The sequence below is a fragment of the Paenarthrobacter sp. NPDC056912 genome (assembly GCF_042786555.1).
Taxonomy (GTDB): Bacteria; Actinomycetota; Actinomycetes; order Actinomycetales; family Micrococcaceae; genus Arthrobacter.
Map to the genome: position 1 here is coordinate 168,672 of NZ_JBHUCD010000005.1, position 96,958 is coordinate 265,629.

The window sequence follows — 96,958 nt, forward strand, 5'->3', positions numbered from 1 at the left end:
CCTCTTTCCGCACAAGACCATCGTGGACAACGTAGCCACCATGCCGGTCCTCCTCGGCGAGAGCCGCCAGAAGGCCCGGACCACGGCACTCGAACTGATGGAGCGCGTTGGCCTGCCCGCCAGCTTCGCCAAGCGCTACCCGTGGCAGCTTTCCGGTGGCCAGCAGCAGCGCGTCGGCGTTGCCCGGGCGCTGGCATCGGACCCCGCGTTCATGCTCATGGATGAGCCCTTCAGCGCCGTGGACCCCGTGGTCCGTGCCCAGCTGCAGGAAGAGTTTCTGCGCCTGCAGCGCGAAATCGGCAAGACCATCATCATGGTCACACACGACATCGATGAAGCCCTGAAACTCGGCGATCAGGTGGCCGTGATGCGCGTCGGCGGCAAGCTTGCCCAGATGGCTTCTCCCTCCGAGCTGCTCACGGCGCCGGCTGACGAGTTTGTGGCCGACTTTGTTGGCCGCGACCGTGGCTACCGTTCCCTCGGGTTTACCAAGACTGCCGGGGCAGTGGCCATTGGCGAAGAGAGCGTCATCCAGCTGGGAGCCTCGGCCGATGAAGCCCGAGCCAAGGCGTCGGGTGCGTGGGTGCTGGTGGTCGACGGCGGCCGGAAGCCTCTCGGTTGGGCCCAGCCGGAGCTTCTCAACGGTGAGGTGAAGCGCGAGAACCTGAACCTCAGCGGCATCCCCGCCGCTGCATCCGGAACCATGCGCCAACTCCTTGACGCCGCACTTTCCTCTCCCAGCCGCCGCGGTGTGGTGGTCAACGAGCACGGGGAGCTGATCGGTACAGTGACCGCCACGGACGTCGTCAAAGCGATCGAAGCCGAGCCTCACTTGGAGACGGCGCGATGAACTTCGAGTGGCTGGGCCGCCAGTTCGACAACATCGTCTTCCTGTTCGGCTGGCACGTCCTGTTGGCCGTCACCCCACTGATCCTGGGTTTGCTCATCGCGCTGCCCCTTGGTTGGTGGGCGCACCGGAGCCGCCGGATCTACCCGCTGCTGGTTGGAGTTGCCGGCCTCCTCTATACAGTGCCGTCGCTTGCACTGTTCGTGTTGCTGCCGCTGGTCCTTGGCACCAAGATCCTGGACCCGATGAACATTGTGGCAGCGCTGACCATCTACACCGTGGCCCTGCTTGTACGGGTAGTGGCAGATGCCCTTGATTCCGTTCCGGAGGACACCGTCCAAGCGGCCAAGGCCATGGGCTACCGCGGCTACCAGAGCCTCCTGAAAGTTGAACTTCCCGTGGGCGTTCCCGTTATCTGCGCAGGTTTGCGCGTTGCGGCCGTGTCCAACGTCAGCCTCGTCTCCGTAGCCGCGCTGCTGGGTATCCCGCAGCTTGGCTCCCTGTTCACCCAGGGCTTCCAGCTCCGTTTCTTCACGCCGATTATCGCGGGCATCGTGCTCTGCGTGGTCCTGGCCATGATCCTGGACGGGCTGATCATCCTTATCAACCGGTGGATGACACCGTGGACCCCCAAGGTGGTGGCATCGTGAACTACTTGTTCGACCCCGCGCATTGGACCGGCGCCGACGGCATCCCGACGTTGATCGCCGAACATCTCCTCTACTCCCTGATCGCCTTGGCCGTTGCGGCTGTCATCGCCGTCCCCCTTGGCATTTACATCGGCGTCACCGGCAAGGGCGTGTTCATGATCGCAGGCCTTGCCAACGCACTCCGGGCACTTCCCAGTGTCGGCCTGCTGATCCTGTTGGTCCTGCTCATTTCGCCGGCCTTCCCTTCCCGGATGGGTTACGTCCTCCCGAGCCTGATCGTGTTGGTCCTGTTGGCCGTGCCGCCCATCCTGACCAACACGTATGCCGGCGTTCGAGCGGTGGATGCTGCCGCCGTCGACGCCGCTAAAGGCATGGGCTTCCGCACCATGAAGATCCTCACGGACGTCCAGCTTCCTTGCTCGCTTCCGCTGGTTTTGTCCGGTGTCCGCAGCGCGCTGCTGCAAATCATCTCGACGGCGACCATCGCTGCGTACATTTCGCTCGGCGGGCTTGGCCGTCTCCTGATCGACGGCAAAGCCCAGAACGACTACAGCCAAATGGTCGCAGGTGCCGTCCTCGTTGCTCTGCTGGCCCTGTTCTTCGACCAGCTTCTCGCCTTCATCACCCGCCGGGTTGTCTCACCAGGACTGACGCGGCGAACCATCAAGTCGGCTCCTGCGGCCGAACCCGTGAAGACCCCCGCCACGGTCTAGCCACTACCCTTTTGCACACCTCCACCCACCCCCACCTGGCCGCTGCATGTCCTGTAAGCGCCCTTCCAGGAGAGTTGACATGAAGAAGTACCTGACTGGTTTCACCCTTGCGGCCGTTGCCGCCATCACCCTGAGCGCCTGCGGCGGCGGGGACCCCCTGAGCTCGTCCAACACAGCAGCCGGAGCCCCGGGCGACAGCATCATCGTCGGTTCGGCCGATTTCCCGGAAAGCCAGTTGATCGCCAAGATCTACGCCGAGGCCCTCAAAGCCAAGGGCGTCGATGTCACGGAGAAGCCGAGCATCGGCAGCCGCGAGGTCACCATTCCCGCGCTCAAGGATGGCTCCATTGACCTCATGCCCGAATACGGCGGCGCGCTCCTTCAGTACCTCGATTCCGCCACCAAGGCTGTTTCTTCCGAGGACGTCGCCAAGGAACTGACTACCAAGATTCCGGCCGGCCTCGCAGTGTTGACGGCTTCCGAAGCGCAGGACAAGGATGTCCTGGCCGTCAAGAAGGAAATCGCCGATCAGTACAAGCTGAAGACCATCGAGGACCTCCAGCCCGTTGCCAAGGATCTCGTCCTGGGCGGCCCGCCGGAGTGGAAGACCCGCCTCAACGGCGTGGCCGGCCTGAAGTCCGTCTACAACCTTGAGTTCAAGGAATTCTCAGCGCTCGACGCCGGTGGGCCGCTCACGCTGAACGCCCTGCTTTCCGGTCAGGTACAGGTGGCCGACCTTTTCAGCACGGATCCCGCACTGGCCGAGAATAACCTGGTGGCACTTGAGGACAACAAGAATCTCTTCCTGTCCGAGAACATCGTTCCCGTCATCAATGCAAAGAAGTCCACGGACGCCGTCAAGGAAACCCTGGATAAAGTCTCTGCGGCGCTGACCACTGAGGACTTGATTGCGATGAACGGCCGTGTGGCCAAGTTCGAGGACATCGGCGAAATCGCCAAGGAATGGCTCAAGACCAAGAACCTGGGCTAGCCCGCTGTTCTTACCCGGACTACCGGATTCATAGGAGTAAAGAATGACTGCCGATTTCACTACTGGTGCCCGTCCGGTCAAGGCCGCGCGGGGTACTGAACTTACTGCCAAGTCGTGGCAGACCGAGGCGCCGTTGCGCATGTTGATGAACAACTTGGATCCCGAGGTCGCCGAGCGCCCGGATGACTTGGTGGTCTACGGCGGAACCGGCCGCGCAGCGCGTTCCTGGGCTGCGTTCGATGCGATCACCCGGACCCTGGAAACCATGGAGAAAGACGAAACCCTTCTGGTGCAGTCCGGTAAGCCGGTGGGTGTGTTCCGCACGAATGAGTGGGCCCCGCGCGTGCTGCTGGCCAACTCGAATCTGGTGGGGGATTGGGCGACGTGGCCCGAGTTCCGTCGGCTCGAGGCTGAGGGTTTGATGATGTACGGGCAGATGACGGCTGGGTCATGGATCTACATCGGCACTCAGGGCATCCTGCAGGGCACGTATGAGACCTTTGCTGCGGTGGGGAATAAGCTCGCTGCGGAGGGACGCCACCCGGCTGTGTCTCTGGAAACCAGTGCCGTGGAAGGCTCATCGGAGGGACCGCTGGCGGGGACTCTGACGTTGACCGGTGGGTGTGGTGGCATGGGCGGCGCGCAGCCGTTGGCCGTGACCTTGAATGATGGCGCGTGCCTGATTGTTGATGTGGACGAGTCCCGCCTGCGTCGGCGTGTGGGTAAGCGGTACCTGGACGAGGTGGAAACCGATCTGGACACCGCGATCGCGAAGGTCCAGGCCGCCAAGGATGAGCGCCGGGGCTGGTCCGTCGGGTACGTAGGTAACGCAGCCGAGGTGTTCCCTGAATTGCTGCGCCGCCACAAAGCCGGGGAGGTCACGTTTGATGTGGTCACCGACCAGACGTCCGCGCATGACCCGTTGTCCTACTTGCCGGAGGGCATCACGGTGGCCGAGTGGCACACCGAGGCCGAAGCTGATCCGGAAGGGTTCACCAAGAAGGCGCAGGCGTCCATGGCCCGCCATGTGCAGGCGATGGTGGAGTTCCAGGACGCCGGGGCCGAGGTCTTTGACTACGGTAACTCGATCCGGGATGAGGCCCGGAAGGGCGGGTATGACCGGGCGTTCGAGTTCCCCGGTTTCGTCCCTGCGTATATTCGTCCGTTGTTCTGCGAGGGCCTGGGCCCGTTCCGCTGGGTCGCGCTCTCCGGTGATCCGGAGGACATCCGTGTCACCGATGAAGCGATCAAGGAGTTGTTCCCGGAGAACAAGCACCTGCACAAGTGGATCGACGCCGCCGCGGACCGGGTGGAGTTCGAGGGCCTGCCGGCACGTATTTGCTGGCTCGGGTACGGCGAACGCGCCAAGGCCGGGCTGCTGTTCAACCAGCTCGTCGCCGAGGGCAAGGTCAAGGCTCCGATCGTGATCGGCCGTGACCACCTGGATTCGGGTTCCGTGGCGTCCCCGTACCGGGAGACCGAGTCGATGAAGGACGGCTCGGACGCGGTTGCTGACTGGCCGCTGCTGAACGCGCTGACCGCTGCTTCTTCGGGTGCTACCTGGGTGTCGATCCACCACGGTGGTGGTGTTGGTATTGGCCGGTCCATCCACACTGGCCAGGTTTCCGTTGCTGACGGCACCGAACTGGCGGCCCGGAAACTGGAACGGCTCCTGACCAACGACCCCGGCATGGGCGTCATCCGCCACGTCGACGCCGGCTACGACCGCGCCCTCGAGGTCGCCAATGAACGCGGCGTCCGCATCCCCATGAACGAGGGCCAATGAGCGTGTCCACCAGCTCCACGACGGTGCAGGCCTCGACGCTCTCCGAGTCCTCGCACGCCCGGGCCGAATGGCCGGACGCCGTCCCGCGGGAAAGGCTTCCTGTCCGGACCCCGGAAGTGTGGAACCCAGTCCGTATTGCCCCGGAAACCGACTAGCTGGCAGGTGTGGTGGCCGTGATTGCGAACGGCTACTGCACCTGCCACCCTGCGGGGAACACCATGTCGACGACGGATGAAAGGATCGGTCCATGATCGAGATCGATGGCCGGAACCTGGCTTTGGCCGATATTGCAGCGGTTGCCGACGGCGCTTCCGTCCAGCTGACCCCGGAGGCGTTGAGCCGTATGGCCGCCTCGCAGGAGTCAGCCGTTGCGACAGCCTTACGGCGGCCTGTCTATGGCCGCTCAACGGGGGTCGGCGCGAATCGGACCGTTGCTTTGGCCGAAGGGGACGGGGGCGATACTCACGGGCTCAAGCTGCTCCGGAGCCATGCGGTGGATGCGGGCAGGCCGCTGGACCGCAGGACCGTCCGCGCGATGTTGGTGGTCAGGCTCTCCCAGTTGGCAGCCGGAGGATCGGGGATCAACCCCGCCATAGCGGTGGCGCTCTCCGGGCTGATCAACGAGGATGTTGTCCCTGAAATCCGGGAGTTCGGGGGCATCGGCACGGCAGATCTACAAGCCTTGGCGGGTACTGCGCTCACGATGCTCGGGGAACGCGAACCCCTGGGCGGGGGAGGGGCGCAACGCAGCGTGGAGGGCTGGGCTACTGCGGATGCCCTACCATTTATCAGTTCCAGCGCGCTGACCATTGCCCAGGCCGTTCTTGCTCATCAGGAATTGTCGGGGCTCCTGGACAACGCTGCGTCAGTTGCGGCGTTGTCCTTCGTGGCGATGTCCGGCAACGCGGAGGCGCTCAGCCAGGCCGTGGCAGCGGCGGCGGACACCCCTGCCGTGGCCGAAGCCGCGACCACTTTTCATGGCTTGGTCCAAGGCAGTGGTGAGCCCGCTCGAATTCAGGACCCCTATTGCTTGCGGACCCTGCCACAGGTCTTCGGATCTCAAGCTGAGGAACTCGCGGCCTTGGGTACTCTATTGAGCCGTCTGGTGACAGCGGGCAATGAGAATCCCCTGGTCCATGGCACGACGTCCGATGGTTCAAACGACGTAGCCCATCATGGGCTTTTTCAGATGACCAACCTTGCACGTCGTACGGACTCCCTGCAGCTGGCCATTGGTGCCGCCTGCGCAACGCATCTGCGAAGGATTGATCTTCTGTGCGACCCCAACTACACCGGTTTGCATCCGTTCCTGGCTGAAGACGGGACGGGACAATCCGGTGTGATGATGATGGAGTACGTGGCTGCTGCCGCCGTGGGGCGGATCCGTGCGAATGCCCAGCCCACCAGCCTGCAGACTGTGGTGTTGTCGTTGGGAGCTGAGGAGGACGCAAGCTTCGCGAGCACGGCAACGGCTCAACTGCAGTCCACCGCGCATGCGCTGGCGACCATTACGGCCGTCGAACTCGTTTGTGCCTCGCGGGCCCTGCGGCTCCAAGGTCGGCAACCGGAGGAATTCTCCAGCCCGCGGCTTCGCGCCATGATGCGGGCGGGTTTCACGCTCCCGGTGGAGGTTGGCGACCGTGACCTGCGCGGGGATCTTGACCACGCCCACGGGCTGGTCCGTTCCTCCCACTAGTGGGGTCCCAGCACTCTTTTTTGAACCGAAAAGGCAGGCAGTCCGAAGACTGCCTGCCTTTCGTCATTCAAAGGACGGCGCCTAGTGGGCCGGGACGGACTCCTTGACCGCGGCCTTGGGGTCGGTGAGCTTTTTGTTGGGCAACGCGAAACTGATGAGGAATGCGATGATCATCAGGCCGGCCGCAGTGAGCATGACCACGTCTATTGCCTGGGCGAATCCTTCAGTGATGGGCCTGGTGAGCGTGCTGTTGGCCGAATGGAGCCAACTGGTGTCATTCAGGGAATCGTTATTGGCGCCGTTCTTGAAGAAGTCGAAGAGTTTGGCGTTCGCGGGATCGGCTGCCACAGCAGGATCCTTCATGACTGCTTGGTAGTCCGGGCTGGAAGCGGCGGACTTCATGCCGTCGGCAATCCTGTCCGCAGCCGTGCTGAACAGCATGGAGATGAACACTGCGGTACCTACGGCCCCGCCCATGGACCGGAAGAACGCGGCAGTGGAAGTTCCAACACCCATGTCCTTGGGCGGAACGGAGACCTGCATGGCGAGCGTAAGGGGCTGCATGCAGAAGCCCAGGCCTACACCGAAGAACACGGCAATCAGGCCGGGAACCCATAGGCCCGTGTCGACTCCGAGAACAAGGCCCATGACCGTGGCGGCAGCCGCCAGGACTGCGGTACCCATGATCGGGAAGATCCGGTAGACGCCGGACGAGGAGATAGTGCGCCCTGCCGAGATGGAGCCGAACAGGATGCCCACAGTGAACGTGATCATCATCAGGCCGGCCTCGGTGGGGGTGAGACCCTTCACCAGTTGCAGGTACATGGGCAGCATGGCGATTGCGCCGAACATGCCAATGCCGATGATGAAGTTCAACAGCGAAGACAACCCGAACGTCGTGTTCTTGAAGAGGCGCAGGGGGATCAATGCGTAGTCTCCGGCGCGCTTCTCAGCCAGCAGGAACGCCACGATGCCGATCACGCCCAGGCCATAGCAGAGCCAGGCGGAGCCGGATGCCCAGCCCCAGGTACGGCCCTGTTCGGCGACCAGGAGCAAGGGAACAATCGCCAGGGTAATGGCCGCCGCACCCCAGTAGTCGATCTTCTGCTTCACATGCCGTGCGGGCAGGTGGAGGTACAGGAAGACCACAACCAGCGCAGCGAGTCCGATGGGCAGGTTGATGAAGAAGACCCACCGCCAGCCGTCGAAGCCCAGGATGTTTGAAGCGCCGGCGAAGGCTCCGCCGATCACGGGACCCAGGACGGAGGAGATACCGAATACTGACATGAAGTAGCCCTGGTACTTGGCCCTGTCCTTCAGCGCCACGATGTCCCCGATGATGGTCAGGGCAAGTGCCAGCAGGCCGCCGGCGCCGAGGCCCTGGATGCCGCGGGCGATTGCCAGCTCAGTCATGGAGTGGACCGACCCTGCGTAGAGGGAGCCGGCGAGGAAGATCACGATGGCCGCGAGGTACAACGGGCGTCGCCCGAAGATGTCGCTGAGCTTGCCGTAGAGCGGAGTGCTCACGGTGGACGTGATGAGGTACGCCGTGGTGGCCCATGCCTGCAGGGACAGGCCATCGAGGTCGTTGGCGATGGTGTAAATGGACGTGGACACAATGGTCTGGTCCAGTGAGGACAGGAACATGCCAAGCATGAGTCCCACCATGACGGTGAGCGTCTGACGATGCGTCAGGACCTCACCGGCAGCCCTTACGGGCGTGGATTTGGACATATCTTCTCCAGAGGTGGCAGAAAAGCGGGAAATAAGCAGGATAGTTGCTTTCAGTAACTATCCTAATGCCTGATTGATTCCCGGGAGGAGAATATTTCTTGAACGGCGGGTGTAAGTCGCCGTCAGCGCTCCACCAGGATGCCGTCCGGATCGCAGAAAATCATGACGCCGGGCTGGATGCGGACGCGATCGATCACAAGTTGAACGTCCACCTCGCCTACGCCGGTTTTGGCGCTCTTCTTGGGGTTGCTGCCGAGGGCTTTGACGCCCAGGGGCAGCCGGGCAAGGGCCTCACGGTCACGGACAGCTCCATTGATGACAACTCCGGACCAGCCATTGGCCACTGCACTTTCCGCGATCATGTCCCCCATGAGTGCGGTCCTCAACGACCCCTGGCCATCGATGACCAGGACGGCTCCTTCGCCGGGAGTGCTGAGGACGGTCTTCACCAAGGCGTTGTCTTCGAAGCACCGAATGGTCCGTACCGGTCCGCTGAAGTGTGTGTGACCGCCGAGGTTTTGAAACTGGACGGCGACGGACTCCAGTTCCTCGCCGCGCTCGTCATAGAGATCGGCGGTATTTACTTGCTCACTCACGGTCCTTCTCCTTTGTAGGTTTGATGCCACAGTAACCCTGCGCGGGGCCTGTGGTGCGGCACATTTCCGGCTATGTGGATAAGCGGGCGCGGATCGGTTCAGTGTCCTGCTGCCGCGCTAGGCTGAGTCCAAACATTGAATCTAGGGGGAACCTGCCATGAGCCTGTCCGACCTTCCGGGTCCGGTACCGGATCCGTCCGCTCTCCGCGGCGGTACCACTACGGCGCTGGCTGAGCCGGTGGAGCGGGTCCGGCCGTTGTGGACCACAGGGGTCGTGCTGGTCAACCTGGGTATCAATGCAGCGTTCTTTGGCCCCCTCCAAGTGCTTTTGGGCCAGCAGGCAGCCCACTTTGATGAGAGCCAGAAGGAAGCGATCCTAGCTTTGGTCACCGGCTGCGGTGCGGCTGTTTCAATGGTGGCCAACCCCTTGTTCGGCGCCTTCAGTGACCGCACCACTTCACGGTTTGGGAGGCGTGTTCCTTGGGTCGTGATGGGAGCCATCCTGGGTGCGGTGGCCTTGGTGGCCTTGGCTGGCGCTCCCAACGTTGCGGTGATGACTTTGCTGTGGTGCCTCGTGCAGGCCGGAGCGAACGCCATGTACTCGGCCATAACTGCCGCCATACCAGACCGTGTTCCGGTGCCACAGCGCGGAACCGTGGGTGGACTGGCGGCCATGGGCCAGACAGTGGGCATCCTGTTCGGTGCGGTGATCGCCGCCGTCGTTGCTGGAAACTTTGCCGTTGGCTACTGGCTGTGCGCTGCAGCGCTGCTCGCCGGCGTCGTGCTTTATCTCTTCAAGAACGACGACCAACCCCTGCCGCCAGGCGAGCGTCCCGCCTTCAAACTGGGGAAATTCCTCGCAGGCTTCTGGGTTTCGCCAAAACGCTACCCGGATTTCGCGTGGGCGTGGATGACCCGGCTGCTGGTCAGCACGGGCAATCACATGGTCACGCTTTACTTGCTGTTCTTCCTCAGCGACGCAGTGCATTTGAAGGAAACCGAGGGCATTGATCCCGAGTTTGGTGTCCTCATCCTCACCGGGCTGTATGCCGTCACCGTGATCATCACCAGTGTGCTCGGTGGGCGATTGAGTGACCGTATGGGCAAACGAAAGCCGTTGGTGATCGCGTCGTCCATCATCATCGCCGTGGCCTCGTTGATTCTGGCCTTTGCGCCGACATGGATCGGTGGACTTGCCGGTGCGTTGGTGCTGGGCATCGGGTTCGGAGCCTACCTGGCGGTGGACTTCGCGCTCATCACGCAGGTCCTGCCCGCCGCCATGGACCGCGGGAAGGACTTGGGCGTCATTAACATCGCCAACTCGCTGCCCCAAGTCTTGGCCCCACTGATCGCCCTCCCGTTCGTCAGGGACTGGGGCGGCTACGTATCGCTGTACATAGCCGCCGCAGTCATCGGCCTTTTGGGGGCCGTCTTCGTGGTGAAGATCAAGAGCGTGGACTAGAACACAGCATTCATGACGCTCCAGCCACTGCCGACTACAGGTTGGCCTTTCCATTTGAAGCCGTAGATGCCCCAGGTTCCGAAGCCTGAAGAATCAGCGAGGTACATGCGGGGCCGCCGGCAAACCCTAGAACAGGGCGGTGAACCCGTTCCAGCCCCAGCCGACAACCCCGGCTCCGGCCCATCCGCCGCTGCCATTGCCGTAGTAGGCGCGCAATTGGCCTGAGCCGTCCACTGCGAAGATATCCAGCTTGCCGTCGGCGTTGATGTCGCCGGCGCTGCCGATGGTACTCATGCCGCTCCAGCCTTGGCCGACGACGGACATGCCGTTCCAGCCTCCCAAGCCGTCTCCGCGGTAGAGCTTCAAGTTCCCTGCAGAGTCGCGGGCCAGGACGTCCACGTTCGTGTCGCCGTCGAAGTCGCCTGGGGTGACGATGGCGTTCAGTGCGTTCCATCCCTGGCCAACCACGGATCGCGGCAGCCACCCTCCGTGGCCGTCACCGGGGTAGAGGTAGAGGAGGCCGCTCGAATCGCGGGCCAGGACGTCGTTGGTGCCGTCGCTGTTGAAGTCGCCCGGTGAGACCAGCGAGGTGAAAATGTTCCAGCCGGTGCCGACCTTCCGGGGGCCCGTCCATCCGCCGTCGCCGTTGCCGCTGTACAAGTAGAGTCCGCCTGCGGAATCCCTGCCCAGGACGTCGTTGACGCCGTCGCCGTCAAAATCGCCGGGGGAAAAGACGGTGGGGAAGATGTTCCAGCCGGCACCTACGGTCCGGGCGGACTCCCACGTGTTGTTCAATCGCGGGTACATCAGGAGTGCGCCGTCAGAGCGGCGGGCCAGCAGCTCGAAAGCGCTGCGGCCGGTGAAGCCGCTGGGCCGGTGGGACGCGGAGATCGGTGCCGTTTCCTCGCTGGCCACTTCAAGGTCTTCGCAGGGGTAGGCGGCCACGAGGTGCGCGGCGATGGTCTTGTCGCGGTCTTCCTCGGTGAGGACATAGTTGGGCCAGGTGGGGTGGTCCGTTGCCACTTCGCCGTCGCGGGTCCAGTAGATGCGCGTATCCGGGCCGGCTCCGGCGCCGCACCCCTTATAGGCGTAGGGATCCCAGGTGACAGTGAGCGTGGAACCGACATATGGCGCCCCGGAGATTACGGGCGGTTCGGGGTCCATGGTTGCCATGGCGGGCGCGGGGGTAAGAACCACGGCTGCGAAGATCGCGGCCGCTATCCCGGCTGCCGCTCGGCGCACGCCTGACCTAAGGCATGATGGAGCGTTCATTGTGTCCTCCCCAGACTTTATGCGGTTAATGGTACCGCGGCTGGGATCTTCCTAGAAGATTGCTGTGAACCATCCGAAGCCGGAGCCTACAACTTGCGATCCGCTCCAGCCCGTTCGGCCGTCGCTGGAGTACATGACCAACCGTCCTTGTTGGTCAACGCCGTACACGTCCTGGAAACCGTCACCGTTGAAGTCCCCTGCGGCGCCTAATGACTTGAGCGCGTTCCAGCCGACGCCAATCAGCCAAGACCGGGTCCAGCCGCCTGCGCCATTGCCGCCGTAGAAGTACAGGTAGCCATTACGGTCACGGGCGAGGATATCCACGTTGCCGTCTCCGTTGAAATCGCCGGGTGTTACCAGCGCATCCATGACGTTCCAGCCGGTCCCGACGGCGGTCCGCGCCAACCAGCCACCGGCACCATTGCCAGGGTAGAGATAGAGGGCGCCGCCGGGTTCCCTGGCCAGGAGATCGTTGTGGCCGTCGCCGTTGAAGTCCCCGGGGCTGACGATGGAGTCGAACACATTCCATCCGTTGCCGATGGATTTGGCCGGCTTCCAGCCGCCCGCGCCGTCTCCGCCGAAGAGGTAGAGTCCGCCGACGGAATCACGGACGATCACATCGCTCTTGCCGTCACCGTCGAAGTCGCCGGGGGAGAGCGCCAGGTTGAAGATATTGAAGCCCCAGCCCACGGTGCGGGCGGGATCCCACGCATTGCCCGTCCGCCCGTAGAGCAGCAATGAGCCATCATTGGCGCGTGTCAGCAGTTCGAAGTTCCGGCCGGTGAAGCCGGCCGCCCTGTTGACGTCTCCCACAGGTTTGGTTTCCGCGCTGTGCAGGGACTCTCCGCCGCAGGCCGATTTGCTGGCGGTGACGTGCGCGGCCATTCGGGCTCCGGCGTCGTCAGGCTCAAGGACATAGCTCCGCGCCGTCTCGCCGGCCACGAGGAAGCCATCCCGGGTCCAGTAGACCGTATAGTCCGGACCTTTTCCGTTGCCACAGCCGTAGAACGTGTACGGGCCGATCTCAGCGGTCAGCTTCTTGCCGACGAACGCGTCACCGCTAAGTAAGGGGTCGGGCCCGTTGCTGGGCGCGGCCGACGCCGGCAGGGGGCTAAGTGCCATGGCCGCCACAGCGGCGGTCAGCAGCGCTGCTGCCATCCGGCGTCGAAATATCCCCATGTGTGTCCCTCCACCGTGCCGTCCGCAAACCTCACTGAAGTGTATGTGCGGGCATCGGCAATTGCGGGAAACGGCATGCATCCCCCACGTAAAGAAGGCTCTCAGGAAACAGTCATTTTGCTCCCGTATCATTGATGCGATCGGCCAGCCGCGGGACGTATCGCCCCGAGCCGGCCGCTTCCTTGTCAGCCTGCCAAGAGATCGCCGGAAATGCCCGCATCAAACTCACTGGAACCGTACTCCCTTGACCTGACCACGGGGCTGCCCCGTATGGCTGCCGCACCCACCACCCCGCGGCAGCAGCTGCGCTATGCCCGCATTCTCAGGACGGCCGCCGGATTCGCCCAGCGGCAGTTCGATACCTTGAGCCTCTCCGACGTTGCTGCCCGGGCCGATGTCCCGCTGGGCACGTTGTACCGTTACTTCCCCTCCACGGCCCATCTCATGTTGGCCGTCTACCGGCAACAGCTCAGGGAACTCCGCGACGGGCTCCGCCTCCGCGAAGGAAAAGGCCATGCGCTCGCGGGTTTGATGATGGAGATCTTTCACCTGAGGGTCATGCAGCCCGGCGTTGAGCATTGCCTCATCCGACCTGCCGGCAAGGACGATGACTCCGCCCAGCTGCTGCGCGAGATTGATGCTTTGTCCGAAGAGGTGGTTGGTTCCTTGAGCAAGGATGCCGGCAAGGATGCCACCAGGGCGCGGATACTGCTGCACTTGGTCAGCGGTCTGGTCCAGGCGGTCCGCTGCCGTCGGTTGTCGCTGTTTGAGGCCGAGAAGGATCTGAAGAAAGCCTGCAGCCTGCTCACCGGTGAATAACGCAAAAGCTCCAGTGGTCTAGACCGGCGGGATCCAAGAATGCGCTTTTTCGCATGACCTGGATCACATTCAGGGCTGGATAAACGTTTTACTCTCGAATCGTCTCTCTTGGTATTGAATCTTGTACCCTCGGCGCTTCCCTAGGCTGGGAACACCGAAGCGGCTAGCAGCCCCCTACCTGCAGAAGCAACGCCGGGCCAGACACCCTTGGCCCGCACCAGCAATTCTGTTCCTGCCCGAATCATGCCGTGGGTCCACGGCTAGCCTGAGGAGACAAAGACGTGTCCATCGAGACAATTGCTACTGACAACGACACCCTGGTACTGAGCGAAGAAGAGATCTTCGCAGCCCACGAGGGCGGCAAGCTCACCATCTCCAGCACCGTCCCGCTGAACAACAAGCGCGACCTCTCCATTGCGTACACCCCCGGTGTTGCCGAGGTCAGCCGCGCGATCCACGCCAATCCAGAACTTGCCCGCACCCACACCTGGGCCGAGCGCCTGGTTGTTGTGGTCAGCGATGGCACTGCAGTTCTGGGCCTTGGCAACATCGGCCCCAGTGCTTCGCTGCCGGTCATGGAGGGTAAATCCGCCCTGTTCAAGTCCTTCGGCGATCTCGACTCCATCCCGCTGGTGCTCAACACCACCAACGTGGACGAGATCATCGAGACACTGGTCCGCCTCCGCCCGAGCTTCGGTGCCGTGAACCTTGAGGACATCTCCGCTCCCCGTTGCTTCGAACTCGAAGAGCGCCTCATCGAAGCCCTCGACTGCCCCGTCATGCACGATGACCAGCACGGCACCGCCGTCGTGGTTCTCGCGGCACTGACCAATGCTGCCAAGGTGACCAGGCGCGAACTCGCAGGCCTCAAGGTTGTCGTCTCCGGCGCCGGTGCCGCAGGCATCGCCATCGCCGAGATCCTCCTGGCCGTAGGCATCAAGGACGTCGTCCTGCTCGATTCCAAGGGTGTTGTGGATGCCAAGCGTGCCGACCTCGTCGCCGACTCCGGTTCCGTCAAGGCCCGCATTGCACAGCGCACCAACCCGCGCGGCGTCACAGGTGGCCCGGGCGAAGCACTCACGGGCGCCGACGTCTTTGTGGGCGTCTCCTCCTCCAAGCTGGACGAAGAGCACCTGAAGCTCATGAACGATCAGTCGATCGTGTTCGCCCTGTCCAACCCGGATCCCGAGGTTCTTCCCGAGGTCGCACGGAAGTACGCGGCAGTTGTTGCCACCGGGCGCAGCGACTTCCCGAACCAGATCAACAACGTGCTGGCCTTCCCGGGTATCTTCCGCGGTGCACTGGATGCAGGCGCCCGGCGCATTACGCCCGCCATGAAGATCGCTGCTGCCAACGCCATCGCCGAGCTGGCCGCAGAAGACCTCTCCGCCGACTACATCGTGCCGAGCCCGCTGGATGCCCGCGTGGCACCTGCAGTTACCGCGGCAGTTGCGGCTGCAGTAGCCGAGTAGCGGTACCAGCTCCAAGCCGACGACGGCGACGCCTCCCGTGCCGGGGAGCGTCGCCGTCGTTCCTGCTTAAGTCAGCCGGGTCAGCGGTCCAGCATCACTTGGTCGCCAGTTCTACCTGATCCACGGTCCAGAAGGCGCTGTTGGTGCCGGTGTAGCGGAAGCTCACTTTGGCCTTCTTGGCACCCTTGGGAACGTCCAGCGCGATGGATTCGAAGCCGTTGAAGTCAGCTGCGTAGGCCTTCACGAGTAGCGGTGCGCCCCCGTCGTAGCTGACGAACACCTCGCCGCTTTGGGGTCCGTCGATGCTGTAGTTGGAAGCGAAGGAGAGTGTGGCGGTTTTGCCGCCCTTCACCTTGAACTCGGGGCTGATGAGGGTCGAGTCGAACTGTCCGGCAGCGTGCGCCTTGTCATCCCATTCGTCCGAGTCGGCGACGGCGAAGACGTTGCGGTTGCGGACGGACGTTTCACGGCCCTGGTTGCGGTCCGCGTTGGTCCAGAACTCATCGGTTGCGAAGGACCATCCGCGCCACTCGGTCACGCCGCCGGACGGCATCGCCGAGTTGTCGATAGTCCAACCTGTGGGGGCGGTGGTGGACCATCCCGTGACGGCCCCACCGGGCGCGGTTTCATCCACACGGGTCTTCAGGCTGTCCCTGAGCGAATCGAAGGCATCAGCTTCAATGTCGCCAAATGCCTGCCCATCCAGGTTCCACGCTGCCTCGGCTTTGACTCCCTCATGCTTCAGTACCGAGGGCGCGATGTCCGTGATCTTGACGTCGTTGCGGACGCTGCCGGCCTTGATGCCCTTGCCCTGGGCGATGACGAAGGTCTGCCGTTCTGCCGGAGTACTGCCGCCGTGGCCGCCCGTATGAGTGTGGCCGTGGTCGGCCGTGACCACCACGAGCCAGTCTTCGGACTTGTAACTCGGACGGTTCTTTACAGCATTCAGGATCTCGCCCACTTGGCCGTCCACCGTGCGGAGGGCGGCAAGGTATTCCTCGCGTTCCGTGCCGTACGAGTGGCCGGCGCCATCCACTTCGTCCAGGTGGATGAACGTGCTGTCCGGGTTGCCCTTGGAAAGGTAGTCAACCGCCTTTGCAGTGGTGCCGGCATCGTTGCCGCCGGCGATCCGGAGGTCCACCTTCTGGCCGAACACCTTTTCCGGAATCGGGGACCATGTGCCGACCACCAGGGTGGATGCCTTGACCTGCGCGGTTTCGAGGCGGGTCAGGTAGTCCGGGTACTGGCTGTAGTTGGGGGCGGTGAAGTTGTTGTCCACCACGTTGTGCTTGTCCGGCCACACGCCGGTGGCGATGCTGGACCATCCTGCGCCCGAAACGGTGGGCGCCATCGGGTTGGCGAAGAGGTTGCTGGTAGCCGTCATGCCCGAGTCCATCAGGCCTTGAACGTTGGGCATGCCTGCGGCGGCGAACTTCGCGATCGCGCCGCCGTCGATGCCGATGACCAGGGTCTTCTTGCGCTTGGTGCCATCCGGGAGGCCCGCGTAGTCGGCGTTTGCGTGGCGGGCGGCTGTGCTTGCGTCCGGGGTCTCCGGTTCGGCGGGCGCCGCAAACGCGGCGGAAGGAAGTACGACGGCGGCCGCGAGCGTCAGAGCGGCCGGTGCCAAAGCGGTGCGAAAGGGACGGGCGTTGTCCAAGGGTGTCTCCAAAGTAGGTCCGAGTGGGGCGCTGGCAGCTGCCTGCCGAGCGGGGTACGCCCTCAACACTGCCCCAGCAGATCGGGCCGAACAAGGAAAAACGCTACTTGTATATACAAGTTATCTAGGCGTTAATCTACTGTTTCCCGTGGATTCTTGAACTTCCGGCGCTAAGCGACGCGAAGACCAGTTGGAGTTGTTCATACAGCTGCCACCGTGTCCCGCTCTGCCGCGCGCCGGGTATGGAAGGATGGGGTGCCGCCTAGACTTGGCCCATGAATGCCGAAATCGTTGTGACCATCCTGTGCGGCCTGGCCATAGCGGTGGGCGTCGCGGGAACCATCATTCCCGTCCTGCCGGGCAGCATCCTTATCGGCGCAAGCCTGCTTGCCTGGGCCATTTGGGGAGGGGCTGGCCAGCTCGGCTGGGTGATCTTCGCGGTTGGCATGGTGTTCGTGGTGGCTGGCATGGCGGCCAGCGCCGTGCTCACGGGCCGCAAGCTCAAGGAGCACGGAATTCCCAACAGGTCGGTGCTGATCGGTGTGGTCCTGGGCGTGGTGGGAATGTTCGTCATTCCCGTGGTGGGGCTGTTCCTCGGGTTCGCTGTGGGCCTTCTCCTGAGCGAAGTCTTGCGCACCCGCAATTTCCCTGCCGCCCTGAAATCCAGCGGCGCCGCGCTCAAGGCCACGGGCATCGGCATCCTGGTGGAGTTCGGGCTCGCATGTGCCGCGGCGAGCACCTGGATCATCGGAGTGTGGTTGTCCGCCGTCAACGGTTAAACACCCGCACCGAGATGGCAAAAGATGACAATGTTGGCGCGCAACATTGTCATCTTTTGCCATCTCGGCGGACGGGTTAGTGGAGCGCGGGCGTCCCGGCGGGCACTTTGACCTGTGCCGGGCGGAACGTGGCCCCCGCGCCGGGGAACAGCGGGATGTCGATCCGGGCGTGCGTGTGGATTTCCCGGACGGTGTCCTTGGTGTGCCGGGCGATCTCTGCCAGCGTGGTGACCCACATGCCGTCGAGGTCCTTGACCCTTTCGATCAACTGTTCCAAAGCAACAGCCCTGGAGGGCCGGCCCGAGATGAACGGGTGGTTGGTGAGGACGAAGCAACTTCCTTGGGAATGGTGCGCCTGGGCTTCGAGGGTCCACATCTCAAGCGCCTTGGCCGGGCTCTCGATAACCCCGCTGCCCGTGACACCGGGGTAGAAACCGTACTGCTCCCAGTCGTCCAGGGCCCAGTCAACGGGAATCTCCACGATGTCCCGGGAGTCGTCCTCGGCAACGGCCATGCGGTAGGGGGCATCGCCGTCGAGCAGGCTTGAATCGTAGAGGAATCCGCGGTCGGCGAGGAGGGCGGGCGAGTGCCAGTTCAGCTCCCACCATGGCGCCCGGTAGCCGACGGGGCGGACGCCGGCAACCTTGGCGAGTGCCTCAAGGCCGCGGTCCAGGTAACTCGCCTCGGTGGCGGCATCGATGCCCTGCATTGGCTCGTGCAGGTAGCCATGGTGGGCGATCTCATGCCCGCCATCTGCGATCCTGCGGACCACGTCCGGGTAGCTTTCAGCCGTGAATCCGGGAATGAAGAACGAAGCCTTGATGTCCTGGCGGTCCAGGATTTGGAGCAGCCGGGGAACGGCGATCTTGGGCCCGTACGACTGGTGGCTCATGAGGGACATGCGCCGCGTGCTGCCGGGATCGTGGGCGATGGTGCAGGACTCGGCGTCGACGTCGAACGTGAAGGAAGCTGCGGCCTGGAACCCCTCCGGCCAAGTGATGGGATGAAGGGAGTCCTCGAAGGCTGGCTGGTTCATGCTGTGGTCCTTTCAGGAACTGCGGGCTCGGCCGGTGCGGGCCGTGTGACCGAGACGTGGTTGGAGTCGGCCAGCACAAACTTCCGGTGAGCCCGCGGGCCCAGGAGGGCGTAGGCTGCTGCGCTGGTGAGTCCGCCGGCCAGCCAGGAGAGGTCCCAGCCACCAAGGGCGACGGCGATGGGGCCTTGCATGATGGGGATGAGGCCGTACATGAACAGCCAGGTGGCAAAGATGCCGAGCAGCAGAGATGCGATTCCGGCCCAGTTGATGACCGGCAGCCTGTGCGTCCCGACGGGGTCGAAGAGCCGGTCCACCTTGGCTGGCCAGCGCTTCTCCAGCCAGAAATAGTGCACCAGCATGACGCCGCCCCACGCAGCCACCCAGGCCACAAGTCCGATCAGCCAGGCGTCGAGCACTGCTGCGAAGTCCTCCTGGAAGATGAAGAATACGACGGCGATGAGCGAGAAGACGCCCACGAACAGGTTCAGTTTGCGGCGGCTGATGTTGATGTCCAGGGCCTGCGTGGCCACGGAAAACGTGTAGATGTTGAGGATGTTGGTAGCGATGGGGCCGTGCAACACCATGAGGAGAACCGGGAGCGCGAGGACTCCGAAGTTCTGGACGATCAGCTTGCCGGGGTCGATCTCGCCGCTGTTCGTGGCCAGACTCGCGCCGAGCACGCCGAGCCACACCACGGGGATGAACTGGCCCAGGACCGAGGCAAGGTACACCTTGCGCTTGGGAACGGAAGTGCTGACGAACCGAGAGTAGTCGGCGGCGTACGTGAACCACGTGATGCCCCAGCCGATGCCGATTGCGGTCATGACTGCACTCATTGCGGCAATCCGCTCGGATCCTTCAAGGATGTTTCCGGCTGGACCCGCATAGCCCCAATCGATCTTCATGCCGAACCACGCCACTGCGGACATCACGGCGAGGATGATGATGGTGGGCGGAACGGTCCACTTTTCAAAGGCCGCAATGGCTTTGTAGCCGAACCACGCGATGGCGACCTGGGCTGCCATGATGACCGTGGCGACGCCGATCTTCCAGGCGTAGTTGTGTGCCGTCGGGTCCACCCAGCCGAGCGTTCCGAAGAGTGCCATGACCAGGTCCAGGATGATCCACGTGTTGACGGCGCACCAGCCGATCACCAGGAGTGCCTGGATGGCTGCAGGGAGGTAGTTGCCGCGGCGGCCGAAAGCTGCGCGAGCCAGGACCATTCCGGTAGCGCCGGTCTTCTGTCCCAGGAGGACGAAGCAACCGAACAAGAGCATGCCGATCAGGTTTCCCAGGACCAGGACAATCACGGTGTCGGCGAATCCGAGGCCGAGATGGATACCGAGTGCCCCAAGCACCCAGTTGATAGGAGCCAGGTTGGCGCCGGCCCAGATCCAGAACTGGCCGGAAACCTTGCGTGTGCGGTCTGACTCGGGGATGGGTTGGAGCCAGGCTTCGCTGTCATGGCCCGGCGCCGTTGCCGGTCCTGACTGCGCCGGTCCTGACTGCGCTGAATCTGCTGGCGCTGTGGAGAGGTTGTCTTGCATGGGAGAGCCTCCGTGTATGAAAGGGACTCTCTCAGGTTATGTGCGCCAGATCACAGCAACAAGATACGATGTGTCTAGAGAAATGCCCATCTATTTTACGGAGTGTCATGTCAATCGTGCTGGGAGAGGCTCTGGAGTATGAAAGCCTGAAAACTGCCGAGCCGAGGCTGCTCAACGAGGTGGCCGGTGCCCTTTCCAGGCCCGTCCGTTGGGTCCACTCCAGCGAGGTCTTGGACATCGCGCCGCTTCTTCGGGGCGGGGAGCTGCTCCTCAGCGGCGGCCAGGCTCTCGCCGCAGAGACCACGGAGCGGCAGGAGGGCTACGTCCGCGAATTGGCGGCACGTGGCATTGCGGCGCTCGCCCTCGAGACCGGCCCGACGCTCCCTGAAGTTCCCCACGCCATGGTGGAAGCAGCCGAGGCTGCTGGTCTGCCGGTCATCGAGTTGCGCCGCGTGGTCCCCTTCGTCGGCGTCATGCAGGAGATCAATTCACTCCTGGTCAGCGAATCCGTGGAACAGCTCCAGCGCGGCGATCAAGCCAGCCATGCCATGGCCGCTGAACTTGCCCACGGCGGCGGGCTCGATCAGCTCCTTGCCGTGCTGGCCGAACGGACAGGTGCCAGCGCAAGGCTCGTATCGCCGTCGGGCCTTACTCTTGGCGCCGCCGCCGGGGCTGCCGTTACAGGCGCAGGGGGGACCGTCACCACCGTGGATGTCCCCGTCCGTGGCGTTCTGGCCGCCCGCCTCGAGTTGGAAGTGCCTGACGGCGGAGACGGTGGCCTCGCGCGGGTGGCCGGCGAACGGTCCGTGGACATCCTCGGCCTGGCATTGCTGCAGCGGATGCCTCCGGGGCTGAGGGAACTGGCGGGCATAGAACTCATGCGTGCAATCAACACAGGCAGCCAATCGTGGCAGCTCCAGCAACTCGGGCCGGCGTCCGGCTTTCCGGTGGATGGACCCGTTGCTGCCGTGGTGATCCGCTCCGCAGGCGCGGGGCACCTGCGGCAGGCCGTCGACCTCATGCTCAGGGAATGTGTTCCGCACAGTGCCAGCTACGCCAACAACGCAGAGTTGATCGCACTGGCGTCCCTGGGTGATGGTGCGGTTGCCCGGATCGCGCTGATGGAGGCACTGACATCCTTGGAGGTGCCGGCCGGATCCGCAGTAGCTGTGGGGCCGTTGGGCCACGGCATCGAGGAAGCGCCGTGGTCGCTGGCCGAGGCTCGCCGGACACTGGATCTCTCCGCGGGACGTGGCTTGCTGGAGGCCGCACCTTCTGGCGGCGTAGTGGACGCCGAAGCATTTGCCGTGGAACGCCTGGCCGAGGAGCATCTGGACGCTGCCACCCGCGAAGGTTTCGTGCAGCGGCAGCTGGGTGCCGTCGTCGAGCATGACCAACTGCGGCGTTCCGAGCTGCTGCGGACGCTGACGGTCTGGCTGGATACGGGCTGCAACACTGCCCAAGCGGCACGGGAACTGCATTTGGAACGGCAGTCCATGCACCATAGGCTCCAGCGGATATTCGAACTCTGCGGGGGAGACCCTCGAGGAACGGGCCGGCTCGCTGCCCTGCATCTGGCGACGCGGCTGGCGCGGCTGTAGCTCCCTAAACGCCAATTCGCGGGTCCACTGACCACTTCGCCGTTGCGGAACGGCGAACGTGCAGCGGACCCGCGATCTCGGCGCAGCAAAGCCCTACTTCAACACGATCGTCCTGTTCCCATTCAGGATGATCCGCCCCTCGCAGTGCCAGCGAACGGCGTTGCTGAGGGCCTTGCATTCGGTGTCCCGACCGGCGGCTACGAGATCGTCCGGTCCGAACGTGTGGTCCACCTCCACTACCTGCTGGGCGATGATGGGTCCTTCATCCAACTCGCCGTTCACGTAGTGGGCGGTGGCGCCCACAGTTTTCACGCCACGCGCGTATGCCTGGTGATACGGCTTGGCGCCCTTGAAGCTCGGCAGGAACGAATGGTGGATGTTGATCGCGCGGCCATCGAGCTTCCGGGCAAGGTCGTCGCTGAGCACCTGCATGTAGCGCGCCAGCACGATGAGCTCCACGTCGAGCTCGTCAATGATCTCCAGCAAACGCCCCTCGGCCGCCGGCTTGGTGGCGGCCGTGACAGGCACATGGAAGAACGGAATCCCGTGCCACTCCACAATGCCCTGGTGGTCGGTGTGGTTGGACACGACGCCCACCACATCGATCGGCAGCTCACCGATCCGGGCACGGAACAGGAGGTCGTTCAGGCAGTGCCCGAACTTCGAGACCATGATCAACACCTTGCGCTTTGACCCCTGGCGTTCCAGCTGCCAGTTCATGGCGTACTTCTCGCCGACCGGGGCGAAAGCCTCCCGCAGCGCATCAAGCGTGGAGGCATCGCCGTCGGACGCGAAATGCACGCGCATGAAGAAGTGGCCCTCGGCGCGATCGCCGAACTGTTTGTTGTCGATGATGTCGCAGCCGTGTTCCAGCAGGAAGCCGGACACGGCGTGCACGATTCCGGGGCCTTCCGGGCAGTCCAGGGTCAGGACGTGTTCCACGGTGGTCTCGGAAGAAACAGCGGACGTTTCAGTTTGGATGGCAGTCATGGCTAGCACTCCACTACGTTGACGGCGAGGCCTCCACGAGAGGTCTCCTTATACTTGGATTTCATGTCGGCGCCGGTCTCGCGCATGGTCTTGATGGCTTTGTCCAGGGACACCTTGTGGCTGCCGTCGCCGTGCAGGGCAAGGCGGGCGGCGTTGATGGCCTTGACGCTGGCGATCGCGTTGCGTTCGATGCAGGGGATCTGCACCAGCCCGCCCACGGGATCGCAGGTAAGTCCGAGGTTGTGTTCGATGCCTACCTCGGCCGCGTTTTCCACTTGCTCGGGCGTTCCGCCCAGGACTTCGCAGAGCCCGGCGGCGGCCATGGAGCAGGCAGAACCTACCTCGCCTTGGCAGCCCACCTCGGCGCCGGAGATGGACGCGTTGATCTTGAACAGGATTCCGACGGCGGCCGCCGCGAGCAGGAAGCGCACGACACCGTCGTCGTTGGCCCCGGGAACAAACTTTGTGTAATAGTGCAGGACCGCCGGGACAATGCCAGCGGCTCCATTGGTGGGCGCGGTGACAATCCTGCCGCCCGCGGCGTTCTCCTCGTTCACGGCCAAGGCGAAGAGGTTGACCCATTCCATCGCGAGGAGAGGGTCGGCTGAGTTTGCACCGTTCAGGTTGGCGTCGGTTGCGGCCAGCGTCTTGAACAACGACGGCGCCCGTCGCGTTACATTGAGCCCGCCCGGCAGGATTCCCTCGGCCGAGCAGCCGTTGTCCACGCACTCCTGCATGACGGCCCAGATGCCCAGCAACCGCTCGCGCAGTTCTTCTTCCGAACGCCACACGAGTTCGTTGGCCAGCATGATGTCGGAGATGGACTTGCCTTCGCGGACACAGATGGCCAGCAGTTCGTCGGCGGTGGTGAAGGGGAAGGGGAGAACGGTGTCGTCCGCCACCACCTTGTCGGTGCCGGCTGCGTCCCCGTCCACCACGAAGCCGCCGCCAATGGAGTAGTAGCTACGCTCCCGCAACACGGAGCCGGTGTGGTCCAGAGCCCGGAACGTCATGCCGTTGGGGTGGGCCGGCAGCGACTTGCGGCGGTGCAGGACCACGTCCTCGTCCCAGTTGAAGTCCACCCGGTGGCTGCCGCCCAGGCGCAGTTCGGCGTCGAGCGCCGCGGCTGCAACCTGGTCGTCAGCCGTAGTGGTGTCCACGGTTTCGGGGGAGTGGCCTTGGAGCCCCAGCACCACGGCCTTGTCTGAGCCGTGGCCCCGGCCGGTGGCGCCCAGGGAGCCGAAAAGCTCAGCCTGGACGCGCACCGTGGCCAGGAGCTGGCCTGACGATTCAAGACCGTCAGTGAACTGCTTTGCCGCGCGCATCGGGCCGACCGTGTGTGAGGACGACGGCCCGATGCCAACAGAAAACAGGTCAAGCACACTCAGTGCCATTAGGGGACCTCGGGGGAGGCGTACTCCCGCATGGCGTCGAGGAGCCAGCGTCCCAGGAAGTCGGCAAACGAGGCCCGGGGAAAGATCCGGTAGGTCTCCTCCGAGGTCTTCCACAGCATCACCGGGATGTGCGCGAGCTCGGTGGAGACAGCCGTGCCGGCCTTGAAGACCCGCGGGTGCAGGTCCAAAGCGCACGTCTTCTCGAGCACCGCGCGGGCGTGGCTGCCGGAGATCTCGAACGTGGTGCGGTTGGCGGACAGGTCCACCACCTGGCCAGCGTCTCCTCCGAGGGCCGTGGTCAGATCGCTGACCAAGGAGCCTCCGAGTGAATCGTGGGCCTCCTCCGGAGCGACCACCATGAACTCGGTGGGGCCAAGCCACAAGGTGTTGACGGAGCCCTTGTCCGAAACGGCGCGGCCCGTCACCTCACCGCAAGTGGCAGGCAAGCCGCCGGTCACGGACGCAACGCGGGCGCCGGCGTCGGACGTCCGGTCAACCCGGATGCCCACCATGGCCTGGTACGGAATTTCGGTGAGCGTCACCGTGCCCGGCACGGAGCCGGAGGTGAAGGCGTCAGCCAGGTGCTCGGCCGGGCTGCGGCGGGCGCCCCGTACGCGGTTGACTGTTTCTGATGGTGTTGCTGTTTCAGCCATCTTTGCGGGTCCCTTCAGCATCGAAAAGTACGGTTTCGCCAACAACCACGTCAACCAGTTGGTCTCCCAGCGAAGCCACGAGGGTTTCGCCGATGCGGTTGCGGCCGTTTTGAATGAGGGCCAGGGCGAAGGAACGGCCCAGCGCCGCGCTGTGGTAGCTGGAGGTCACGAAGCCCTCCATGGGAACGGGCCCGTCAGCCGGGTTGACCGGGATGCCCTTTTCCACCAGCTGTGTGCCTTCCGGCAACCGCAGCGAGTGGTCCACTGGGAGGACGCTGACCAGGTGCTTGCGGTCCTCGCGGCTGGCGTCCTGGCGGAGGTAGGAGCGCTTGCCGATGAAGTCCTTGGCCTTGGAAACGATCCAGTCCATGCCGGCGTCCTGGGGTGTGACCGTGCCGTCGGTGTCCTGCCCAACGATCGGGTAGCCCTTCTCGGCGCGGAGCACGTGCATGGTTTCCGTGCCGTAGGGGGTGATGTTGAACTCGGCACCTGCGGCAGCAACGGCTTCCCAGGTGTTGAGGCCGTACCAGGACGGGATGTTGATTTCGTAAGCCAGTTCGCCTGAGAAGGAGATGCGGCAAACGCGTGCCTGCACTCCGGAGGCCAGCGTCGTCTCGCGGAAGGTCATGAACGGGAAGGCCTCTGCCTCCAGGCCACCGTTTTCGGCCAGCTGCGGAGCGACCTTGGCGATCACGGCGCGGGACTTGGGGCCGACGACGGCGATGGTGCTCCACTGCTCCGTGACGGACGTGCAGACCACGTCGAGTTCCGGCCACTCCGTCTGGTGCCACTCTTCCAGCCAGTCCAGCACCTTGGCAGCGCCGCCGGTGGTGGTGGTCATGAAGTAGCGGTCATCATCCAGGCGCAGGGTCACGCCGTCGTCGAAGATCATGCCGTCCAAGGTGCACATCACGCCATAGCGTGCGGATCCCGGGGCGAGCTTCTTGAACGCGTTGGTGTACACGCGGTTCAGGAATTCGCCCGCGTCCTTGCCGCGGATCTCGATCTTGCCCAGCGTAGTGGCGTCCATGAAACCCACGGAATCGCGGACGGCGGCGCATTCACGCAGCACTGCCGTGTCCATGTCTTCACTGCCCTGCGGGTAGTACCAAGGACGCTTCCACTGTCCAACATCTTCGAACAGTGCGCCCTGGACAACGTGCCACGGGTGGATGGAAGTGACGCGGGCGGGGTCGAACAGCTCGCCGCGCTGGCGGCCGGCCAAGGCTGCGAAGGCGACGGGCGTGAACGGTGCCCGGTAGGCGGTGGTTCCGATCTCGCCGACGCCGGGGATGCTTTCCGCTCCGCCGAACTTCAGCGCGGCGGCGATGACGCCGATCGCGTTGACGCCGGACGTCTTGCCCTGGTCATTGGCCGTGCTGATGGAGGTGTACCGCTTGACGTGCTCCACGGACCGCATGCCCGCACCGGTGGAGCGGAGGACGTCGGCCACGGACTGGTCGCGCTGGAAGTCCACGAAGTGGTGGTGCCATTCGCCCGGCTCGCCGGTCTGGCCAGGAATCAGCCAGAGCTGACGGCTAGGCGCGCTCGCCACGGGAGCCTGGAGTTCCACCGGGGTTGCCTCGGACTCGAAACCGGCGGCGATGGACGCCGCTGCTCCGGCCGAGATGCCCTCTGCCAAGCAGTCCTCGAGTTCGTAGCTGCCACGGCCTGCGCCCACAACCTGCTGGTCGCGGACCGGCTTGGTGGGGATGAACGCAGCGAGCTCGTCGTCCCAACGCAGCTTGCCCTGGCGCTGGCTGTGGAGGTGAACCACCGGGCTCCAACCACCGGAAACGGCGAGAAGATCGGCAGCCAGCTGTTCGACGCCCGAGGTGAGTTCGCCGTCGTCGTTAATACTGCGGACGGTGACACCATTCAGGCGGCCGTTGGCATCTGCGGAGGTATCCGCGACTGCGCTGCCGATGAGGACCCTGATACCGGACTCGACGGCGGCGGCTGCTGTCGCGCTGATCTGCGGACGGGCATCGACGACGGCGGCGATCGCCACGCCTGCTGCCAACAGGTCCGCGGCAAGTGCGTAAGCGGAGTCGTTGGTGGTGCTGATGACGACGCGCGAACCGGCGGCCACGGCGTAGCGGTTCAGGTACGTGCGGGCGGCCGAGGCGAGCATGATGCCCGGGCGGTCGTTGTTCTCGAAGACCAGCGGACGCTCGTGGGCGCCGGGGGCCAGGACAACCTGCTTGGCACGGATGTGCCAAATACGCTGGCGGGAGACGCCGGAGGCTGCCGGAACGCTCAGGTGGTCCGTGCGGTTCTGCGCTGCGATGAAGTAGTTGGAGTCGTAGGAACCGAAGGCAGTAGTGCGGTTCAGCACGGTGCATTCGGCGGCGGAAACCAGTTCGGCTTCAACATCTGCCACCCATTCGAGTGCCGGCTTTCCTTCCACCTGCTCGGCGAGGCCTTCGGCGGTTGAACCGGAGAGCAGCGAGCCGCCGAGTTCAGGCTGGTCGTCGATCAGGATGACGCGAGCGCCGGTGCGGACGGCCTCGCGGGCCGCGGCCAGTCCGGCGATACCGCCGCCGACTACCAGGACGTCCGTGTGGACGTACTTCTTGTCGTACTCTGCCTTGTCCTCGTTGGGATCCAGCTTGCCCAGGCCGGACAGGAGCTCAATGTTCATGCCGTCCACCAATGAAACCGCGGTGGCGGGAAGCATGGACTCGGCTACGTGGCCCCGGAAGCGGGGAGCGATCTTGACCAGGGCGTTGGATTCCTCTACGCCGGCGGCCATGATGCCGCGGGGGCGGTCCTCGTAGAGGGAGTTGCCGGCGTTGATGTGGCCGTTGGCCAGCAGCGCGGAGGCGATGGTGTCCCCGGGGTGGCCGGTGAATTCCTGGCCGTCCACGGTGAAGCGCCAAGAGATGCTGCGATCGATGCGTCCGCCGGTGGCGAGGCGTGCGTTCTTGCTGGTCACTTCTAGACTCCTTCCGAGGAGATGGGGGTGGTGGCCGTGGGTGAGCTGGCGCCGGGAGCGAGGCCGGGTTCGCCGGCTTGGCCGAAGTCGCCGGACTGGGTGAACTCGCCGGGCTGTTCCGGTGCAGTCTTTGGGCTCGTCACCTTGATGTCCGGCCGGGGCTGGCCCATCGCGTAGATGGAGTGGATGTCGTAGCTCACGGTGTCGCGGAGCATGTTGAACCACTGGCGGCAGCCGGTGCTGTGGACCCAGCGCTCGGCGAAGGTGCCCTTGGTGTTCTCGCGGTAGAACAGGTATTCAGCCCATTCGCGGTCCGTGAGGTCGTTCGGGCTCTCCGGGTAGGCGATGTGTGCCTGGCCGCCGTAGTGGAATTCGGTTTCGTCGCGTTGCCCGCAGTTGGGGCATGAAATGAGGAGCATGTCTTTCCTGTCCTGTCCTGGCTAGTGGGCTACGGCTGCAGCGCCGTGTTCGTCGATCAAAGCGCCGGTTTCGAAGCGTTCCAGCGCGAAGGGCTTGTTCAGCTTGTGCGGTGCGCCTGTGGCGATGGTGTGCGCGAACGTCAGGCCTGCCGCGGGGGTGCCCTTGAATCCACCGGTACCCCAGCCACAGTTGACGAACATGTTCTCCACGGGGGAAAGGCCGACAATCGGGGAAGCATCCAAGGTGGTGTCCACGATTCCGCCCCAGGTCCGGAGCACATGGGCCCGGGCGAAGATCGGGAAGAGTTCCACGGCTGCTGCCATCTGCTCCTCAATGACGTGGAACGAACCGCGCTGGCCGTAGCCGTTGTAGGAATCGACGCCGGCGCCCATCACCAGTTCGCCCTTGTGTGCCTGGGAGACGTAGACGTGAACGTGGTTGGACATGACCACTGTGGGGTGGACGGGTTCGTGCAGTTCGGACACCAGCGCCTGGAGCGGGTGGGACTGGATCGGCAGGCGGAAGCCGGCCATCTCGGCCAGCACGGAGCTGTGGCCGGCGGCGCAGAGGCCCACCTTTTCGGTGTTGATGGTGCCGCGGGTGGTCTGCACGCCGGTCACCCGGTTGCCGTCCTTGATGAAGCCGGTGACTTCACAGTTCTGGATGATGTCCACACCGAGCTCATCACACTTGCGGGCGAAGGCCCAGGCCACGTGGTCGTGCTTGGCGATGCCTGCGCGCGGCTGGTACGTGGCGCCCATGACGGGGTAGCGGATGTTGTCGCTGATGTTCAGGATTGGGCAGAGTTCCTTGACCTGCTGAGGGTCAAGCCACTCAGCGTCCACACCGTTGAGCCTGTTGGCACCCACACGGCGAACGCTTTCGCGGACATCGCCCAGGGTGTGCGCCAGGTTCATGACGCCGCGCTGGCTGAACAGGAAGTCGTACTCCAGCTCTTCCGGGAGGATCTCCCAGAGCTTGAGCGCGTGCTCGTAGATGGCTGCGCTCTCGTCCCAGAGGTAGTTGGAACGGATGATGGTGGTGTTGCGGGCCATGTTGCCACCGGCCAGCCAACCCTTTTCCAGGATGGCGATGTTGGTCATTCCGTGGTTCTTGGCCAGGAAGTACGCGGTGGCCAGGCCGTGCCCGCCGCCGCCAACAATCACGGCGTCGTAGCTTTTCTTCGGGTCCGGGTTGCGCCAGAGGAAGTCCGGGTGCTCGGGGAGGTGGTCTGCACTCACTGGGCTGCTCCAATCAGTTCTGCTTCGGTTGCGGTTGCGGCGCCATTGCCGAGGTGGGGATAGAGGGGGAACTTGTCCGCCAGCGCGGTCACGCGGTCGCGGAGTTCGACGGCGGTGGTTTCGTTGAGGGTGACATCACCGTTCGCTTCGGTCGCTTCGCCTTCGGTGCCGCTGGCCGCTGCGGCGATCAACGCCGTCGCAATGATGTCCGCAACTTCGGTGAAGTCCTCGGCGCCGAAGCCGCGGGCGGCGAGGGCCGGGGTGCCGATGCGCAGTCCGGACGAGACCATCGGCGGGCGGGGGTCGAACGGGACGGCGTTGCGGTTGACCGTGATGCCGATGCGGTGCAGGGTGTCTTCGGCCTGCTGACCGTTTAGGACTGAGTGGCGGAGGTCGGCGAGGACCAGGTGGACGTCGGTTCCGCCACTGACCACGGAGATGCCGGCTGCGGCAACATCGTCCTGCAGGAGGCGCTGGGCCAGGATCTTGGAGCCTTCCAGCACGCGGACCTGGCGTTCCTGGAACTCGGGCTCGGCTGCCATCTTGAAGGCGACAGCCTTGGCTGCGATCACGTGCTCCAGCGGGCCACCCTGCTGTCCGGGGAAGACGGCGGTGTTGACCTTCTTGGCGATGTCGGCGTCGTTGGTCAGGATCACGCCACCGCGGGGGCCGCCAAGGGTCTTGTGCGTGGTGCTGGTGACGATGTGGGCGTGCGGCACGGGGCTGGGGTGCAGTCCCGCAGCCACCAAGCCGGCGAAGTGTGCCATGTCCACCATCAGGTAGGCGCCCACCAGGTCCGCGATGCGGCGGAACTCCGCGAAGTCCAGCTGGCGGGAGTAGGCGGACCAGCCGGCGACGATCAGCTGCGGCTTGCTTTCAAGGGCCAGACGCTCAACCTCGGCCATGTCCACGGTGTGGGTGTCTTCGCGGACGCCGTACGGGACCACGTTGTAGAGCTTGCCGGAGAAGTTGATACGCATGCCGTGGGTCAGGTGGCCGCCGTGGGCGAGGTTCAGGCCCATGATGGTGTCGCCCGGGTTGATCAGTGCGTGCATCGCCGAAGCGTTGGCCTGTGCACCGGAGTGCGGCTGGACGTTGGCGAATTCCGCTCCGAAGAGTGACTTCAGCCGGTCGATGGCGAGCTGTTCGATCACATCAACGTGTTCGCAGCCGCCGTAGTAGCGCTTGCCGGGGTAGCCCTCGGCGTACTTGTTGGTCAGCACCGAGCCCTGGGCTTCCATGACAGCCGTGGGGGCGAAGTTCTCAGAGGCGATCATTTCCAGCGTTGACTGCTGGCGGATGAGTTCCTGGGCGATCGCCTGATCGACCTCCGGGTCCGCCTGTGCGAGCGGGCGGATCAGCGGTTCAACCATGGTGTTCTCCTTCTGAAGTACTTGAAGCGGCCATCTGTTAGGCAACTGATATATTAGAACTATTGCCATAGTATGTTGGAGATCACATAGTCGTCAACAGGTCTGCGGTAACTCATCCAACAGACTGGGATTACGACAACGGGAGAGAGCAATGAGCGCAGCACTGGAAGCACTGGAGACAGCTCCGCAGGGCACGTCCCTCGCAGAGAATGCATACCTGCTGCTGCGCGACAGGCTCATCATGCTGGACATCAAGCCCGGCGATCCCATCAATGACGGTCAGATCGCTGCAGAGCTCGGCATTGGTCGCACTCCCGTCCGCGAAGCCATCAAACGCCTCGAAAGCGACCACCTCGTGGTCTCCTACCCGCGGCGGGGCACCTTCGCTACCGGCGTGGACATCACGCAGCTCGCCGAGGTCTCCGAAATCCGCGAGCTCCTGGAGCCCCTGGCGTCCCGGAAAGCGGCGCGCATGGCAATTCCTGGCATGCGTTCAGAGCTCCGTGCAGTCGCTGCGGCGATTCGCGAGCTTGAAGGCCAGGACGCGTCCTCCCAGGAACTCATGCGCTACGACATTCAAGTGCACCGGCTCATCTACAAGGCCTCCGCCAATGCGCACCTCGAGGACGTCCTCATTCGGTACGACAACCTCGCCACCCGCATCTGGTGCCACATGCTCGAGAAGATGCCCTCCGTTTCCGGGCACATCTCCGAGCATGCCGACCTCCTGACTGCCATTGCCGACGGCGACGAAGACCGGGCCGCCGAACTCGCCCTCCACCACGTGGTCAGCTTCGAAGAGACCATCCGCAAGGTCCTCTGACCCCCGCTCACTTCCCGTCGGTTTCCTGCTGACCCTCTCTCGCGTCCCGTCGCGTTTTTCGCGACCCTCTCGCAGGCCCCGTCGCGTTTTTCGCGACCCTCTCTCACGTCCCGTCGCGTTTTCACCGACGGTCTTTCACGTCCCGTCGCGTTTTTGCCGACCCTCTCTCATGTCCCGTCGCGTTTTTCGCGACCCTCCCGCACGTCCCGTCGCGTTTTCACCGACCGTCTTTCGCGTCAGGCCTATGGGCCGATCCGCTCGTTCGTACCGACCCTGTCGCCGGGGCTGCGGGAGCGCGCTCAGCCGCCAGGAAACAAAGCCCGACGTCGATGCCGCCTTGAGTGCCGACGTCGGGCCTTCCTCGGCCAAGTGAGAGAGTGTCGGTGAAAGGGGCCGGGAGGTGAGAGGGCGTCAAGCTGGAACTCGCAACTCACATCATTTGACGCAACAGGGTTGGAGTAAATGCAACTCTGCCGTGATGCCGGTTCCGTCGACTCGATCATCCGATGCCCAAGTGATTCCCTCATGGCGCATTCAAAATAACTCTTGACCGTGACGCTCCCCACACATAATCTGGTGCAACAGCGTTGCGTTGAATGCAACCCCAATGATTTTGGTGGACACATGAGCAATGAATCCTCTGTGGCAGCCGAGCAAGGCATCTCACCCGCCTCCGGCTCCAACCACACCCCCAGCACCAACTACACAGTCAGCAAGGACACTCGACGGCGAGTTGTCACTGCCAGCTTCATCGGCAACTTTGTCGAATGGTTCGACTACGCGGTGTACGGCTACCTTGCCGGCATCATCGCTACCGTCTTCTTCCCTGAGTCCGACCGGCAAACCGCGTTACTGGCCACGTTCGGTGTCTTCGCCATCAGCTTCTTCGTGAGGCCGCTCGGCGGCTTCATCTGGGGCCACATCGGAGACCGACTCGGCCGGAAGCAGGCGTTGTCCCTATCAATCGTCCTGATGTCGGTGGCCACGTTCTGCATCGCCCTGATCCCGGGGTACGCCACCATCGGCGTCATGGCCCCGATCCTGCTCTTGCTCGTAAGAGTGGTCCAGGGCTTCTCCGCAGCGGGGGAGTACGCCGGAGCCTCGGCCTTCCTGGTGGAGTACGCGCCGGCCAATCGACGCGGACTCTATGCCGCCGTCGTGCCTGCCAGTACCGCAGCGGGACTGCTGCTGGGATCCTTGCTGGCCGCCCTGCTGAGTTCAGTCCTGACCCCCGAGCAGCTCAACGAATGGGGCTGGCGGCTGCCGTTCCTGCTGGCGGCACCCATGGGTTTGATCGGCAGGTACATCCGGACCAGGCTTGAGGACACTCCGGCGTTCCGGGAATTGTCGGAGAAGGACACAGCCGTCAAGACGCCCGCCCTGGCCATGTTCCGGACCTACCGGAAGCAGCTCATCATCGCCACGGGCGCGGTGCTGCTCAACGCCGTCGGCTTCTACGTGATCCTCAGTTACATGCCCACGTACCTGTCGGTTGAGCTGGGCTTCGGCGCGGCAGAGTCCTTCCTGGCCACCACCATTGCCTTGGCGAGCTACATCGGCTTCATCTTCCTGACCGGAATCGCCTCGGACAAATTCGGCCGCAAGCGCATGCTCATCACAGCCTCAGTCCTGTTCATTCTGTTGACGGTCCCGGCGTTCATGCTCTTGGACACCCGCAATTTCCTGGTGATCGTCCTGGTGCAGATCCTCCTGGGTGGAATGCTCACCCTCAACGACGGCACCTTGCCAAGCTTCCTGGCCGAACTCTTCCCCACGAAGGTTCGATACACCGGGTTCGCGGTCAGCTTCAACCTCTCCAACGCCCTGTTCGGCGGCACCGCACCGTTCATGGCGACGCTCCTCATCGGCTTGACCCACAGCCAGTTGGCTCCAGGCTGGTACCTCGTGGCCGCCTCCATTGTTTCCCTCGTCGCAGTCCTCTTCGCCGCGGAGACTTCCAAGAAGCCTCTGCTGCAGGACTGAACCACACCACCCCATTGAAAGGAACCACCATGACCATCACCGAGAACGAAGCCATCAACGACGTCGCCAAGCTCGAGCGCCTCAAGGTCCTCAACAACGGCGAGAAGGTCTCGCTGACCTTCTCCGACGCCGAATTCGAACGCCGCCTTGCCGGCCTCCGGCAGATCATGGCAGAGAAGGACCTCGACGCCGTGGTCCTCACCAGTTACCACTCCATCAAGTACTACTCCGATTTCCTCTTCACCTACTTCGGCCGCTCCTACGGCATGGTGGTCACCAAGGATGACACGGTCACCATTACGGCGAATATCGACGCCGGCATGCCTTGGCGCCGCAGCTACGGCGACAACCTGGTGTACACGGACTGGCGCAGGGACAACTACATCCACGCCATCCAGGAAGTCCTGCGCACGCGCGGCATCAACCCGCGTCGCATCGGCGTCGAGGATGACTCACTGCCGCTGGACAACCGCAACAAGATCCAGGCAGCGTTCTCCGGCGCCGCGCTGGTGGATGTCGCCCAGGCGGCAATGCGCCAGCGCATGATCAAGTCGGCTGAGGAAATCGCGGTCATCAAGCACGGCGCCCGCATCGGTGATCTCGGCGGCGCGGCCATCCGCAACGCGATCACGGCCGGCATCACGGAGTACGAGGTTGCCCTGATCGGTACCGAGGCCATGGTCCACGAGATCGCCCGCACCTTCCCGGACTCCGAAATCCGCGACACCTGGGTCTGGTTCCAGTCCGGCATCAACACCGACGGCGCACACAACTGGGCAACCACACGCAAGATCCAGGAACACGACATCCTGTCCTTGAACTGCTTCCCGATGACCAGCGGCTACTACACCGCCCTGGAGCGCACCCTGTTCTACGGCGAACCTGATGCCCGCTCACTGGAACTGTGGAACATCAACGTGGAGGTTCACAAGCGCGGCCTTGAACTCATCAAGCCCGGCGCCGTCTGCAAAGACATCGCCGCCGAGCTGAACGAGATCTACGTCAACCATGGCCTGCTTGCCAACCGTACCTTCGGATACGGCCACTCGTTCGGCGTGCTGAGCCACTACTACGGCCGCGAAGCCGGGCTGGAGTTGCGCGAAGACATCGATACCGTGCTGGAACCGGGCATGGTGGTCTCCATGGAACCAATGATCACAGTCCTGGACGGGCAGCCGGGTGCCGGTGGCTACCGCGAGCACGACATCCTGGTGGTAGGCGAAGACGGCGCGGAGAACATCACCAAGTTCCCGTTCGGCCCCGAGTACAACATCATCGGAGCCTAGGTGAGGACGGCCGGTGGGCACAGTGCACGGTGTTCACCGGCCAGCGCCGGAACTTCCGGCCGGCTTCGGCGAAATATAGTGAACCCATGACTCCCACGGAATCCAGCGAGACTCCTGACAACAACAACGGTAATGGCGACAGCAAGAGCACCTCGGTCATCGTCAACGCCATCGCAGTGCTTCGAAGCTTCAGCGCCGACGAGCCACTCCTGGGAGTCACCGAAATCGCGGGCCGGATCGGCCTGCACAAAAGCACGGTCTCCCGCATCCTGGCAACGCTGGAACAGGAGAACCTGGTAGAGCGCGACGTCGATTCGCGCAGGTTCCGCTTGGGGCTGGGAATGATCGCGATGGCGGGCCCCCTCCTGGCGGAACTCGAAGAGCGTCGTGTGGCCTACCCGGTGCTGCGCGAACTCACGGAACGCACGGGGGAAACCAGTGCCCTCATGGTGTGGAACGGCAACGAATCCATGTGCGTGGAACAGATCCCAAGCCGGCACCAGGTCAAGCACCTCGCTCCGTTGGGGGCGCGGTATAACGAAGCCCTGAGTTCCTCGGTGCAGGTCTTCCTTGCCGCAGAGAATGAGGACCGGGTGCGTCAGTTGTTGCGCAGCGGTTCCATCACCCTTTCCGGTGTGGACGAGGACGCGGTTGAGGCCTATCTCTTGCGGCTGAAGGACTCGATGCAGCGCGGCTGGGCTGTGAACTTCGGGGAAACGTCCATCGAAGAGGTAGGTGTGGCGTCGCCGGTCTATGACCATCGCGGCGACATCGTGGCATCCGTCCTGATCCCGGCACCGAAATTCCGCGTCTCACAGGACACCCTGACCAGCCTCGGCGAAGCCTGTGCCGCAGCCGCAGCCAAGGTCACCACGCGCTTGGGCGGCCGCGCCCCGAGATAGGTCCCGCAGCCCTTCGCCGAGATGCCATTTAATGACAGTTTCAAGCGCGGACATTGTCATTAAGTGTCATCTCGGCGGGGATGCCGGGGACATACGACGGCGACCGTCCCCGCGGAGGGGCCGGTCGCCGTCGTTGATTGACCTGACGTGCGAAACAGGGCTACATGCTCTTGCGCGCCGTCGGTGATTCGTCCATGGCATCCCTTCCGAGCCATGCACCCAAACCGATCATGGCGACACCGAGGATCAGGTGCAGCCAGTTGTCGGCGGTGTTGAACGGGATGAAGTTGGCACCCGTTTCCTGGTTGATGACCAGGCCGTAGATCCACAGGACGATGTACACGGCGCCGCCGCCGAGGAGGAACAGGCGGGCCATGCGGGCATTCCGGGCCATAGCCAGGCCGGCAACGCCAAACAGCATATGGACAATGTTGTGAAGTATGGACACTTGGAAGACTCCAAGCAGCATGGCGCCGGATTCATGCCCCGCGAAGGTCATGGCGCCGAAATTGGTGGTGATTCCCGGGATGAAGCCCAGAATGCCTACCAGCAGAAATACAATGCCAACGCCCATGGCGGTGTTGCGAAGTGTCAACCCCATCATGTGGTGGTGTTCGGCGGGGTGCGAAGCGGTGGTCATCAGTCCTCCCTTTCACGCGGTTACCCGGCTCTTCTCATGGAGAGCCGACCTGCGGCAAGGGCTGTGGCAAAACCTTGCCGACGCCGCCATAATACTCCTGAAATGCTTCTGATAGCAGGGGATGTGCCCAGTTCAGCGGCGGTTAGCATGGGTTTATGAGCCAAGGACCAAATGGCCGTTTGCACACGATCTTCCACGACACCCGCGATATCACGCCTTTTCGCGATGGCTATGTCCTGACGCCCGTCCGCGGACTAGCCGGCGGCCTCAGCGAGGTGCTGTCCAGTGTCCTGAGTGGTCGGGACCATGCGCGGCTGTCCGTGGTAGGAAACGTTCCGAGGCTGAGGATGCTGTCCTCCAAGCCCACCAAGGCGATGCACGAAGCCATTTTCAGCTCCACGGAGCCGGACCGGCTGCTGGCTTTTGGCCGGATGTATCCGGGGTGGTCGGGCCTGTGCCATGTGATGGCCGGGTTGCTTGCGTACAAACATGGCGCGTACTTGCGCGCATCCGAACTGCTGCAGCGCGGCCTGACAACAAGGATCGACGACGACGCCAGCCAGTTCTCGGCGATCTACCTTGGTCAGGTGGTCACCCGGGTTGAGGTTGCCGAACGCATTGAGGTTCAGGTTCTGTTCAGTGAGGAATCCGTGTTCCTGGCGTTGTCGCACTGCCTCCGGGAGATGGGGATGCCGGAGTCGGCGTTGGAAGCGGTGGTGGGTTTGCCGCCGTCGTTGCCTTCAGCCTTGGCACGCTGCACGGCGGCGCTGTCGCTGGAACGCCACCGTGATGTGGTGCTCTGGACTGAAGGCCTCTTGAATGCTGACGACCTCTCTGCTGCGTTGTTGCTGATCCGGGCGCGTTCCCAGCGGGCTCGTGGTGACTTTGAGTCTGCTCAGGTTGCGTTGAGGGAGGTCCTGCGCCGGCGCAAGACCAGTTTGGTGCTGCGGAATGATGCCATGGCCGATCGGGCTCTGTTGGCGGTCGAGCAGGGGAAGCGCACTTTGACACCGCGGTCCAAGAGGCCTGCCCCTGCCCCGGAGCCGGAAATGCTGGAGGTCATCCGCAAGGACGCGGAGATGCGCCGGCTGTGGGAGAACGACTTCAGGCAGCTCGGGGGCGAATAAACAGCCATTGTGCGCAGCGGGGTACGGGCGTAATCTTGTAATCAATCAAACGGTTGATCAAGCGTTTGATTGATTAGAAAGGTTGAGTGGGGTTATGGACCCGGAGGCACTGGGCCCGGACACTTTGGACAGGGCATTCATGGCCTTGGCGGATCCGGTAAGGCGGGCGATCGTCGCGCGGCTGTCCCGGGGGGACGCCACTGTCAACGAGCTCGCTGAGCCTTTCGCCATCACCAAACAAGCTGTGTCCAAGCACATCCAGGTTCTGGAGCACGCGGGATTGGTCACGCGTTCCCGCGATGCCCAACGCAGGCCGGTCCACCTGGATCCGGTAGCCCTTGAGCAGCTGACGGCCTGGATAGATGAATACCGGCTGATCGCTGAAGGGCGCTTCCGGAAATTGGACCAACTGCTCGCCACGGGAATTCCTGGTGCAGACCAAGAATCAACCACATCACAAAGGAAGAGGAACTGACATGAGCAATCCAACAGCAATCACGGCCGACGACGGCGTCCCGTTCGTCGACACTGTACGGGAATTCGACGCCCCGGTGAGCGCGGTCTTCAAGGCGCACGTGGATCCGGACCTCCTGGCAAAGTGGCTCGGCCCGCGCAGCACTGTCCTGAACGTCGTCGAGTACAACGCAACCGCCGGAGGCCGCTGGCGCTACGAGAGCGGCGACAACGGAGCCACGTTCGGATTCCGGGGCGTGTTCCACACGGTCGAAGCCGATGCCCTCATCATCATGACGTTCGAATTCGACGGCGCCCCGGACCAAGTGGGCATCAGCACCACGACGTTCGAGGAAAAAGACGGCCGGACCAAGATTGTGGTCCACGAGGTCTATCCCTCGGTGGAAGCGCGCGACATGGCACTGTCTACCGGAATGAACTACGGCGTGATCGAAGGTTACGAGCGCTTGGACGAGGCCCTTGCCGCCTAGGCATGCAGCATGAGGGGAAGGAGTTGCTCCGTCAGCAGTACTGCCCCCAGCCCGATCATGATGATTCCGCTGGTCAGGGTCACCACCCGTGCAGCGCCCGGCCGTGAAGCCAACAGCTTCCGTGAGGTCATGGCGACACCCGTGTAGACCATGCCGGCGAGGATCACGAAAGTCAGCCCCAGCAGGCCCGACTGCACCGGGACGGGCAGTGCTGCCTCAGGACTCACGAATTGCGGAACCAGTGCCACGAAGAACAGCAAGCCTTTGGGGTTGATTCCGCTGGTGCCCATGCCTTGGAAGAATGTGCGGACCTGGTTTCCGGACTGCACGACGCCGCCTTCCGCGCTGAAACTCGCGCCTCGCCATGAGCGGATGGTGGAGACGCCAAGCCACAACAGGTAGGCGGCTCCGGCGATGGTCAGCCAGCCAAGGAGTCCCGGCACTCCGGCCAGGAGGGCCGCCAGTCCTGCCGCCATGAGGAGGGTGTGGAGCACGTAGCCGCTGCAGAGGCCGGCGACTGCCGGGATGAAGCTCCGTTGGCGGAGGCCCGCGGAGATGGAGTAGGCCCAGTCGACGCCGGGGGTGCAGGCCAAGGTGGCTGCCACGAGGATAAAGGCGAGGAACAGTTGCGGATTCACGAGCTCTCCAGGGTTTGGTGGTAGGAAAACTCTAGGGAAAATTCGCCCATAAGTGTTCCCTTATTTAGCCCTCCAATCCGGGTTTTTGGTAAGATAATTGCGTGATAGACGGAATCGACAGAAGTATTTTGCGCCACCTCAAAGACGATGGTCGAATGACTGCCACAGCGCTCGCCTCAAAGGTGGGTTTGACTGTGGCGCCGTGCCATCGTCGCCTGCGGGATTTGGAGTCGTCCGGGGTCATTCGCGGGTACCGGGCGGATATTGATCCCGCGGCCGTGGGACTGGGTTTCGAAGCGATTGTTTTCGTCACCCTGCGGCAGGTGGACCGCACCATCATGGCGGAGTTTGAGGAGCGCGTAACTGCGAGTCCCAATATCGTGGAAGCCCAGCGGCTTTTTGGCTCGCCGGACTACTTGCTGAAGGTCATCGCGGCGGATCTGCCGGCATACCAGCGCTTCTATGACGACGAGCTCGCAGCCCTTCCTGCTGTGGAACGACTTACGTCAACCTTGGTGATGAAGAACCTCAAGTCCAACACCGGGCCGCCGGTCTAACCGCTGCCGGAGTGGTCAGCTGGCCGGGCTCACGTGGACGATGATGACCTGCGAATCCTTGGTTCCATCGAACCGGAGGTCGTAATTCACTGCAAGCCCGGTACTGCTGCCCGACGTCAGGGAGTAGTCGCTCTTGGAGGCCGGGTCTTTGGTAGCTGATGCGATCCAGCGCTCGGCGTCTTCGGCGTCGATGCCGTACTTGCTCACGCCGTCCCGGACGAGCGCGGAAAGCTCCTCGAGGGAATCCGCCGTAAGGAAGTAAGTGACCTCGGTGAAATCCGGACGGGCATCCGTGGTCTTGAAACGGATACGGTCCGTTTCGGCGGTGATCTCCCCGCTGGGACCCACGATGGTGAGGTTGATCTTGCCCGAGTCTTGTGTGTTGATCTCGGGGCCGTAGCTGTCATCGGAGACGCGCACGGCTGACTTGGGAAGGGACCCGCTGCTCATGTCCAGCCGGGCTCGTTTGTCTGTCCGGATCCGGTCAACACCTGCGGCGTCGAGCGTGGAAAATTCCGAGGTATTCACGGTGCTCCCTTGGGATGATGTGGATGTTCCAAGCGATGCGGACGCTTGGGACGTTGGAACGGGCATCGGCAACTGGCAGGCCGTGGTGGCAAGAATCGCCAGCCCGACAACCACGGTAGCTACAAGCCGCAGAGTCCGCGCAACGAGCCGTGGCAGGGACCGGATCATTGGTGGACCTCCGCGTCGAAGCCATCGAGGAACCGGTCCATAATCCCCGGAATGTTGTTGGTGGGCCTGTATTGCTCAACACGATCGTTGAAATCCGAGCCGATGATGTCCCGGGCCTGTTGGGGATCGTTGGCCAGGAGATCCTGGTAGGCCGGGAGGGTGTCCTGTTTGATGAGTGCCCAGCGCTGCTCGGCATCGGCAATGTTGCCATCGGGGAATCCGGTGGTGAAATCTGTGCGGAACTGTGCAGGGTTATCCCAGTTGGTGAAGGGAACATTCTCCGGCCCGGGGCTCTCCACGCTGAACTTATACGGGAAGACCTCCGGGTAGCTTTTCGCTCCGGGGATGGAGGGTTCGCCGGCCAGGGTCACCATGTAGGTCACGGCTTCGCCGCCAGGGTGATTGCGCATGTCGGTGTAGTCATCCGCGATGATTTCGTTCTGCTCGCGGTACAGCAGGGCGGTGTTGCCTTCCTTCACCTGGGCGGGGTCTCCCGAATCGATCTGAGCCCACGCCTCTGCGGTGCCGGGGTCGATTGCACCGGAATCCCGAAGGCGGTTGATCTCGTCGATCCCGCCATTCATGTAGGCCTGATGCTGACGGGCCTGGTCCAGGAAGATTTCTTTGTTCATGTCCAGCATGGACGTCTCATAGAACTTGATCTCGGCATCGGTCATGCCCGCGAGTTGCTCCAGTTGGTCCAGCACGGGGATCGGGATATCTGAGGCAGGGTTGTCGGCGATTTGCCGGGCCAGGTCACGCAGCATGGCCATGTCTTTGAACCCGCCGGCAAAGGACGGGCCGATCATGTTGGCCATGCCTGCCCATTGAAGGTCCGGGTTGGACAGGAATGCCTGCCCGTAGAAGTCGTAGACCTTCTTGATGGTTTCCCAGTTGTACTCGGTGCCTTTGCCGGTGTCCCAGGTGGAAGGGTCTATGCCCATCTCCCGCATGGCTTGCTGGTTCCAGTAGTCGCTCAGGAACTGGGAGTATTCCGGTGACTTCTTCGCTATGAGTCCCGAATCCGCCGCCGCATCCATGGCGGCTTTGGCTTCTTCAGGATGCTCCAGCGCGTACTTCTTGAATTCCTCGCTCCGCAGGTAGTCTGCCCGCTCTTCGGGCGTCATCCCGTTCAGGAGATCGGTCAGCTCCTGGCCGTTCCCTCCGGATGAGCCAGGTCCGCCGTTCCCTCCAACGCCTCCGCCCGTACCGGCGGAGTCCTGCTCCTGCGCGTTCTTCAGGAGGCTTTGCGAGGCGGACCTGATCCCGGAAGCCGCACTCTGGAGGGCCCGCACGTGCGAGCTGGTCCACTCCTGACGGAAGCGGTCGCCGTCGGCTCCGCGCCACGGGCTGTTGGTGATGGACGCCGACAACTGTTGCCCCAGCTCTGTGATGCGGTCCGCGTTGCGGCCCATGTCCTTGGCCAGCTGCCGCAACTGCGCGACGTCTGCGCCGTAGAAATTGCCCGCCACCGTGCCCCCAGGAGTTGTGTGTGATTGATCTGCCCCCATCCTAGGCCGGGACGCAATGGCGGCCCATGGGCACAACTGCCCTATGTGGAAAAGGAAGGTCAGGTGGAAGAAGGTGGTTCGCGGTCCTTCAAGAGGCCCGTGGTCCGGTACGGGATCACTTCCCGGAGGAACATGCTGGTGGATGTTCGAACGATCCCCGGGCACAACCGGATTTCTTCGGATACCCGGTAGAGGTCGTCAGGGCTCTTGGCCACAACCCTGATGATGAGGTCCGTGTCGCCGGCAGGAGCGTGGCATTCGAGCACTTCCGGTATTTCCCGGAGCGCGGCGATGGCTTCGTTCAAGTGGCTTTGGTCGAGCTCGGCACTGACTGCCGCGGCCACGCCGCGCCCCAGCGCCGAGGGCAGCACGCGGCTGCTGTTGGCCCGCAGGGCTCCCGATGCCGTCATTCGTTCCAAACGTGACTGAACCGTCCCGCGGGCAAGGTGCAGTTTCTGCGCCAGCACCATGATGGGTACGCGAGGATCCTCGTCCAGGGCGGCGAGGATCCGTCGGTCTGTTGAGTCGAGTTCATGCAAAGTGACCACTTCCTGCCTGAGTCACGTGACTTGACTGGTCAGATCGATCATTTGATTCGATGTCCATTGCACCAACTGTATGTCTCCTGCTGAAATAGTGACAACGAAGCAGGACGAGGCTACCGCCGGACCCCGCAGGCACCAGGCACCCGGAACACCACCCGGAGCCCTGCAAAAGTTTCCCGCAAGGAAGCAGCCGCTGATTGACTCTTGTTCACAGCATGGTCATTCTGCACTCGCCCGTCGTAAGGGCAGCACAGCAAGAGCCCCTGAGCCACCGGATCGTTGCGGTAGCTGAGGGGCTCTTGCGGTGCAGGGCTTCAGTGAGGGTCCGCATAGGCTTGTTCCATGACTTCCGCAGGCCGCTTCGCCCCTAGCCCATCCGGCGAACTGCACGTCGGCAACCTGCGCACCGCCGTCCTTGCCTGGCTGTTTGCGAAGTCGTCGGGCCGGGATTTCCTGCTGCGCGTCGAGGACCTGGACCGTGCCCGGTCAGGCGCGGAAGCGGAGCAGCTCCGTGACCTGCAGGCCGTCGGCGTCAGTTGGGACGCCGCCGTCGTACGGCAGACCGAGCGTACGGAGCTCTACGACGATGCGATAGCTCGCCTTACCGCCGAGGGCAGAACGTACGAGTGTTTCTGCACCCGCCGTGAGATCCAGGAAGCGCCGACCGCCCCGCACGCGCCGCAGGGCGCCTACCCGGGGACGTGCCGGCGGCTTTCGGACGCCGAACGGGAGATCCGGCGTGCGTCGCGTCCGGCGTCGATCCGCTTGCGATCGGACGTCAAAGAGTGGACTGTTGAGGACCAGTTGCACGGCAAATATGTTGGCGTGGTGGACGATCTGGTGCTGCGTCGAAATGACGGCGTCACCGCTTACAACCTGGCAGTCGTGGTGGACGATGCCGCCCAGGGAATCGACCAAGTGGTACGCGGCGACGACCTCCTTCCCTCCACCCCGCGGCAGGCCTATCTCGCCACCCTGCTAGGGCTGCAGGTCCCGGAATACGCGCACGTTCCGTTGGTGGTGAATCACGACGACGTGAGGCTGGCGAAGCGAGACGGTGCTGTCACGCTGGGCGATCTTGCCGCCGTCGGAATCACTGCGGACAAGGTCCGCGGGCTGATCCTTGAGTCACTGGGGCTGCCCGCCGGACCGTTGTTGGACGCGGTTCCTGAATTCGACCCAGGGCAGCTCCCGAAGGAGCCCTGGGTGTGGAAAACTCCCCGGGGCTTGGAGTCCTCCACGTAGGCTGGCTGGATGAATTCACAGGTGATCGCCCCAGGTTTCGAACCCGTCGCCGAGTTGTTCGGCCGTTTCCTCGACGAGGATCCGAACTACTCCGCGCAAGTGGCCGCCTATCATCGTGGGGTCAGGGTGCTGGACCTCAGCGGTGGACCGCACATCCGGCCCGACTCTGTCACCGGAGTGTTCTCCTGTTCCAAGGGCATGGCCGGGCTGGTCATGGCGCTGCTGGTCCAGGAGGGAAAACTGGACCTCGACGCAGAGGTGGTCAAGTACTGGCCGGAGTTCGGCGTGGAGGGCAAGGCCTCGATCACCGTGGCGCAGCTCTTGTCCCATCAAGCCGGGCTACTGGGGCCAGAAGGCGGCCTGACGCTCGAGGAAGTCAACAACTCTGAGCTGGCAGCTGCGAAGCTCGCCAAGCTGCCGCCGCTCTGGAATCCAGGAGCGGCCTTCGGTTATCACGCATTGTCTATCGGAATCTTCATGGAAGAGCTGTGCCGCCGCATCACCGGCTCTTCGCTGCAGGAGGTTTTCGAGCGGCGCGTCCGTGCCGTGACCGGTGCCCACTTCTACCTCGGGCTCCCGGAGGGGGAAGAGTCACGGTTCGCTCCGTTCCGATGGGCGCCGGACCCTTCTTGGCCTTGGGTGGACCCGGCCAGCCATTTCGGGTTGGCAGCGAACGCTGCGGTGGGCGACATCCTGGATCTTCCAAACATCCGTGAAGTACGGGCTGCAGGGTTGAGCTCGGCCGCCGGAGTTGCCAGCGCGGAGGCCATGGCGAGGATCTATGCGGCCGCGTTGACCGGTTTGGCTGGCGAACGCGCCGGTTCGGCAGCGGGTCAGGCCGCCGTCGCTCCGCTTTTGACGGAGGAAACCATCCGGGCGGTGTCTGCTGAACAGGTCTTCGGCATCGATCGGGTTTTCGGCGAGACCGGCTGTTTTGCCACCGTTTTCATGAAGTCCCACAGCCGGATGCCTTTCGGCAGCTACCGTGCGTTTGGGCACGACGGCGCCAGCGCGGCTTTGGGGTTCGCGGACCCTGTGTATGACCTCGGGTTTGGATACGTGCCGCAGCAGGCCGAGCCCGGCGGAGTGGGTTGCCGAAACTTCCAGCTGAGTTCCGCAGTCCGGGAGGTTATCGCAGGGCTTGCGTAGTTTGCTGTGCAGCGGGAACTCCGGCCGCCATTCCGGCCCATAGGGTGTCTGTGGCGGCGAGCACCATGTCTTCAACGGAGGTCCCGTCAAGATGCTTGCCTGCGGCCAGGAGTGCCGCCCCGTGAAGGCTGACAAAGCACACCATGGCCAGTGTTCCGGGGTCTCCGTCGGCCAACGCTCCTGCGTCCTGAGCCTCTGTGATGAGGCTGCGGGCCACCTGGATGCCTTGCTCGCCTGTGCTGCGCAGCTCTGCGCTGGAATCGGGGTGGTGTTTGGTGGAGTACATGACCGTCAGCAGGGCAGGGTGCGTCACGGCAAAGTCCACGTAGGCCCTTGCCACGTTCTGGAAGCGTGCGCGAAGACCCGTGTCCGCGCGCGAGGCCGTCAGCAGCTGGTGGTTCATGGACTCGAATCCGGCCAAGGCCAGGGCATCGATCAGGGCCTGCTTGTCACGGAAGTGTTTGGCCGGCGCGCCGTGGCTGACGTTGACGTCCCGGGCGAGCTGCCTCAAGGAAAGCCCGGCCACTCCAGCGTCCTCGATGGTTTCCATGGCGCGCTCAAGCAGGGCTTCGCGAAGTTTGCCGTGGTGGTAGGGCTGGCTGGTCATCTCCCCAGTTTAGCCCAATGTAGGCATTGACAACAATGTAGGCACTGCCTACCATGTTGACAGCGACTACTTTAGTTCGAGTTCTCCAATTGATGGGATTTGCCATGACGATGACCTACTCCGGCACCACAGCGCTCATTACCGGCGCCAGCTCCGGCCTCGGCGCCGAATTCGCCGGGCGCTTTGCCTCCCGCGGGGCAAACCTCGTCCTGGTGGCCCGCCGTGCGGACCGGTTGGAAGAACTGGCGCAGGATCTGCGATCCAAACACGGAGTTACCGTGACTGTCCTGCCCATGGATCTGGGCCGGGCAGGCGTTGGGCGCGAGCTCCTGGAAGAGCTGGGCAACCGCGGAATCACCGTGGACACCCTGATCAACAACGCAGGATTCGGCACCCACGCGCCCTTGGTGGAGGAAGATCCGGACGTCATCGCCTCCGAAATATCCCTCAATGTAGCCGCGTTAGTGGACATTACCAGGGCCTTCCTGCCAGGAATGCTGTCCTCCGGGCAGGGCGGGCTGGTGAATGTCGCCAGCACCGCAGCGTTCCAGCCCATCCCCGGCATGGCTGTCTATGGTGCCACCAAGGCGTTCGTCCTGAGCTTTACCGAGGCCGTAGCGCACGAGACCAAGGACTCCGGGCTCCGCGTCCTCGCGCTGTGCCCGGGCGCAACCCGCACTGAATTCTTCGACGTCCTCGGCAGTGAGTCCGCGGCGGTGGGCAAGATGCAGACCTCGGCGCAGGTAGTCCAGACGGCCATCAAGGCGCTGGATCGCAACGGGACTCCCGGCAGCGTCGTCTCCGGCTGGGTCAACCGCGTGGCCGCAGGCTTCGCGCAGCGCTTGCCCAGGGCCGTCACCGTGGCCATCGCCGCGCGGGCCGTGCAGGACTGGTAACAGGGGACTGGTAATAGCCCGAACGGCGTCCGGTCTGAACACCGACTAGCCTTAACGAAGGGCCGATCCCCGTCGGTGCCTAACCAATCCGGAGGCCAGCATGACCGAACCCCGCTTCACCGTAGAGACAGCAAAAGTCCTGGCCGAGGTGGCTCACAATCGGCAAAAGGACAAGTTGAAGCGTCCCTACCGGGAGCATGTCCTGGCAGTGGGAGACGCGCTCGCCGACTTCGATGAGGATATTCAGATCGCCGGATACCTTCACGACATCGCCGAGGATACGCCCATCACCCGGCAGGCGCTGCTGGACATGGGAGTCTCGGAGCGTGCATTGGCCATCATCGAACGCGTCACCAAGCGCTTTCACGATGACCCGGACGACTACGAGGCCGGTATCCGCTTCGTGGCGGAAGACCATGACGCCACCTTGGTGAAGATCGCCGACAACGCCCACAACTCGTTGCCGGAGCGCGTTCAGGCGTTAGCCGAGAAATGGCCGGACAAGCCCCGCAACACCCGCTACGCCGATGCCCGCCCCGTCCTGTATGCAGCAGTTCCCCCGGAAGAGGTTCGATTGATCCTGGAGCGGATCAACCCGCATTTGCTCCCGGAGCTTGACCAGATCGTCCCTGACTGAGCGGTCCGGGTCAGCCCTCCAAGAGGCGGCGCCGGTGTTTGAGCTCCTTGATCCAGTCCTTGGTTTGCATTGTTCCGAAGGGCGAGGCGCCGGCGTCGAGGTCGTTGATCAGAGGGCCGCTCGCCTTGAGGGCCACGGTCACGGCTTGCTGGGCCGCCCGATCCGTCAATCCCAACTTCGCGGCCCACGCCAGGAAGTGTTTTCGGGAGATGCCGGTCTTCTTTCCGCCGATCCCCAATGCCAGTGTCTTATCGCCGTAGACCACTGTGGAGGGGATGTCGTAGACCGGTGCAACCACGAACTCACGCCCACCCAGGACACTGGGGGCTTCCACGATAGAGACATTCTTGGCGTGCAGGTCACCGTTGCCGCTCAACCACGCGAATGCCAGTTGGATGGCGAGGTTCCTGAGCGCCGGAAGGGACGCCGGGCATTGGGAGGTCAAGGCGGCACACACATCGCCGAACGGAACGCTGTACTTGTCGGCGGGGTACAGGCCAAGGATTTGCGCTCCGTCTTCCACGGCAAGACGCTGAGCGGAGCCGTCGGCCGCGGTGATTCGATCGAATCGCTCCACCAACAGACCTGCCCGGCCGCCGACGTCGTGCACCAATTGCACTGTGCTGACCGGAATCCGCAGCCTCCGCGCGTACCGGAACATCAGGAATTCGTTCTCCACGACGCACGGGAACTCGGGGGCGTTGAGTTTGAGGATGTACCGCTTGCCGGCCTGGGCGACGGGGAGTGAGATCATCCCCGCCGACAACTTGTCCTGCACACCCGCCAAAGCGACAGGATCGATCAGGCCGGGATCGCCCAAGAGGGCATCGAAGTCGAGCGGCAGCTTTGGATCAAGTACGACGGCGGCGCCTCCTTCCGCCGGAGCCTCACCGTGGGGGACCGTCTGGACATCGCCAACGGCGTCGCCGCCGGCAGCCATGAGGAGTGCGAGTTCGTCGTCAGCACTCGCTTTTACGTTGCGGCGGAGCGAATTGAGGCGCCGGCCCTCGGGAAGAAGGCCTGTGAAATAGGGTGGCACGGCTCCGCTAGGTGTGAAGACGGGCTGGGCGACCGCAGGGAGCGTGACGGCAACCGGAGGGAGTCCGGCGTCGAGATAGCGGGGAAGGTAACTGAACTTGGTGCCGCCTTGGTGGCGTTCAAGCCGCGCCGCCAGTACTCCTTGCTTGTAAACGTCGGCAATGCGGTGGAGGGTCACTTCGTCGCCACGGGGGGAGTCGCGCCGCCGGCAGCGCGGACCGTCAGTTCCAAGCCGAGGGTCGCGAGGACCTTCAGCAGGGGCTCCAATTGGACCGTCGCCTTGCCTTTTTCGACGAACCTGACGAAGCGTTCCGAGACCCCGGCGAGATCGGAGAGGTCCTGCTGGCTAAGGCTGAGGGACGTGCGGCGTGCGCGGACCTCGGCGCTCAGCGTAGCCATGAAGGATTCGCTCGGCACAATAGCCTCCTGCCTTGGACGATCGGCACGATCGACCGGCACGATCGTGCCGATAGGATCATCGTCCGTCGATTCAGCGGAGGAATCAAGCCCCACTTCAGCCGTATCGGCACGAACGTGCCGATGATTCGAGCGTCTCAGTATAGTTCTCCCAACTTTGCGACACACTTGGTCAGGTGGCAGACAGGTACAGGGCATGAGGCACAGTTCGCATCCTCCGGACCGGAGGCACAGCTTTGGATTGCTCTATGAAGCGGTCTACCCGGACTTGCATAAATTTGTGCAGCGCCGGGCGCATCCGGACCACGCCGATGACATCGTGGCCGACGCCTTCCTTGTGGTGTGGCGTCGCTTCGATGAGGCTCCCGGCAAGCTCGACGACGCCCGGGCCTGGATCTTCGGGATCACGCGGAACATCCTGCTGAACACGAATCGGGGGGAACAGCGTCGTTTGGCCCTCGGCGTGCGCCTCGCGGAGGCAGTAGCCGCGCAGGACCCAGGCGAAGACGCGGACCTCATCACTCGTCGCGTGGACCTCGCCAGAGCATGGCGGCTCCTGTCCGACGTGCATCAGGAGGCCCTCGGCCTGGCTGTCTTCGAAGACCTGAACGCGACCCAGGCTGCAGTGGTGCTGGGGATCTCACCGGTGGCGTTCCGCCTCCGGCTCAGCCGCGCCCGCCGGGCACTTCGGCTCCTCCTGGAACACGTACCTCCGCCCCTTGGCACCCCCGCTTCAGACCTGGTTAGGACTACTACGCCATGACTCGAGACCACATATTGGACGCTTCCCTCCGAACATTGGACGCTGCGGACCCCCTCGAGCTGGATGCCGGCAGGGCGCGGGCTGACCTCCGGCGCATCCTCGCAACGGATGCCCCGGCCGCCCGCCACACCGGGCGGGCAGCCGCTGCCCCGCGTCCCCGGACCGGCCGCAAGGTAGCTCTCCTGGGTGGAGTCGCGGCCGCAGTGACCGCGGGTTTGATCGTCTTGCCCGCCCTGTCAGGAGGCGACCCAGCCTTTGCCACCTGGACTGGAGTCCCGTCCGGGATGACCGGGCAGGAACGTGCGGATGCCGCTGCCGAGTGCCGGTCATCCAAGAGGGACACCGGCGGCGGAATGCACGCCGGAGACCTTGCCGCCGCCGAGGTAGCGATCTCGGAGAGAAGGGGAGCCTGGACCACTGTGGTGCTCTCGGGGACGGGTGGCTTCTCGGCATTGTGCATCACGGACGATTCCTTCCACCTGTTCGGCCGGAGCATGATTGGCGCAATCGGATCATCGGCCAACGACTCCACGCCGGGCCCCCGCGAACTCACCGCCATGGCCTTGGGAACCGGGACCATGGGCGCCGGAAACATCTCCTTGGCGGCAGGCGAAGCCGGTTCTGACGTTGCGGGCATCAGTTACAAGAGCGGCACCCACCAGGACGTAGTTGCCACCGTGTCCAAGGGGCGCTTCGCTTTCTGGATGCCGGGAGACGAACTGCGGGACACATCATCGGACGGCGTTGAGGTCGTGGTGACCTACAGGGACGGCACCACTGGAACCAGCCGGTTGTCGCTGTGACAGAGGGCCCGGGGAATACAGCTAGCCCGCAGCGGCTTCCAGGCGTCGTAGTGCTGCTGCCCGGCCCTTGTGACCGCGCCGTTCGTCGAAAACGATGGAAAGGCCGAGCACCAGCATCATTTCCAGCATGCACAGCGGTACCGATGCTCCTGCCGCGGCCATGGCGATGCTCGCGGCCAGGGCAAGCACCACCAGCGCCGTGCTCCACAGAAGCAACCGGTCAGCCCCAAGCATGATGCTGTAGAGCGTTGTGAGCGAAACCTTGAACAAGATGATGGGAATGGCGATTGACGCTACGGCGGCGGCCGCGGGGATGTGGGCTTCGTGATCGATGAAGTAGGCGGCGATGTGCAGCCCGGCGCCTGTGGCCGCGATGGCGGCGAAGATGAAGATGTGCCCGTAGCCGAACACCCATGAGCGGTGCCGCTGGAAGTGGAGGGCCGGGCCAGAGGGCAGGATGAAGTAGATCCACCACATGGCGAAGGCCAGGCCCGTGCCGCTCAGGCCAACCAGTGCGGCATCCAGGGTCCAACCATGGAGGGCCACGATTGCCCGGAGGGTTTCAATGGCCCCGATCAGGCACTCGCCCAACGCGATGATGGCCAGCAGCCCGTACCTTTCGGCGATGTGATGGGCGTGCCACGGTGTGCGGATCTTGCGTTCGGCAAAATACGGAGTCGCCATTTCCAGGAAGAACAAGGGAGCTGCCATGAGGAACGTGGTGAGGACATCGGTCTCGATCACCAGGGCAATGACCCAACCCACCTGGACCACAGCAAGGTACTTGGCGTAGCGCAGGCACGTCTCGCGGCGCTCGGGGTCCTGGCGGGCAGCGCGGAGCCACTGGAAGATCAGGGCCACGCGCATGATGATGTAGCCGATCAGGATGGCCACGTTGTTCACATGGTCGCCCTCCACAATCGAGTGGAACATCGGCTCGATGCCCATGGCCAGGATGAGCACTCCCACCATCTGCACCATGGTGACGACGCGGAACACCCAATCGTCGGTGTCGTAGGCGCTGGCAAACCATGTGAAGTTAATCCACGCCCAGATCACCGCGAACATGGCGAAGCCGAAGCCCAGGAGTCCGGCACCGAAATGTGCCTCGGCCACTGCATGTGCGAACTGGTTGCCGGCAACCCCGAAGGCTATGACGAAGGTCAGGTCAAAGAACAGTTCCAGGGGAGTAGCGGTGCGGTGCTTCTCGTGGGGATCGCGGCCGCCCATCCGGGAAAGCGCATGGCGAAGGGGATTCGTGGACATGGCTCAAAGATTACCGCTGCCACTGACTCCATGCTGAGATCGCCGGAATGCGTCCAGTTCGCCGTTCCGGACCAGCGACACGGCACCGTTCCGGCGATCTCGCGGGGGAGAGCGGCGGGGGAGAGCGGCGGGGGAGGGGGAGGGCGGGGCGAAAGGAACCCTAGACCCGCCCCAACACGTCGATGTCTTCCAGGAAGTCCTGATGGACCTCCTCGCTTACCGTGGTGCGGGTATCGGCAATCGCGTCGAGGTAGTCCTGGGTGACCGGCCCCTTGCGTCCGTTGGGCGCAAGACCCGAGCCGCCGTCGTCGTACACCGCCTTCTCTAGCGCCCGCTGGGAGGCGCTCCGCGCTGCGAACTCAATGTCTGCCGGGGAGAAGCCTTCGGTCCGCTCCACCAGTTGGGCGATGTCCACCGCATCCACCACTGTGGCCGGGATGAAACGCTGCCACATGGCCTCGCGGGCGTGGACGTCGGGGAGGCCGATGGGGATGACGTAGTCGAACCGTCCGTGGCGCAGGAACGCGGTGTCCAAGGCGCGGATGAAGTTGGTGGCGCAGACCAGGAGCCGGCCGGGCTGTTCGCGGAACGCCGGGATGATCTTGAGCAGTTCGTTGGTGACGCCCTGCAACGGCGACGGCGGATCACCGGCCCGCTGCGACGCGATCTCCTCTACCTCGTCGATGAACACCACGGCGTGCTCCAGCTCGGCAATTTCCAGGAACGTCTCACGCAGCGCACCGGCCAGGCCTTTGGGATCGGCGGCAAGCCGCGATGGGAAGACCTCCACGAAAGGCCACTCCAGCCGTGAGGCGATGGCCTTGGCGAAGGTGGTCTTGCCGGTACCTGGCGGACCGAAAAGCACCACGGCGCGCGGTGGCACCACACCATATTCGTCGGCGAGGTCGGCCTCGGCCAGCGGCAGAACCAGGCGGCGCTCCAGCAGTTCCTTTTCGCGGCGCATGCCGGCCACGTTCTCCCAGAGATCCCGGGCCAGGATGCGCCCACCGAGCAGGCTCAGGGGCTCCAGCTCCTGGCGTTGAACTGGAATGGTCCGCTCGAAATAGCGGAGGTTCTTCTTCACCACGAAGCCACGGCCCAGGAACGCTTCAACACGGGTCTCGGTTTCAGGCATGAGCGCGGACAGCTTGTTAAGGCCGTGCGGGGCCATGCGGTTTTCGACGGCGGACAGCAGCGAGGTGCCGATGCCGCGGCCCCGGAACTCGGTCAGAGTGGCAAGGAAAACGATCCAGCCTTGGTCGTGCGCCGCACGTCCGACGGCGGCGCCCACCACCTGGTCGCCTTGCACGGCAACCACTGCATGGTCCTTTTCGCACGACGCCAGGACCTCGGACAACGCGTACACGGGTTCCACGCCATCGGCTTTGAGTGACTCCCAGAGGTGCAGGATGCCGTCCAGATCGGACGAGTGGAAGTCCCTGATGCGCCAGTTAGTCATGGCCGTGTCTCCTTGATGGATCGCCGTTGATTCCTTGCAGTTGAGCATAGGCGAACAGTCCGTCCGGGACGTTGCGGGCCCGTTGCGTTACGACGCAGCGCACGACGCCGGGCCAGTCGCCGCCCGCGTTCGTCCCGTGGTCAGCCCCTACTGGACCGGGCGCAACCGCAGGCCCTGCATGCCGCCGTCGACCGCCAGCGAGGTTCCCGACGTCGAGCCTGACAGCGGGCTGGCGAGATAAGCGACGGCGCCGGCCACCTCTGCCGGGTCCACCATGCGGCCGTGCGGCTGGCGGGCGTTCAGGGCTGCGCGCTCGCCGCTGGGGTCCGCGGCGGAATCGAGCAGCCGGCCTACCCAGGGTGTGTCCACGGTGCCGGGGTTCACGCAGTTGACGCGGATCCCTTCACGAACGTGGTCGGCGGCCATGGCGAGCGTCAACGACAACACCGCACCCTTTGACGCCGAGTAGAGAGCGCGCTGGGGGAGCCCCGCTGTGGCGGCGATGGAGCACGTGTTGACGATCGAGGCGGCCGGCGACTCGCGCAAGTACGGCAAGGCGGCACGGCTCACGCGGGCGATGCCCACCACGTTGATGTTGAGGACACGCAGCCATTCGTCGTCGTCGTTGGCGGCAATGTCTCCCTGGGCTCCGATCCCGGCGTTGTTGATCACGATGTCGAGGCCGCCAAACTTCCGGGCGACGGCGTCGACGGCGGCACGCACCGAGGCGTCGTCGGCCACGTTGCACTGCACACCGAAGTGCGGGCTGGTTTCCGGGGCGAGGTCCAGGACCGCCACGTGGGCTCCGCCTGCTGCGAGCCGGTCCGCGATCGCCGCTCCGATGCCGGAGGCGCCGCCCGTGACAAGTGCTGTGAGGCCTTCAAATTCCATGGACGTGGAGGCCATCAGGCGTTGATGTGGGCGGGAGCCGCAGCGGAAGTGCCGGCACCGGCCTGGGCACGGAAGTACTCCTGCCGTTGGCTGCCCAGGCCGTCGATTTCCAGTTCAACGACGTCGCCGGGCTGGATGAACGGGAAGCGGCCGGACAATGCCACGCCTTCCGGTGTACCCGTGATGATGACGTCGCCCGGCTCCAGGACCATGTACTGGCTGAGGTGGTGGACGATCGTGGCGGGATCGAAAATCATGTCCGAGGTGTTGGAGTCCTGGCGGGCTTCGCCGTTGACGGAGGTCCGGAGGCGAAGGTTCCCGGGATCAATGTCTGACGCGGGTACCAGCCACGGTCCCAGGGGAGTCGATCCCGGGAGGGTCTTGCCCTTGGTCCACTGTCCTGCTGCGCCGGGGATCTGGTACTCCCGCTCGGAGAGATCGTTGGCCACTGCGTAGCCGGCGATGCAGTCTGCGGCTTCTTCGAGAGTGGAAAGGTATGACGCTTCACGGCCGATCACGATTGCCAGCTCCACTTCCCAGTCGTACTTTTCCGACGACGGCGGGATGGGGGCGGCGTCGAACGGGCCACTGATGGTGTTGGACGGCTTGAGGAAAACCACGGGAACCTCGGGCGGCGTCGCACCGGATTCGGCGGCGTGGGCCGTGTAGTTGAGGCCGATGGCTACTACTGCGCCCGGGCGGGCAACGGGTGCGCCGATTCGAAGGCCCTCTGCCGAGACTTCAGGAAGTTCCCGTTTGTTCAGGGCTTCACGGGTACGTTCGATACCGTCTGAGGCGAGGAAACCGCCGTCGATGTCGTTGGTCAGGGACGTCAGGCTGAAGTACTTCTCGGTACCGCTGGCGTCCTGGGCGATGACTGCCGGTTGTTCGTTTCCGGCCGTGCCCAGCCTGGCGAATTTCAAGGTCATGGCTTCCTCCGTGCGTTCGGGACTAACATCCGAGCTCTAGTGTGGTGTTTCCCTCCATAATACGGAAATGTGACTCATTGACAAGGCAGACATCGGATGTTTAGGCTCAGTGAAGAATCGTGACGCAAGCCAGGAGCCCCCATGAGCATCATTACAGCAGTGGATACCTTCGATATCCGCTTCCCTACGTCCTTGGAACTCGATGGCTCGGACGCCATGAACCCGGACCCCGACTACTCAGCCGCTTACCTCATCATCGGCACGGACGCCGGTGACGGCCACGAGGGCCACGGCTTCGTCTTCACCATCGGCCGCGGCAATGAAGTGGAAACGGCCGCGCTCGATGCCCTGCGCGGGCACATCATCGGCCGCTCCGTTGAGGAACTCCTCGCGGACATGGGAGCCACGTGGAAGCTCCTGGCCCACGATTCCCAGCTCCGCTGGCTCGGACCGGAGAAGGGCGTCATGCACATGGCCATCGGCGCCGTGGTGAATGCACTCTGGGACCTGAAAGCCAAGCGAGCCGGCCTGCCCTTGTGGGAACTGCTGGCCGGAATGTCCCCGGAGGAACTGGTAGCGCTCGTAGACTTCCGCTACCTCACCGACGCCCTCACGCCCGACGAAGCACTGTCCATCCTTCGCGCGGCCGAGCCGGGCCGGGAAGCGCGCACGGCAGCCCTCCGCGCAGAGGGCTACCCCGCGTACACCACGACGCCGGGCTGGCTGGGATACAGCGACGAGAAACTGTCACGCTTGGCCAAGGAAGCCGTGGCTGACGGATTTGCGCAGATCAAGTTGAAGGTGGGGGCGTCCCTGGAGGACGACATCCGCCGCGTCCGCGCCGCCCGTGAAGCAGTGGGGCCGGACATCAAGATCGCTGTGGACGCCAACCAGCGCTGGGATGTCCAGGACGCCATCGACTGGATGGCCCACCTGGCACCGTACGACATCGCCTGGATCGAGGAGCCCACCAGCCCGGACGACATCCTGGGCCATGCCGCCATTGCACGGGGTGTGGCTCCGATTCCCGTGGCCACCGGGGAGCACGTCCAGAACCGGGTGGTGTTCAAGCAGATGCTCCAAGCAGGTTCACTCCAGGTCCTGCAGATAGATGCCGCCCGTGTAGCCGGGGTGAACGAGAACATCGCCATCCTCCTGCTTGCTGCCAAGTTCGGCGTGCCGGTCTGCCCGCACGCAGGCGGGGTTGGTCTCTGCGAGGCTGTGCAGCACTTGTCCATGTTCGACTTCGTTGCTGTGTCAGGGAACAAGGAAGGGCGGACCATTGAGTTCGTGGACCACCTGCATGAACACTTCATCACACCCGTGGTTGTCCACAGCGGCGCCTACTGGCCGCCGTCGGCCCCCGGCGCCGGAAACGAAATGCTCCGTGAAACACTGGCCGCGTACAGCTTTCCGGACGGCCCGGTATGGAAGGAAGCCCGTTGATTCAGCACGCACCTTGGTTCGAAGAGGCACGCTTTGGCATGTTCGTGCACTGGGGACTCTACGCTTTGCCGGCCCGTCATGAGTGGGTGATGAACCGGGAAGAGATCACTGTGGAGGACTACTCCGAGTATTTCCGGCGTTTCGATCCCGATCTCTACGATCCCCGCGAGTGGGCACGCGCCGCCCGGGAAGCCGGGATGAAGTACGTGGTCCTCACCACCAAGCACCACGACGGCTTCTGCCTGTGGGATTCGGGGCTGACGGACTACAAAGCCACCAACACTCCGGCCGGACGGGACCTGATCCAGCCCTATGCGGACGCGCTCCGGGCCGAAGGACTGAAGGTAGGTTTTTACCACTCGCTCATCGACTGGCACCACCCCGACTTCACGGTTGACGGTGTGCACCCGCAACGCAACGCGGCCGACGTCGAAAGCTTGAACGCCGGACGCGACATGGCCCGCTACCGCGAGTACCTGCATGGCCAAGTGCGGGAACTCCTGAGCAATTACGGCACCATCGACTACCTGTTCTTCGATTTCTCCTACGCTGGAGCCGGTCTCGGGGACAACGGGCAGGAAGAGTTCTGGGGCGGCAAGGGTCGCGAGGACTGGGGCTCGGAAAAGCTGCTCGCCATGGTCCGCGAACTGCAGCCCGGCATCGTGGTCAACGACAGGCTGGATATCCCGGGAGACTTTGTCACACCGGAGCAGTACCAGCCTGCCGGCCCGATGATGATCGACGGCGTTCCAGTCGCCTGGGAGGCCTGCCAGACCCTCAACGGCTCCTGGGGCTACGACCGGGACAACCTGAACTACAAGTCCGTGGACCTGCTCATCCGCATGCTGGTGGATGGTGTGTCCAAAGGCGGCAACCTGCTGCTCAACATCGGCCCCACAGGCAGGGGCACCATCGATCCCCGGGCGCTGGCGTCCCTGGAAGGCATCGGCGAGTGGATGAAGCTGCACTCCCGCTCCATCTACGGGGCCGGGCCCTCACAGTTCACTGCACCGCCGGACGCCCGCTACACCCAGCGCGGGGACAGGTTGTACGTGCACCTGATGGCGTGGCCGTTCGAGTACGTCCATCTCCCCGACCTCGCCGGAAAAGTGGCGTATGCCCAGCTGCTCAACGACGCATCAGAGGTGTTCCTCAAAGAGGTAGACCCGGACCAGCAGGCCATGAACATGACGCCCGGCGGCCAGCCCGCCGGAACGTTGACCATCAAACTCCCCGTCCAGCGGCCCGACGTCGCCGTGCCCGTACTGGAGTTGTTCCTGAAACCCGAGGCCGTCAATGACTGAGAGCATCGCCCTCCACACACGGCTCAAGCCGGGCACCGAGCAAGAGTATGCCGACGCGCACGCCGGCATTCCGGCCGAGCTCGTAGCCGCCCTGAAGGAAGCCGGGGTGCGGAACTGGCGGATCTGGCGGAGCGGACTGGACCTCTTCCATGTAGTGGATGTGGACGACTACCAGGCCATGCGGCATGCGCTCGCCGAGCACCCAGCCAATGTCCCGTGGCAGGCACGCATGGCGGAACTGCTGGATGTCCAGGACGACTACTCAGGCAACGACGCGGGCATCCCGCAGGTATGGGAGCTGCCGTGAACGCACTGCCGTTGGGCGCCCTGGGCTTCGGCGCCGCCGGCATCGGGAACCTGTACCGGGCCATCCCGGACGCCCAGGCGCTGGCCACCGTGGATGCCGCCTGGGACGCTGGCATCCGCTACTTCGACACTGCGCCGCACTACGGTCTGGGCTTGTCCGAGCGACGACTCGGTGCCGCCTTGGCGGTCCGGCCCAGGGACGAATTCACTGTCTCCACCAAGGTTGGCCGGCTCCTGGAACCTCATCCGGAAGGCTCCGGTACCGACAAAGAGGGCTTCGATGTCCCTGCCACCAGCCGACGGGTCTGGGACTTCTCCGAGTCAGGCGTGCGGCGCAGCATCGAGGAATCCCTGGAACGGCTGGGCCTGGACCATGTGGACATCGCTTACCTCCACGACCCCGACGTCCACGACCTCCAGTCCGGAATAGCCCACGCCCTGCCCGCCTTGGAGAAGCTGCGGGACGAAGGCCTGGTCAGGGCCATCGGTGTCGGAACCAACTCTGCCGAGGCAGCACTGGTTTGCGCTGAAGAGGCGGACCTCGACCTCGTCATGCTCGCCGGCCGGTATACGCTGCTGGAGCAGCCCGACGTCCCCCTCCTGGACCGCTGCCTGGCGCTCCGCACCGGCGTCGTGAACGTCGGTGTCTTCAACTCGGGGCTGCTGGCCCGTCCCGACGTTCCCGACGACGCGCACTACAACTACGAACGCGCGCCGCAGAACCTGGTGTCGCGGGCGCGGCGGTTGGCGGCTGTCTGCCGCGAATTCGGGGTTGAACTTCCGACGGCGGCACTCCAGTTCGGTCTGCGGCATCCGGCTGTGGTGAACGTGACAGTAGGGGCGGGCCGCCCTGAGCACGTCGCCGCGAATGCTGCACGAATGGCCGAGACCGTTCCCGAGGAGCTGTGGGACGCCTTGGAGGCTGCCCGACGTGATTGACGCGCACTTGCATCTGTGGCAACTTGAGTCCTTCGTGACCGGCGGTGTCCGGCCGTATGCGTGGCTCGGGCCGCAGCATGGTGCGCTCTTCCGCAGCTTCGGGGAAGACGAAGCGCGGGAAGCGTTGTCATCGGAAGGGGTTGGCGGTGCGGTTCTGGTGCAGGCCGACGATACCGTTGCAGACACTGAAAGCATGCTCGCGGTCGCTGCGCGCAATCCCTGGGTGCTCGGCGTCGTGGGGTGGGTCAGGCTGGACACGCCTGCTCAAGCTGCGGATCAGCTCGACCGGTTCGCCGCCGATCCCATTTTCTGCGGTGTGCGGCATCTGGTCCATGACGATCCGCGCAACGACTTCCTTTCGCTTCCTTCTGTGCGTGAGTCCTTGGCGCTCGTCGCCCAACGCGGCCTTGCCTTCGACGTACCTGACGCCTTCCCGCGGCATCTGGGTGCAGCCGTTCGGCTCGCCCGCGAAATCCCTGAACTGACCGTAGTGCTTGACCACTTGGGAAAACCGCCGCTCGGTGATTCCGACGCAATGGACTCTTGGCGTGAAGACTTCCGGTCGTTGGGCCGAGAACCGAACACGGTGGCCAAGCTCTCCGGTTTGCACCTGCCTGCCGCCGAGTACACCGTCCATGCTTTGCGGCCGTTGTTTGACGAGGCCTTGGCGGTCTTCGGCCCGGAGCGCCTGATGATCGGCAGTGATTGGCCGGTCAGTACCTTGGGAGCGCCTTATGGACGGACGCTGGATGTGCTGTTGGAACTGGTGTCCTCATTAACGCTTCCGGAGCAGGACCAGATACTGGAGAGGACAGCGAGCCGCACTTACGGGCTGGCTGGCAGGCCTGCCTAGAGCGCCTGCCGCAGCCAGTTCTCCACACCGCTGATGTGCACGGTCACCAGGGCGCGCACCAGTTCGGCGTCGCCCCTTTCCAACGCATCCGCGATCGCGCGGTGCTCAGCCAAGGTGTGCGCCACTGCCTTTTCCTGCGTCAGGCCACGCCAGATCCGTGCACGCACCGTGCTGCTGGAGAGGGCTTCGAGCAGGCTGCCGAGGTAGTCGTTTCCGGCGGCTTCGGTGATGATGCTGTGGAATTCGAGGTCGTGGGCCACCAACTCTTCAACGTCGGTGTTCTCGTCGATGCCGTCCATGGTGCTCCGAAGGGCAAGGAGTTCATCGGCCGTGATCTTGCCGGCGGCCAGGTGTGCCGTGGCTGGCTCCAGGATTCGTCGGACCTCAAAGAGTTCAAGGATGGAACGGTCCTGGTGCAGGTCCACTACGAACGCCACGGCCTCGTTGAGGAGCTTCGCGTCGAGGCTGGTCACATACGTTCCATCGCCGCGGCGGACATCCAGCACACGGATCAGTTCGAGGGCTTTCACAGCCTCGCGCAGCGAACTCCGCGAAAGTCCGAGCCGCTCGCTCAGTTCTTTTTCCGGCGGAAGTCGATCGCCGGCCTTGAGTTCTCCGCGGATCAGCATGTCTTTGATCTTGCTGATCGCCTCGTCTGTGACAGCCATGGACCAATAGTAGTCGGGAATGATCTGATGTCTGTTTGTGGCGCGTCCTCACCCAAGTAAGTGACAGCACATGCTCGACTGAGCGGTCATCGGGACATGTGCTGTTACCCAGTTGGGGGCGTTAACCAACGACGGCGGCACCCACGTCCCGTTGTTACGGAACCCGGGTGCCGCCGTCGGGCACTTAGCGGAACTGCTGTTACTTGTCGCCGCCCGGGAGCGGGCGGTTGGCGATCACCGGCGCGCTGCCGGTGTAACCATCGCGGGTGGCCGCCAGCTCATGGATCTGCTTGCGGCACAAGAACCAGCCCCAGACCATGAGTCCGCAGGCAACCGCGGTGACCAGCATGGTGAGCGGGGACTCGATGAACACCATGATCAGGACGCCCAAAAGGAAGACCAAGGATAGCCAGCCGGTGTAGGGCGCCCCGAACAACCGGAACGAAGGACGTTTCAGCCAGCCCCTGTCGGACCATCGCTTGAGCTGCATCTGACACAGGACGATGGTTGCCCACGTGACGATGATGCCCACGGAAGCTACGTTCAGAACGATCTCGAAGGCATCGGACGGAACCAGGTAGTTCAGGGGGACGCCCAGCAGGGACACGCCCGCAGTGATGGCGATGCCACCATAAGGGACGCCGGCCTTGTTCATGCGCTGGGCAAACTTCGGCGCGGAACCCGCCACGGACATGGAGCGGAGAATACGGCCCGTGGAGTAGAGGCCCGCGTTCAAGGACGAAAGCGCCGCGGTGAGGACCACGAGGTTCATGATCACATCAACGCCTTCGACGCCGATGGAGCCGAAGAAGGTCACGAACGGGCTGACACCCTTTTCGTAGGAGGTGTACGGGAGCAGCAAGGCCAAGAGGATGACCGAGCCAACGTAGAAGACGGCGATGCGGAAGACCACGGAGTTGATGGCCTTGGGCATGATCTTCTCCGGGTTGGCGGTTTCACCCGCAGCGGTTCCCACGAGCTCGATCGAGGCGTAAGCGAACAGCACACCCTGCATGAGGATGATCATGGGCAGGATGCCGTTCGGGAAGACGCCGCCATTGTCCGAGATGAGGCTGAAACCGACTTCCTGGCCATCCACCGGGGTACCGAAGATGACGAAGTAGGTGCCGACGAGGAGGAAGGCCACCAGGGCGGCCACCTTGATCAGCGCGAACCAGAACTCCATTTCGCCGAAGACCTTGACGGAGACCAGGTTGAGGCAGAGGACAACCACCAAGGCGATGAGGGCCCAGGCCCACTGCGGAACGGCGCCCATCCAGGCGATGTATTTGCCGAAAAAGTTCATGTAAAGAGCCACCGCGGTGATGTCCACGATGGTGGTAGTGGCCCAGTTGATCCAGTAGAACCAGCCAGAGACGAAGGCAGCCTTTTCGCCGTAGAACTCACGGGCGTAGGAGACGAACGATCCCGACGACGGGCGGTGCAGAACAAGTTCACCGAGGGCGCGGAGGATCAGGAAAGCGAAGAAGCCACAGACTGCGTAGGCGATAACGAGGGAGGGACCAGCCGCGTTGAGCCGGCCGCCGGCGCCCAGGAACAGGCCGGTGCCGATGGCGCCGCCGATTGCGATCATCTGGATCTGGCGGGGTTTGAGGTCCTTGTGGTAGCCGGCGTCCTCCTTGTGGAGGGCTTTCTCGCTGGCGTGCGATTGGGCCGGGACCGTGTGGTCCGTGATGGGATTGGTCATTGGAATCCTTAGGGGTGTCCTGTTGGTGTGTCCTGAGCGATCCCGGTCGGGTTCCGGGCTCGCCGAACAGCGCCTCGTGGGGTAATGCCTCATCGGGCGGGGGCGGCTGACTCAAGCCGCGGGCTTTGTGGCCAGTTTCGGCCTATTTGCTCAGATTCGCCAGACGTTCGGGGGAGAGCAGTTCTTCGAGCTGGGCTGCCGTCAGCAGGCCATGCTCCAGAACAAGTTCCGCCACGCCCTTGCCCGTTGCCAGCGCCTCCTGGGCGATAGCGGTGGCGGAGGCATAACCGATATGGGGGTTCAATGCCGTGACGAGACCGATCGACTGCTCCACGGTAAGCCGTAGCCGTTCGGTGTTTGCGGTGATGCCCCGGACGCAGCGTGCCGTAAGGGTGCGGCACGCTGCTTCCAGGTGGGAGATGCTCTTGTGCAGGCTGTGCACAATGATCGGTTCGAAAGCGTTCAGCTGAAGCTGGCCCGCCTCCGCGGCCATGGTGACGGTGACATCGTTTCCGATGACTTCGTACGCCACCTGGCTGACCACTTCCGGGATCACCGGGTTGATCTTTCCGGGCATGATCGACGATCCGGACTGAACTGCCGGAAGGTTGATCTCGCCCAGTCCCGCACGCGGTCCGGAGGACAGCAGGCGGAGGTCGTTGCAAATCTTGGAGAGCTTCACGGCAACGCGCTTGAGCACACCCGACAGGTGCACGAAAGCGCCGACATCCTGGGTGGCCTCAATGAGGTCTACGGCCGTGAGGAGTGGAAGGCCGGTGATGTCAGCCAAGTGTCGGCACGCAGCCTCGGCATATCCCGCCGGAGCGTTCAGTCCAGTGCCGATCGCCGTGGCACCCAGGTTGATCTCGTGGATCAGCATGTGGGACTCGTCCAGGCGTGCCCGGTCCTCGCCGATGGTGACGGCGTAGCCGCCGAACTCCTGGCCCAGCGTCATGGGAACAGCGTCCTGCAGCTGGGTGCGGCCCATCTTTACCACCGTGCGGAACTCGCGGCCCTTCTCGGCGAACGCCAGCTCGAGCTCTTCCAAGGCAAGGAGCAGTTCCTTCACCGAGAAGATCGTGGCGAGGTTAACCGCCGTCGGGTAGACGTCGTTGGTGGACTGGCTCAGGTTGACGTGGTCATTCGGGTGCAGCTTCGCGTAGTCGCCCTTGGGGTGGCCCAGGATTTCCAGTGCACGGTTGGCGATGACCTCGTTGGCGTTCATGTTGGAGCTGGTGCCCGCGCCGCCCTGGATCACGTCCACCATGAACTGGTCGAGCAGCATGCCGTCCATGATGTCCTGGCAGGCCTGCTCGATGGCTCCTGCTCGCTCGGCGTCCAGGAGCCCGAGTTCGTGGTTCGTGCGTGCGGCTGCTTGCTTGACGGCCGCGAGTCCCCTGACCAGGTGCCTGTTGGTGGAGAGAGGTTGCCCGGTGATGGGGAAGTTCTCCATTGCGCGGAGGGTGTGGACGCCCCAGTAGGCATCCGCGGGGACGTCGCGGTCGCCCAGGAGGTCGTGTTCGGAACGGAGGGGGATTGCCTGATCAACGGTGGTCATAGCTGTCCTTGGTTTAGTTCGTGGTGAAAAAAGGGGCCGCGCGGAGCACACCGACCGGAAGGCCGCCGCCCAGCACGGGCGGGCTCTGCAGCGTGTCCAGGCTGCCGCCGTCGACGCCCAACTGGCGCAGGACCTCAACCGTGACGGGCATGCGGCCGCGATCGCCGCCGTCGGAAATCTTCACTGCCAGCCCGGTGCCATCGGGGAGGCCGACCAACTGGAGGCCCTCAAAGCCATCTTTCGCGAGCAGGCCCGGAACGGCCCGCATCAGGGCGGTGACGTCGCGGCCTTCGCCGGCCACCATTTCCGGGAAGCGGCGCATGGCGTGGGCAACTTTGCCCTCGTTGGTGCCTTCGTCAGCGGCAGCGAGGCGGCCGTAGGCGCGCGCCATCCCGTGCAGGGAGTGCGCGAAAAGCGGCGTCCCGCAGCCGTCGGTGCTGACTGCCGCGGCTTCCTCGCCGGTCAGGTCCGTGATGGTGTCGCGGACCAGGACCTGCAGCGGGTGCTCGGGGTGCAAGTAGCCCTCCACAGGCCAGCCGTTGACGACGCAGACGGCGGTCATGGAGGCATGCTTGCCGGAACAGTTCTGCGCGATCTGAGTGGGGCCGTTGCCGGCACGGAGCCATTCTTCGCGTTCAGGGACGCCGTACGGGAGGTCCGTGCTGTTGCCGAGCGCAGCTTCGGTGAGTCCATGCTGCTTCAGTATTTCAGCCGCGCCGTCCCGGTGCCGTTTGCTGCCGGAGTGGCTGGCAGCGGTGAGGGCAAGGAGTTCTTGGGGGACATCCAGGCCAGCTTTGAGGAGCGCAACTGCCTGCAGGGGCTTCAGGCTTGAGCGCGGGTACATCGGGGCTTCCGGCTCGCCGGCCTGTATCGGGGTGGCGCCGTTGCTCCGCAGGGCGATCAACGATCCGTAGTGGATGCTTTCCACGAGGCCGTCGCGCGTCACCTCGACGAGGGGGACGTGGTGTGGCGTTCGTGTTGGGGTTTCGTGTGCCGGTGCTGCGGGGGCAGGCATGGTGTCCTTTGGGCGGGTCATTTGCTGAGGATCGTGTCCAAGGCAACGCTGACGGCCAGGAGGTGGTCGGCCATCGCTTTCCTTGCGGCGTCGGAATCGCCTGCTTCAATCGCTTCCAGGACGGCGACGTGTTCATCGTCCGAGCGGTGTTGCCGGTCGGCTACGAGGTTCAGGGTCTCGGATTGGTGGGCCAAGGCGTCGCGGATATCCGAGACAACGCTGGCGAACACGCGGTTTCCGCTGGCGCGGGCGACGGCGGAGTGGAAGCTGGCGTCGAGGTTCACCCAGGCTTCGGGATCGTTCTCGTCAAGCATTTCCTGGACGATTTCCTTGATGTGCTCAAGTTCTTCCTCCGTCCTTCTTTGGGCGGCGAGGCCGGCCGCCGGGATCTCGATGTGCGGACGTGCTTCGTTGAGATCCCGCGCACTGTACTGACCCAAGGTAAGGTCGTTAGCAACCTTGTTGGCCACAACGAACGTGCCCTTGCCGGTTTTGGTCATGGTGAGGCCCAGGGTGTTGCAAGACCTGAGCGCTTCCCTGATGACTGAGCGACTTACGCCGTATTGTGCCGCCAGTGTTGCCTCGGAGCTGAGCTTGGTGCCGATGTCGAATTGCCCGCCCTCAATGGCTCGCCGGAGGGCCGCAAAGACCGCCTCAGCTGCGGAAATGCGCGAAATGGGCGTAGGAGTAGCGGGATGCCCCTGAACTTCGGGCTGTCCGGCTGTCCGGCTGTCTGACAGGTTCACACCTTTGAATATGGCACGGGTCACAGGGGCATGTCAACGCTGAAAGGCTTGCTTCAGGGTTGGGGCCCGCCGAGGGTTCCAGCAGAATGGACCATGCTCTTCACCAAAAAGTCGCTCACCTTGGATGGGTTCACCGGATTCCGGCCGCTCGACGAACTCGACCCCATGCGGGTCCCCCAAGGGCCGGGCATCTTCACAATCCTTCGCCCCGCTGATTTCGAACCCGTATTCCTTACTAAGAGCGCCGCCGGCACGTTCAAGAAGAAGGACCCATCACTGAAGCGGGAAGCATTGGAGGCCGAATGGGTTGCCGACGCTTCAGTGTTGTATATCGGCAAAGCCAGCGCCGGCAGCCAGGGCAACCGCGGGCTCCGCAAGCAGCTCCAGGAGTTCATGGACTACGGCCGCGGACGCCCCACTGTCGTCTGGGACGCCCGGCTCATTTGGCAGCTCCGCGACGCCCTGGACTTGGTGGTCGCCTGGAAGGAACTCCCGGCGTTCGAGGTCAACGCGGCCGAAGCCGCCTACCACGCTGACTTCCTGGCGGCTTTCGGGCGGCTTCCGTTCGCGAACCTGGTTCAGGCCCGCACCAAGAAGTAGCGAGTGCACGACGGCGGCAGATGAGTTGCGTCGTCGGCCTGCCGTCCGCTTCCCATCCGGCGCATAATGGCGACCATGAGGACCGGACGAGACACTCAGGGACCCCGCATCACACTTGAAGTGCCGGTCATTGGCGTTGGCATGGGGACTTCCGAGTACGAGGGACTGAACCGCTATGTTGACTCTCTCCGCAAGCCGCAGGGTTTGCACATGACCCTGCTGCATATCGGCATCTTGGACCACCTCGGCCGCGACATCGAGGCCTGGACCAAAGGGAACACCCTTGCGGTCGAGGCACTGCCCGAGCTCGTTGCCTGGCTCACGGAACTGCCCGTGTTGGAAGGGTTCCTGGGGAAGTCCGACAGACTGATACCCCTTGGCGGCGGACGCATCAGCGGTCTGGAGGTCGATGTGCCGCAAGAAGTGCATGACTACCAAACCCTGCTGCTGCAGGGACTCCATGTCGTCCTGGACGGTTTGGGCCTGGATAATCTTGACGACTTCATCCTGAGCTCTCCCGCTCTGGGTTACAGGTCGCCACGGTGGGTGCCACACATCGCCGTCGGCAAAACCAGGACGCGGCACGAACCACCGATGGAAATAGCACCGGTGGCCATCGAGTTCGGGGACTCCCGAATCAGGAACCGGCAGACGCTTCCTACGTTGTGACGCCGCCACGGTAAATTGGACGTGACTCCCGTATCCCACCCGAGGACTTCCATGCAGCCCCGCACTTTGTTTCGAACCGTAGCCTTCGCCGAAGCCGTGACGTGGACCCTCCTGTTGATCGGGCTGTTCCTTAAGTACGTCACGCGCACCACCGACGTAGGTGTGAGTATCGCCGGCGGCATCCATGGCTTCGTGTTCCTCTGCTACGCCGCGACCGCCGCGTTCACGTGGATCAACCAGAAGTGGCCGGCACGCACGGGCCTGCTGGCCATTGCTTCTGCCGTGATTCCCTACGCCACCATCCCCATGGAGAAGTCGCTCGACCGTCGTGGACTCCTCGACGGCGGATGGCGCCTGGCCGCTGGAGGAGAGAAGCCGAAGGGTGGCTTTGAGAAAGCCCAGGCTTGGGTACTGCGGAACCCGATCCTGGCCGTCGTTGCCACCTTGGTGGCCGTAGGGGCGGTGTTCAGCTTCCTGCTCTTCATGGGCCCGCCGGATACCTGGTTCTCGTAGGTTCTATTGGGCATCCCGCCAGCGGTCGCTACCTTCGCTCAGGCGTAAGGATCGACGCCGGTCGGGGCCGCCGCTGGGAAGCATCCGTTCTTCGGAACTGGTGCTTTTCTTCTTAAAAGTGGTGCCGGTGGTTGTTGGTGGCCGTGATTCGTGGCCGGCTTGCTGTGCGGTCACGACCACCTTTGCGACCCGGAGCCCCCTGACACGCCGTTAGTGCGGTGTGTCGCGAGGGTGTTTCCGCTCAAAGTGGGTGGTGGCGGTACGTCGCGCAACTGGCTATTTGGGTTCTGTTCCCGGGCAGCCCCAGGAGTTGGGGTTTTGTTGGCAGGTGTCGGCGACGAGGGCTTTTTCTGTTGTCCAGACTCGGATGGTTTTGGGTGGGGTGGTGAGGTCCAGGGTTCCGTTGATGGGTAGGGGTGGGCCGTTGTTGACGGAGTAGGTGCCGGTGAAGGTGGTGGTGAGGGTGGCTTGGTAGTTGCCGGTTTGGGTGTAGTTGTGGCTGGTGCGGGTGTTGGTGGTGAGCCATTGGGTTTGGGGGATGGGGTACCCGGCGGCTGGTGTTGGTCCGAGGGTGGTGCCGTCTCCGAAGGTGTAGGTGTAGTTGGTGGGGGTGGCGGTGAGGTGGACTGCTTGGCCGAGGATGGTGATCTGGAAGGTTTGTTCGGTGGTGGTGGTGTAGAAGTTGGTGGGTCCGCCTTTGAGGGTGTGGGGGAAGGGTTGGGCTTGGAGGGTTCCTGGGTTGATGGGTTGTTGGCGGAAGTCGTTGAGGATCCGGGCGGCGATGGCGGGTAGGACGTTCTGGGGTTGGGGGTCGTAGAGGCAGGTGGGGCCTGTTATTCCTCGGTAGTCGGTCCAGTCCGGGTTGGTGATGGATTTTGGTGCTTGTTTCCAGATGACGGGGGTGCCATCGCCGCCGCCCGGTGTTTTGGGCGGGCACTGGAGGCCTTGGCAGCCCAAGCCCCCTCCGCCGGAACGACATAGGGTGTCCGGCTTGTACTGGTAAGGGTCCTCGATAGTTGCGTCCGATCCCATCGTGGTGGATGGCACGCCAGTGTCGGGATTGATGGTGAACTCGGCGCCGACCAGTATTGAGCGATCACTAAAGCCAGTTCCGGGGCTGGGCGTGGTGGCAGCCCAGCACGGTACGGAACTGAGCATTGATGAAACAAATAAAACGCCGAGTGCTGCAAGCCGTGCACGCTTGGCGCTCACCTAATGACGCCAAGATCAGTCGTGGACCAAGATCCATCAGAAAATACACCAAAGAAGGCCGCCGCGTCGTTTGTTGCAGCTGTCGGTTTGCGACCATTTGAGCCATCGGGGTTCATGTACAGGATCTCCTCCTGCAAAACCTGAACCTTGGCTGGCTGCGGCGTCGCGGAGGCTTGCCAGAGTACCTCGATGACGGGTGTCCGATACCGCCCGCCAACCAACCATCGGCCTTCTGTGTAGTTGGTGGCGACACCTGACAGGAGGTCTGTGCAAAGCGCGCAACTCCCACTGGACAAGGCTTTAACCCTCTCCGTTTCACCGGTTTCGTATGCGTAGCTCAGCAACTGAAACCAGTACCCAATAAACGCCTCCAGCCCCGCCTTCGAGTTCTCCTTGGCCAACTCGGGCATCACGGGCACCGGCACGTTCTGGGCCTTCCCCTTCGCGTCGGCCGGTTTGTACACGGCTGGTGCGCTGGCCGAAGCAACAGGTGACGAAGAGCTCGCGGTGGGTGACGCCGTCGTCGGGCTTGTTTCGGAAGGCATGGTGCCCGGAGAAGCGCCGCCCTGACAACTACTCAGAAGCACAGCGACGGCGACCAAAACGCCCACATATCGGGCGCGGGCGGACAGGAAAGAGGCAGACAAAAGGCGTGGCATGACAGGCTCCCCAGCAGCTGTTCGGTGATGTGCCGGTCAGTCTAGGCCGGGCCGGGGGGAGGTTTCATGTCAGAAAGCGGCGCCTGTGGATAACCGTCAAGTACGGCCAGGGATCCAGCTGATACGAGCTCGACTGAAACACGCCAAACACCTACCCGCGCAGTTTGTCCATGTCCCGGCGGTCCTTCTTGGTGGGTCGGCCGGCGCCGCGGTCACGCTGGGGTAGCCCTAGTTTGGGGGCGACGGGCCGCGGGGGAGTGTGGTCGGTGAAGCAGTGGGACGCGGCCTCTGCCCCGACCCGTTTCGCGATGAGTCGCCGGACTTCGAGGATCCGTTGCCAACCCGATTCCCGTACGCGGATGGTGTCGCCGATGATCACGCTCTGGGACGCCTTGACCGGGTTCCCGTTGATGCGGATATGCCCGGCGCGGCAGGCGGCGGTGGCTGCGGAGCGCGTTTTGTAGGCTCGGATCGCCCACAACCACGCGTCGACGCGGACGTTCGCTGGGGATGAAGACGGGATACTCATGATTGGAACGAGTCTAGCCGGGGTGTCGTAGCCTCGCGAGAACGCGGGAAGCTACCCAAAAACGCCGGAACGCTTCGGCGGTGTCACAGCGTTCCGGCGATCTCGGGCCGCGCCAGGAAAACTACCGTACCGTCACCTCAACCCGCTGCGCCATGTTGTTCCCTATGCCCTGGTAGTTCCACACCTGCTCACTGGGCTGCAGCGCGCCGGACGTGTCCATCGCCCGGCAGCGCAGCACGTGCTCGCCCGGACTGGCGACCCACACCATGGACCACGACCGCCAGGCAAAGTCCCCCAAAGGCGCGTCGAGGTGCGCCGGCATCCATTCGCCGTCGATCCCCACTTCCACCCGTTCCACGTCTCCGTGCCCTGACCACGCACGCCCGTGCAGCATCACGGGACCGGCATCCACCACGCGGCGCCGTGTGAAGAAATCGGGAATCCCGGGCGGCACCATCAGGGAACGCACCCGGATATGGGTCACCGGCAGCCCAGGCCCGTCAGGACCCTGGAGATAGTGGTAGGCGACTGCCTGCTGGAAGCCCATGAACGGCGAGGTGACGGCCTCGATTGACGTCAACCACTTCACGCTCGCCATGCCATACCAGCCTGGAACCAGAAGCCTCAAAGGGAACCCGTGCTGCAGCGGCAAGGGGTTCCCGTTCATCGCGTAGACCAACATGACCTCGGGATGCATCGCCTCCGCCACCGTCAGGCTGCGCGCATAGGGCTCCTCAACGCCGCCTTGGATTCCGCTGTCCGCACCGGTAAAGACAAGTTCGACGGCGTCACTCGCCAAACCCGCTTCCTCCAGCAGGGGTGCCAAAGGGGTCCCGGTCCACTCCGCAGTGCCCACGGCACCCAGGACCCACGGCTGGCTGAGGGGGCGAGGTTGGAGAAGGGAACGTCCGTTGCCGGCGCATTCGAGGGTGACGGGAAGGGTCACGGCTTCCCTGGCTTTGATGTCGTCGAGGCTCAGTTCAAGACTGCGACCGAAGGCCCCGCCCAACCGCAACCGCCACGTCTCAGCGGTCACGTGGGGTATGTCGAAGTGGACCAGCAAGTAATGCAGGCCTGCTGGCGTGATGTCGTCGTGCAGGGCCTCGAGCGGCATGGAATGGTTCCGGCCGGACAGCTGCAGCTCTTCGTGGGTCAGTGGACCTTTGGTCGGTTGACCGGCGATGGCGGTCTTCTCCGGGGCGTGCTTTACATGGTGTTTGGACATGGGTGGCGGCGTTCTACTGGACCTGACGCTGCGGGCGTGCCGCAGCACTTAGGACAAGGATCACGCGGGGGGCGAACCTGCGTCAATACCTCGTTGCGGGGCCCGCTCTGCGCGCTAAAACAGGCGCAAAGAACGCAGAGTAGGCCTCACAACGGAAGCCGGCTACCGGCGTCGTAATTCCGGGTACTCGAGGTGCGGTGCCACGGTGCCGGCGTCGCGCTCGAGGAAGTTGACTGCCGGGGCCACGATGTCGTCGATTTCGTCGAGGATGGCTTCGCTGAGGACCACGTCCGCGGCCTTCAGATAGTCAGTCAAGTGATCCTCTGTACGCGGACCGATCACCACGCTGGTCACTGCCGGGTGGTTCAGCGCGAAGCCCACAGCCAACTGGAGCAAGGTCAGGCCGTGGCGTGCAGCCAGCTGGGCCAATGCGTCCGCGGCGTGCAGCTTGCCCTGGTTAAAAGGTGCATTGATGTCGAAGCGGCCGGGGACAGCGGCGGACCGTGAGCTCTCCGGCTGACCGCCGCCCACCCGGTAGCCACCGGCCAGCCAGCCGCCGTCGAGCGGTCCGTAACTCAAGACGCCGACGCCGTACTGCTGGGTGATGGGGAATACGTCGCGTTCGTTTGCACGCACCAAGAGCGAATAGGGGACCTGGTCCACCACCGGCGGGGTCAGGTGGTTGGTGTTGGCAATCCACTGTGCCTCGACCAGCTGCGCCGGGCTGAAGACGGACGTGCCGTAGTAGAGGATTTTGCCTTGGCGGATGAGGTCGTTCAACGCCGTGATGGTCTCAAGGAGATCAGTGTTGTAGTCCGGACGGTGCGCCTGGTAGAGGTCGATCCTGTCAGTATTCAGTCGCCGCAGGCTGTCCTCAACAGCCCGGACAATCCATCGGCGTGAGTTGCCTGCGTGGGCAGGGTTGGAACCCATCTGGCCGTGGAATTTCGTGGCGAGGAAGACGTCGTCTCGCCTGCTGTGGATCGCCTGGCCCACCACGGTCTCAGCTTCGCCCTGGGAATAGATGTCCGCGGTGTCCACACTCGTGATGCCGGCGTCGAGGGCAGCCTTGATGATGCGTATGCTCTCGGCCGGCCCTGTGGGCGCAGTGCCGGTGCCGAAGTTGAGTGTGCCCAGCGTGAGGGGGCTGATCAGGGCGCCAGTGCGTCCAAGCGTTCGTAGCTCGTTGAGGCTCATGTCGGCTTCCTGTGGTGGGACTTTGCGGGTGGGGCTGCCCTGGCCTGAGTCAACGGCCATGGACGGGATGTTCAATCGAGGCTACACACGGCCGCCGGAGCCATAAACGCAAATGGTAGAACTTCTTCGTTTTTCGTCTTGCGAGGTAATGGAGGAGGCCTTAGTTCGCGACATTTCTTGACATGCGGAAACACAAATGTCTTCCGGATCAACAAATATTGAGGTTCGTCCAGGCAGGTGAATTATGGGAGGGGAGTACAAACGACGCACGAAGGGGACAGCAGGATGACACAGACCACAGTGGAAGAAACGGCGGCCATCAAGGCAGCATTTGCGCAGTTCCCGTCCGGAGTTGCTGCATTCAGCGCCATGGTGGATTTCACGCCGGAAGCTTTGGTGGCGTCATCCTTCACGGTAGGGGTTTCATTGGAGCCGCCGCTGGTGATGTTCGCCGTGCAGAACTCCTCCACAACGTGGCCCAAACTCCGCCAGGCACAACGGCTGGGTGTATCGGTGCTCGCCGAGGGACAGGAAGCGGCCGCACTGCAGCTTGCGTCCAAGACCCGCGATCGTTTCGCCGGGCTGGATACCAGCGTCAGCGACTCCGGAGCTGTGTTGATCGACGGTGCCGTGTTGGGGTTTGAATGCGAGGTCGTTTCGGAGACGCCGGCAGGGGACCACGCAATCGTTGTACTGGAAGTCAAAGCGACCACCATCAACCTCGAATCCAAGCCCCTGATCTACCACGGCGCGGCGTTCCGGCAACTGGCCGCCTAGCTGCCCCTCAGGGGGGGGGCGGCCAGTTGGCCAACGGCGGGCCGGGGGTACTCGGAGTGACGGTGTTCGTGCCCGCACTTCTCCTCTTGCTCGTGGCATTGGCCTCGGCCGGACTCGCTCGCTCAAGGCACCATCCGCCGGCTACCTGCCTAGGAGTTGCGGCTGGCTCCGCTGAGCGAACCTTTTCGGATCGGGCTCGGAGCTTTCCCGTTCTTGGAATTGTTCGGGCCCGGTTTCTTTGCGCCGTTCCCCGATGCCTGTCCGCCGTTGTCCGGTGACTTGCCGGGAACATCCGGGGCGGTGGGGCCAGGGCCCTCGTCGCTGGTGGTCGGCGTGGGCTCGCCCACCTCGCGGACGGTCACCTTGATGGCGGGAGGCGGCTCGGCTTTGGCACGGGCGGCTGCGCGCTGGTCCGCTTCGGCCACGGCGTCGGCCCAGTCCTTTGCGAGGACGGGCGGCTCTTTGGTGGCTGCCACGACTATCGGGTGATGTGCGGTCTGGGTTTCGACCACGGACTTGACCTGGGCCGGTTTGGGCAGGTTCCGGGGGTCCACTTTGGCTTTCCACGCACCGCCCTTGACGGCCGCGGACGCACCGAGGAGCCGGCGTCGGGCATCTCCAAGGAGGTCGCGCTTGGGCGCGGGAGCAGCGGAAGCCGGCGCGGGTGCAGCGGAGGCCACAACGGCGGAGGCCGCAGCGGCGGCCACAACAGCTGGCCGTGTGCCCGTGGTGGTGAGGTCGTCCAGCGGTGACTGCACCGGAGGCGCAGAATCAACGACGCCGGCGCTCACCGGGACGGGGACGCGAGCCGGGCGCGGGGGCAGATGAACGATGGGCGTGGTGTCTTTCTTGGGGAAAATCCCCACCAATGCCAGAAGGACAATGGACACCAGGCGCCCCACTCCGGCAACCACCAGAGTGATGATGATGATCAACCCGAGACCCAAGAACATGAGGGCGGCTAGCCCCAGTGTGCCCAAGTACGTCAGGTTGATGGCGAGTGTTGTCGGATCCTCCACGTAGCCTCCCCTGGCCGTCGTTTTGTGATGCGCGCATTGCCCACCCAGCTTGCTTATCTAGCCTAAGGTCCAACACCGACGGAATCACGCGCCACCCCACACACGGGCAGGGTTGTTTCAAAGCTGTTATCTCGCGTGGGAAAATATGTTGCCCAGCTCTCATTTACAGCCTCAGATTGGGACCTCGTGACCCCTGACCATGCCCGACTCCGCAACGGTGCGTGCCCGTGCCTCTCCGGCGAACAGTACTCCGATTGCTGCGGCCGCTTCCATCGCGGCGACGCGGATGCCCCCACGGCCGAGCAGCTCATGCGTTCCCGGTATTCGGCGTTCGTGGTCCTTGAACCCGAGTACCTGCTCCGCACGTGGCATCCCTCTACCCGCCCGGCGTCCATGGACCTGGACCCGGACATGCAGTGGCGTCGCCTCGACATCCTTTCAACAAGCAACGGTGGCCCCTTGGACCTTGACGGCACCGTGGAGTTCGCGGCCTACTACAGGTCCGACGGCGAACGCGGAGTTCAGCGCGAACTCTCCCGTTTCGTGCGGGAAGCCAAGCGTTGGTTCTACGTTGACGGGGACGTCGGCTAGCGCGTTACCGGTAGTTGCGGTGCAGGTTCTCCTTGGTGGAGGCGCCCGGTGAGGCGTCGGCGATCCACGGCCCTGTTCCCTCGGACTGGTCCAGGACGCCGGCCTCCAACCAGGCGTAGTCTCCGGCGAGGACTTTGCGCGAGAGGGCGTGGTCGCCGTCGTCAGTGTTCCTCCACAGTTGGTCGAAGTACTCGTCAACCCGCACTCGCGCCTGCTCGCAGAACGCCTCGGCCAGCTCGAATGCGGCCGCGCCCTGTTCGGGATGGGTGCGGAGGAGCATTTCTGCCCGGGAGCAGCACGCGGCCATGGCGAACAGTTCGGCCCCGATATCCACGATCCTGCCAAGGAACGCCTGCTTGTGCTCCAGCTTGGCCTGCCACCGGCCCATGCCGTAGAAGGTCTGCCGGGCCAGGCGCCGCGAGGACCTCTCAACGAACCGCAGTTGCTTGCCCAGCCGTCCGAACTCAGCGTAGGAGCGTGGGTCCATGCCGGCTCCGGCAACCAGCTTGGGCAGCCAGCGGGCGTAGAAACCGGAGGCCCCGACGGCCGCCCTCGCCTTGTCTTGCAGGCTCGCGTCCGCTGAGGCGAGGTCGCCCGCCGCGGCGAGGTGGGCATCCACGGCTTCGCGGGCGATGAGCAGTTTCATGATTTCGCTGGAACCCTCGAAAATCCGGTTGATGCGGAGGTCACGGAGGAGTTGCTCGGCCGGCACGGCGCGCTCGCCCCGGGCTTCGAGCGACTCAGCGGTTTCAAAGCCCCGGCCGCCGCGGATCTGCACGAGTTCGTCGGCGATCCGGCAGCTCAGTTCCGTGGACCAGAGCTTGGCAAGTGCGGCTTCGATCCGGATGTCCTTCAGGCCGGCGTCGGCCATCTCCGCGGACAGTTCGAACACTGCCTCCAACGCAAAAGTGGTTGCGGCGATGAACGCGATCTTCTTGCCCACGGCCTCGTGCTTTCCCACCGGGCGTCCCCACTGTGTCCGCGCGTTGGACCATTCCCGGGAGATCTTCAGGCTCCACTTTCCGGCGGCCACGCACAAGCCGGGGATGGAAAGCCTCCCTGTGTTGAGCGTGGTGAGCGCGATCTTCAGTCCTTGGCCTTCGCGGCCGAGCCGGTTGGCGGCAGGCACGCGGACGTGGTGGAACCGGGTCACGCCATTCTCGATCCCGCGCAGGCCCATGAACGCGTTGCGGTTCTCTACTGTGATGCCGGGGGAGTCCATCTCCACGACGAACGCCGAGATGCCACCCTTGTGTTCGGTGCCGTCAGCGTCGGTGCGGGAAGGAACCCTGGCCATGACCACCACGAGTTCGGCGATCACACCGTTGGTGGTCCAAAGCTTCACGCCGTCCAAAAGGTAAGAACCGCCGTCGTCGGAAAGGACGGCAGTGGCGCCCATGCGCGCGGGGTCGCTGCCGACGTCGGGCTCTGTGAGCAGGAACGCGGTGATGGCGCCGGCGGCGCAGCGCGGCAGGTATTCCTGCTTTTGTTCCGGGGTGCCGAATTCCTTGACGGGCTCGGGAACGCCGATGGATTGATGGGCGGAGATCAGCGCCCCGAGGCTCGGGTGGACGGATCCCAGCAGGGCAAGTGCGCGGCCGTAATAGACCAAGGACAATCCCAAACCGCCGTATTCGCGGGGGATTTTCATGCCGAAAACGCCAAGGTCGGAGAGTCCTTTGAGGTACTCGTCCGGGATCTTGGCGTCGTGCTCGATCACGCGGCCGGACATGGTCTTGGCAAAGGCAAGCAAGCTGGCCATGAACTCTTCGCCACGCTCCACATCCTCCGCTTTGGCTTGTGGCCACGGGTGGATGAGGCTGAGGTCGAAGCTGCCCAGGTACAGGCCCTTGGCGAAGCTGGGCCGCTTCCATTCGGTTTCGCGGGCAGCCTCTGCGACGGCGCGGGCTTCTTCTGCGGTGGCGTTGACGCTTGCGGCGGTGAGGCTGCTGTCAGTGGCGGACGTCATGGGATAACTCCTCTAGCCGGTTGTGCCGGATGGAGCCAGGGTCCGCCTTGGGTGGGAACCCTTCAGCTGTCCCTCAATGCTACCCGCGAGTAGCTACCCGTACTAGGGGAAATCTGGGGCTGGAATTCGGCCGGAATTTCCACTTGTCCAGCGTGGTGAACCAGGCGGTCCCACGCAAAGTTAATGCCGTGGACAAGGCCGCCGAGCACACCCTTGACGGTGTACCAGACCATGCCCATGGCTCCAATAAGGACGATTGTTGCCATTGCTGCTGCTGCGATGAAAGCCACCAAAATTGCAGCGAAGACCAGCGTTCCAATAACTACGTAAGTGCCTGTTTCCAGCGCAGTGAAATCGAAATCCATGGTTCCCCCCGGAGCGACGGTGCGTGGGTCGGCGCGGCGTGGCTGCGTCGATGATCTGACATTAGGGGTGGGGGTGCTTTCCGGCCAGAGCAGAATCGCGCCGTGACTGCGTTGATATGGGATCGAAACCGTACCGGACGGTAGGTTACGAAATGGTTGCGGCCGGGTGCTGCTGGCGGGCCCGACGGCGGCACTTCGGGGCCGTCCGACGCCCGGGCGACGCTCTGCGTTAACCTTGTACGGGGCAGTTTTCGCTGCCAGCCAGGTTTTCGCAGCAGCTGAAGGAGAGTAGTTGTCCCGTTCAGCCATGTCCTCCGCCGACGCCATTGGCGCGCGGCTTCGCGACCTCGAGCAACTGACCAAGGGTCCGGCGTGGGCGTTGACGCGTTCGGCGCCATGGGTAATCGCGGTGCTGCAGGCATCCTTTACCCGTACCCGGCCGCAGCTTCCGCTCGAAGAGTTCCACGCCGACGTCGACGCTTTCCTTGAGCAGCTCCGCCGCCAGGATCCGGCGCTGGGCGGCCAGCAGAACGGCAAGCTTTTTGGCGACGAATGGACGCGCAAGCAGTTCCTGACGCGTCGCAACCAGTCCGGCCAGATCGTCTATGAAGTCACCGAGCCCGCCGCCCGTGTGCTCGCCTTCCTGGACAGCCTGTCCAGCGAACGGTCCACATTGAACGGTTCGCGGCTCGGCACCCTGTTGGGCGACGTGGAAAAGCTTGCCAACGAGACCAACCCGGACCAGAGCGCCCGCTTGGAGGCCCTTGAGGAGGAAATCCAAGAGCGGCAGCAGCTGGTGGAGGACATCAGCTCCGGCGAATTCGACGGACTCCTGGATGACGAAGAAGCCGTGGAAGCGGCCGGCAACATCCTGGACCTCGCGGCAAGCCTCCCTGCGGACTACAAGAAAATGCGTGACCGCATCGAGGAACTTGTAGGCGAACTCCGCAACCAGATCATCGAGGAGTCGTTGAGCAAGGGCGCCACCATGGCCCAGGTCCTGGAGGCCGACAAGCGGCTGCGCCAGAGCCCGGAGGGTCGCACCTTCCGTTCATTCACGGCCTTCCTTGAGGATCCGCAGCAACAGTTGCGCTTCCGCTCGGCGATTGGCGAGGTCCTCAGCCGGCAGTTCGCTGACGACCTCACGCATGATGACCGTGAAACGCTGAAGAACCTCGTGGCAGAACTGCGCACACAACACAGCCAGATCCAGCGGATTTACGGCAAGCTCTCCGAGAGCCTGAACACCTACATCCAGAGCGACGACGTCCGGCAGTCGGTCAGCCTGCGGAAGGTCCTAGCCGAGGCCGAGCAGGCTATCCGATCCATGCCTTACGAGCGAGACCGCCCCGGCCTGGCGCGGGGACCCGTGTTGTACAACGCCGGCTTCGAGTCCCTGGCCATGGTCAAGCTCTTCGACCCCGACGAATTTGCCACGCCGCCACGTTTGGCCGATCCCATCGCCTTCAGCGACTCGGACCGCGTGCGCTCGGCGCGTACCGGAAAGGCGAATCCCGCCATCGTGCGGGCGGCGATGGCCGGTTCGGCAACGTTGGGCGAGGCCTGGGAGAACCTTCCCGCTGAGGAACGCCACATCAACACGGTCCGCACCTTGCTGTCCATGGCATTGCAGACGGGCGCCGGCTTTGACCGGGCGGCCTGGGAACACATCGACTTTGAACAAATCGACGGCAGCATCCGCACTGCGTACCTGCCTGTCGTCACGCTGAATAAGGATTCTGATGACTGAGGAAATCACGACGCCGGACGTCACCGAAGCCGGTGAGGTCACCGAAGAGGGGACTGACAGCGTGGAGGGGGCCGCGGAAGTCACCTACGAGGCTGAGCCCGCGGCCGGCCACCCCGACCCGTTCCGGGTCACGCCCCGGGACACTTTCGTGGACGGCGCTGCGCTGTTCCCCGGCGATACCGGCGTGCTGCCCATGAAGGTTCGCCACGCACTGGTGAAGCTTCTGAAGGGTCCGTATATTGATGGCGGCCGCGACGAGAAACTGTGGACCACCCTCCTGGATAACCAGCTGATTCTCCGCAGCCGCCTCTCCGAGCTGTTCCTTACCCTGCAGCTCGACCACGACCGCAAGATCGCCGTCCTCCGCCCTGTCGACCCCGAAACCGTCGGTGCCAGCTCCCGCTCCAGCATCCTCCGCCAGCAACGTGCACTGAGCCGCGTCGAAACCATCGTGCTGCTCCGTTTGCGCCTCCTCCTGGACCGCCACGTCACAGCCCAGACGGACGCCACGATCACCCGCGAGGAAATCTCGGACCTGGTCGCCAACTACACACCGGCCGGCCAACAAGATGCCCTGCGCGACTCAGACGTGGTCACCCGAACCATCACCAAACTCCTGGCCCGCCAACTCCTGCTCGCCACTCCTTTGGAAGACAGCTACACGATTAGCAACGCCCTCCCCCTGGCGCTCCCCTTCGAAAACATCGGCGACATCCCCGCCCAAATCGAAGCCCTGGTGGCAGTAGCAGCCGACGAATCGGGCACGGAGCCGCTGCTGGATCTGGATACTGAAGGTCCCGCCAACGCGGAAGACGGGGACGACGATGCCGAGCATGTGTCCGGTACCGCCGCGGACAGCGACCCAGTAGCAGAGGAGGCAGCCAAGTGACCATCGCAAGCATGCTCCCGCTTGGTGAGCTCACGAACCCCGGCCAGATGCGTTTGGCCCTCGTGCAGGTGGTCAACTGGGGCACGTTCCATGGCGCCCACACCATGCATGTGGACCGTAAGGGCACACTCCTGACCGGCAACTCGGGCGTGGGCAAGTCGACTCTTTTTGACGCGATGCTCCGCGTGTTCGATGCCCGCCCGCGCTCAAACGAGGCCGCTGCCCAGCGATCCGGCGGCGCTGTGGAGGATAAGAGGACCACGTTCACGTACATGCGCGGCAAGGTGGGTGATAAGGCGGTCGGCGATAGTTCGGCGAGTGCCTTCCAGCGCCCGGGTGCCACCTGGTCCGCCGTCGCGCTGACGTTTGATAACGCGGCCGGCACGAAGGTGACGGTCTCCGCGCTCTTTGACTTGCCGAAGAACGGCACGGAGTCCAGTGTCGGCCGTTTTTACGTGATCGACAGTAAGCCGTTGGACTTGGATGCCATTGAGGGGATCGCGCAGAAGCGGTTCACCAAGGGCGCGCTGGAGTCGATCTTCCCGGACGGCCAGGTGTTCGACGTCCACAAGGCATTCGCCGAGCGCTTCCGGAGGCTGCTGGGCATCAACTCGGACCAGGCGCTGCCGCTGCTTCGTGTGATCCAGGCCGGCAAGGGCCTGGGCGGTAGCGTGAACACCTTCTTCCGCGATCAAGTTCTCGATGCTCCGGCCACGTTGGCTGCCGCGGATGACGTGGTGGAGGAATTCAGTAACCTCATGTCCATCCGGCAGCGGTTGGAGGATGTCCGGCAGCAGCGCGACCAGCTTGCCCCGGTTCCGGGCTTGAACAAGGACTATGCACAGGCGCTGCTGGACGCGAACCGTCTCAGGGAGTTGGCTGGCGAGGAATTCGAGGCCTACAAGCAGCAACTTGCTGTCACGGTTCACGCCAAGACGCTCACCCGGTTCAAGGAGCTCGCTCAGTCCAAGGCGCAGGAACTCGCCGCCGAACGCACGGTCCGCGATGCCCTCTCCAAGGAGCTCCGGGACCTTGAGCTGGACTACAACAACCGCGGCGGCAACGCGATATCGGCCATTGAGCAGTCGTTGGAGAACGCAACGGTTGGCCTCAAGCTGCGCCAGCAGGTGGAGGAGGCGGCCAGGAAAGCACTGGCTGATGCCGGTTTGAACCTGGAGTGGTCCGCCGAGGGATGGGACCAGGCGCATGAGCAGGCTGCCGCCCGTTCGGCCGAGTTGAAGGACGATTCGGAGGCGCTCAAGGAGCTGCGGTTCGAGGCGTTCGACGGCCATGCAACCCGGAAACGCGAACTTGCCGCGGCTGAGCAGGAGCTGTTGTCGTTGCGGTCGCGCAAGTCCCTGCTGCCGCCGTCGAGCATTGAAAACCGCGCTGCGATCGCCGCCGCAACCGGCGTCCCGGAAGAGCGGATGCCCTTTGGCGGTGAGCTGATCGACCTCGCCGAGGGGCAGGACCAGTGGCGTCCGGCCGCTGAACGCGCCCTCCGCAACCTGGCCACCACGTTGCTGGTCCCCGGCGAGCACTTCGCCGCGGTCACGCGGTACTTGAACGACAACAGGGTGCGCGGTGCGCTGCGGGCGGTTGACGTCTCCAAGCCACTCGCCGGTGGCGCGCTGGCTGTGGAGGACGTGTCCGACGGCGACCTCTTGACTAAGTTGAACATCCTCACCTCGGGTGCCAACGCCGACGCCGGGGAATGGATCCGTGAGCGGATCGCCCTCGACTTCGCGTACCCGTGCGTGGAGGACCCGGACGAGCTGGCCTCGATGGACAAGGGCCTCAGCCTGGGTGGTGTGGTCAAACGCAACAGGCACACCGTGGAGAAGGACGACCGCTTCACGAGCCGCCAGGATTACGTGCTCGGCTTCGACAACGCATCGAAGCTCGAACTCGTGGCGGCACGTGTGGGCGAGCTGGAGAACGAACTAGCCAAAGCCGCGGAACTGGCGCAAAGCCGTGAAGATTCGCACCAAGGAATGGCACGCCAGCTGGAGGCTCTGCGTCGCGTGGCTGAAGATGAGCGGCCGTGGGAGCAGGTCTCGGCAGCAGTTGCCGCGGACGAACTCGCCAGAATCGAACAACGGCTCTCCGATGCCCTGGCCGCCCAGGCGGACCTTGAGCCGTTGCGGGCCAACATCGAGGGCGTCCGTGAAAAGCACCAGTCCTCCACAGGTGCGGCCGCCGTGCTGCAGAGCGAATACAAAGCGCTCGACCACAAGATGACCACGGCGGACGGCCTGCTCGATGCCGCGAGGTTGAAGCTTGAGCAAGCACCGCCGTCGGGCGCTACCGTCGCCGCGCTGGAACCGTACTTTGCCGGCGTCGCGGATGTATCCGAACTCTATGAGTTGGATAACCTCGCCAACGGCGTCCGGAATAAGCTGTTGGACGAGCTGCACGCGGCCGAATCCCGCAGCCAAGCGACGGCCGAACGGTTGACGCGCATGTTTGAGGCCTTCGTGCGCGATTGGGGCAGTGCCATCAGCGCGGACCACGGCACATCCATCGGTGCTGCCGGCGACTTCGAATCCCGGTATCACGCGATCGTGAGCGACGGACTGCCTGCGCAGGAAGCCGAGTTCCGGCTGTTCTTCAACCAACGCACACACGAATCATTCAGCACGTTGCTGCATCTCCTGGACGAGGAACGCCGGAGCATCACCAGCCGTATCCTGCCGCTCAATGGAATCCTGTCCGAGGTCAACTTCCATGAGGGCAGCTTCCTGGAACTGGACATCAAGCAGACGCTGCCGGCCACGGCCAAGCAGTTCAAGGATGCTATCCAGAACGCGTTGAAGGCCAAGCACAGCCGGCCGCCGCGCGCCGCTGCCACTCCGGTGACGGACGCCGACGACGACGCCGAGCTCACCACCCGCTACAAGTCGCTGGAAACCCTGGTGAAAAGGCTGGGTTCGCAGACTCCTGAAGACCGTCGCTGGCGGGCCGAGGTGCTGGACGTCCGCGGGCACCTGTTCATCCAGTGCAAGGAACACCGCGAGGTGGCTGCGGCCAAGCCAAGCAAAGCCAGTAAGGCAGGCAAGAAGAAAACCGAAGTCTTCATGCACGCCGATACCGGCTCCATGTCCGGTGGTGAGCGCCAGCGATTCACGGCGTTCATCATGGCCGCGGCCCTGAGCTACCAACTGGGCATCGCCGAACAAGGCTTTACGACGTACGGCACCGTGATGATGGATGAGGCGTTCGTCCTGGCGTCCGAGGAATTCGCCGGCGCGGGCATCAAGGCGCTGCACGAGTTCGGGTTCCAGCTGTTGCTGGCCGCTCCGGAAAACGTGATCGACCTGTCCAGGCACCTTGGCTCCGTCACGGAAATCCTCCGGGACAAGCGAACCAACCGCTCGGGCGTGCTCACGGCTCCCGTCATTGCCGGGCCAGGGACCCCCGGTGCCTGGCGGTCCGAAGCCAACCCCGTGGACATCGTCCTGCGTTAGGGTCACCGCCCGCGTGGCCGACCCAACTGACTGGCAGTAGTGGTTGTTATGAGCCCTCATAACAACCACTACTGCCAGCTACATGGGCTTACTTACTCCGGACGCGGTCCAGGAACTGTTCGGTACGGGACTCCAGTCCCGAGATCTGTCGGATCACGACGACGTACGGGTCCGGGTTGATCTCGTTGCGGGGTGGTTCCTTGCGCACATTGGCGCTGCAGCCGAACTCGGCACAGATCAGTGTTCCCACGGTGTTCCCGTCCTTGCCGGATTGCCCGGCTTTCTTGGCGACCCACAGGTAAACGTCGTCCTTGGAGAAAACGTCGCGGCACAGTTCGCAGAGGACCACGCGCCTTTTCCCGGAGCCACCCTCAGGAGCCCGGAGCAGGATTCCGGTGAGTTTGCCCCGGTGTGGAACCACGAGGTACCCGCGCTGGGGCATTTTCTCGTCGCGCCAACCGAGGAATTCGAGGTTGTCCCAGTTGAGTACATCGAAGTCGCGGGGGAGGTTGACCTTGGCTGCCTCGGAGCGGCTGGCGTTGATGAATGATGAACGGATCTGTTGGGCAGTGATTTTCTGCATGGCAAAGCTTCTTTCGGAAATGGTCGACGTCCGCGCGGCCGTTTGGGTGCGCGCGGGATGGCAGGAGACGTCGGTCATCGCAGAAGTAAAGGCACAGCAATAAGACCCTGGAATCGGGTGGTCTGGTGAGCCTAGAGGGATGCCGACGATTGGGGGAGTGCCAAGCAGGCCAAAGCGGCCACCTCGCCAACCATGGCTGCGGCATCTGAAACAGTGCGCACGCTCATCCCCTTGTCGTTCCTTGGAAGCGGTAGTCCGCTGCCGCTATCCTCCCAAAGTTCCGGCGGCGCTGTCCAACGGGAGGTGAGAGGGGGTCGGCCGGAAGGGGGCGGGAGGTGAGAGGGGGTCGGCCGGAAGGGGGCGGGAGGTGAGAGAGGGTGTGATCTGCGTCCCATTGCAGGGAAATTCCGCACCCGAAGGGGATTACGTGACGCAAACGTTTCTTAATTTTCGGCAGGCTAGGCTAGCCTTACTTAGGTTCGCATCACTTACTTAAGGAGTCCCGTGGCTTCCCTTCTCCCACGCCGCGCCCTGCTCAAAACCGCAGGTACCGCGACGGCCGCTATTGCCGCCGTCGCTCTTTCCCTCACTGGCTGCTCCACCGGTCCGGCCACCTCGGCTCCGGCTTCTTCCGAGGCAGCATCCTCAGCTTTCCCCGTGACTATCAAAAACGTCTTTGGTGAGACCACCATCAAGGAACAGCCCAAGCGTGTAGTCACCGTCTCGTGGGTCAATGACGACGTCGCGATCGCCTTGGGCGTTGTCCCCGTTGGTGTCCCCAAGAACGAGTGGGGCAACAACGACAAGGGCTCCACCCCGTGGAAGGACGCAGCACTGGAGAAGCTCGGCGCCGGTTTCGGCACCGACAAGGCTCCGGTCCAGTTCTCCGAAGCGGACGGCATCAACTTCACCGAGATCGCCAAGCTCAGCCCGGACGTTATCCTGGCCGCGTACTCGGGCCTGGAAGAGGCTGACTACAAGAAGCTCAGCGAAATCGCCCCCGTCGTGGCGCAGCCGGAGCTCGCCTACGGCACCCCGTGGCAGGAAAGCACCACCCTGATCGGCAAGGCCCTCGGCAAGGAAGCCGAAGCCAAGAAGCTGATCTCCGACACCGAAGCCACCGTCAAGGACAAGGTTTCCAAGTACCCGCAGATCACGGACAAGACCTTCATCTACGGCAACCTTGAACCAGCCAAGGGCGACGGCGTCAACGTCTACACCGCTATCGACAACCGCCCGCGCTTCCTCTCCGAAATCGGCATGAAGCTCGCTCCGGTAGTAGAGCAGAACACCAAGTCCTCCTCGGACTTCTTCATCGCCTGGTCCGCTGAGAAGGCCAACGAACTCGCTTCGGACGTCTTCGTGACCTGGGTTCCGGACGCCACCACGGCCGACGCCATCAAGGCCGACCCGCTGCTGGGCCAGATCCCCGCCATCAAGAAGGGCGCCTTGGTTGCCGACTCGGACCAGACCCTGACGCTCTCCATCTCCGCTTCTTCACCGCTGAGCCTTCCGTGGGCACTGGACACGTTCCTGCCGCAGCTGGGCAAGGCCGCTGACGCAGCCGGCAAGTAACTGCAATGAAACTGAGTACGACGACGGCGGCCCAGGGGCGGGGCAACGGCACCTTGGTGCCGGCTGGCCCGGGAGGCATCACCCCTGATGCTGCGGGAACCGGAGGGGGAACCGGTTCCCGCGGTACTGCAGGCAAGCGAACCGCTTGGCTGCTGGCCGCCGTCGTCGTACTCGCAGCAGTCTGCGCCGCATCCTTGGCGATCGGCGCACGTGGTCTTCCGCTCTCCACGGTGTGGGAAGCCATCACCAACTTCGATCCGGACGACGGTGACCACGCTGTGGTCATCGCCCGGATCCCGCGCACCGTACTGGGCCTGCTTGCCGGTGCCGCACTTGGCATGGCCGGTGCTGCCATGCAGGGAGTGGCCCGCAACCCGTTGGCCGATCCCGGCATCCTGGGACTCAACGCCGGCGCCGCGCTGGCGGTTGTTGTGGGCATCTACGTTTTCGGCATCAGCTCGCTGACCGGCTACATCTGGTTCGCCTTCATCGGCGCCGCAGTTGCCGCCGTCGTGGTTTATGCGATCGCGTCCATGGGGCGCGACGGTGCGACGCCGGTCAAGCTCGCCTTGGCGGGTGCGGCCCTGAGTGCTGGCCTGTTTTCGTTGATGAACGTCATCCTGGTTTCCAGCCAGGACACCTTTGACCGTTTCCGCTTCTGGCAGGTGGGCAGCATCGGCGGGCGCGATTGGTCCGTGTTGCTGCCGGCGCTGCCGTTCCTGGCTATCGGAGCTTTGATCGTGATGGCCGGCGGCCGAATCCTGAACAGCCTTGCGTTGGGTGATGACATTGCCCGCGGCCTGGGCCAGAATGTCGCCCTCTCCCGCGGCATCACGGCACTCGGCATTGTGCTGTTGTGCGGATCGGCCACGGCCCTTGCCGGCCCCATTGGTTTCGTGGGCCTGGTGATTCCGCACGCCGTCCGTTCGTTGACCGGGCCGGACTACCGTTGGATACTGCCGTTTTCCCTGGTCGCGGCTCCCATCCTGCTCATCAGCGCCGACGTCATTGGCCGCGTGATCCTGCTTCCGGGCGAGGTTCCCGCCGGCATCATGACGGCGATTGTCGGTGCACCCGTCTTCGTCTGGCTGATCCGCCGCGGCAAGGGGGCAGGACTATGACCGCCCTCAAGTCCCGCGCCGAGATGGCACTTAATGCCAATGCTCCCCGGAAACATACCCATCTTTTGTCACTTCGACGAGTACTGAGCCCCACTTTCTTCCTGGGCTTCGCCGTCATCGTCATGTTCGCCGTGTACGTGCTCCTGGGCAGCTACACCGTGACCATCCCCGATTTCTTCACGATCGTCATCAACCACCTGACCGGTGGCGAGAAGATCCCCGGTGCGAGCTTCATCATCATGGAGCACAAACTGCCCCGCGCCACGGTGGGAACGCTGATCGGCATCGCGTTCGGTCTTGCCGGAGCCCTCTTCCAGACCATGCTGCGCAATCCGCTCGCGAGCCCGGACATCATCGGCATCAGCTACGGTGCCAGCGCGGCCGCCGTCGCGGCAATCGTGATCTTCGGTGCATCCGGGGCGGTCGTGTCCGGAGCAGCCTTGGTAGGAGCTCTTGGAGTTGCGGCCATCATCTACGCGATTTCGCGCGGAACCGGTTCGGGTGCCGGTGGCGGCAGCCGTGGCAACGCCGCCGGAAACCGGCTCATCCTTGCCGGCGTAGGTATCGCCGCAGCCCTGCACGCCGTGGTCAACTTCCTCATGACCCGCGCCGACATCCGGACCGCGGCCGATGCCCTCATCTGGCTCAACGGCTCGCTGAACTCGGCAACCTGGGAGCGGGCCGGTGTTCTCACCGTTTCGCTGCTGATCCTGATCCCCGCAGTCATTGCCCTCGCCGGCCCGCTCCGGATCCTCGAACTCGGCGACGACGCCGCTGCCGGACTCGGCATCAAAGTCAACGCCGCGCGGCTGGGACTGGTACTGACCGCCGTCGGGCTTGCCGCCGTCGCAACCGCCGCCGCGGGCCCGGTGGCCTTCGTTGCCTTCCTCGCCGGACCCATCGCCCGGCGCATCGTGCGCAAACCGAGCCTCCCGGCGTCGGCCTTCACCGGTGCGCTGATAGTGCTTGTAGCTGACTTCCTGGCCTCCAACATCGCTCCCGTCGTCCTCGACGGAACCGTCCTCCCGGTCGGCGTCATCACCGGCGCCCTCGGTGCACCCTTCCTGCTGTGGCTGCTGGTCACGTCGAACCGAAAGGAAGCCTGATATGGCCATCCTTAAAGCCCAGGACCTGACGCTCCAATACGAGCAGCGCAAGGTAGTGGAGGGGCTCTCCACCGAGATCCCCGAAGGGAAAGTGACCATGATCGTGGGCGCCAACGCCTGCGGCAAGTCCACGCTCCTGCGTGGCCTCTCACGGCTGCTCAAGCCCGCCGGCGGCGCCGTGACCCTCGACGGCAAGGACATCCACACCCGTCCCGCCCGCGAACTTGCCCGCACGCTCGGCCTCCTGCCGCAGCACCCCACGGCCCCCGACGGCATCACCGTGCGCGACCTCGTGGGCCGCGGCCGCTACCCCCACCAGGGCTTCTTCCGCAGCTGGAGCGCAGCCGACGACGCCGCGGTGCAGCGCGCGCTCGACGCCACCGCCACGCTGGAACTCGCTGAGCGAAGCATCGACGAACTGTCCGGCGGACAGCGCCAGCGCGTCTGGATCGCCATGGCCTTGGCACAGGAAACTGAAGTCCTGTTGCTCGACGAGCCCACCACCTACCTCGACCTCGCGCACCAAGTGGAAGTCCTGGACCTGATTACGGACCTCAACCGCAGCCGCGGCACCACGGTGGCGATCGTGCTCCACGACCTCAACCTGGCCGCCCGCTACGCCGACCACGTCATCGCCATGAAGGGCGGGTGCATCGTGGCCGAAGGTCCCGCGCCGGTTGTGGTCACCGAGGAACTCGTTTTCAACGTTTTCGGCCTGGAATCCCGGGTTGTTCCGGACCCCATTTCAGGTACGCCGCTCATCGTCCCCATCGGACGCCACCACGCAAGCCCCGCTTCAACCAACGAACTGGAGATCGCCTCATGAGTGCACAACCGACACGGGCCAAAGCAAGTGCCGCCGTGGAGCCCATGACTCTCGCCTTCGACGTCACAGTCACCGCGGTGCAGGACTTGAGCCCGAACTTCCGCCGGATCACCTTTGGTGGGTACTCGCTGCGGGACTTCGGCGTAGCCGGCGACACCCTGGACCTGCGCGTGAAGTTGATGATTCCCTCCTTCGACGCTGACGGCAACGTCATTCCGCTGCCCCCTTTCAAGATGGAAGAAGCCGGCTGGTACCAGGAATGGCTGGCCATGGACCCGTCCATCCGCGGTGACATGCGCACCTACACCATCCGTTCCGAGCGTCTCGACGCCGTGTACCCCGAAATCGACATCGACTTCGTCATGCACTTCGACGACGGCCACGGCGGCCCCGCCGCCAACTGGGCCAAAGCCGCCAAGCCCGGGGACTCGCTGACCATCATCGGGCCGAACAACCGCGCAGCACAGTGCACCACAGCCGGTGCCTACGGTGGCATCGAATGGCGTCCCGGACTCGCGCAGCGCATCCTCCTGGCCGGCGACGAAACCGCCGTTCCCGCCATCAGCGCCATCCTCGAAAGCCTGCCCGCGGACATGACCGGCCACGCCTTCCTTGAAGTACCGGAAGCCGGCGATTTCCAGGACATCTCCACGGCCGCGGACATCGAAATCACCTGGCTCGCCCGTGGCGCAGCAATCGGACGCTCCCGTCCGCACGGCGAACTCCTCAAGGAAGCCGTAGCCAAGGCCGTTCCTGTGCCGGGCTGGGTAGGCCTGAAGGGCTCCGACGCAGCCGCCGGCCCCGAACCGGAAGACGTCAACGTAGACCAGGAAATCCTCTGGGAAACCCCGCAGCGCATGGATGCGGCCGCCATCGAAGCCACCAAGAACCCCACGCTGCCTGCAGGCGCGCTGCCGTTCTACGCCTGGATAGCCGGTGAAGCGTTCGTGATCAAGGAAATGCGGCGGTACCTGGTGCGGGACGTTGGCATTGACCGGAAGCAGGTTGCTTTCATGGGGTACTGGCGAAGGGGCAAGGCGGAGGGCTAAGCCTTCTCCTGGGGCGGCCGCCGCGGCGGCCATCCTCGGCGTGCTGCTCCTTCGTCGCTTTGACGCACGCTACCGGATGCCCGATAACCGGCCCTGCACTGACGGACGCTCTCTCACTTCCCGTCTGGTTTTGACGGACGCTCTCTCATGTCCCGTCTGCCGTGTTCACTCTGGGTTGGTTCGGGCTTAACCGGGGGCGGGTAGTTTCGGTGGGGTGCGGGAGGACTTCGGAGCCGGGAACAACGCTCGACGGCGGTATGTCGCCATCGGGGATTCCTTCACCGAGGGCGTGGGGGACCCGAGCAAGGTCCTGCCCAACGGGGTCCGCGGATGGGCCGACCGGGTGGCCGAGAAGCTGGCCAAAGCGGAACCCGGGTGGGAGTACGCCAACCTGGCCGTGCGCAGTAAGAGGCTCCGGCACATCATTGACGAACAGCTCGAGCCGGCCCTGGCCATGGAGCCGTCGCTCATCACGCTGTATGCCGGGGGCAACGACATCCTCGACTTCGGCACGGACATGGATGCGCTCCTCAACGACTATGAGCTGCTCGTCGCCAGGCTAGCCGGTACCGGGGCCACTTTGGTGCTCTTCACCGGGTTCGACGTGAAGGTCTCCGCCGTGCTGGAGCCTTTCAAGAAGCGGAACACCCTGTACAACCAAAGGGTCCGCGACATCGCGGTCAAATACGGGGCCGTCCTGGTGGATTATTGGTGTTTCGATGCCTACCAGGACTCGCGGATGTGGGCCCCGGACAGGCTCCACATGTCCAAGGCCGGCCACAAATATTTGGCAGGCCAGGTCCTGGACCACCTCAACGTCCCCCACAAGATCTCGCCCAAGGAATGGGACCCGCCCCAGCAGATGAGCCTGCGCGAATGGGAGCGACGGCAGCGCCGATGGGTCAACGACTGGGTAGTGCCGCTGTTCGGGAGAAAACTGCGGGGCGTCACCCTGGGGGACTCCACGAAGCCCCGCTGGCCCCAACCCGTCAAAGTCCCTCGCAAAGGTGGTTTGAAGAAGCTGATGGAAGAGCGGGAGGCAGCGCCTTGAACGAGATCCGATTCGTAGCGCTGGGAGACTCCTTCACCGAGGGCGTCGGCGACAAGGATCTGAGGCTCCCCAACAACTGCCGCGGCTGGGCTGACCGCGTGGCGGAGGAGCTGGCCCGGCACGATCAAAGCACGCAGTACGCCAACCTCGCAGTCCGGGGCCGCCGACTCCAACGGATCATTGACGAGCAAATCGAACCCGCTCTGGTCTTGCAGCCCACGCTGGTCAGCTTCTACGCGGGCGGCAACGACCTCCTCATGGCCCGGCCCAACATGGCCAAGCTCATGCGGGATTACGAAGCTGCCGTGAGGCGCCTCAAAGCCAGCGGAGCCACGGTCCTGCTCTTCACGGGCTACAACGTCCCCTTGTCTCCCATGCTTGAGCCGCTCAAGGTGCGCACGGCGATCTACAACCGCACCATCCGGCGGATTGCCGCGAAATACGGCACGCTACTGGTGGACTATTGGTGCTTTGAGAAATTCCAGGATCCGCGGATGTGGGCTCCCGACCGCTTGCACATGTCCACTCCCGGGCACCGCTACATGGCCAAGAAGGTCCTCGAGGTCCTCGGCGCGCCCCACTCGCTCAGCTCGCCGGCCTTCGCCAAGCCCCGTCCGCGGAGCCTCGCCAACAGCATCGCCGACGACGTCGCCTGGCTGAAGCGCGACGTCGGGCCTTGGCTTTCGCGTCGGCTCCGCGGCGTTTCAAGCGGCGATTTCGTGGGAGCGCGATGGCCTGAGCTCATGCCTGTGGTCTTGCCCGAGCGGCTGGGCGCCGGAACAGCGAAACAGCCTCAGCTGTCCAGTAGGTTTTCGTAACCCTCGGCCACGCTCGTGGCGGTGAATTCGATGATCTCGAATTCGGCCACACCGTTGCTGTAGAAGGGGTCCTCGGCCAGCGAGGCATCCAAGGTGGCCCTGTCCACTTTGGACAGCAACACGCCTCCCGTGGCTGGGACGCGACGTCCGGACGCGAGGAAGGTACCGGCGTCGAACGCGTCCTTAAGCCAGGCCATGTGGCCCGGGCGGTGGAAGTCGACTATTTCGTCGGGAACCTTGTAGGTCAAAGAGACTACGAACATGTCGCCAGCCTACCGTTCGGGGGCCGGTGGCCGACTGGGAAAGCAACGAATTCTCATAAGATGGATCCATGACTCAAACCCGCTGGCTGAACGCCGACGAACGCCGTGCCTGGCTGGCCCTCCTGAGCATCAACACCTTGCTCCCCTCGGCGTTGGACACCCAGCTTCAATCCGCCGGCAAACTCTCCCTGTTCGACTACAACGTGCTTGCCATGCTCTCGGAGACAGAGGGCAGATACCTTCCCATGAGCGAGCTCGCCGCGCGAACAAGTGCCTCCTTGTCGCGCCTCTCGCACGTGGTCACCAAGCTGCAGAAACGTGGCTGGGTGGAGCGGCAGGCGCACCCCGGCGACGCCCGCGTCACCGTGGCCCACTTGACCGACGCCGGCATGTCCACCATCGTTTCCCTCGCCCCGGGGCACGTGGAGTCAGTTCGCGCGCTGATGCTGGATTCGCTGACTCCCGACGACGTTGCGGACCTCGCGCGCATCGGCGAGAAGATCGTGGCCCGCTTGGACAACAACCACTGGATCCTTCGTGACTCGTGATCAGGGACGCCCGGGGCTTTGTGGGCCCGACTGTTGAAGTGGCAGACTGACGGCATGGATTTTTCTGCCCGCTATGTTGCCCTGGGGGACTCGTTCACTGAGGGCGTCGGCGACGACGATTCCACCCGGCCCAATGGCGTCCGAGGCTGGGCCGACATCATGGCAGGCCAACTTGCCCACAGCAACGCGGACTTCGGCTACGCCAACCTCGCCATCCGCGGCCGCAAGCTCCGCCAGATCATGGCAGAGCAGGTGGATGCCGCCGTCGCGTTGAGGCCCACCCTGGTGACGCTGTACGCGGGGGCCAACGACATCCTGCGGCCCAAGATCGATATTGACTCGCTGCTGGAAGAGTACGACGCCGGCATCGCCAAGTTGAGCGCGTCGGGCGCCACCGTGGTGCTCTTCACGGGCTTCGATGCCAAGGGTTCCAAAGTGTTCAGCGCCATGCGGGGCCGGACTGCGATCTACAACGAACTGGTGCGCGAAATCGCCGAAAACCATGGCGCGTTGCTGGTGGACTACTGGCGTTTTGATGAATACGACGATTGGCGCCTGTGGGGCGAGGACCGGATGCACATGTCCACTGCCGGCCACCTCAACATGGCCAAACGCGTGCTGGACGTCCTGGAGCACGAGCACGTGATCGAGGTACCGGAACTGGCGCCGATGCAACTGAAGAACCGTGTGGAAGCCTTGCAAGCCAATGCGCGTTGGCTGCGCGAATCTGCCGTGCCATGGGTGGCGCGTCGCGTGCGGGGCGTGTCCTCCGGCGACGGGTTGACCCCTAAGTATCCCGAACTGATCCGCCCGCTCTAGGTTCCCTCACGCCGTATTTCGGAAGCCCGGCGTGGCGAGCAGCGTCCCGTTCCGGCGCACCGCGAGCACTTCGGCGTCCCATTTCCCGACCGCTTGATCCAACATACGCGGCCCTCCGGCGACGATCGCCGTAGCCAGGACATCGGCGGTGACGATGTCCATCGCCGCGACCGTCACTTGGGCGAACTCCGGCGTGCCGGAACCGACCGCCCAAATGTGTTCGCCCCGTTCAGCCGATCCCGACGTCGCGAGCGCGCTCATCGTCCGCAAGGGGTAGGCGCCCAGTAGCGCTTGGCGATCAAGCGGGTCCATGATGCCGGCCAGCCAAGGTTGCTTGGTGTCCGGCTGGGGCGATCCGCTTACCAGCACGTCCCCGCCGGCGTTCAGGCACCAGTTCCACAGCCCGAGGGCGCTCAGCGACAACGCGGCTTCGCGTGCGGCATGGGCTTTGACGATTCCGGAAAGGTCCAGGGCGCCGTCCGGCCGCTCGGCCGTGAACGCCCCGTCGGTGGCCAGCCTCCACTCCGACGCCTCGGCATACAGATCCTGCATGGACTCGGAGGCATACGCCAGTGTCAGTTCGCCGCGGGCCAGACGGCTCGCTTCGGATCCTCTCCGGTAGAGGCTGAAGGTCACGTCAAATTCCGCGAAAATGCCTTCGACGACGGCGACGGCGGACTCGAGTTCGTCAATGGCCGTTTGAGCGTAGCTTGCACTGGCCACAGTCAGGCTCACCACTGTGCCCATGCTGCCGAACGTGCGTGTCCGGAGCCGCGGTTCGCTAGAAGTTGGCTGCATCGAGGGCTGCCTGGAGGGAGGTGAGGTAGGCGTCGCTGGTGACTGTCGCGCCGCCTATGGTTTGGACATTGGCTGACTGGGCTTGGAGAACTTCGGATCTCAAGACCGGAGCTGCCCGGCTGCTGATCTGTGCCGACTTCCGTTCGGCATCGGTGAGCTGCAGCGGAGTGACCTCGGTGATCTTGCCGTCCTTGATGGTCACCTGGACCTGGACTGTACCGAAGCGGGTCTGGACGGACGCGCCGTCGTACGTTGCCGCCGTCGTGCTGCCCGCGGTATTACCGCCCTTAGTGGACGTGCTGCTCAGGCTGGTGGTGGTTGTGGTGCCGGTTTCGGCCACGTGCGCACCGGATTGCCAGCCTGCGAGCATGATCCCGGCCGAGGCGAGGGCGGTTGCCATTGCTGCGCGGATTCTCACCAGTCGAACCTTTCGTAGTGGAGTTGCTCCGCCGGTACGCCGGCGGCCTGGACGTCGCGGATCACGGAAGCTGCCCAGGGAGCCGGACCGCAGACGTATACATCAGCGTCGGCGATGCCGGGAGCATAGGAGCTGAGCGTGAATCCGGCCTCGGACGCAGACTGGGGGAGCCATGGGCTAATGCCGGTGGATCGCGGGCCCGTCAGATGGAAGAGCGTGGCGCCGCGTGCCTGGCAGAGCGCCATGATTTCCTGGCCGAGGAAGAGCTCGGATTCGTCGTGGCCGCGGAGGAGGATTGTTGCCTGGCCGGGTTCGAACGGCGTGGATTCGAGCAACGAGCGCAGCGGAGTAATGCCGATGCCGGCGCCGATCAGCACCACGTTGTTACGGGATCGTGCCGCCGTACTGAACATTCCGTAGGGGCCTTCGATCGCCACCTTGGTGCCCGGCTTGACGTGGGCGAGGCGTGCTGAACCGTCGCCAAGGTTGCGGACGGTGATGCGCAATTTTCCTCGGCCTTTTGACGTGGGGCCGACTGGTTCCGCGGACAGGCTGAAGGGGTGCGGCTGCCACCAGAACCCCGGAGCCAGGAACCTCCAGAAGAAGAATCGTCCACCGGACCCGGCAAGGCGTTCCAGGTGCCGTCCGGTCATTTCGATGCTGAAGACGTCTGGGCTTACCCGGACCACGCGGCTGACCGTGAGCTGGTGCCGGAAAGTGGCCGCCAGCGGTTGGTACACCCTGTAGAGGAGAAGTGCGGCGCCCGTTGCGATGCAGAAGGCCAGCCAATACCAGCGCTGCCACGTGCCCTCGGCGAAAAGCCCGCCGACGCTGAACTGATGAGGGATGGCAGTTGTCACAGCGGCATAGGTGAGCAAGTGGATCGCATACCAGAATTCGTAAGGGAAACGGCGTCGAACGGCTACCAGCGATGTCACCACCACTGCAATGAACAGCGCCATGGAAACGAACGCCAGCCACATGTCCGGAACGTCGACCCAGAGGGACACTGACTCGCTGATCGGATCAAGTCCCTCGGCTGCGCCATATCCAATGGCGATGAAAAGCCCGTGGGCAAGGAGCAAGTAGAGCGTCGGCTTGCCCAGGGTCTTGTGGATTTCCAGGGCCCGGTCATGCCCGATCGTGTTGTCGATAAACGGGATCCTCGCGGCCAGCAGGAGCATCAGCAGCACCATGTCCATGCCAATCAGTCCGGCCACGATGCCCAACGCCGTCATGGTTCCGGCGAACGACGAGAACCCGCTCGCGCCGCCGTCGGACAACCACAAGGCGACCGCAGCAACCGGTGACACCCACGCCAGGAAACCCAGGACGTCGGCCCGGACCAGCCGACGTCGCGCTTGCGGACGAAAGCGTTCGACGGCGGGTGGTGCCGCTTGCGGGGTCCGCGCCGGCGTGCTTTCCACCGGAGTTTCAGGGGTCAGTAACGAGGTCATGACCTAAGACTCGCCAAGCATCCTTTCGTTCTGCTGTGAAAGAGCTTTCGAGGGCGTATGATGCCGGATTGGTCTTAATTTGGCCTGGCCCGTAGAATAGTTAGGCGCTAGGTAGTGCGGATCGTGTGCAATTGCTCCGGTTGGTGGTGAACGTCAGTCTGACTGGCATCCCGTTGGCCGGTAGTTAGGGGCTCAAGTTGCGTGCATTCCTGTATTCGCCCGGTATCCCAGGACCTGATTCAGTGTTTATCACTGCCCGGTTCTGAGGCCAACCTTCTTCGCCGCACCTGCTGCGGAAACTACCGAAATGGTTTGGACCGGATGCGGACGCTGCCTGTCGCACGGTAACGCAGGAACATCTGCACGCCGTTACATTCAATCTTTGGAGGAGAGTCATGGCAGCACACTGCCAAGTGACCGGAGCCGAGCCGGGCTTTGGACACAGCATTTCGCACTCGCACCGTCGCAACAAGCGTCGGTTCGACCCGAACATTCAGAAGAAGCGCTACTGGGTTCCGTCCCTGCGCCGTAATGTCACGCTGACCCTGTCAGCCCGTGGCATCAAGACAATCGACGTACGCGGCATCGACTCAGTCGTCGCCGACATCCTGGCACGAGGAGTAAAGCTCTAATGGCAAAGGACAAGGACGTACGTCCGATCATCAAGCTGAAGTCCACTGCGGGCACGGGTTACACCTACGTAACGCGCAAGAACCGTCGTAACGATCCTGACCGTCTGGTCCTGAAGAAGTACGACCCCAAGATCCGCCAGCACGTCGAATTCCGAGAGGAGCGCTAAACACATGGCAAAGAAGTCCAAGATTGCTCGCAACGAGCAGCGCAAGGTCATTGTTGAGCGTTACGCTGCCAAGCGTCTCGAACTGAAGAAGACCCTGGTTGACCCCAACGCGACTGACGAAGCACGCGAAGCTGCACGCCTCGGCCTGCAGAAGCTGCCCCGCAACGCCTCCCCGATCCGTCTGCGTAACCGCGACCAGATCGACGGCCGTCCCCGCGGCACGCTCCAGAAGTTCGGTATCTCCCGTGTTCGCTTCCGCGACATGGCACACCGTGGTGAGCTCCCGGGCATCACCAAGTCTTCCTGGTAATCACGAAGCTCTGAAAGGGCCGGCAACCGTTGTGGTTGCCGGCCCTTTTTGCGTTTAAGCGCGCTGGTTCCGGGAGAGGGGTGCTTGTTCCTGAGCGAGGCGCGGGTCGAGTGGTTGGCTGGGGTCGAGTGTTGGCTGGGGCTGGGGCGGCGGTCGTCTTCCGACGCTCTCTCACTTACGGGCGTGTTTGACCGGTCCTTCTCTCGGATGTGACCACCGATCGACCGTCGCTCTCTCACTTAGTCGCCGTTTTCGGACGTCGCTCGCTCACCTACTCGCCGTTTTCGGGTGACGGTCTCTCACTTCCTGTGGGGGTGGGTCGAAATGTTCTCTCGCTTTGAGTCGGTGTTCGACGGCGGTTGTTGGCTTTGGTGCTTTGATGGCGGTTGGGTGGCGGGTGGCGGGTGGCGGGTGGCGGGTGGCGGGTGGTGGTTTGGGTGGTGTGATGGGGTTCACTGGGGTTTGTTTTGGTTGTTTTTGGGGTGGTTTGGTGGGTTGGTGGGCTTGTTGGTCCGGTGTTTGTGCGGGTTTTGGGTGGTGTTGGGGTGGATTTGTTTCGGGGCTGGTGGGCGTGTAATGTCTTCTGAGTCGCCGCGAGTGAGACAGCCTGGAGCTGGAAGCCGCGGAGGCCAAACCCCTTTTTGATGACAGCCTGGAAATGGCCGCTTTTGAGCGTGCCGGTGCCGGGTGGGGGCCTGGGATTGGATCGGGAATCGCGGAAACGCTGATTTGCAAAGGTCTGGTTGATCGGGTAAGTTTGAAAAGTTGCTCCGGAGCGATCCTGGACCCTGTGGGGGTGTGGGTGGTGCCGGTAGTGTCTGTTGTTTGAGAACTCAATAGTGTGC

96 protein-coding genes (1 of these 96 running past the window's edge) are annotated in these 96,958 nt (G+C 63.8%); 52 read left to right on the forward strand and 44 right to left on the reverse strand.

The window, feature by feature from the left end:
- The 7 genes from ACFRJ9_RS07605 to ACFRJ9_RS07635 all read left to right on the forward strand — a co-directional run.
- A protein-coding gene (locus ACFRJ9_RS07605; protein ID WP_377666069.1) for an ATP-binding cassette domain-containing protein crosses the window boundary here: on the forward strand, nt 1–850 show its 3' portion. It extends 257 nt beyond the left edge of the window; 850 of the gene's 1,107 nt are visible here — the last part of the coding sequence; its start codon lies off the left edge, out of view; the stop codon is at nt 848–850.
- The gene (locus ACFRJ9_RS07610; RefSeq protein ID WP_377666071.1) at nt 847–1,497 is read left to right on the forward strand and encodes an ABC transporter permease; all 651 of its coding nucleotides are present in this window, start codon (nt 847–849) and stop codon (nt 1,495–1,497) included. Before ACFRJ9_RS07605 ends, ACFRJ9_RS07610 begins: the two co-directional genes overlap by 4 nt.
- Entirely contained in the window at nt 1,470–2,210 is a 741-nt protein-coding gene (locus ACFRJ9_RS07615; RefSeq protein WP_377666073.1) for an ABC transporter permease, read from the forward strand. Before ACFRJ9_RS07610 ends, ACFRJ9_RS07615 begins: the two co-directional genes overlap by 28 nt.
- 79 nt (nt 2,211–2,289) lie before the next feature.
- On the forward strand, nt 2,290–3,201 hold the full coding sequence (locus ACFRJ9_RS07620; protein WP_377666075.1) for a glycine betaine ABC transporter substrate-binding protein: 912 nt from the start codon (nt 2,290–2,292) through the stop codon (nt 3,199–3,201).
- Nucleotides 3,202–3,244: 43 nt separating this feature from the next.
- Complete coding sequence (locus ACFRJ9_RS07625; protein WP_377666077.1) at nt 3,245–4,987, forward strand: urocanate hydratase; 1,743 nt, start codon at nt 3,245–3,247, stop codon at nt 4,985–4,987.
- Nucleotides 4,984–5,142, forward strand: a complete 159-nt coding sequence (locus ACFRJ9_RS07630) for a hypothetical protein (RefSeq protein ID WP_377666079.1) — start codon at nt 4,984–4,986, stop codon at nt 5,140–5,142. Before ACFRJ9_RS07625 ends, ACFRJ9_RS07630 begins: the two co-directional genes overlap by 4 nt.
- A 92-nt stretch (nt 5,143–5,234) precedes the next feature.
- Complete coding sequence (locus tag ACFRJ9_RS07635) at nt 5,235–6,683, forward strand: aromatic amino acid lyase (protein WP_377666081.1); 1,449 nt, start codon at nt 5,235–5,237, stop codon at nt 6,681–6,683.
- Between the two features lie 81 nt (nt 6,684–6,764).
- On the opposite strand, the gene ACFRJ9_RS07640 is transcribed toward ACFRJ9_RS07635, so the two are convergent.
- Nucleotides 6,765–8,417: an MDR family MFS transporter gene (locus ACFRJ9_RS07640; protein WP_377666083.1), complete on the reverse strand. Its 1,653-nt coding sequence runs from the start codon at nt 8,415–8,417 to the stop codon at nt 6,765–6,767.
- 122 nt (nt 8,418–8,539) lie between these two features.
- The gene (gene rraA, locus ACFRJ9_RS07645) at nt 8,540–9,013 is read right to left on the reverse strand and encodes a ribonuclease E activity regulator RraA (protein WP_377666085.1); all 474 of its coding nucleotides are present in this window, start codon (nt 9,011–9,013) and stop codon (nt 8,540–8,542) included.
- Between the two features lie 157 nt (nt 9,014–9,170).
- On the opposite strand from rraA, the gene ACFRJ9_RS07650 reads away from it, so the two are divergent.
- Nucleotides 9,171–10,475 (forward strand): MFS transporter, encoded by a 1,305-nt coding sequence (locus ACFRJ9_RS07650; RefSeq protein WP_377666087.1) that lies wholly within the window; start codon nt 9,171–9,173, stop codon nt 10,473–10,475.
- Nucleotides 10,476–10,601: 126 nt separating this feature from the next.
- Here ACFRJ9_RS07650 and ACFRJ9_RS07655 read toward each other — a convergent pair whose 3' ends face one another.
- Nucleotides 10,602–11,747 carry an FG-GAP-like repeat-containing protein gene (locus ACFRJ9_RS07655; RefSeq protein WP_377666088.1) on the reverse strand — a complete coding sequence of 382 codons (1,146 nt, stop codon included), beginning with the start codon at nt 11,745–11,747 and terminating at the stop codon, nt 10,602–10,604.
- A gap of 51 nt (nt 11,748–11,798) precedes the next feature.
- Nucleotides 11,799–12,926, reverse strand: coding sequence for an FG-GAP repeat domain-containing protein (locus tag ACFRJ9_RS07660; protein WP_377666090.1), 1,128 nt, complete (start codon nt 12,924–12,926; stop codon nt 11,799–11,801).
- Between the two features lie 210 nt (nt 12,927–13,136).
- Between ACFRJ9_RS07660 and ACFRJ9_RS07665 the strand changes: the two genes are divergently transcribed.
- The gene (locus ACFRJ9_RS07665) at nt 13,137–13,745 is read left to right on the forward strand and encodes a TetR/AcrR family transcriptional regulator (RefSeq protein WP_377666092.1); all 609 of its coding nucleotides are present in this window, start codon (nt 13,137–13,139) and stop codon (nt 13,743–13,745) included.
- A 281-nt stretch (nt 13,746–14,026) separates the two neighbouring features.
- A complete protein-coding gene (locus ACFRJ9_RS07670; RefSeq protein ID WP_377666094.1) occupies nt 14,027–15,217 on the forward strand; it encodes an NADP-dependent malic enzyme in 1,191 nt (396 codons plus the stop codon).
- Between the two features lie 94 nt (nt 15,218–15,311).
- On the opposite strand, the gene ACFRJ9_RS07675 is transcribed toward ACFRJ9_RS07670, so the two are convergent.
- Nucleotides 15,312–16,874, reverse strand: a complete 1,563-nt coding sequence (locus ACFRJ9_RS07675) for an alkaline phosphatase family protein (protein ID WP_377666096.1) — start codon at nt 16,872–16,874, stop codon at nt 15,312–15,314.
- Between the two features lie 275 nt (nt 16,875–17,149).
- Between ACFRJ9_RS07675 and ACFRJ9_RS07680 the strand changes: the two genes are divergently transcribed.
- Entirely contained in the window at nt 17,150–17,653 is a 504-nt protein-coding gene (locus tag ACFRJ9_RS07680) for a DUF456 domain-containing protein (RefSeq protein WP_377666098.1), read from the forward strand.
- 76 nt (nt 17,654–17,729) lie between these two features.
- Here ACFRJ9_RS07680 and ACFRJ9_RS07685 read toward each other — a convergent pair whose 3' ends face one another.
- On the reverse strand, nt 17,730–18,689 hold the full coding sequence (locus ACFRJ9_RS07685) for a polysaccharide deacetylase (protein ID WP_377666100.1): 960 nt from the start codon (nt 18,687–18,689) through the stop codon (nt 17,730–17,732).
- Nucleotides 18,686–20,236 (reverse strand): purine-cytosine permease family protein, encoded by a 1,551-nt coding sequence (locus ACFRJ9_RS07690; RefSeq protein WP_377666102.1) that lies wholly within the window; start codon nt 20,234–20,236, stop codon nt 18,686–18,688. The genes ACFRJ9_RS07685 and ACFRJ9_RS07690 overlap by 4 nt, the downstream gene beginning before the upstream one ends.
- Nucleotides 20,237–20,343: 107 nt before the next feature.
- Between ACFRJ9_RS07690 and ACFRJ9_RS07695 the strand changes: the two genes are divergently transcribed.
- Nucleotides 20,344–21,837, forward strand: coding sequence for a PucR family transcriptional regulator (locus tag ACFRJ9_RS07695; RefSeq protein ID WP_377666104.1), 1,494 nt, complete (start codon nt 20,344–20,346; stop codon nt 21,835–21,837).
- Nucleotides 21,838–21,930: 93 nt separating this feature from the next.
- Here the strand turns inward: ACFRJ9_RS07695 and purU are convergent, their stop codons facing one another.
- From purU to glyA, 7 genes are read right to left on the reverse strand one after another with little or no spacing between them, the layout of a single operon-like run.
- Nucleotides 21,931–22,827 (reverse strand): formyltetrahydrofolate deformylase, encoded by an 897-nt coding sequence (gene purU, locus ACFRJ9_RS07700; protein WP_377666106.1) that lies wholly within the window; start codon nt 22,825–22,827, stop codon nt 21,931–21,933.
- 2 nt (nt 22,828–22,829) lie between these two features.
- A complete protein-coding gene (locus ACFRJ9_RS07705) occupies nt 22,830–24,221 on the reverse strand; it encodes an L-serine ammonia-lyase (protein ID WP_377666108.1) in 1,392 nt (463 codons plus the stop codon).
- Nucleotides 24,221–24,874 (reverse strand): sarcosine oxidase subunit gamma, encoded by a 654-nt coding sequence (locus tag ACFRJ9_RS07710; protein ID WP_377666110.1) that lies wholly within the window; start codon nt 24,872–24,874, stop codon nt 24,221–24,223. The genes ACFRJ9_RS07705 and ACFRJ9_RS07710 overlap by 1 nt, the downstream gene beginning before the upstream one ends.
- A complete protein-coding gene (locus ACFRJ9_RS07715; RefSeq protein ID WP_377666112.1) occupies nt 24,867–27,812 on the reverse strand; it encodes a 2Fe-2S iron-sulfur cluster-binding protein in 2,946 nt (981 codons plus the stop codon). The genes ACFRJ9_RS07710 and ACFRJ9_RS07715 overlap by 8 nt, the downstream gene beginning before the upstream one ends.
- A 2-nt stretch (nt 27,813–27,814) precedes the next feature.
- Nucleotides 27,815–28,231, reverse strand: coding sequence for a sarcosine oxidase subunit delta (locus ACFRJ9_RS07720; protein WP_377666114.1), 417 nt, complete (start codon nt 28,229–28,231; stop codon nt 27,815–27,817).
- Between the two features lie 21 nt (nt 28,232–28,252).
- The gene (locus ACFRJ9_RS07725; RefSeq protein WP_011776430.1) at nt 28,253–29,473 is read right to left on the reverse strand and encodes a sarcosine oxidase subunit beta family protein; all 1,221 of its coding nucleotides are present in this window, start codon (nt 29,471–29,473) and stop codon (nt 28,253–28,255) included.
- Nucleotides 29,470–30,846: a serine hydroxymethyltransferase gene (gene glyA / locus ACFRJ9_RS07730; protein WP_377666116.1), complete on the reverse strand. Its 1,377-nt coding sequence runs from the start codon at nt 30,844–30,846 to the stop codon at nt 29,470–29,472. The genes ACFRJ9_RS07725 and glyA overlap by 4 nt, the downstream gene beginning before the upstream one ends.
- 151 nt (nt 30,847–30,997) lie before the next feature.
- On the opposite strand from glyA, the gene ACFRJ9_RS07735 reads away from it, so the two are divergent.
- From ACFRJ9_RS07735 to ACFRJ9_RS07750, 4 genes are all read left to right on the forward strand, one after another.
- Nucleotides 30,998–31,669, forward strand: coding sequence for a GntR family transcriptional regulator (locus tag ACFRJ9_RS07735; protein WP_377666118.1), 672 nt, complete (start codon nt 30,998–31,000; stop codon nt 31,667–31,669).
- Nucleotides 31,670–32,293: 624 nt separating this feature from the next.
- A complete protein-coding gene (locus ACFRJ9_RS07740) occupies nt 32,294–33,652 on the forward strand; it encodes an MFS transporter (RefSeq protein WP_377666120.1) in 1,359 nt (452 codons plus the stop codon).
- Nucleotides 33,653–33,681: 29 nt separating this feature from the next.
- Entirely contained in the window at nt 33,682–34,938 is a 1,257-nt protein-coding gene (locus ACFRJ9_RS07745; RefSeq protein WP_377666122.1) for an aminopeptidase P family protein, read from the forward strand.
- Between the two features lie 86 nt (nt 34,939–35,024).
- Nucleotides 35,025–35,840, forward strand: a complete 816-nt coding sequence (locus ACFRJ9_RS07750; protein WP_377666124.1) for an IclR family transcriptional regulator — start codon at nt 35,025–35,027, stop codon at nt 35,838–35,840.
- Nucleotides 35,841–36,000: 160 nt separating this feature from the next.
- On the opposite strand, the gene ACFRJ9_RS07755 is transcribed toward ACFRJ9_RS07750, so the two are convergent.
- Nucleotides 36,001–36,480 (reverse strand): DUF4383 domain-containing protein, encoded by a 480-nt coding sequence (locus ACFRJ9_RS07755; RefSeq protein WP_377666126.1) that lies wholly within the window; start codon nt 36,478–36,480, stop codon nt 36,001–36,003.
- 155 nt (nt 36,481–36,635) lie between these two features.
- On the opposite strand from ACFRJ9_RS07755, the gene ACFRJ9_RS07760 reads away from it, so the two are divergent.
- The 3 genes from ACFRJ9_RS07760 to ACFRJ9_RS07770 all read left to right on the forward strand — a co-directional run bounded on the left by ACFRJ9_RS07760 (nt 36,636) and on the right by ACFRJ9_RS07770 (nt 38,551).
- Nucleotides 36,636–37,607, forward strand: a complete 972-nt coding sequence (locus tag ACFRJ9_RS07760; protein WP_377666128.1) for a hypothetical protein — start codon at nt 36,636–36,638, stop codon at nt 37,605–37,607.
- 94 nt (nt 37,608–37,701) lie between these two features.
- Nucleotides 37,702–38,082, forward strand: a complete 381-nt coding sequence (locus ACFRJ9_RS07765) for an ArsR/SmtB family transcription factor (RefSeq protein ID WP_377666130.1) — start codon at nt 37,702–37,704, stop codon at nt 38,080–38,082.
- A 1-nt stretch (nt 38,083) separates the two neighbouring features.
- Nucleotides 38,084–38,551: an SRPBCC family protein gene (locus tag ACFRJ9_RS07770; protein ID WP_377666132.1), complete on the forward strand. Its 468-nt coding sequence runs from the start codon at nt 38,084–38,086 to the stop codon at nt 38,549–38,551.
- Here the strand turns inward: ACFRJ9_RS07770 and ACFRJ9_RS07775 are convergent.
- The gene (locus ACFRJ9_RS07775; RefSeq protein WP_377666134.1) at nt 38,548–39,189 is read right to left on the reverse strand and encodes a LysE family translocator; all 642 of its coding nucleotides are present in this window, start codon (nt 39,187–39,189) and stop codon (nt 38,548–38,550) included. The two genes, ACFRJ9_RS07770 and ACFRJ9_RS07775, sit on opposite strands and share 4 nt — an antisense overlap.
- A gap of 101 nt (nt 39,190–39,290) precedes the next feature.
- On the opposite strand from ACFRJ9_RS07775, the gene ACFRJ9_RS07780 reads away from it, so the two are divergent.
- Nucleotides 39,291–39,746, forward strand: a complete 456-nt coding sequence (locus ACFRJ9_RS07780; protein WP_377666136.1) for an Lrp/AsnC family transcriptional regulator — start codon at nt 39,291–39,293, stop codon at nt 39,744–39,746.
- Between the two features lie 15 nt (nt 39,747–39,761).
- Here ACFRJ9_RS07780 and ACFRJ9_RS07785 read toward each other — a convergent pair whose 3' ends face one another.
- The 3 genes from ACFRJ9_RS07785 to ACFRJ9_RS07795 all read right to left on the reverse strand — a co-directional run bounded on the left by ACFRJ9_RS07785 (nt 39,762) and on the right by ACFRJ9_RS07795 (nt 42,492).
- Nucleotides 39,762–40,274: a hypothetical protein gene (locus ACFRJ9_RS07785; RefSeq protein ID WP_377666138.1), complete on the reverse strand. Its 513-nt coding sequence runs from the start codon at nt 40,272–40,274 to the stop codon at nt 39,762–39,764.
- Nucleotides 40,275–40,438: 164 nt separating this feature from the next.
- Nucleotides 40,439–41,914, reverse strand: coding sequence for a WXG100 family type VII secretion target (locus ACFRJ9_RS07790; protein ID WP_377666140.1), 1,476 nt, complete (start codon nt 41,912–41,914; stop codon nt 40,439–40,441).
- Between the two features lie 98 nt (nt 41,915–42,012).
- Complete coding sequence (locus tag ACFRJ9_RS07795; protein ID WP_377666252.1) at nt 42,013–42,492, reverse strand: Lrp/AsnC family transcriptional regulator; 480 nt, start codon at nt 42,490–42,492, stop codon at nt 42,013–42,015.
- Nucleotides 42,493–42,840: 348 nt separating this feature from the next.
- Here ACFRJ9_RS07795 and gluQRS point away from each other — a divergent pair, with 348 nt between their 5' ends.
- The gene (gene gluQRS / locus ACFRJ9_RS07800) at nt 42,841–43,743 is read left to right on the forward strand and encodes a tRNA glutamyl-Q(34) synthetase GluQRS (protein WP_377666142.1); all 903 of its coding nucleotides are present in this window, start codon (nt 42,841–42,843) and stop codon (nt 43,741–43,743) included.
- A gap of 9 nt (nt 43,744–43,752) precedes the next feature.
- Nucleotides 43,753–44,892: a serine hydrolase domain-containing protein gene (locus ACFRJ9_RS07805; RefSeq protein WP_377666144.1), complete on the forward strand. Its 1,140-nt coding sequence runs from the start codon at nt 43,753–43,755 to the stop codon at nt 44,890–44,892.
- On the opposite strand, the gene ACFRJ9_RS07810 is transcribed toward ACFRJ9_RS07805, so the two are convergent.
- Nucleotides 44,873–45,499, reverse strand: a complete 627-nt coding sequence (locus tag ACFRJ9_RS07810; protein ID WP_377666146.1) for a TetR/AcrR family transcriptional regulator — start codon at nt 45,497–45,499, stop codon at nt 44,873–44,875. The two genes, ACFRJ9_RS07805 and ACFRJ9_RS07810, sit on opposite strands and share 20 nt — an antisense overlap.
- Nucleotides 45,500–45,603: 104 nt before the next feature.
- On the opposite strand from ACFRJ9_RS07810, the gene ACFRJ9_RS07815 reads away from it, so the two are divergent.
- Both ACFRJ9_RS07815 and ACFRJ9_RS07820 read left to right on the forward strand, forming a co-directional pair.
- Nucleotides 45,604–46,395, forward strand: a complete 792-nt coding sequence (locus tag ACFRJ9_RS07815) for an SDR family NAD(P)-dependent oxidoreductase (RefSeq protein WP_377666148.1) — start codon at nt 45,604–45,606, stop codon at nt 46,393–46,395.
- A gap of 100 nt (nt 46,396–46,495) precedes the next feature.
- A complete protein-coding gene (locus tag ACFRJ9_RS07820; protein ID WP_377666150.1) occupies nt 46,496–47,032 on the forward strand; it encodes a phosphohydrolase in 537 nt (178 codons plus the stop codon).
- A 10-nt stretch (nt 47,033–47,042) separates the two neighbouring features.
- Here ACFRJ9_RS07820 and ACFRJ9_RS07825 read toward each other — a convergent pair whose 3' ends face one another.
- Both ACFRJ9_RS07825 and ACFRJ9_RS07830 read right to left on the reverse strand, forming a co-directional pair.
- Nucleotides 47,043–48,248 carry a type II toxin-antitoxin system HipA family toxin gene (locus ACFRJ9_RS07825; RefSeq protein WP_377666152.1) on the reverse strand — a complete coding sequence of 402 codons (1,206 nt, stop codon included), beginning with the start codon at nt 48,246–48,248 and terminating at the stop codon, nt 47,043–47,045.
- Nucleotides 48,245–48,487, reverse strand: coding sequence for a helix-turn-helix transcriptional regulator (locus ACFRJ9_RS07830; protein WP_377666154.1), 243 nt, complete (start codon nt 48,485–48,487; stop codon nt 48,245–48,247). The genes ACFRJ9_RS07825 and ACFRJ9_RS07830 overlap by 4 nt, the downstream gene beginning before the upstream one ends.
- Nucleotides 48,488–48,683: 196 nt before the next feature.
- Between ACFRJ9_RS07830 and ACFRJ9_RS07835 the strand changes: the two genes are divergently transcribed.
- Entirely contained in the window at nt 48,684–49,250 is a 567-nt protein-coding gene (locus ACFRJ9_RS07835) for an RNA polymerase sigma factor (RefSeq protein ID WP_377666156.1), read from the forward strand.
- On the forward strand, nt 49,247–50,053 hold the full coding sequence (locus ACFRJ9_RS07840; protein WP_377666158.1) for a hypothetical protein: 807 nt from the start codon (nt 49,247–49,249) through the stop codon (nt 50,051–50,053). Before ACFRJ9_RS07835 ends, ACFRJ9_RS07840 begins: the two co-directional genes overlap by 4 nt.
- Before the next feature lie 21 nt (nt 50,054–50,074).
- Here the strand turns inward: ACFRJ9_RS07840 and ACFRJ9_RS07845 are convergent, their stop codons facing one another.
- From ACFRJ9_RS07845 to ACFRJ9_RS07860, 4 genes are all read right to left on the reverse strand, one after another.
- Complete coding sequence (locus tag ACFRJ9_RS07845) at nt 50,075–51,319, reverse strand: low temperature requirement protein A (RefSeq protein ID WP_377666160.1); 1,245 nt, start codon at nt 51,317–51,319, stop codon at nt 50,075–50,077.
- Nucleotides 51,320–51,479: 160 nt separating this feature from the next.
- On the reverse strand, nt 51,480–52,778 hold the full coding sequence (locus tag ACFRJ9_RS07850; protein WP_377666162.1) for an ATP-binding protein: 1,299 nt from the start codon (nt 52,776–52,778) through the stop codon (nt 51,480–51,482).
- A 147-nt stretch (nt 52,779–52,925) separates the two neighbouring features.
- Nucleotides 52,926–53,684: an SDR family NAD(P)-dependent oxidoreductase gene (locus tag ACFRJ9_RS07855; protein ID WP_377666164.1), complete on the reverse strand. Its 759-nt coding sequence runs from the start codon at nt 53,682–53,684 to the stop codon at nt 52,926–52,928.
- Nucleotides 53,684–54,598, reverse strand: coding sequence for a fumarylacetoacetate hydrolase family protein (locus ACFRJ9_RS07860; RefSeq protein ID WP_377666166.1), 915 nt, complete (start codon nt 54,596–54,598; stop codon nt 53,684–53,686). Before ACFRJ9_RS07860 ends, ACFRJ9_RS07855 begins: the two co-directional genes overlap by 1 nt.
- A 141-nt stretch (nt 54,599–54,739) precedes the next feature.
- Here ACFRJ9_RS07860 and ACFRJ9_RS07865 point away from each other — a divergent pair, with 141 nt between their 5' ends.
- From ACFRJ9_RS07865 to ACFRJ9_RS07885, 5 genes are read left to right on the forward strand one after another with little or no spacing between them, the layout of a single operon-like run.
- The gene (locus ACFRJ9_RS07865) at nt 54,740–56,044 is read left to right on the forward strand and encodes an L-fuconate dehydratase (protein ID WP_377666168.1); all 1,305 of its coding nucleotides are present in this window, start codon (nt 54,740–54,742) and stop codon (nt 56,042–56,044) included.
- Nucleotides 56,041–57,348: an alpha-L-fucosidase gene (locus ACFRJ9_RS07870; RefSeq protein ID WP_377666170.1), complete on the forward strand. Its 1,308-nt coding sequence runs from the start codon at nt 56,041–56,043 to the stop codon at nt 57,346–57,348. Before ACFRJ9_RS07865 ends, ACFRJ9_RS07870 begins: the two co-directional genes overlap by 4 nt.
- Entirely contained in the window at nt 57,341–57,655 is a 315-nt protein-coding gene (locus ACFRJ9_RS07875; protein WP_377666172.1) for an L-rhamnose mutarotase, read from the forward strand. The genes ACFRJ9_RS07870 and ACFRJ9_RS07875 overlap by 8 nt, the downstream gene beginning before the upstream one ends.
- The gene (locus ACFRJ9_RS07880) at nt 57,640–58,593 is read left to right on the forward strand and encodes an aldo/keto reductase (RefSeq protein WP_377666174.1); all 954 of its coding nucleotides are present in this window, start codon (nt 57,640–57,642) and stop codon (nt 58,591–58,593) included. The genes ACFRJ9_RS07875 and ACFRJ9_RS07880 overlap by 16 nt, the downstream gene beginning before the upstream one ends.
- Nucleotides 58,586–59,446 (forward strand): amidohydrolase family protein, encoded by an 861-nt coding sequence (locus ACFRJ9_RS07885; protein WP_377666176.1) that lies wholly within the window; start codon nt 58,586–58,588, stop codon nt 59,444–59,446. Before ACFRJ9_RS07880 ends, ACFRJ9_RS07885 begins: the two co-directional genes overlap by 8 nt.
- On the opposite strand, the gene ACFRJ9_RS07890 is transcribed toward ACFRJ9_RS07885, so the two are convergent.
- From ACFRJ9_RS07890 to ACFRJ9_RS07910, 5 genes are all read right to left on the reverse strand, one after another.
- Nucleotides 59,443–60,114 carry a FadR/GntR family transcriptional regulator gene (locus tag ACFRJ9_RS07890; RefSeq protein ID WP_377666178.1) on the reverse strand — a complete coding sequence of 224 codons (672 nt, stop codon included), beginning with the start codon at nt 60,112–60,114 and terminating at the stop codon, nt 59,443–59,445. The two genes, ACFRJ9_RS07885 and ACFRJ9_RS07890, sit on opposite strands and share 4 nt — an antisense overlap.
- Nucleotides 60,115–60,313: 199 nt before the next feature.
- Nucleotides 60,314–61,822 carry an amino acid permease gene (locus tag ACFRJ9_RS07895; protein WP_377666180.1) on the reverse strand — a complete coding sequence of 503 codons (1,509 nt, stop codon included), beginning with the start codon at nt 61,820–61,822 and terminating at the stop codon, nt 60,314–60,316.
- A 142-nt stretch (nt 61,823–61,964) separates the two neighbouring features.
- Nucleotides 61,965–63,380 (reverse strand): aspartate ammonia-lyase, encoded by a 1,416-nt coding sequence (locus ACFRJ9_RS07900; protein WP_377666182.1) that lies wholly within the window; start codon nt 63,378–63,380, stop codon nt 61,965–61,967.
- A 13-nt stretch (nt 63,381–63,393) separates the two neighbouring features.
- Nucleotides 63,394–64,395 carry an asparaginase gene (locus tag ACFRJ9_RS07905; RefSeq protein ID WP_377666254.1) on the reverse strand — a complete coding sequence of 334 codons (1,002 nt, stop codon included), beginning with the start codon at nt 64,393–64,395 and terminating at the stop codon, nt 63,394–63,396.
- Between the two features lie 17 nt (nt 64,396–64,412).
- The gene (locus ACFRJ9_RS07910; protein ID WP_377666184.1) at nt 64,413–65,141 is read right to left on the reverse strand and encodes a FadR/GntR family transcriptional regulator; all 729 of its coding nucleotides are present in this window, start codon (nt 65,139–65,141) and stop codon (nt 64,413–64,415) included.
- Nucleotides 65,142–65,234: 93 nt separating this feature from the next.
- Between ACFRJ9_RS07910 and ACFRJ9_RS07915 the strand changes: the two genes are divergently transcribed.
- The 3 genes from ACFRJ9_RS07915 (at nt 65,235) to ACFRJ9_RS07925 (ending at nt 66,923) form a co-directional block, all read left to right on the forward strand.
- Nucleotides 65,235–65,741 (forward strand): hypothetical protein, encoded by a 507-nt coding sequence (locus tag ACFRJ9_RS07915; protein ID WP_377666186.1) that lies wholly within the window; start codon nt 65,235–65,237, stop codon nt 65,739–65,741.
- 75 nt (nt 65,742–65,816) lie between these two features.
- A complete protein-coding gene (locus ACFRJ9_RS07920) occupies nt 65,817–66,410 on the forward strand; it encodes a hypothetical protein (protein WP_377666188.1) in 594 nt (197 codons plus the stop codon).
- A 51-nt stretch (nt 66,411–66,461) separates the two neighbouring features.
- A complete protein-coding gene (locus ACFRJ9_RS07925) occupies nt 66,462–66,923 on the forward strand; it encodes a DUF3817 domain-containing protein (protein WP_377666190.1) in 462 nt (153 codons plus the stop codon).
- Between the two features lie 276 nt (nt 66,924–67,199).
- Here ACFRJ9_RS07925 and ACFRJ9_RS07930 read toward each other — a convergent pair whose 3' ends face one another.
- Together ACFRJ9_RS07930 and ACFRJ9_RS07935 are read right to left on the reverse strand one after the other, a co-directional pair.
- Nucleotides 67,200–68,081 (reverse strand): hypothetical protein, encoded by an 882-nt coding sequence (locus tag ACFRJ9_RS07930; protein ID WP_377666192.1) that lies wholly within the window; start codon nt 68,079–68,081, stop codon nt 67,200–67,202.
- Nucleotides 68,082–68,131: 50 nt separating this feature from the next.
- Nucleotides 68,132–68,545 (reverse strand): DUF6318 family protein, encoded by a 414-nt coding sequence (locus tag ACFRJ9_RS07935; RefSeq protein WP_377666194.1) that lies wholly within the window; start codon nt 68,543–68,545, stop codon nt 68,132–68,134.
- Here ACFRJ9_RS07935 and ACFRJ9_RS07940 point away from each other — a divergent pair.
- Nucleotides 68,529–68,705, forward strand: coding sequence for a hypothetical protein (locus ACFRJ9_RS07940; RefSeq protein WP_377666196.1), 177 nt, complete (start codon nt 68,529–68,531; stop codon nt 68,703–68,705). The genes ACFRJ9_RS07935 and ACFRJ9_RS07940 overlap by 17 nt on opposite strands.
- 240 nt (nt 68,706–68,945) lie before the next feature.
- Here ACFRJ9_RS07940 and ACFRJ9_RS07945 read toward each other — a convergent pair whose 3' ends face one another.
- The 3 genes from ACFRJ9_RS07945 to ACFRJ9_RS07955 form a co-directional block, all read right to left on the reverse strand.
- A complete protein-coding gene (locus tag ACFRJ9_RS07945) occupies nt 68,946–69,323 on the reverse strand; it encodes an RNA-binding S4 domain-containing protein (RefSeq protein WP_377666198.1) in 378 nt (125 codons plus the stop codon).
- Between the two features lie 121 nt (nt 69,324–69,444).
- Nucleotides 69,445–70,548, reverse strand: a complete 1,104-nt coding sequence (locus tag ACFRJ9_RS07950) for a sulfite oxidase (protein ID WP_377666200.1) — start codon at nt 70,546–70,548, stop codon at nt 69,445–69,447.
- A gap of 162 nt (nt 70,549–70,710) precedes the next feature.
- Nucleotides 70,711–71,745 (reverse strand): aldo/keto reductase, encoded by a 1,035-nt coding sequence (locus ACFRJ9_RS07955; RefSeq protein WP_377666256.1) that lies wholly within the window; start codon nt 71,743–71,745, stop codon nt 70,711–70,713.
- A gap of 285 nt (nt 71,746–72,030) precedes the next feature.
- On the opposite strand from ACFRJ9_RS07955, the gene ACFRJ9_RS07960 reads away from it, so the two are divergent.
- Nucleotides 72,031–72,522 (forward strand): flavin reductase family protein, encoded by a 492-nt coding sequence (locus tag ACFRJ9_RS07960; protein WP_159732719.1) that lies wholly within the window; start codon nt 72,031–72,033, stop codon nt 72,520–72,522.
- A 149-nt stretch (nt 72,523–72,671) separates the two neighbouring features.
- Here ACFRJ9_RS07960 and ACFRJ9_RS07965 read toward each other — a convergent pair whose 3' ends face one another.
- Nucleotides 72,672–73,541, reverse strand: a complete 870-nt coding sequence (locus ACFRJ9_RS07965; protein ID WP_377666202.1) for a hypothetical protein — start codon at nt 73,539–73,541, stop codon at nt 72,672–72,674.
- 186 nt (nt 73,542–73,727) lie between these two features.
- On the opposite strand from ACFRJ9_RS07965, the gene ACFRJ9_RS07970 reads away from it, so the two are divergent.
- Nucleotides 73,728–74,132, forward strand: a complete 405-nt coding sequence (locus ACFRJ9_RS07970; RefSeq protein ID WP_377666204.1) for a YchJ family protein — start codon at nt 73,728–73,730, stop codon at nt 74,130–74,132.
- A gap of 4 nt (nt 74,133–74,136) precedes the next feature.
- Here ACFRJ9_RS07970 and ACFRJ9_RS07975 read toward each other — a convergent pair whose 3' ends face one another.
- Nucleotides 74,137–76,101 (reverse strand): acyl-CoA dehydrogenase family protein, encoded by a 1,965-nt coding sequence (locus ACFRJ9_RS07975; protein WP_377666206.1) that lies wholly within the window; start codon nt 76,099–76,101, stop codon nt 74,137–74,139.
- Nucleotides 76,102–76,163: 62 nt separating this feature from the next.
- Complete coding sequence (locus ACFRJ9_RS07980) at nt 76,164–76,466, reverse strand: hypothetical protein (protein ID WP_377666208.1); 303 nt, start codon at nt 76,464–76,466, stop codon at nt 76,164–76,166.
- Nucleotides 76,467–76,758: 292 nt separating this feature from the next.
- Between ACFRJ9_RS07980 and ACFRJ9_RS07985 the strand changes: the two genes are divergently transcribed.
- The 3 genes from ACFRJ9_RS07985 to ACFRJ9_RS07995 are packed head-to-tail and all read left to right on the forward strand — an operon-like array spanning nt 76,759 to nt 82,572.
- Nucleotides 76,759–78,216 carry a DUF3375 family protein gene (locus ACFRJ9_RS07985; RefSeq protein ID WP_377666210.1) on the forward strand — a complete coding sequence of 486 codons (1,458 nt, stop codon included), beginning with the start codon at nt 76,759–76,761 and terminating at the stop codon, nt 78,214–78,216.
- Complete coding sequence (locus tag ACFRJ9_RS07990; RefSeq protein ID WP_377666212.1) at nt 78,209–79,105, forward strand: DUF4194 domain-containing protein; 897 nt, start codon at nt 78,209–78,211, stop codon at nt 79,103–79,105. The genes ACFRJ9_RS07985 and ACFRJ9_RS07990 overlap by 8 nt, the downstream gene beginning before the upstream one ends.
- On the forward strand, nt 79,102–82,572 hold the full coding sequence (locus tag ACFRJ9_RS07995) for an ATP-binding protein (RefSeq protein WP_377666214.1): 3,471 nt from the start codon (nt 79,102–79,104) through the stop codon (nt 82,570–82,572). Before ACFRJ9_RS07990 ends, ACFRJ9_RS07995 begins: the two co-directional genes overlap by 4 nt.
- An 88-nt stretch (nt 82,573–82,660) precedes the next feature.
- Here the strand turns inward: ACFRJ9_RS07995 and ACFRJ9_RS08000 are convergent, their stop codons facing one another.
- A complete protein-coding gene (locus ACFRJ9_RS08000; RefSeq protein ID WP_377666216.1) occupies nt 82,661–83,155 on the reverse strand; it encodes an FBP domain-containing protein in 495 nt (164 codons plus the stop codon).
- A 504-nt stretch (nt 83,156–83,659) separates the two neighbouring features.
- On the opposite strand from ACFRJ9_RS08000, the gene ACFRJ9_RS08005 reads away from it, so the two are divergent.
- From ACFRJ9_RS08005 to ACFRJ9_RS08035, 7 genes are all read left to right on the forward strand, one after another.
- Nucleotides 83,660–84,730 (forward strand): iron-siderophore ABC transporter substrate-binding protein, encoded by a 1,071-nt coding sequence (locus tag ACFRJ9_RS08005; RefSeq protein ID WP_377666218.1) that lies wholly within the window; start codon nt 83,660–83,662, stop codon nt 84,728–84,730.
- Between the two features lie 5 nt (nt 84,731–84,735).
- Nucleotides 84,736–85,851: a FecCD family ABC transporter permease gene (locus ACFRJ9_RS08010; RefSeq protein WP_377666220.1), complete on the forward strand. Its 1,116-nt coding sequence runs from the start codon at nt 84,736–84,738 to the stop codon at nt 85,849–85,851.
- Nucleotides 85,848–86,957, forward strand: a complete 1,110-nt coding sequence (locus ACFRJ9_RS08015) for a FecCD family ABC transporter permease (RefSeq protein WP_377666222.1) — start codon at nt 85,848–85,850, stop codon at nt 86,955–86,957. The genes ACFRJ9_RS08010 and ACFRJ9_RS08015 overlap by 4 nt, the downstream gene beginning before the upstream one ends.
- Before the next feature lies 1 nt (nt 86,958).
- Nucleotides 86,959–87,783, forward strand: coding sequence for an ABC transporter ATP-binding protein (locus ACFRJ9_RS08020; RefSeq protein ID WP_377666224.1), 825 nt, complete (start codon nt 86,959–86,961; stop codon nt 87,781–87,783).
- On the forward strand, nt 87,780–88,832 hold the full coding sequence (locus ACFRJ9_RS08025) for a siderophore-interacting protein (RefSeq protein ID WP_377666226.1): 1,053 nt from the start codon (nt 87,780–87,782) through the stop codon (nt 88,830–88,832). The genes ACFRJ9_RS08020 and ACFRJ9_RS08025 overlap by 4 nt, the downstream gene beginning before the upstream one ends.
- A gap of 214 nt (nt 88,833–89,046) precedes the next feature.
- A complete protein-coding gene (locus ACFRJ9_RS08030; RefSeq protein WP_377666228.1) occupies nt 89,047–89,883 on the forward strand; it encodes an SGNH/GDSL hydrolase family protein in 837 nt (278 codons plus the stop codon).
- The gene (locus ACFRJ9_RS08035) at nt 89,880–90,701 is read left to right on the forward strand and encodes an SGNH/GDSL hydrolase family protein (protein WP_377666230.1); all 822 of its coding nucleotides are present in this window, start codon (nt 89,880–89,882) and stop codon (nt 90,699–90,701) included. The genes ACFRJ9_RS08030 and ACFRJ9_RS08035 overlap by 4 nt, the downstream gene beginning before the upstream one ends.
- Here ACFRJ9_RS08035 and ACFRJ9_RS08040 read toward each other — a convergent pair.
- Complete coding sequence (locus ACFRJ9_RS08040) at nt 90,677–90,964, reverse strand: YciI family protein (RefSeq protein WP_377666232.1); 288 nt, start codon at nt 90,962–90,964, stop codon at nt 90,677–90,679. The genes ACFRJ9_RS08035 and ACFRJ9_RS08040 overlap by 25 nt on opposite strands.
- Before the next feature lie 68 nt (nt 90,965–91,032).
- Here ACFRJ9_RS08040 and ACFRJ9_RS08045 point away from each other — a divergent pair, with 68 nt between their 5' ends.
- Both ACFRJ9_RS08045 and ACFRJ9_RS08050 read left to right on the forward strand, forming a co-directional pair.
- Complete coding sequence (locus ACFRJ9_RS08045; RefSeq protein ID WP_377666234.1) at nt 91,033–91,512, forward strand: MarR family winged helix-turn-helix transcriptional regulator; 480 nt, start codon at nt 91,033–91,035, stop codon at nt 91,510–91,512.
- 54 nt (nt 91,513–91,566) lie between these two features.
- Nucleotides 91,567–92,331, forward strand: coding sequence for an SGNH/GDSL hydrolase family protein (locus ACFRJ9_RS08050; protein ID WP_377666236.1), 765 nt, complete (start codon nt 91,567–91,569; stop codon nt 92,329–92,331).
- A 6-nt stretch (nt 92,332–92,337) separates the two neighbouring features.
- Here ACFRJ9_RS08050 and ACFRJ9_RS08055 read toward each other — a convergent pair whose 3' ends face one another.
- Genes ACFRJ9_RS08055 through ACFRJ9_RS08065 form a run of 3 tightly spaced genes read right to left on the reverse strand, consistent with a single transcriptional unit; the run spans nt 92,338 to nt 95,004 of the window.
- Nucleotides 92,338–93,129, reverse strand: a complete 792-nt coding sequence (locus ACFRJ9_RS08055; RefSeq protein WP_377666238.1) for an FAD:protein FMN transferase — start codon at nt 93,127–93,129, stop codon at nt 92,338–92,340.
- Nucleotides 93,113–93,529, reverse strand: coding sequence for an FMN-binding protein (locus tag ACFRJ9_RS08060; protein ID WP_377666240.1), 417 nt, complete (start codon nt 93,527–93,529; stop codon nt 93,113–93,115). Before ACFRJ9_RS08060 ends, ACFRJ9_RS08055 begins: the two co-directional genes overlap by 17 nt.
- Before the next feature lie 14 nt (nt 93,530–93,543).
- Nucleotides 93,544–95,004, reverse strand: a complete 1,461-nt coding sequence (locus ACFRJ9_RS08065; protein ID WP_377666242.1) for a ferric reductase-like transmembrane domain-containing protein — start codon at nt 95,002–95,004, stop codon at nt 93,544–93,546.
- A gap of 395 nt (nt 95,005–95,399) precedes the next feature.
- On the opposite strand from ACFRJ9_RS08065, the gene rpmB reads away from it, so the two are divergent.
- From rpmB to rpsN, 3 genes are read left to right on the forward strand one after another with little or no spacing between them, the layout of a single operon-like run.
- Nucleotides 95,400–95,636, forward strand: a complete 237-nt coding sequence (gene rpmB, locus ACFRJ9_RS08070) for a 50S ribosomal protein L28 (RefSeq protein WP_011776361.1) — start codon at nt 95,400–95,402, stop codon at nt 95,634–95,636.
- Nucleotides 95,636–95,803, forward strand: a complete 168-nt coding sequence (gene rpmG / locus ACFRJ9_RS08075) for a 50S ribosomal protein L33 (RefSeq protein ID WP_003798558.1) — start codon at nt 95,636–95,638, stop codon at nt 95,801–95,803. The genes rpmB and rpmG overlap by 1 nt, the downstream gene beginning before the upstream one ends.
- 4 nt (nt 95,804–95,807) lie before the next feature.
- On the forward strand, nt 95,808–96,113 hold the full coding sequence (gene rpsN, locus ACFRJ9_RS08080; RefSeq protein WP_011776360.1) for a 30S ribosomal protein S14: 306 nt from the start codon (nt 95,808–95,810) through the stop codon (nt 96,111–96,113).
- Nucleotides 96,114–96,958 lie beyond the last annotated feature (845 nt).

Coding starts and splice junctions, on each gene's coding strand:
- ACFRJ9_RS07665 (WP_377666092.1), top strand. CDS start 13,137: ATGCCCGCATCAAACTCACTGGAACCGTACTCCCTTGACCTGACCACG.
- ACFRJ9_RS08040 (WP_377666232.1), bottom strand. CDS start 90,964: ATGTTCGTAGTCTCTTTGACCTACAAGGTTCCCGACGAAATAGTCGAC.
- ACFRJ9_RS07620 (WP_377666075.1), top strand. CDS start 2,290: ATGAAGAAGTACCTGACTGGTTTCACCCTTGCGGCCGTTGCCGCCATC.
- ACFRJ9_RS07920 (WP_377666188.1), top strand. CDS start 65,817: ATGAGGACCGGACGAGACACTCAGGGACCCCGCATCACACTTGAAGTG.
- ACFRJ9_RS07695 (WP_377666104.1), top strand. CDS start 20,344: ATGTCAATCGTGCTGGGAGAGGCTCTGGAGTATGAAAGCCTGAAAACT.
- ACFRJ9_RS07705 (WP_377666108.1), bottom strand. CDS start 24,221: ATGGCACTGAGTGTGCTTGACCTGTTTTCTGTTGGCATCGGGCCGTCG.
- ACFRJ9_RS07815 (WP_377666148.1), top strand. CDS start 45,604: ATGACGATGACCTACTCCGGCACCACAGCGCTCATTACCGGCGCCAGC.
- ACFRJ9_RS07915 (WP_377666186.1), top strand. CDS start 65,235: ATGCTCTTCACCAAAAAGTCGCTCACCTTGGATGGGTTCACCGGATTC.
- ACFRJ9_RS08055 (WP_377666238.1), bottom strand. CDS start 93,129: ATGCAGCCAACTTCTAGCGAACCGCGGCTCCGGACACGCACGTTCGGC.
- ACFRJ9_RS07655 (WP_377666088.1), bottom strand. CDS start 11,747: ATGAACGCTCCATCATGCCTTAGGTCAGGCGTGCGCCGAGCGGCAGCC.
- ACFRJ9_RS07690 (WP_377666102.1), bottom strand. CDS start 20,236: ATGCAAGACAACCTCTCCACAGCGCCAGCAGATTCAGCGCAGTCAGGA.
- ACFRJ9_RS07875 (WP_377666172.1), top strand. CDS start 57,341: ATGACTGAGAGCATCGCCCTCCACACACGGCTCAAGCCGGGCACCGAG.
- ACFRJ9_RS07745 (WP_377666122.1), top strand. CDS start 33,682: ATGACCATCACCGAGAACGAAGCCATCAACGACGTCGCCAAGCTCGAG.
- ACFRJ9_RS07735 (WP_377666118.1), top strand. CDS start 30,998: ATGAGCGCAGCACTGGAAGCACTGGAGACAGCTCCGCAGGGCACGTCC.
- ACFRJ9_RS07710 (WP_377666110.1), bottom strand. CDS start 24,874: ATGGCTGAAACAGCAACACCATCAGAAACAGTCAACCGCGTACGGGGC.
- ACFRJ9_RS07900 (WP_377666182.1), bottom strand. CDS start 63,380: ATGACCACCGTTGATCAGGCAATCCCCCTCCGTTCCGAACACGACCTC.
- ACFRJ9_RS07990 (WP_377666212.1), top strand. CDS start 78,209: ATGACTGAGGAAATCACGACGCCGGACGTCACCGAAGCCGGTGAGGTC.
- ACFRJ9_RS07740 (WP_377666120.1), top strand. CDS start 32,294: ATGAGCAATGAATCCTCTGTGGCAGCCGAGCAAGGCATCTCACCCGCC.
- ACFRJ9_RS08060 (WP_377666240.1), bottom strand. CDS start 93,529: ATGGCAACCGCCCTCGCCTCGGCCGGGATCATGCTCGCAGGCTGGCAA.
- ACFRJ9_RS07905 (WP_377666254.1), bottom strand. CDS start 64,395: ATGCCTGCCCCCGCAGCACCGGCACACGAAACCCCAACACGAACGCCA.
- ACFRJ9_RS07720 (WP_377666114.1), bottom strand. CDS start 28,231: ATGCTCCTCATTTCATGCCCCAACTGCGGGCAACGCGACGAAACCGAA.
- glyA (WP_377666116.1), bottom strand. CDS start 30,846: ATGGTTGAACCGCTGATCCGCCCGCTCGCACAGGCGGACCCGGAGGTC.
- ACFRJ9_RS07930 (WP_377666192.1), bottom strand. CDS start 68,081: ATGCTCAGTTCCGTACCGTGCTGGGCTGCCACCACGCCCAGCCCCGGA.
- ACFRJ9_RS07865 (WP_377666168.1), top strand. CDS start 54,740: ATGAGCATCATTACAGCAGTGGATACCTTCGATATCCGCTTCCCTACG.
- ACFRJ9_RS07935 (WP_377666194.1), bottom strand. CDS start 68,545: ATGCCCGAGTTGGCCAAGGAGAACTCGAAGGCGGGGCTGGAGGCGTTT.
- ACFRJ9_RS07960 (WP_159732719.1), top strand. CDS start 72,031: ATGACACAGACCACAGTGGAAGAAACGGCGGCCATCAAGGCAGCATTT.
- gluQRS (WP_377666142.1), top strand. CDS start 42,841: ATGACTTCCGCAGGCCGCTTCGCCCCTAGCCCATCCGGCGAACTGCAC.
- ACFRJ9_RS07610 (WP_377666071.1), top strand. CDS start 847: ATGAACTTCGAGTGGCTGGGCCGCCAGTTCGACAACATCGTCTTCCTG.
- ACFRJ9_RS07955 (WP_377666256.1), bottom strand. CDS start 71,745: ATGAGCCTCAACGAGCTACGAACGCTTGGACGCACTGGCGCCCTGATC.
- ACFRJ9_RS08045 (WP_377666234.1), top strand. CDS start 91,033: ATGACTCAAACCCGCTGGCTGAACGCCGACGAACGCCGTGCCTGGCTG.
- ACFRJ9_RS07860 (WP_377666166.1), bottom strand. CDS start 54,598: ATGACCTTGAAATTCGCCAGGCTGGGCACGGCCGGAAACGAACAACCG.
- purU (WP_377666106.1), bottom strand. CDS start 22,827: ATGACTGCCATCCAAACTGAAACGTCCGCTGTTTCTTCCGAGACCACC.
- ACFRJ9_RS07755 (WP_377666126.1), bottom strand. CDS start 36,480: ATGACCACCGCTTCGCACCCCGCCGAACACCACCACATGATGGGGTTG.
- ACFRJ9_RS07640 (WP_377666083.1), bottom strand. CDS start 8,417: ATGTCCAAATCCACGCCCGTAAGGGCTGCCGGTGAGGTCCTGACGCAT.
- ACFRJ9_RS08050 (WP_377666236.1), top strand. CDS start 91,567: ATGGATTTTTCTGCCCGCTATGTTGCCCTGGGGGACTCGTTCACTGAG.
- rpmB (WP_011776361.1), top strand. CDS start 95,400: ATGGCAGCACACTGCCAAGTGACCGGAGCCGAGCCGGGCTTTGGACAC.
- ACFRJ9_RS08065 (WP_377666242.1), bottom strand. CDS start 95,004: ATGACCTCGTTACTGACCCCTGAAACTCCGGTGGAAAGCACGCCGGCG.
- ACFRJ9_RS07680 (WP_377666098.1), top strand. CDS start 17,150: ATGAATGCCGAAATCGTTGTGACCATCCTGTGCGGCCTGGCCATAGCG.
- rpmG (WP_003798558.1), top strand. CDS start 95,636: ATGGCAAAGGACAAGGACGTACGTCCGATCATCAAGCTGAAGTCCACT.
- ACFRJ9_RS07890 (WP_377666178.1), bottom strand. CDS start 60,114: ATGGCTGTCACAGACGAGGCGATCAGCAAGATCAAAGACATGCTGATC.
- ACFRJ9_RS07765 (WP_377666130.1), top strand. CDS start 37,702: ATGGACCCGGAGGCACTGGGCCCGGACACTTTGGACAGGGCATTCATG.
- ACFRJ9_RS07760 (WP_377666128.1), top strand. CDS start 36,636: ATGAGCCAAGGACCAAATGGCCGTTTGCACACGATCTTCCACGACACC.
- ACFRJ9_RS07635 (WP_377666081.1), top strand. CDS start 5,235: ATGATCGAGATCGATGGCCGGAACCTGGCTTTGGCCGATATTGCAGCG.
- ACFRJ9_RS08010 (WP_377666220.1), top strand. CDS start 84,736: ATGAAACTGAGTACGACGACGGCGGCCCAGGGGCGGGGCAACGGCACC.
- ACFRJ9_RS07685 (WP_377666100.1), bottom strand. CDS start 18,689: ATGAACCAGCCAGCCTTCGAGGACTCCCTTCATCCCATCACTTGGCCG.
- ACFRJ9_RS07895 (WP_377666180.1), bottom strand. CDS start 61,822: ATGACCAATCCCATCACGGACCACACGGTCCCGGCCCAATCGCACGCC.
- ACFRJ9_RS07650 (WP_377666087.1), top strand. CDS start 9,171: ATGAGCCTGTCCGACCTTCCGGGTCCGGTACCGGATCCGTCCGCTCTC.
- ACFRJ9_RS08025 (WP_377666226.1), top strand. CDS start 87,780: ATGAGTGCACAACCGACACGGGCCAAAGCAAGTGCCGCCGTGGAGCCC.
- ACFRJ9_RS08000 (WP_377666216.1), bottom strand. CDS start 83,155: ATGCAGAAAATCACTGCCCAACAGATCCGTTCATCATTCATCAACGCC.
- ACFRJ9_RS07770 (WP_377666132.1), top strand. CDS start 38,084: ATGAGCAATCCAACAGCAATCACGGCCGACGACGGCGTCCCGTTCGTC.
- ACFRJ9_RS07980 (WP_377666208.1), bottom strand. CDS start 76,466: ATGGATTTCGATTTCACTGCGCTGGAAACAGGCACTTACGTAGTTATT.
- ACFRJ9_RS07805 (WP_377666144.1), top strand. CDS start 43,753: ATGAATTCACAGGTGATCGCCCCAGGTTTCGAACCCGTCGCCGAGTTG.
- ACFRJ9_RS07810 (WP_377666146.1), bottom strand. CDS start 45,499: ATGACCAGCCAGCCCTACCACCACGGCAAACTTCGCGAAGCCCTGCTT.
- ACFRJ9_RS07630 (WP_377666079.1), top strand. CDS start 4,984: ATGAGCGTGTCCACCAGCTCCACGACGGTGCAGGCCTCGACGCTCTCC.
- ACFRJ9_RS08020 (WP_377666224.1), top strand. CDS start 86,959: ATGGCCATCCTTAAAGCCCAGGACCTGACGCTCCAATACGAGCAGCGC.
- ACFRJ9_RS07660 (WP_377666090.1), bottom strand. CDS start 12,926: ATGGGGATATTTCGACGCCGGATGGCAGCAGCGCTGCTGACCGCCGCT.
- ACFRJ9_RS08015 (WP_377666222.1), top strand. CDS start 85,848: ATGACCGCCCTCAAGTCCCGCGCCGAGATGGCACTTAATGCCAATGCT.
- ACFRJ9_RS07840 (WP_377666158.1), top strand. CDS start 49,247: ATGACTCGAGACCACATATTGGACGCTTCCCTCCGAACATTGGACGCT.
- ACFRJ9_RS07925 (WP_377666190.1), top strand. CDS start 66,462: ATGCAGCCCCGCACTTTGTTTCGAACCGTAGCCTTCGCCGAAGCCGTG.
- ACFRJ9_RS07835 (WP_377666156.1), top strand. CDS start 48,684: ATGAGGCACAGTTCGCATCCTCCGGACCGGAGGCACAGCTTTGGATTG.
- ACFRJ9_RS07880 (WP_377666174.1), top strand. CDS start 57,640: ATGGGAGCTGCCGTGAACGCACTGCCGTTGGGCGCCCTGGGCTTCGGC.
- ACFRJ9_RS07820 (WP_377666150.1), top strand. CDS start 46,496: ATGACCGAACCCCGCTTCACCGTAGAGACAGCAAAAGTCCTGGCCGAG.
- ACFRJ9_RS07855 (WP_377666164.1), bottom strand. CDS start 53,684: ATGGCCTCCACGTCCATGGAATTTGAAGGCCTCACAGCACTTGTCACG.
- ACFRJ9_RS07950 (WP_377666200.1), bottom strand. CDS start 70,548: ATGTCCAAACACCATGTAAAGCACGCCCCGGAGAAGACCGCCATCGCC.
- ACFRJ9_RS07750 (WP_377666124.1), top strand. CDS start 35,025: ATGACTCCCACGGAATCCAGCGAGACTCCTGACAACAACAACGGTAAT.
- ACFRJ9_RS07945 (WP_377666198.1), bottom strand. CDS start 69,323: ATGAGTATCCCGTCTTCATCCCCAGCGAACGTCCGCGTCGACGCGTGG.
- ACFRJ9_RS07850 (WP_377666162.1), bottom strand. CDS start 52,778: ATGACTAACTGGCGCATCAGGGACTTCCACTCGTCCGATCTGGACGGC.
- ACFRJ9_RS07625 (WP_377666077.1), top strand. CDS start 3,245: ATGACTGCCGATTTCACTACTGGTGCCCGTCCGGTCAAGGCCGCGCGG.
- ACFRJ9_RS07975 (WP_377666206.1), bottom strand. CDS start 76,101: ATGACGTCCGCCACTGACAGCAGCCTCACCGCCGCAAGCGTCAACGCC.
- ACFRJ9_RS07845 (WP_377666160.1), bottom strand. CDS start 51,319: ATGTCCACGAATCCCCTTCGCCATGCGCTTTCCCGGATGGGCGGCCGC.
- rpsN (WP_011776360.1), top strand. CDS start 95,808: ATGGCAAAGAAGTCCAAGATTGCTCGCAACGAGCAGCGCAAGGTCATT.